At 37.0% G+C, this 115,343-nt stretch carries 83 protein-coding genes and 1 tRNA gene (1 of these 84 running past the window's edge); 63 read left to right on the top strand and 21 right to left on the bottom strand.

What is annotated here, in order from left to right:
* The 5 genes in view from BGC7_RS08520 to BGC7_RS08500 are tightly spaced (at most 15 nt apart) and all read left to right on the top strand, a layout consistent with a single transcriptional unit that may run on beyond the window.
* Positions 1-310, top strand: partial view of an MFS transporter gene (locus BGC7_RS08520; RefSeq protein WP_050701162.1) — the final stretch only. Its footprint begins 1,136 nt before the window's first position; only the last 310 of its 1,446 coding nucleotides appear in the window; the start codon falls outside the window, past its left edge; its stop codon occupies positions 308-310.
* Between the two features lie 15 nt (positions 311-325).
* Positions 326-2,200 (top strand): hypothetical protein, encoded by a 1,875-nt coding sequence (locus BGC7_RS08515; protein ID WP_050701161.1) that lies wholly within the window; start codon positions 326-328, stop codon positions 2,198-2,200.
* 14 nt (positions 2,201-2,214) lie between these two features.
* Entirely contained in the window at positions 2,215-4,359 is a 2,145-nt protein-coding gene (locus BGC7_RS08510) for a glycoside hydrolase family 97 protein (protein ID WP_087880060.1), read from the top strand.
* A 12-nt stretch (positions 4,360-4,371) separates the two neighbouring features.
* Entirely contained in the window at positions 4,372-7,716 is a 3,345-nt protein-coding gene (locus BGC7_RS08505; protein ID WP_050701160.1) for a glycoside hydrolase family 88 protein, read from the top strand.
* 7 nt (positions 7,717-7,723) lie between these two features.
* Positions 7,724-10,201: a family 20 glycosylhydrolase gene (locus tag BGC7_RS08500; RefSeq protein WP_082206574.1), complete on the top strand. Its 2,478-nt coding sequence runs from the start codon at positions 7,724-7,726 to the stop codon at positions 10,199-10,201.
* A 210-nt stretch (positions 10,202-10,411) separates the two neighbouring features.
* Here the strand turns inward: BGC7_RS08500 and BGC7_RS18315 are convergent, their stop codons facing one another.
* Positions 10,412-10,708, bottom strand: coding sequence for a rubredoxin (locus BGC7_RS18315; RefSeq protein WP_347338999.1), 297 nt, complete (start codon positions 10,706-10,708; stop codon positions 10,412-10,414).
* Between the two features lie 146 nt (positions 10,709-10,854).
* On the opposite strand from BGC7_RS18315, the gene BGC7_RS08490 reads away from it, so the two are divergent.
* Genes BGC7_RS08490 through BGC7_RS08475 form a run of 4 tightly spaced genes read left to right on the top strand, consistent with a single transcriptional unit; the run spans position 10,855 to position 18,589 of the window.
* Positions 10,855-13,518, top strand: coding sequence for a TonB-dependent receptor plug domain-containing protein (locus tag BGC7_RS08490; protein ID WP_347339002.1), 2,664 nt, complete (start codon positions 10,855-10,857; stop codon positions 13,516-13,518).
* Between the two features lie 28 nt (positions 13,519-13,546).
* Positions 13,547-14,749: a DUF4876 domain-containing protein gene (locus BGC7_RS08485; RefSeq protein ID WP_050701156.1), complete on the top strand. Its 1,203-nt coding sequence runs from the start codon at positions 13,547-13,549 to the stop codon at positions 14,747-14,749.
* A gap of 18 nt (positions 14,750-14,767) precedes the next feature.
* On the top strand, positions 14,768-16,354 hold the full coding sequence (locus BGC7_RS08480) for a DUF6850 family outer membrane beta-barrel protein (protein WP_050701155.1): 1,587 nt from the start codon (positions 14,768-14,770) through the stop codon (positions 16,352-16,354).
* A 30-nt stretch (positions 16,355-16,384) separates the two neighbouring features.
* Positions 16,385-18,589 (top strand): HEAT repeat domain-containing protein, encoded by a 2,205-nt coding sequence (locus tag BGC7_RS08475; RefSeq protein ID WP_050701154.1) that lies wholly within the window; start codon positions 16,385-16,387, stop codon positions 18,587-18,589.
* A gap of 290 nt (positions 18,590-18,879) precedes the next feature.
* Here BGC7_RS08475 and BGC7_RS08470 read toward each other — a convergent pair whose 3' ends face one another.
* Entirely contained in the window at positions 18,880-19,365 is a 486-nt protein-coding gene (locus BGC7_RS08470; protein WP_050701153.1) for a hypothetical protein, read from the bottom strand.
* Between the two features lie 252 nt (positions 19,366-19,617).
* Between BGC7_RS08470 and BGC7_RS08465 the strand changes: the two genes are divergently transcribed.
* A complete protein-coding gene (locus tag BGC7_RS08465) occupies positions 19,618-20,541 on the top strand; it encodes a tRNA modification radical SAM protein MnmL/YtqA (RefSeq protein ID WP_050701152.1) in 924 nt (307 codons plus the stop codon).
* 39 nt (positions 20,542-20,580) lie between these two features.
* On the opposite strand, the gene BGC7_RS08460 is transcribed toward BGC7_RS08465, so the two are convergent.
* Positions 20,581-24,411: a hypothetical protein gene (locus BGC7_RS08460; protein WP_050701151.1), complete on the bottom strand. Its 3,831-nt coding sequence runs from the start codon at positions 24,409-24,411 to the stop codon at positions 20,581-20,583.
* 89 nt (positions 24,412-24,500) lie between these two features.
* The gene (gene coaBC / locus BGC7_RS08455) at positions 24,501-25,694 is read right to left on the bottom strand and encodes a bifunctional phosphopantothenoylcysteine decarboxylase/phosphopantothenate--cysteine ligase CoaBC (RefSeq protein ID WP_050701150.1); all 1,194 of its coding nucleotides are present in this window, start codon (positions 25,692-25,694) and stop codon (positions 24,501-24,503) included.
* 196 nt (positions 25,695-25,890) lie between these two features.
* Here coaBC and BGC7_RS08450 point away from each other — a divergent pair, with 196 nt between their 5' ends.
* The 10 genes from BGC7_RS08450 (at position 25,891) to thrC (ending at position 35,832) form a co-directional block, all read left to right on the top strand.
* On the top strand, positions 25,891-27,261 hold the full coding sequence (locus tag BGC7_RS08450) for an MFS transporter (protein ID WP_050701149.1): 1,371 nt from the start codon (positions 25,891-25,893) through the stop codon (positions 27,259-27,261).
* 49 nt (positions 27,262-27,310) lie between these two features.
* On the top strand, positions 27,311-29,077 hold the full coding sequence (locus BGC7_RS08445) for a peptide MFS transporter (protein WP_050701148.1): 1,767 nt from the start codon (positions 27,311-27,313) through the stop codon (positions 29,075-29,077).
* A gap of 95 nt (positions 29,078-29,172) precedes the next feature.
* Positions 29,173-29,670, top strand: coding sequence for a DNA-deoxyinosine glycosylase (locus tag BGC7_RS08440; protein ID WP_050701147.1), 498 nt, complete (start codon positions 29,173-29,175; stop codon positions 29,668-29,670).
* 83 nt (positions 29,671-29,753) lie between these two features.
* The gene (rpoN, locus tag BGC7_RS08435) at positions 29,754-31,211 is read left to right on the top strand and encodes an RNA polymerase factor sigma-54 (RefSeq protein WP_050701146.1); all 1,458 of its coding nucleotides are present in this window, start codon (positions 29,754-29,756) and stop codon (positions 31,209-31,211) included.
* Positions 31,208-31,918 carry a hypothetical protein gene (locus BGC7_RS08430; RefSeq protein ID WP_050701145.1) on the top strand — a complete coding sequence of 237 codons (711 nt, stop codon included), beginning with the start codon at positions 31,208-31,210 and terminating at the stop codon, positions 31,916-31,918. The genes rpoN and BGC7_RS08430 overlap by 4 nt, the downstream gene beginning before the upstream one ends.
* A 38-nt stretch (positions 31,919-31,956) precedes the next feature.
* Positions 31,957-32,337, top strand: coding sequence for a glycine cleavage system protein GcvH (gcvH, locus tag BGC7_RS08425; protein WP_050701144.1), 381 nt, complete (start codon positions 31,957-31,959; stop codon positions 32,335-32,337).
* A gap of 87 nt (positions 32,338-32,424) precedes the next feature.
* Positions 32,425-32,931, top strand: coding sequence for a 5-(carboxyamino)imidazole ribonucleotide mutase (gene purE / locus BGC7_RS08420; protein WP_050701143.1), 507 nt, complete (start codon positions 32,425-32,427; stop codon positions 32,929-32,931).
* A 114-nt stretch (positions 32,932-33,045) separates the two neighbouring features.
* On the top strand, positions 33,046-33,651 hold the full coding sequence (locus BGC7_RS08415) for an SIS domain-containing protein (protein ID WP_050701189.1): 606 nt from the start codon (positions 33,046-33,048) through the stop codon (positions 33,649-33,651).
* A gap of 132 nt (positions 33,652-33,783) precedes the next feature.
* Entirely contained in the window at positions 33,784-34,383 is a 600-nt protein-coding gene (locus BGC7_RS08410; RefSeq protein ID WP_050701142.1) for a hypothetical protein, read from the top strand.
* Between the two features lie 150 nt (positions 34,384-34,533).
* Positions 34,534-35,832 (top strand): threonine synthase, encoded by a 1,299-nt coding sequence (gene thrC / locus BGC7_RS08405; RefSeq protein WP_050701141.1) that lies wholly within the window; start codon positions 34,534-34,536, stop codon positions 35,830-35,832.
* A gap of 66 nt (positions 35,833-35,898) precedes the next feature.
* Here thrC and BGC7_RS08400 read toward each other — a convergent pair whose 3' ends face one another.
* The 5 genes from BGC7_RS08400 to BGC7_RS08380 form a co-directional block, all read right to left on the bottom strand.
* Positions 35,899-36,666 carry a porin family protein gene (locus BGC7_RS08400; RefSeq protein ID WP_050701140.1) on the bottom strand — a complete coding sequence of 256 codons (768 nt, stop codon included), beginning with the start codon at positions 36,664-36,666 and terminating at the stop codon, positions 35,899-35,901.
* 217 nt (positions 36,667-36,883) lie between these two features.
* Entirely contained in the window at positions 36,884-37,489 is a 606-nt protein-coding gene (locus BGC7_RS08395) for a porin family protein (RefSeq protein ID WP_050701139.1), read from the bottom strand.
* Positions 37,490-37,620: 131 nt separating this feature from the next.
* Positions 37,621-38,313, bottom strand: a complete 693-nt coding sequence (locus BGC7_RS08390) for a porin family protein (protein WP_050701138.1) — start codon at positions 38,311-38,313, stop codon at positions 37,621-37,623.
* A 159-nt stretch (positions 38,314-38,472) separates the two neighbouring features.
* Positions 38,473-38,991, bottom strand: a complete 519-nt coding sequence (locus tag BGC7_RS08385; protein WP_050701137.1) for an outer membrane beta-barrel protein — start codon at positions 38,989-38,991, stop codon at positions 38,473-38,475.
* Between the two features lie 91 nt (positions 38,992-39,082).
* Positions 39,083-39,619 carry an HDIG domain-containing metalloprotein gene (locus BGC7_RS08380; RefSeq protein WP_050701136.1) on the bottom strand — a complete coding sequence of 179 codons (537 nt, stop codon included), beginning with the start codon at positions 39,617-39,619 and terminating at the stop codon, positions 39,083-39,085.
* A gap of 59 nt (positions 39,620-39,678) precedes the next feature.
* Between BGC7_RS08380 and BGC7_RS08375 the strand changes: the two genes are divergently transcribed.
* From BGC7_RS08375 to BGC7_RS08355, 5 genes are all read left to right on the top strand, one after another.
* The gene (locus BGC7_RS08375) at positions 39,679-40,845 is read left to right on the top strand and encodes an exo-beta-N-acetylmuramidase NamZ family protein (protein ID WP_050701135.1); all 1,167 of its coding nucleotides are present in this window, start codon (positions 39,679-39,681) and stop codon (positions 40,843-40,845) included.
* Between the two features lie 6 nt (positions 40,846-40,851).
* On the top strand, positions 40,852-42,000 hold the full coding sequence (locus BGC7_RS08370) for a zinc ribbon domain-containing protein (protein WP_050701134.1): 1,149 nt from the start codon (positions 40,852-40,854) through the stop codon (positions 41,998-42,000).
* Positions 42,001-42,023: 23 nt separating this feature from the next.
* Entirely contained in the window at positions 42,024-42,989 is a 966-nt protein-coding gene (locus BGC7_RS08365; RefSeq protein WP_050701133.1) for a hypothetical protein, read from the top strand.
* Between the two features lie 28 nt (positions 42,990-43,017).
* Positions 43,018-43,971: an NAD(P)H-dependent flavin oxidoreductase gene (locus BGC7_RS08360; protein WP_050701132.1), complete on the top strand. Its 954-nt coding sequence runs from the start codon at positions 43,018-43,020 to the stop codon at positions 43,969-43,971.
* A gap of 124 nt (positions 43,972-44,095) precedes the next feature.
* On the top strand, positions 44,096-45,475 hold the full coding sequence (locus BGC7_RS08355; protein ID WP_050701131.1) for an MltF family protein: 1,380 nt from the start codon (positions 44,096-44,098) through the stop codon (positions 45,473-45,475).
* 59 nt (positions 45,476-45,534) lie between these two features.
* Here the strand turns inward: BGC7_RS08355 and pnp are convergent, their stop codons facing one another.
* The 3 genes from pnp to BGC7_RS08340 all read right to left on the bottom strand — a co-directional run bounded on the left by pnp (position 45,535) and on the right by BGC7_RS08340 (position 50,319).
* Positions 45,535-47,697: a polyribonucleotide nucleotidyltransferase gene (gene pnp / locus BGC7_RS08350; RefSeq protein WP_050701188.1), complete on the bottom strand. Its 2,163-nt coding sequence runs from the start codon at positions 47,695-47,697 to the stop codon at positions 45,535-45,537.
* Between the two features lie 121 nt (positions 47,698-47,818).
* Positions 47,819-48,745, bottom strand: a complete 927-nt coding sequence (locus tag BGC7_RS08345) for an endonuclease/exonuclease/phosphatase family protein (RefSeq protein WP_050701130.1) — start codon at positions 48,743-48,745, stop codon at positions 47,819-47,821.
* A 377-nt stretch (positions 48,746-49,122) separates the two neighbouring features.
* Positions 49,123-50,319 carry a glycoside hydrolase family 76 protein gene (locus BGC7_RS08340; protein ID WP_050701129.1) on the bottom strand — a complete coding sequence of 399 codons (1,197 nt, stop codon included), beginning with the start codon at positions 50,317-50,319 and terminating at the stop codon, positions 49,123-49,125.
* Between the two features lie 286 nt (positions 50,320-50,605).
* On the opposite strand from BGC7_RS08340, the gene BGC7_RS08335 reads away from it, so the two are divergent.
* The gene (locus BGC7_RS08335; RefSeq protein ID WP_050701128.1) at positions 50,606-54,631 is read left to right on the top strand and encodes a hybrid sensor histidine kinase/response regulator transcription factor; all 4,026 of its coding nucleotides are present in this window, start codon (positions 50,606-50,608) and stop codon (positions 54,629-54,631) included.
* A gap of 12 nt (positions 54,632-54,643) precedes the next feature.
* On the opposite strand, the gene BGC7_RS08330 is transcribed toward BGC7_RS08335, so the two are convergent.
* A complete protein-coding gene (locus tag BGC7_RS08330) occupies positions 54,644-55,240 on the bottom strand; it encodes a MarC family protein (protein WP_050701127.1) in 597 nt (198 codons plus the stop codon).
* A gap of 135 nt (positions 55,241-55,375) precedes the next feature.
* On the opposite strand from BGC7_RS08330, the gene tsaE reads away from it, so the two are divergent.
* The 12 genes from tsaE (at position 55,376) to BGC7_RS08270 (ending at position 74,903) form a co-directional block, all read left to right on the top strand.
* Positions 55,376-55,792 (top strand): tRNA (adenosine(37)-N6)-threonylcarbamoyltransferase complex ATPase subunit type 1 TsaE, encoded by a 417-nt coding sequence (gene tsaE / locus BGC7_RS08325; protein WP_050701126.1) that lies wholly within the window; start codon positions 55,376-55,378, stop codon positions 55,790-55,792.
* A 145-nt stretch (positions 55,793-55,937) separates the two neighbouring features.
* Entirely contained in the window at positions 55,938-57,575 is a 1,638-nt protein-coding gene (locus BGC7_RS08320) for a DUF6377 domain-containing protein (RefSeq protein WP_050701125.1), read from the top strand.
* 224 nt (positions 57,576-57,799) lie between these two features.
* A complete protein-coding gene (locus BGC7_RS08315; RefSeq protein ID WP_050701124.1) occupies positions 57,800-60,823 on the top strand; it encodes a SusC/RagA family TonB-linked outer membrane protein in 3,024 nt (1,007 codons plus the stop codon).
* Positions 60,824-60,845: 22 nt separating this feature from the next.
* On the top strand, positions 60,846-62,333 hold the full coding sequence (locus BGC7_RS08310; protein WP_050701123.1) for a RagB/SusD family nutrient uptake outer membrane protein: 1,488 nt from the start codon (positions 60,846-60,848) through the stop codon (positions 62,331-62,333).
* Between the two features lie 12 nt (positions 62,334-62,345).
* Complete coding sequence (locus tag BGC7_RS08305) at positions 62,346-63,815, top strand: SusE domain-containing protein (RefSeq protein WP_050701122.1); 1,470 nt, start codon at positions 62,346-62,348, stop codon at positions 63,813-63,815.
* Positions 63,816-63,889: 74 nt separating this feature from the next.
* Complete coding sequence (locus BGC7_RS08300) at positions 63,890-65,647, top strand: endo-dextranase (protein ID WP_050701121.1); 1,758 nt, start codon at positions 63,890-63,892, stop codon at positions 65,645-65,647.
* A gap of 27 nt (positions 65,648-65,674) precedes the next feature.
* On the top strand, positions 65,675-68,164 hold the full coding sequence (locus tag BGC7_RS08295; RefSeq protein WP_050701120.1) for a glycoside hydrolase family 31 protein: 2,490 nt from the start codon (positions 65,675-65,677) through the stop codon (positions 68,162-68,164).
* Positions 68,165-68,276: 112 nt separating this feature from the next.
* Complete coding sequence (locus BGC7_RS08290) at positions 68,277-70,478, top strand: glycoside hydrolase family 97 protein (protein ID WP_050701119.1); 2,202 nt, start codon at positions 68,277-68,279, stop codon at positions 70,476-70,478.
* Positions 70,479-70,654: 176 nt separating this feature from the next.
* The gene (locus BGC7_RS08285; protein ID WP_050701118.1) at positions 70,655-71,911 is read left to right on the top strand and encodes a carboxypeptidase-like regulatory domain-containing protein; all 1,257 of its coding nucleotides are present in this window, start codon (positions 70,655-70,657) and stop codon (positions 71,909-71,911) included.
* A 64-nt stretch (positions 71,912-71,975) separates the two neighbouring features.
* Positions 71,976-72,524, top strand: coding sequence for an RNA polymerase sigma-70 factor (locus BGC7_RS08280; protein WP_050701117.1), 549 nt, complete (start codon positions 71,976-71,978; stop codon positions 72,522-72,524).
* Positions 72,521-73,366 carry a FecR family protein gene (locus BGC7_RS08275; RefSeq protein ID WP_050701116.1) on the top strand — a complete coding sequence of 282 codons (846 nt, stop codon included), beginning with the start codon at positions 72,521-72,523 and terminating at the stop codon, positions 73,364-73,366. The genes BGC7_RS08280 and BGC7_RS08275 overlap by 4 nt, the downstream gene beginning before the upstream one ends.
* Before the next feature lie 7 nt (positions 73,367-73,373).
* Complete coding sequence (locus tag BGC7_RS08270) at positions 73,374-74,903, top strand: carboxypeptidase-like regulatory domain-containing protein (RefSeq protein ID WP_082206573.1); 1,530 nt, start codon at positions 73,374-73,376, stop codon at positions 74,901-74,903.
* Positions 74,904-74,956: 53 nt separating this feature from the next.
* On the opposite strand, the gene BGC7_RS08265 is transcribed toward BGC7_RS08270, so the two are convergent.
* The 8 genes from BGC7_RS08265 to BGC7_RS08230 form a co-directional block, all read right to left on the bottom strand.
* Entirely contained in the window at positions 74,957-77,332 is a 2,376-nt protein-coding gene (locus BGC7_RS08265; RefSeq protein WP_050701114.1) for a glycoside hydrolase family 3 N-terminal domain-containing protein, read from the bottom strand.
* 15 nt (positions 77,333-77,347) lie between these two features.
* Positions 77,348-79,153 carry a glycoside hydrolase family 2 protein gene (locus BGC7_RS08260; protein WP_050701113.1) on the bottom strand — a complete coding sequence of 602 codons (1,806 nt, stop codon included), beginning with the start codon at positions 79,151-79,153 and terminating at the stop codon, positions 77,348-77,350.
* 16 nt (positions 79,154-79,169) lie between these two features.
* Positions 79,170-81,410 (bottom strand): beta-glucosidase BglX, encoded by a 2,241-nt coding sequence (gene bglX, locus BGC7_RS08255; RefSeq protein ID WP_050701112.1) that lies wholly within the window; start codon positions 81,408-81,410, stop codon positions 79,170-79,172.
* 62 nt (positions 81,411-81,472) lie between these two features.
* Complete coding sequence (locus BGC7_RS08250; RefSeq protein ID WP_050701111.1) at positions 81,473-82,891, bottom strand: hypothetical protein; 1,419 nt, start codon at positions 82,889-82,891, stop codon at positions 81,473-81,475.
* Positions 82,892-83,019: 128 nt separating this feature from the next.
* Positions 83,020-84,084: an endo-1,4-beta-xylanase gene (locus tag BGC7_RS08245; RefSeq protein WP_050701110.1), complete on the bottom strand. Its 1,065-nt coding sequence runs from the start codon at positions 84,082-84,084 to the stop codon at positions 83,020-83,022.
* 27 nt (positions 84,085-84,111) lie between these two features.
* Positions 84,112-85,764, bottom strand: a complete 1,653-nt coding sequence (locus BGC7_RS08240; RefSeq protein WP_050701109.1) for a RagB/SusD family nutrient uptake outer membrane protein — start codon at positions 85,762-85,764, stop codon at positions 84,112-84,114.
* 17 nt (positions 85,765-85,781) lie between these two features.
* On the bottom strand, positions 85,782-88,709 hold the full coding sequence (locus tag BGC7_RS08235; RefSeq protein ID WP_050701108.1) for a SusC/RagA family TonB-linked outer membrane protein: 2,928 nt from the start codon (positions 88,707-88,709) through the stop codon (positions 85,782-85,784).
* 156 nt (positions 88,710-88,865) lie between these two features.
* The gene (locus tag BGC7_RS08230) at positions 88,866-92,786 is read right to left on the bottom strand and encodes a hybrid sensor histidine kinase/response regulator transcription factor (RefSeq protein ID WP_050701107.1); all 3,921 of its coding nucleotides are present in this window, start codon (positions 92,784-92,786) and stop codon (positions 88,866-88,868) included.
* A gap of 293 nt (positions 92,787-93,079) precedes the next feature.
* Between BGC7_RS08230 and BGC7_RS08225 the strand changes: the two genes are divergently transcribed.
* From BGC7_RS08225 to BGC7_RS08115, 25 genes are all read left to right on the top strand, one after another.
* Positions 93,080-93,337, top strand: coding sequence for an outer membrane protein assembly factor BamD (locus BGC7_RS08225; protein ID WP_050701106.1), 258 nt, complete (start codon positions 93,080-93,082; stop codon positions 93,335-93,337).
* Positions 93,338-93,365: 28 nt separating this feature from the next.
* A complete protein-coding gene (locus BGC7_RS08220) occupies positions 93,366-95,060 on the top strand; it encodes a glutamine--tRNA ligase/YqeY domain fusion protein (RefSeq protein ID WP_050701105.1) in 1,695 nt (564 codons plus the stop codon).
* A gap of 332 nt (positions 95,061-95,392) precedes the next feature.
* Positions 95,393-96,808, top strand: coding sequence for a tetratricopeptide repeat protein (locus BGC7_RS08215; RefSeq protein WP_050701104.1), 1,416 nt, complete (start codon positions 95,393-95,395; stop codon positions 96,806-96,808).
* A gap of 149 nt (positions 96,809-96,957) precedes the next feature.
* A tRNA-Lys gene (locus BGC7_RS08210) sits at positions 96,958-97,030 on the top strand.
* 240 nt (positions 97,031-97,270) lie between these two features.
* The gene (locus BGC7_RS08205) at positions 97,271-98,488 is read left to right on the top strand and encodes a site-specific integrase (RefSeq protein ID WP_050701103.1); all 1,218 of its coding nucleotides are present in this window, start codon (positions 97,271-97,273) and stop codon (positions 98,486-98,488) included.
* Between the two features lie 273 nt (positions 98,489-98,761).
* Complete coding sequence (locus BGC7_RS08200; protein ID WP_050701102.1) at positions 98,762-99,787, top strand: sensor histidine kinase; 1,026 nt, start codon at positions 98,762-98,764, stop codon at positions 99,785-99,787.
* A complete protein-coding gene (locus tag BGC7_RS08195) occupies positions 99,784-100,539 on the top strand; it encodes a LytR/AlgR family response regulator transcription factor (RefSeq protein ID WP_050701101.1) in 756 nt (251 codons plus the stop codon). The genes BGC7_RS08200 and BGC7_RS08195 overlap by 4 nt, the downstream gene beginning before the upstream one ends.
* A 155-nt stretch (positions 100,540-100,694) precedes the next feature.
* Entirely contained in the window at positions 100,695-101,615 is a 921-nt protein-coding gene (locus tag BGC7_RS08190; protein WP_050701187.1) for a DUF6268 family outer membrane beta-barrel protein, read from the top strand.
* A gap of 2 nt (positions 101,616-101,617) precedes the next feature.
* Positions 101,618-102,964: a TolC family protein gene (locus BGC7_RS08185; RefSeq protein ID WP_050701100.1), complete on the top strand. Its 1,347-nt coding sequence runs from the start codon at positions 101,618-101,620 to the stop codon at positions 102,962-102,964.
* A complete protein-coding gene (locus tag BGC7_RS08180) occupies positions 102,961-104,019 on the top strand; it encodes an efflux RND transporter periplasmic adaptor subunit (RefSeq protein ID WP_050701099.1) in 1,059 nt (352 codons plus the stop codon). The genes BGC7_RS08185 and BGC7_RS08180 overlap by 4 nt, the downstream gene beginning before the upstream one ends.
* A 5-nt stretch (positions 104,020-104,024) precedes the next feature.
* Entirely contained in the window at positions 104,025-107,129 is a 3,105-nt protein-coding gene (locus tag BGC7_RS08175; RefSeq protein ID WP_050701098.1) for an efflux RND transporter permease subunit, read from the top strand.
* 1 nt (position 107,130) lies between these two features.
* Positions 107,131-108,000 carry a lysophospholipid acyltransferase family protein gene (locus BGC7_RS08170; RefSeq protein ID WP_199318942.1) on the top strand — a complete coding sequence of 290 codons (870 nt, stop codon included), beginning with the start codon at positions 107,131-107,133 and terminating at the stop codon, positions 107,998-108,000.
* A gap of 170 nt (positions 108,001-108,170) precedes the next feature.
* Positions 108,171-108,437, top strand: a complete 267-nt coding sequence (locus BGC7_RS08165) for a hypothetical protein (protein ID WP_050701097.1) — start codon at positions 108,171-108,173, stop codon at positions 108,435-108,437.
* Positions 108,412-108,786, top strand: coding sequence for a hypothetical protein (locus BGC7_RS08160; RefSeq protein ID WP_050701096.1), 375 nt, complete (start codon positions 108,412-108,414; stop codon positions 108,784-108,786). The genes BGC7_RS08165 and BGC7_RS08160 overlap by 26 nt, the downstream gene beginning before the upstream one ends.
* Positions 108,787-108,944: 158 nt before the next feature.
* A complete protein-coding gene (locus BGC7_RS08155) occupies positions 108,945-109,280 on the top strand; it encodes a helix-turn-helix domain-containing protein (protein WP_050701095.1) in 336 nt (111 codons plus the stop codon).
* Positions 109,281-109,584: 304 nt separating this feature from the next.
* The gene (locus tag BGC7_RS08150) at positions 109,585-110,172 is read left to right on the top strand and encodes a BfmA/BtgA family mobilization protein (RefSeq protein ID WP_050701094.1); all 588 of its coding nucleotides are present in this window, start codon (positions 109,585-109,587) and stop codon (positions 110,170-110,172) included.
* Positions 110,173-110,180: 8 nt separating this feature from the next.
* A complete protein-coding gene (locus BGC7_RS08145; RefSeq protein WP_050701093.1) occupies positions 110,181-111,041 on the top strand; it encodes a DUF5712 family protein in 861 nt (286 codons plus the stop codon).
* 154 nt (positions 111,042-111,195) lie between these two features.
* Entirely contained in the window at positions 111,196-112,020 is an 825-nt protein-coding gene (locus BGC7_RS08140; RefSeq protein WP_050701092.1) for a ParA family protein, read from the top strand.
* A complete protein-coding gene (locus BGC7_RS08135) occupies positions 112,007-112,483 on the top strand; it encodes a hypothetical protein (RefSeq protein WP_050701091.1) in 477 nt (158 codons plus the stop codon). Before BGC7_RS08140 ends, BGC7_RS08135 begins: the two co-directional genes overlap by 14 nt.
* Before the next feature lie 2 nt (positions 112,484-112,485).
* Positions 112,486-113,208, top strand: coding sequence for a hypothetical protein (locus BGC7_RS08130; protein ID WP_050701090.1), 723 nt, complete (start codon positions 112,486-112,488; stop codon positions 113,206-113,208).
* A gap of 270 nt (positions 113,209-113,478) precedes the next feature.
* A complete protein-coding gene (locus BGC7_RS08125; RefSeq protein ID WP_157258685.1) occupies positions 113,479-113,796 on the top strand; it encodes a DDE-type integrase/transposase/recombinase in 318 nt (105 codons plus the stop codon).
* A gap of 45 nt (positions 113,797-113,841) precedes the next feature.
* Complete coding sequence (locus BGC7_RS18310; protein WP_082206571.1) at positions 113,842-114,087, top strand: integrase core domain-containing protein; 246 nt, start codon at positions 113,842-113,844, stop codon at positions 114,085-114,087.
* 42 nt (positions 114,088-114,129) lie between these two features.
* On the top strand, positions 114,130-114,327 hold the full coding sequence (locus BGC7_RS18080; RefSeq protein ID WP_221406074.1) for a DUF5712 family protein: 198 nt from the start codon (positions 114,130-114,132) through the stop codon (positions 114,325-114,327).
* Between the two features lie 36 nt (positions 114,328-114,363).
* Positions 114,364-114,567, top strand: a complete 204-nt coding sequence (locus tag BGC7_RS08120) for a hypothetical protein (protein WP_157258684.1) — start codon at positions 114,364-114,366, stop codon at positions 114,565-114,567.
* A gap of 74 nt (positions 114,568-114,641) precedes the next feature.
* Positions 114,642-115,343 (top strand): restriction endonuclease subunit S (locus BGC7_RS08115; RefSeq protein WP_255351458.1); only part of this gene is annotated, 702 nt, incomplete at its 3' end.

Genomic DNA, 115,343 nt, shown 5'->3' with positions numbered 1-115,343 from the left:
CTCAATGGCAGGGCATCAGGCATGGTCGGCAAATATATTTACTACAGTAAGTGATATGTTTCCAAAGAAAGCAATAGGAACTATTATTGGAATTGGAGGAATGGCCGGGGGGATCGGAGCCTTTATTATTAATAAATCCTCAGGAGTATTGTTCGACTATGCGGATCAGACTCAGATGACTTTCATGGGATTTAAAGGCGAAGAGGCCGGATACTTTATCATATTTTCGATTTGTGCTTTTTCTCATTTAATAGGTTGGGCTGTAATGAAATCTTTAGTTCCTAAATACAAACCTATTACAGATTTATAATTAAATTTAATTGAGATGACTGATTCGAAACCGATTTTGCTTATTCTATTTTTCTCTCTCTTTTCATTGGCATTATTCCCTCAGGAAGTAAAGACAGACACCTTGAGCGTACATGCAATGCGCATGCTCTCGGAGTTGAATGCCTCTGTGATAAAATATGCGAATCAGGATAAAAAATCGCCGGATCATGGAGGTATATATTGCCCCCATTGCAAACTATATCATACCAGAGCCGCCGAGGCTCTTTACCCTTTTGCCTTTGAGTATAGCAAAACAGGAAATAAAAAATATATGAAAGCTGCCATAGATGTCGGAAATTGGTTAATAAGGCAGCAGCAAAGTAATGGATCTTGGCTGGAGACTCCCGAAGAGTGGACAGGAACAACAACCGATCAGGTATTGATGATGGTGTTGGCATACCCTCTACTGAAACCGCATTTATCGACAAAAGAACAAACTTCCTGGCTGCAATCTATCGAAAAAGCGGGAGACTATCTTGCGAAGGTTATGTCTCCACAATTTGCCAGTATCAATTATTGTGCAACCACTACAGCCTCTCTTATGTTTGTAAACGAATTAATAGATAAACAATCGTACAGAGATAAGGCTCGGGAGTTGGCATATCAGGTTGTAGGAAAAATGGATCAGGATTATTTTCTGACAGGAGAAGGAGGACGTGTATTCGGAGCAAAATACGGAATAGATTTAGGTTACAACCTCGAGATGTCTTTGTGGGGACTGGCCTTATATGCCAAACTAGCTAAAGACGAGACGGTGACAAGTATAGTAGAAAAGTCGCTGGCTAAACACATCTATTTTATTTACCCCGATGGGTCTATGGATGCTTCGTGGGGAATCCGTTCCAATAAATGGACTTGTTTTGGCAGTAGTACATCCGACGGATGTCAGGTGCTTTTCAGCCTGTTTATGGATAAGAACGACGCATATCGTACAGCTGCCATTCGAAATATACAATTCTTACAGACTTGTATGAAAGATGGTATTGTAGGTTTTGGTCCTTTATATTACGAGATGTATAACTATTTACCTTGTATATACCCAACCTTTACCAAGGCTAAGAGTATGGCAATGTCCATAGCTTTTGCAAAAGCAGATGTAGGGAAAACGGAACTTCTACCTCTCGACAAAAGAGGTATGTACTACTTCCCTACCCTCAATCTAACTCTGGCTAGGACTGCACAATGGTGTACAACCATATCGGGATATACTTATAAAGATCCGGCAGGCGACCGCACTAAATATATGCACCGACCGGGAGGAGGGACAATAACTAATCTATGGCTAAATGGGCATGGCTATTTTCAAGCTTCGTCGCAAACAATATATAAAAGGTGGGAACCGATGAGCTTTCCCGAAATACCAGATCCTCTACCCCTCACTCCGAGGATTGAATTTAATAGTGATTTGGGTAACTTCACGAATTTGTACGAATTCGATGCAATAATAACTAATAAAGAAGAGAATGGAGCATATATAGTGTCCAGCTTCGGAGAGCTAAAAAACAGTAAACAGCAAGAAGGCGGCATTGCTTTCCGATTAAGCCATTCGATAAACGATAATAGTATCAGCAAAGAGATAGAACTCATCTATCACGATGCCAGACAGCCTGTGCGCATAATCGAACCTATAATTTATTATCCGAATATGAAGTTTGAACAAGTAGATCAAAGAACACTGCGAATAAAGACAAGTGATAAAACAATAGAACTAAAAATAATATCTGACAATGTAACTCTCGAAGTAGGAACGGACATAGACAAATATAAATGGAGTTATCCTGCCCTGAAAGCTTATCCTGCAATACTAAATGTAGATTGCGACAAAAACGACTTACGGAAAACAATCAGATTTACATATCAAATAATATAATTTACATTTTTCTTATGCGTACTATTATTCTTACTCTCTGCATATGTTTTGTGCGTTTGTCGGTTAGTGCCCAAACACTGAATTCTCCCGATGGGAATTTGAATTTGGTATTTAACATCGACCAGCAAGGCATACCAACCTATAAACTAAACTATAAAGGAAAAGAAGTAATAAAACCCAGTAAACTAGGCTTCGAAATTATACTAAGTAAGTTAGGTGTTATCGATCTGACAAAAGGCTTTACAATTGTGAATACGACTTATTCTTCCGAAGATACTATTTGGGAACCTGTTTGGGGCGAACAGAAAGAAATTCGGAACAACTATAAAGAAATACTCATAGAGCTGGCAAATGATGGTCGTTTAATGAATATTCGTTTTCGATTGTTCAATGATGGATTAGGCTTTCGTTACGAATTTAATAAACAGGAGAAACTCTACGATTTTATAGTTAAAGAGGAAATAACAGAATTTAATCTAGCCGGAGATCACAAAGCTTTCTGGATTCCGGGCGACTATGAGACAAACGAATATGTGTACATGACTACCAAAGTCTCGGAAATTGCAACAAACAGAGAAAAAGCCATAAAGCGCATAAAGACTCAGTGGCCAATAGAAAATACTGCTGTGCAAACTCCTTTTATGATGAAATCGGACGATGGTCTGTATATCAATATTCACGAAGCAGCATTGGTAGACTATCCGGCTATGCACCTCAATGTAGATGTGGACAATCTGAAACTTAGTTCTCATCTTGTACCCGATACTTGGGGTGGTAGAGGAGATGTATCTACTCCCGGTAAAACTCCTTGGCGCACAATTATAGTCAGCGATGATGCCCGTAATATATTAGCATCAAAACTGATACTAAATTTGAATGATCCTTGTACTTTCAAAGATGTATCGTGGATAAAGCCGACAAAATACATTGGTGTATGGTGGGAAATGTTTGTTGGAAAAGGAACATGGAACTATACAGACGACTCGCATATAAAACTCGGCAAAACTGATTTTACAAAAGCAAAACCTAACGGAACACATTCTGCTAACACAGAGAATGTAAAACGCTATATTGACTTTGCTTCGAAACATGGGTTCGATCAGGTATTGGTCGAAGGCTGGAATATAGGCTGGGAGAACTGGGGCGGAAAAGTACGTGCAAACTTTTTTGATTTTGTAACTCCTTACCCCGACTTTGATGTGAAAGAACTGCAACACTATGCAGCAAACAAAGGTGTAAAAATTATGATGCACCACGAAACAGGTGCATCTGTAGCAAACTACGAGCGGAAACTATACGATGCCTTTCAGTTTATGACAGACAACGGATACAACGCTGTAAAAACAGGTTATGTAGGCTGGATAAAACCAAAAGGAGAACATCACGACGGACAATGGATGGTAAATCATTATATACATGTAGCCAATACTGCCGCCAAATATAAGATAATGGTAAATTCACATGAAGCAGTACGCCCTACCGGCCTGCACCGAACTTATCCTAATTGGCTGGCACAAGAATCGGCTCGTGGAACAGAATTTGAGGCAATGGTAGGCATGCCGCCGGAGCACACTACAATACTTCCCTTCACTCGTCTGATGGGAGGTCCTATGGACTACACTCCGGGGATTTTGCAAACAATATTCAGCTATTACAACCCTAAGAAAACGAAGCAGGCCGGTACTACTTTGGTAAAACAATTGGCGTATTATGTAACCATTTACAGTCCTTTGCAAATGGCAGCCGACCTGCCGGAAACATACGACCGCTTTGCTGATGCTTTCCAGTTTATAAAAGACGTTGCAGTAGATTGGGACGACACCTATATTCTGGAAGCTGAGCCGGGAGACTATATTACAATTGCACGTAAAGCAAAAAATAAAAATGAGTGGTTTATAGGAGCTATTACTGACGAAAACGCACGTACAGCAAATATAAAGTTCGGCTATCTGCCAGCAGAAAAACAATACATCGCAACTATCTATGAAGATTCTAAGACAGCTCATTGGCAAACTAATCCAATGTCTTACAATATTCGTAAAGTAGTTATTACTAACAAATCTGAATTGAAACAATACCTAGCCCCAGGAGGAGGTGTGGCTATCAGCTTAAAAGCAGCCTCGAATAAATCTGAGACAAAGGGTTTGAAAAAACTTTAACACCTTAAACCTATGAGTAAGTTACAGCTTGGCCTCATCGCAGCAATGGCTATGGTAAGCATTTGGGCTTCAGGAAAGACCATCGTAGTTAATGATAAGATGTCGACAAAGGCAATCAATAATAGACTAGCCTCACTTCAGGGTGGAGACACACTTCTGTTGAAAAAAGGATATTATCATGTAAACTTACTCCTTTCCAATAAAACAGGAATACATGACAAACCGATTGTAATACGGGGCGAAGATCGGAAAAACACTACAATAGACGGTGGGGCAACTGTACCCGACAGTAATCTGAAAAATTATGGGATATATATCGAAAATAGTTCGTGGGTTACAATAGACAACCTGTCGTTCAAAAATTGCTGGGTAGATGTTGTACGAGCCTACAATTCGAGTTATATATCGCTCACTAATTCAACAATAGAAGGCGGACGACGTGCTCTTTTTGCCGAAGGACGAAAAAGTCATCATTTCCTTGTAGAAGGTTGTTATTGGGAACAGGGAGAACACGTTTGGACAAAAGAAGACAAATACTCGTGGAGCGAGCTACATCACGGAGAGTTTAAACACTACAATGGCAGCATATTTCAGGCAAAGATGATTAGCGGCTCTTTTGTTATCAGAGATAATTACATAAAGAATGTATATAACGGAATACGCCTGTCGATAATGGGAGATGCCGAAAACGACACTCTGGCTTGTACAAACGGAGAGATTTATCGTAATGTGATCGAGAATTCAGCAGACAATGCCTTCGAGCCCGAGGTATATTGCAAAAACCTCCACTTCTATCACAATAAGATGATAAACAGTCATGCTTTTATTTCGGTAACCGAAGTAGGCGGTGGCCCTATCTATTTTTATGGAAATACCGGAGTAAAACTTCCCGACTGCAACGACGGATGGACTATATTTAAAACAGCAGGCCGAGAGCGCAGACTGACTGCCCCGTTCTACATTTTCAATAATAGCTGGCAGGTAGATAGCGATGTACTCGGAAGTGTCAATACCTCATACTGGCACAACGATAATATCCATCACTTCAACAATGCCTATCACCTTTCGCACAACGAAACAGTCGGTATATATCACCTTGGAAAAAATAACTTATTCGAAAATGATTGTGCCAATATTCCCTTTCCTGACAAAGTGATAGAAACAGGCAGATATCCGAGCATTGTTGCAGACCCGATGTTCGTAGATGGCAAGTACGGAAATTTTCTCTTGGAAGAAGGCTCGCCTTGCAAAGATGCCGGAATCGTACTCGATAATTTTCCTATCTACTATACAGGCGACAAACTAGATATAGGTGCATACGATGATGGAAAATTGGTCGAAGGGCCTGTTTTTCGATATGTAGAACCGGGTGAGGAGATGCCCGAGCAAGAAATGCCGCGTATTGTAAAACATAAGATAGAAAATAATACACTAAAACTTTGGTTTTCATATCCTCTTAGTGAGCAAACTATCAGACCGGAATATTTCGCCCTGAATGGAATCACTTTTCAGCACTTTTCGTTGCACGACGACAATTACTTACTGGTTCTGACTGCAAAAGAGAACCTACCTCAGAATAATATTTACCTGTCTGTTTCCGACAAACCAGAAAGCACCAAAGGCGAACGGATAACCACATGGGCATCATCTATCGCAACCCAACCGATGACAAAAGCCGAAGAAGTATTACAACTTACCAAAAAGGCTGCGGATAACCTTATTCTCAATACCCTTTTCGATTTTGAACCAAAGGTTATCACATTCAATGCAAATGTTTCTCGTTTACAGATAGACAAAGCAATACTTGACAGCGCCAACAAAATAGCTTACGGTGCTATGAGTATAAACAGCCAAGAAGGTAAAGAGGTGACATTCGGTTTTTCCTTTCGAGGCGATATAAAACTTTATTTGAACGGAAAGCTCATCTTCACCGGAGAATCAAAAAAAGAGCAATTTGAAGAATATACATACAACCGCTTCAGGTTCGACAACGAGTTAAAAATTAATCTGAACAAAGGAGAGAACTGTCTTCTCGTAAAAGTCTCAGGCAAAAATAAAGGGCTTGACTTCACATGCTGTGCATTGAAATCCAATAGGGAGTTTGACAAAGCAGTAGAAATAAAAAATAATATAGCAGATTCGCATATAAACAACTGGTTGATAACCGAGTCTCTTGAAACGGGCTTTACGAATGTAATAGATTCTATATTTGAACCTGAGAGAACAATGCGAGAATATTATACATATAACGGTCAGATTGTCTCGTGGCACATGCAACAGCCAACAATTCAGCAAGCACTGAAGGTCTCTCCTTTTACAAAAAACAAAAAAGGATTTAACGCTGATTGGCATTATGCAAACTCGAATACTATTCTGGGAATACAGAATCTCTATAAAGCTTCGAACGATTACAATTATCAGGCATTTGTCTACAAGTACAATAAACATATATTCGACAACTACCAATTCTTCAAAAAACAATACTTATCTGATCGGGTATTAAGAGGAACATACTTCCGTCTTTTCCGTGCTACAATGCTCGATGATACCAGCGGGGCAGCCTTACCTCTGGCCGAAACTGCCTCTATAGCTTTTACACAACCGCTGCACAAAGAGATACTCGAACAAACACTCGATTATGTTCTGAATAAACAATCGCGCCTAGCCGATGGTACACTGTGCCGTCCCGAACCAATAGAACAGACAGTGTGGGCTGATGATATGTTTATGTCTGTTCCGTTCTTGTTGCGGATGGCTAAATTGAACAATGATAAGATGTTGTACGATGAGGCAGCTCTTCAGGTGTTACAAATGAACAAGCACCTTACAGATCGCAACACTAATCTTTGCCGTCATGGATGGTTCGACAAGAAAGGAGAATTATCACCTGTGGCATGGTCGAGGGCAAACGGATGGATAGTGTGGGCTATGTCCGAAACACTAATGGAAATACCTGTAACCCACAAAGATTATAAAAAGATAAAAGACATATTCACCAAGCGACTGGTTACTTTACTCAAATACCAATCAGACAACGGCCTATGGCATCAGATAGCCGACGATTCCGATTCGTATCTCGAAACATCCGGTAGCGCCATGTTCGGTTTAGCTCTGGCAAGGGCAATTAACAATAAATGGATTTCGTATCAATATGCTCCTCAATTGATAAAAGCTTGGAATGCCGTAGCAGCACAGATAGACGAAAAAGGCGTGGTACATGGCATCTGTCAAGGTACAGATATGGGCATGAATGCTGATTATTATAAAAGCCAGAAAACTCTGGACAGCGATCCTCGAGGAATGGGTGCCATACTCACATTCGGCACTGAAATGTACTATTTCTTCAACAAAAAATAAATAAAGTATGAAATCTAAAATAAGCATATTTCTATTATCACTATTCTTTTCACTTCACATGTTTGCGGTAGATATAGTGCCCTTACCATATAAAGTAAAAACTACAAACAAGAAATTTATTTTAAAAAAAGGAATCGACTACGAAAAGTGTTTGAAAGAGAACAACAGTCTCATCAAAAGGTTTTACATCGGTGTCCGCAATCAAAGTACCGATTTAGATGCCATCTTCCAGAAGCTGGGGTTCTTTAAAGAAGAATTAGGTGACGAAGGTTATGAGCTATTCATCGACAATAATAAGATTGTACTGGCAGCAAATACAGAGCAAGGATTATTCTATGGACGACAATCGTTGATACAACTGATTCGTGGAGCTAAGAACAATGCGATCCAAGGTGTACATATAATAGACAAACCTGCACTGAAATATCGTGGAGTGATGGATGACATAAGTCGTGGTCCTGTGCCAAGCATGGAATATATGAAGTATCAGATCAGGCGACTGGCCGAGTTGAAAATAAACACCCTGACTTACTATACAGAGCATGTTGTACGCACAGAGAAACATCCCGAATTTGCACCTCCTGCCGGAGCCTTATCTATTGCCGAATGGAAAGAATTGTCAGACTATGCAAAGCAATATTATATAGAACTAATACCTAATTTCCAATCGCTTGGCCATGCCGAAAAAGTACTGCTCAATCCTAAGTTCAGAAACATAGCTGAAAGTAATACGATGTATGCTCCTACAAAACCCGAGACTCTCGAGTTTATGAGGGATATTTATGCTGAAATGAGCCCAGCTTTCGATTCGAAATTTTTTCATGTAAACTGTGATGAAACATTCGATATGGGACGGGGTCCGTCTGCGCAGAAAGTGAAAGAATTTGGTGCAGGACGTGTATATACCGACTATATAAACCAATTATCGGACTTATTGAAAAACAATGGTAAACGTATGATGATGTGGGGTGATATAGTGTTGCAACATCCCGAAGTCTTAGATATATTACCTAAAGATGCTGTGATGATGACTTGGGAATATAGTGATTACGATTCATATGCCAAGTGGATAGATCCATTTGTAGAAAGAGGTTTCGATTTTATGATATGTACAGGCGTTCTCAATTCGTATCGGATTTCGCCCGATTATAAAATGGCAATACCTAACATACGTAAGTTTATAAAAGAAGGTGCGAAAAAAGGTGCTATGGGTGTACTCAATACCGTTTGGGACGATGGAGGATTGCATACTTTCGACCGCGATTGGTATGGAATAGCTTATGGAGCTGAGCATTCATGGAACCCGAACGATAAAGAATTGGACAACTTCGACAATCGCCTGTCGAAAGCAATATACCAGAGCGAAGGCAAAGAGCTGTTTACTGCAATTCACAAGATAACCAAAATGAGCGAAATTGAAGCTCTGGACAATATGAGCGAAATCGTTTTCTGGAAAACTATTATTCCCGAAAGAGGACAGTTTAACAAGTATAGTTTGGCCGATTGGGAGGATGTGTATGAAGCCTGTCTCGAAGTAGATTCGATTTTAAAGAGACAAACTGCGAAAAATTACACGAGGGAATATAAAGCGTTCGGTATAGTATCCGACGAATATAAGTATCTAGCACAAGCCAAACTAAAATTAGCCGAAGCTGCATCGTTATACACAGAGGCTATTGATATTCAGTATAGGGACAAAGAGGAAGCAAAAACTTTACTAAATAGAGCCTATGCAAATATAACAGAATGTAGAAACAATCTGGCTCAAGTACAAAAAGACTTTGATGCCATATGGAAAAGTGAAAATCGCGATTATTGGAACGACTTTGCAATGGATCCGTTCAATAAGGTGCTGAACGATTATGACGATATGATAAACTCATTCAACAAATCGGTCAGCTATTTTAAGCAAGGTTTACCTTTAATCGCTCCGGCCGATATACGCCTAGATATTAGAGAACTCGAAGGGTCATATTTTACATATTGGCTTATATCCCCGTCCTTTGCTCTTGGAAAAGGAGCTACATTTGACACCGATTTTCTGAAAGGAATGGAAGGTGAAGGTAAGGCTGCCCCTTTTCCGGGATTTTCCTTTTTCGACGAAAAGGGACAAAATATCAAGTGGATGAAGTATTCTTCCCCTTTTTCCGACAGAGTTTTACTGGATACACCTCTCGAAGAAAATGGCGAAGCAGTTGCTTATGCTTTCTGTACATTGGAGTCGAAAACGGAGCAGACAGTAACTGCAAGTCTCGGCTTTACTGGCAGACTAGAACTATTTTGCAACGGAATATCAGTGTTCAAAGAAAAAGGAAGTGAAAACCTTATTACAGACGAGCATCAATGCCAATTGAACCTTAAAGCTGGACGAAATAGGATCTTATTAAAGATAGAACGAGCTACATTTTATAACAATTGGGATTTCTCATTTCAAATAAAAGATTTGAAAACCAGTGGGAGGAAGAACAAATACAAGATAGAGTGAGAAAAATGTAATACATTCTCATTTTAAAATAAAGAAAAACCGAGAAAGTGTCCATTAGCTAAGAATCTGAAAAAACATTTTCTTTTCTATTCGCAAACAAACTTTGGCTTTGAAAGACAATATCTAAGTTATACAAAAAGTCAAGAAAAATAAGCTAAAAACTATAAACAAAGAGACTATTTGAAGTAACTCAAATAGTCTCTATTAATATTATTCCATAATAGGACGAAACATATCTTTTTCAGATTCACAGACTGGACAACACCAATCTTCTGGCAGATCCATAAAATAAGTATGTGGAGGCACCCCGTTATCAGGATCTCCTTCTTCTACAGAATAACAATAGTCACATACAACACAGGTCCACTTCATATGAGTACGCCCTTTAGTTTCTTTTGGTGAATCGTTTTCTTTTAAATCAAACTGATCTTGATCTGAACACCCCGAAGATCCGACAAAAAGAGAAACGAGCAATAGAGTAAAGAAAACATAAAAAAATTTTGTCATAGCCATAAATTTAAGTTAATATTGATATAATTTTAGTTAAACAAACGTACTTTTATTTTTTTAATTTTCAAAATTTTCAAACTAAAAATATTTACTAATAAATTATTTAGAGATGTATCTCACAAACCTCTTAAGAAGGTGTTTCAATTATTCTTCCTGAGTATGATCTGTGGGGTGTGACAGACAAAGCCGGAACATTTACCATTAAAAATATCTCTAAAGGAAATACTAAAATAGTAATTCAATGTCTCGGAATGGTAACTGTCAGCCAATCTATAGTTGTAGATTCTTCTACAAGTAGAAATTTTTATATGGAACAGAACTCTTTGCGGCTTAAAGAAGTTGAAGTAACAGCAAAAGAGCGTCAAGAAGGAGCTGTACCTGTAACAACTATTTCAAGATCTGCAATGGATCATATTCAAGCCACATCATTAAATGATGTACTAAATCTTTTGCCGGGAGCTGTACCAACTAATCAATCTCTAGCAGGAGTTAGTAATGCAGTTTTACGTAACTATGAGGATGGAAAAGTTAATTCTACAGCTGCTATTAAATCCGTTAATGCGATGAATAGTATGGGTACATCTATAATAATGGATAATGCTCCTATTTCTAACAATGCAAATTTACAGATACTTAATACTGCCACTGCAGGAAACAATGCAAACTTTGAAACATCTGCCGGATCTGGTATTGATCTACGGCAAATATCGACTGACAACATTGAGTCGATAGATGTAATAAAAGGTATAGCATCTGTACAGTATGGAGATGTAACATCCGGAGCAGTTATAATTAGATCGAAAGCAGGTAAATCTCCATTACAAGTGCGATTCAAAGTCAATCCGAATATTACACAAACATCATTAACAGGGGGTTATAAGCTTGGAGAAAAATCTGGAAATCTAAACATAAGTCTCGACTATGCACACTCTACAGATAAACAAACTGTAGCCTTGGAAACTTACGATCGGTATACAACAAAATTCTTATATTCGAACACCTTATTCGATAAATTAAGAACAAATACCAGTTTGGATATTATATATTCAAAAGACAATAAAAAGCAAGATGAAGATGACATAAAAAACAAAGTAAAGAAATCTGCAACCAATCAAGGTTTTCGTTTTAATACAAATGGTGTTTATCAATTTAACAAAGAGTGGTTTAAGTCTATACATTATACATTTTCCACATCCTATACCGACCGTGAAGGATTTTATCAAACCATGGTAAGTAATGCATCGAATATTATATCGACAGCGATGAGCGATGGTACGGTGGTAACTAATAGGCCAGGACAATCAATTAATGATGTGGACGGAAAGCCGATAACACAATGGAGTGAAGGCGATAAAAATGCATACAATATTTTTCTTCCTTACGAATATCTAATGCACTATAATATAGACGGAAAAGAGTGGAATACATTTTTATCTACTAGAGCTACTTTTGCCAATTCTGTTGGAGAAATAGCAAAAAACAGGTTTTTTGTAGGAGGGGATTACCGTTCGGAAGGAAATAACGGAAAAGGAAAAACTTATGACCAAAGCACTCCTCCTGTTTCAAATAATACACGTGCTATACGTATGCGTTCATTCAAAGACATACCATTCATTAAACAATTAGGGTTATTTATAGAGGAGAATCTTAATCTAAATATAAATGGACATGACCTTAACTTTCAGGCTGGATTGCGTTACGATAAACAAAAAGAAATCAAAGGTGAAATATCCCCCCGTTTAAACGCATCCTTTGAGATAATAAAGAAAAAGCTCTTTATCAGAGGAGGGTATGGACATGTTGTAAAATCCTTACCCCTAACTTATTTGTATCCGGAAACGGCATATTTCGATTTACAGAATTATACCAATGCCAATAATCCCGCAGTAGCTCCTGAAGATTATTTACACATAACTACAACTAGAGCATTTAGCGCACGAAATAAAGACCTAAAATTAGCAAAAAGTAAAAAAGCAGAAATAGGGATAGATTTATCTCTTGGCAATAAATCTCTGCACATAACTGCATATCAGGATAAAATGAATAATGGATATGGCTTTGGCACTGCCATCAGTCGAATAGAATACACCAAATACACCAATACAGGAGCGGGGTTAGCCGCGTCTACTCAAAACCTGTTTCTAGCATATAATTCCCCTCAGAATAATATTGCCTCAGAAACAAAAGGCTTTGACTTCGACCTCGACTTGGGACGATTCGATGCTATCCGTACATCATTTATCCTCAATGGAGGTTACATAAAAAACACGACATATAGCAGTCAAGAATTTTATTATAATAATAATATCACTAACCCTTCATATATTAAAAACATAGGTGTATATGAAGCTAAGGCTGAGAAATCGCAACGAGATCGTTTTGTAACAACACTAAGACTAGTTCATAATATTCCTGAAATAGGTTTTGTTATATCTCTTTCAGCAACTACTACCTGGATAAATAAAGACAAGAATATATTAGGAAATGACAGTATTCCAGTTGCCTACATATCTCTCAGCGATGGAAAGCGTTACGACTTCGACCCTGATAAAATATCTGATCCTAAATTTTCTGATATTAAACGTACAGTAGCACCATCTCGTCACATAAAAGAATCGCTACCTATACTATGGTGCTTCAATATGAATCTGACAAAAGAAATAGGGCAAAACATAAATGTATCTTTCTTTGCTAATAATATATTTTCTTACAACCCACGTATCAAATCGAAAAGGTATGGTAATTATGATCAATTCAATCCCCCTATCTTCTTTGGACTAGAATTATCCGCCAAAATACCCTGGTAATAAAATATTAAAAATAACTTGAAGAATTATGGAATATATATCAAAATACTTATTGTTTATTGTTGCTTTGATTTTGACAAATTCTTGTACTGATGAAAAAACTGAAGACTTTAAAGAAGTAAAAGCAACTATTTCTCTCAAACTAGGAGATTATACCGGAACCCTTTCAAATCCTCTAATAATTAAATTTACCAATCTTTCAGGTGGATTTGGGCAAGTATTTGAAAAAAGGGTATATAAGATAGAAGATATAAAATTAGAGAATCTTGTTCCGGGTCAATATATCATCAGTGTTACCGGGAAGCTAACTCAAGATGAAGCAATGGAGATTTATGGGAAACAGAGTAGTTATGTTCTTAATGCCAACCTCTCCAACGTTGAGATTTATGACTATACAGAAGGTAAACCAATCGTTGTAAACATAGAAGAGTCTATGGAGTCCTTCCTCATATTCAAAGAAATGTATTATTGTGGATCTAAGACCGATTCCAATTCAAACTACTTATACGATAAGTTCTTTGAAATATATAACAACTCTGAAGAAGTCATATATTTAGATAGTGTCTGTCTAGCTAATGCATCACACTCGGGACAAGTAGATTACGACTTTGGTGAAGCAGCAAAAGACAATTTATTCAGTAACGAAGTATGGATGATACCGGGAACAGGAAAAGATGTACCTTTAGAACCGGGTAAAAGCATAGTAATTGCAATATCAGCAACAAATCACACCACCGCTCTCAGTAGACTTGATCTGACCAGCTCAGACTATGAAACTTATGTAGAAAAAACGAGTGGTACACCTCTTGATTACCCTGCAACTAATATGATTGCAATATACAAAACCACCACTACTAAATTTTGGTCTTTAGCATATGGTGGAAATGGTATGATCTTATATAAGTTAGATTATCCTTTCGATCCTAATGACATTGTTTTACCATCCAATGCTCTAGGATCTACAAAAGCAAGTGTAAAAATACCAAAGAAAGCAGTACTTGATGCAGTAGATTGTATAGCAGACGAAAGCAAGTATTTAGATAAAAAATTCCCAGCATCCATTGATGCAGGCTTTGCTACTGTTGGAGCAGGCTGGATTGCAAAGAGTGTTGCTCGCAAAATTAAAGAAACGACACCTGAAGGGCGTATTATATTTCAAGATACAAATAATTCGTCAGAAGATTTTGAGGTAATGGATACTCCACAAATAAGACGTTATTTGAATAACTAATAAGAAATAGATAAAGCAATGAATTACTCAATAAGATTATATACATTATCCTTTATACTTTGTTTTCTTTCAGGATTTACAAATGTAAATGCTCAATACATACCTTCAGAAAATTCAGTAACCCCATCCTCTTTAGATTTATTTCATTCAACAAATTTGTGGTTTGAGACACAAAATGCCGCTGGATTAAGTTCATCTAAACAAATGCAATATACCAACGTCTATGGAGGATATTCTTATACAAAAGGGGATTTTCGACGCCAACAAGAAGGAAAAAAGAATACAGGTTTCTTATTCAATGCAGAAGGACTAATCCCTCTTTATGGAGGATACTTATGGGGTAAGTTTTCTTTTGAAAACGAATCCAAAGAAGATAGCCGTTTTAATGCATCCATAATAGACCCTTTCAGAGGAAATCCGTTTATAATAGCTGATGATCGGTCTTCCGAATGGAAATTACAATACTACAATCTTTCAGCGAAGGCATCTTCTCGTAAAATATTCAATCAAATTTTTGCAGGAATAGGCTTCAATTATAAAGTGTCTACAGGAGCAAAGCAATTAGATCCTCGTCCATTAAACACCTTTTACCAACTCACTGTAACCCCATCTCTAGTATGGGCACTGGATAATAAAAACAATATAGGAGCTACATTTTATTTCAAGAATCAGAGAGAGACTTCCAGTATCAGCCTTGAATATAGCGATTATGCACAAATTATCTATAAATTATATGGAGTAGGTGCATTCGAGGAAACAACAACAAGAAGTGCAAGACGTGAATACAAAGGAAATACTACTGGGTTTGAAATACAATATGGGCATAATGTCAATAATCGCAATTTCATTTTCAATGCAGGATATAAAGAAGCTTATGAGGATGTGATAGACGGATCAAATCAACTACTTAATACTGGAAAAACACTTACGGACATATATCATGCTTCTTCGGCATTAGTTATCAATAACCAAGAAAGTGTGCATAAGATAAACTTAGATTTATCTTTGTCTAGTACAGACGGATTATTTTATGATAAGAAAGTAGATCCTAATGATGCTTCTGAATACGTCATATCTTACAAGAAAAAACGCTATTCAATGAAAAATCAGATGTATAAAATGAACTATGATTTGTTCTTGACCAATAAGAATGGATATGATTGGAATGTAGGAACAACATTAACATACCTATCCTACAAAGAAGAATATCTTCTTCCTCAACAGGGTGTTGGTAAATCGAAACAAGATATAGGAAGATATAACTTAAACTTGCATGGAAAATATAATCTGAAAACAAAATTCCTTCCATGGAAAGGGAGTATTCTCATAGGAGCAGATGTTACATACTCAAAGGCATCTGATTGCAATCTGTTTTATGGAGGTCTAAAACCTGACCATAAAATCGTAAAAGAATTACTTGTTGCCGATTATTCAGTTTTGTCTGCCAACTATTGGAAAATAGGTGCAGACTTGCAACATTCGTTCCCTCTTTCTATTAGCAATAAAAAGATAGAGGCTTATGCTAAAGCTTCAGGATATTTTATTCCACAAATAGAGAATAAAAGAAGAGGAAATGCTACAATTTCAATCGGATTTATGTTATAAGAAAAGATCAACTAAAAAAATAATCGAGAAATGAAAAAAATTATTCTTTTTACACTTCTTCTATGTCCTATATTCATACTGGGACAGGTGAAGACTGTAAAACCGACAGGCAAATATGATACATCCTTTGCCATTGTTGTCGATAAAAAGACATACGACCAGACAACAAATTCGATAAATGCCTATAGAGATATGCTCCTGAGGGAGGGATTAGCAGCCTATATCTTAATAGACGAAGGTGGCAGCGCTGACGAAATACGGCAGACCCTATTGAATATGTACAAAGAAACAACAAGACTTGAAGGCTGTGTATTAATAGGAGATATTCCTATTGTCATGGTTCGAGATGGACAGCATTTATCCAGCGCATTCAAGATGGATCAAAGAATGGCATGGACTCGCTCTTCGATCCCATCTGACAGATTCTATGACGACTTTGATCTACACTTCAAATTAATAAAGAAAGATGAGAAAAATCCTCAATTATATTATTATTCTCTAGAAGCCACCTCTGCTATGCGCCTACAGTCAGATATCTATTCTGCACGTATCAAACCTCCTGTAATAGAAAACGGAAAGAATAAATATGAACAAATAGACGCATACTTAAAAAAAGTAGTTGCAGAACGTAATGCGTCTAATAAGCTGGATAACCTTATGATGTTTAGAGGACATGGGTACAACTCTGAAGCTTTAGAAGCATGGTCAGGAGAACAAATCTCTCTCCGAGAACAACTTCCTCAATTATTCAAGGCAGGAAGCCAAGTCAAATTTCTTGCATTTGAAAGTAAATTTCCTTACAAATTTGATTTATTATCAGAAATTCAACGAGATAATCTTGATGTTGCCCTCTTTCATGAACATGGCAGCAGCGATTTACAATATATAAGTGCATATCCATCTACAGACAATCCTACAGAAGCCGTAGAAACAATAAAATATTATTTGAGAGGAAAAATAAGAACAGCTCTGCGCAAAAAGAAAGATTTAGATGAAACAATAGACTATTATACAAAATATCTAAATGTCCCTCGCGACTGGTGCAACTTGTCAGACTCACTAAATAGTGCAGATTCTATACTGGAGCAAAATATGGATATTCATTTATCTGACCTATATAACATCAACCCCAATGCTCGTTTCGTTATGTTCGATGCCTGCTATAACGGCTCATTTAATAACGATGAATATATTGCAGCTGCATATATCTTCGGTTCAGGAAAGACCATTGTAGCTCTTGGCAATAGTGTAAACTCTTTACAAGACAAATTCCCCAACGAATTCATTGGTCTATTAGGACAAGGGGTCAGAGTCGGACTATGGGCTAAACATATCAATTATCTGGAAACTCATCTTCTAGGGGACCCCACATTCAGATTCTCCCCTTCTGGTTCAGATTTAGGATTAAATAAAAGCTTAGTTCTCCAATCGAAAAACTTTAACTACTGGAAAAGCTTACTAAACAATCCTAATTCCGATATACAGGCTATTGCATTAAAAATTCTATCAGAAAATAATTATCCGCAGTTATCTAAATTATTGAAAGAAACTTACTTCAAATCTGAATTTGGCGCAGTACGCATGGAATGTGTAAACCTATTAGCTTTCTTCAACAATAATGACTTCATAGAGGTTCTTAAAGCTACAGTTTCTGATCCTTATGAATTAGTACGCCGACTTGGGATGGAGTTTATTGGAAAGAACGGCTCTCCCGAACTGTTACCTGCTATTATATATTCTCAGATATTTGATGCAACATCTAAGCGAGTTATGTATAAGTCTTCTACAGCATTGAGCTTCTATGATCCAGCAATCATTATCGTAGAGCTTAACAAACAATTAGCTACCAATACTAATTTGCTAGATAAAGAACAAACACGCGAAAGGATTACAGCTTCAATCCTGTCTAAAGCCAAAACTTCTTCGGATTACATGAAAGAGATGAAAAGGAAGGAAGGTAAGATAAAAGAAAGAGAAAATGCGATCCGCTATATAAGGAATATGAATAATCATTATTTGCTTTCTGATTATATAAACTTTGCGAAAGATGAGTCTGAGGATTTGTCTCTCAGAATAATGATGCTTGAGGCATTAAGCTGGTTTCAACTTTCATACAGAAATACAGAAATAATCTCTTTGTGTGATGATATTATACAGCACTCTGACAAACAAGATTTAGTATATCAGGCACTGAAAACAAAGAATATCATACTTAATAAAAATATTGCTTCATAGTCTTTGATATAACAAAAAATCTGCAAGAATCGATACTGAAAAGTAAACATTCTTGCAGATTCTTTATGTTTAGGAATAGTGAGACGAGGACTTAAAAGATCAATTTATCTTTAAAAGAATATTACAATTGCAGATCTCTTTATTGCCTTGATACGTATAAAGAACATCCAGTTATATAGTTGAAACAAATCATTAAACCTTCTCTGCAATTTAATATATTCCCTACATCTCAAAACCCCTAAACCTGTTCTAGGGAAAGGTCAGATTAGAATAATTTTACTCACTCTATCCTATCTAGTCATCTCTCCAAATCCATTAACTTTTATTGCCTTCACTATTTCGGTTTCATCTATATCTAATTGTTTAGCAACGATAGATTTTACATCATTTGATACATAGATTGTATCTGACTTGAAAGTAACTGTATTAGAATCCTCTCCGCTTGTCAATGTAAGCTTTTCTCCATCTACAGTATAAGTACCTGCAACTTCCTCTGCTTCGAGAGCCTCTTTAAATTTGAATTTACCATCCACGCTAAACACATAGATATTACTCTCTCCTAAATCTAAGCCTAGTATAGCATCGGTTACAGCTTTTTCTATCTCCGGATCTTTCACCTCTACCAAAGCTTCTTTCTTATCATACTTCCATGTTCCGAAAATGGTTACAGGATGTTTCTCTTCAGGAATTTCATCATCATCGCTACTACAAGCTATAAAAGCAGAACTAACTAAAAGGGTGCAAAGGAACAAGCCAAGAAATTTTCTTAATTTCATGATTAATTTTTTTAATTAACAAAATGGTTTAATTAGGTTAGTGTGATATCACCTCTTTCAAAAAATTCCGGATTTTATATTATCATCTATTACAGAGACCGGAAAAAGCGAGATGTGTTGCGTGACATAATGTTTATAAAACTTAAAAAATGTTTCCCTTGCTGATCTCCGCAAAAGAATCTTAAAAAGTTGATGCTATAATGTAGAATAGCTGCTTTGCTGTATCTTTGCAGACAAATAGAAACAAAACTGATGAAGAATAAGTTTTACAAAGAGTTTGGTGAACTTCTCACAAAACACTTTCCATATAAAGTACAAAAGATATCCATAAACGCCGGTTTTACATGTCCCAACAGGGATGGCTCAAAAGCGGTAGGAGGCTGCACTTATTGTAACAACCAAAGCTTTAGCCCCGGATATGGAGGCAAACAGCGTACTGTAAGCGATCAGTTGAAAGATGGAATTGCTTTTTTCTCGTACAAATATCCTGAAATGAAATATCTGGCATATTTTCAGTCCTACACTAATACCTATGACAGTATAGATAAGCTTATAGGATTGTATGAGGAAGCCTTGTCTTATCCCGATGTAGTGGGACTGATTATAGGAACGCGTCCTGACTGTATGCCTGACGAACTACTCGATTATTTCGCAGAATTGAACAAACGGACATTTCTTATCATAGAATATGGACTGGAGTCGACGCTTGACTCTACTCTCAACTTTATAAATAGGGGACACACTCATGCTGAAAGTGTAGATGCTATAGAAAAAACTGCTGCCAAGGGGATTTATACGGGCGCTCATCTTATCTTAGGACTACCGCACGAAACCAAAGATCAGATATTGGCTCATGCTGACGAAATATCGCGACTGCCTCTGACTACAGTCAAACTACATCAGCTACAACTGATAAAAGGAACTGTGATGGCAAGACAATACAGGGAACATCCCGACTGGTTTGATTTATTTGAAGTAGATGAATATATTGATCTTTGTATTGATTTTGCAGAAAGGCTGAATCCGGACTTTATTATAGAACGCTTTATATCTCAATCGCCCAAACAGCTTCTGATTGCTCCTGATTGGGGGCTTAAGAACTTCGAATTTACTGCAAAAATATTAAAGAGATTTGAGGAAAGAAATACTTCCCAAGGTAAAATGTATAAACAGTAAGCCGACAGTGATGATTGTTGGGTAATTGCAAAACTTAATTTATTCAGCCGTATCTTCACTCTTCTTTTTGTCTTTCCCTTTTCCTGTAAAAAAGGCCTTGACCTTAGTAAAAAAGCCTGAGGCTTTCTTTATGAAGTTTTGCTTGCTTTGAGATACTCCTACCGATTCCACAATAGCGGGCTGTAAGATCTGCCAGAAATAATTAAATGTAGAATGGTAAGGATCTCTATCTATATAAATATAAGATTCTCTAGGGTTTGATTTTTCTTTATCAGGATTATTTTTCTTTAATATTGTGTTTGCCAAATTAGTAAGGAACTTATCAGGTTTCTCTGTCTCCGAATTCTTAAGGATGGCCACACTCAAGTCGTTATACAAAAACAGCATTCCGGCACGGGCATCGGTACTAGAGGCTTCTGTTTCGAATTGAAGATCGGTAAGCATTCCACTTCTCACTTCTGCTTTTGCCAGCGGCAAAAATATTTCATTCAGGTTTTGCAGATCAAATTCAGGGAGATGAACTTTCAATGAAAAGCAATCATAGTCAGGGCTTACCGGGATATTCCATTGGGCGGTAAAAGCTCCATGTCCCATAAAACTACCATCTACATCCAGCTTCATATATTGATAAGGATTAGTAGCAATATTTGTAAGCCTGTCAAATTTGCCGTTCATACCTTTAAAATATATCTTTCCGGGAGTCTGCCCCTTTTTGGGCAACTCTTCATAAACAACTGAGAAGTCTGACACGTTTGCTGTAGCTATATCAAATTTCAAAGGGGCTTTCTGCAATTTTTCGTAGATGAGGGGCATAATATTATGCTGTATCTCTATCTGTTGATTCTTGAAGTTCTGCAACAACACATTATTTATACTAAGATTGTTAGCCTTAAGGACATTATCAGAAAACAACAAAGGATAATCTATACCCGAAAGAGATACATCGCCAACACCGACATCGAACCAATCTTTATGCTTTGGATGACGATATGCAAACTCTGTCTTCGAATAGGCAGGAATCATACGAATATCGGAGAACTGAGCTTTACCCTGTTGTTTCGAAATATTTACACTGCCAATTCCTACTGTATAGAAACCATCCATTACAGGAAAAGAAAAATCTTTGGTACTGAAATTTAAGTCGGTAATATCCAACTCCTTATTTTTTGTATCAATAGTCAAACCCGTAAAGTCAATATTTGTAGAATTAACTTTTTGCTGTTTTGCGTTCTTTTCGTCAAAAGTATGAGAATAGTTTATATTGGCATCGGTAATCTTGAAGCTTTGAACTCTTCCTTGCCTGAAATAAGGACTAAGGAGATTATATACATTTATAGAGTCACGATTTCCGGGTGCTTTAGCCTCACCTTTTTTACTCAGATCCAAATATGGACTTGTAATATTCAGAGTAGAAATATCAAATATATTTGGTTTAAACCAACTTAAGCCCGATAGTCCGATTAAGCGGGTTTGAAAATTGATGGATTGCGACACCTGTTTATTCTCGTACGCTGCATCTGATACCAATAGTTCTTTTACTCTTATATTATCACCCAATAACCCGAGAAGACCGTCGCCTTCCCCTCCTTTGGGTTTCTCTACATCTTTTTGAGATATAGTATTTACGATCGGAGATTTCAGTGTGAGTTTTTCAATATCAAATTTATTATTTATTATCCAATCAAGCCCTCTCGTCTCAAATTGGTCAAGGCCAACTGTCAACATTTTATGATCAAGCTGATCTTTATATATCAGTTGTCCTTTATGTATCAGGATACTATCCGCAACTATACTTTTTACAAGACCGTCTAATATCTTATCGGAGTTATTATTTTTTTCTTTTCTGTTATTTCCCGTTTTAGTAATCTCTATTTTCGGAGAATTAAGAATAAATGATCTTATATGAATCTGTTTATCATCCATATACTTATCATTATCAAATCCATCTACAGTGATTCTTGGAGAACTTATTTCGTAATAAGTGTTAGGAATTGTTGCCCATGTCTCTTTTTGAGGAATAACATTAACTCCTTCAAGTTTCAGTTTACCTGTCTGTGTCGATATATCTGCTTCCTTTATTTGCAATCGGTATTGTTTTTCGGGCAACAAATTGTCGAAATCGGAAAACGACAGACCTATGTCATCACAATTAAAATAATACCTGCTGTTTCGTCTGGTATTCTCATCGAGAAGAAACTTCGTAGCATAGAAATTCAACTTCTGCACCTGATAAATATCTTTATCAATCAGGTCATTAATTACGATCCTCCCTCTCGAAAGATTTATACTGTTTACAGAAAGAAAGTCTGCATATGGAAGAAAGAAATTTAAAATATCCTCCATATTTCCAGATTGCTTCGGAGATGTGTATTTGGCGGTAGAAGAAGGGGATACCCTTGTAAACTTTATATCTACAGAGTCTAGATTAATATCTTTTGCCGAAACGCCTGTTGTATAGTCCAACCCACTCACATCTATCAGTTTTATTCCCCCCGAAAAATAATTTCGAGCCGAATCGGTAAAGAGAGGTTTTACTTTTATATCCGATATACTGAAATGCTTGTCGACCGTACTCAGTTTCAGATTGCCAACTTTAATATTAGAATTATTACTGGTCATCAATCCGTAAATTCCAGAACCATTAAGCGTAAAATTGTCTACATACCAGAACTTCTTTTTCTTTTCCGACAAAGAATCGACAATAAAATGATCGGCATGAAAATCGAATCGGGATATCGTATATGTATCGCTATATCCCTTCTGCGTCAGAGTATAGTTAAAGCGGGTTTTCTCTATGTCTATCTTACCGATAGAAATACTATGCAGAATTGGAGACAATATACTGTAGAGTGACCATGTCTGATCTGTATCCGATATATTCTCTTGGTTATTTTGTTTGGGACTTGTTCCTTTTACACTGTAATATTGAATATCTGTACCCGAAACACTAAAGTTATCTGCATCTAAAAAGTTTTGCAAGTTTTGTCGTTTAAACTTTACTCCTTCTACAATAACAGATTCTACATCTGCTTTCAAATAGCCTCCTGTTTTAGATATTCTTCCCTCCCAGAATTTCTCCGATGGAAATATTTTTACACCCTCTATTTTTATTAAAGATTCGAATGTGCTAAGTTTTATTTTATCAGTTTCTAATATAATCTGATCACTATGTAAAAGCTGTTGAGATTCATCGGCTTCAAACTCAAAACCATCGCAATATAATAAGTGTCCCGAGATTTCTGATTTTTCATCAAGTCGGAAATTATATGCTTCGAACAGGGCTTTGGTCAAGCTGTAAATAATTGGAGATACAGAATCCTCAACCGTGTAGCGTATATTTGCATCCTTCAATCTTATACTATTTACGGTAAGCTCTTTTATGTATGGAGAAATTGTTTGATAAATAGATTTTGTTATCTCTGAAGAGTCTTTTTTATCGGTAGTATATACTGAATCAGATTCAAATATTTCTATATTGGGAGATCTCACCTCAAACAAACTGAAATTTAAGTATCTATAGCTTCTTCTCCATGTAAGATTAACTCCTTTGAAGTGAATTTCGCCGATATGTATCTTGTAATAGTTGGCAGGCAGGGAGTCTATATTCCGCCATGCTGTAAATGTAGCTGAATCGGGAACAAGTTCAAGACCTTTGATCGACAACTCTCCTGAAAACAATCCGATAGACAGATTCTCAAAGTTACAATCGTAGAATCCATTGGTAGCTTTCGAAACCTCCTCTCGCAACCGTTTGTTTAAAGTATCTTCGAGTCGAAAAGTCATAAACCAGTTGATTCCGAACCCTATTGCAATCAATAGTGCGGATATCAATAATGCTTTTATCGCTACTCTACGTCTCTTTTTGGTCATCAAACAATGCTAATATGAGTACCCATCATAATTCAACAAACTTTGACGTGATTTGTTTTCTGATAATCAACAGGATAAAATCCTATCTTTTACTCCAAAGTTGCATCAATGATATCTATAGCAACCTCTTTTTTACTCTTTAGATGAAAATCAGTCTTTTCTCCATTTCTACCCAATATAGAAATTTTATTTGTATCGTATTTGAAGCCCGCACCGGAATCTTTCAACGAATTAAGAACGATAAAATCGAGATTTTTCTTTACGATTTTCTTCAATGCATTTGTTTCCTCATCGTTTGTTTCAAGGGCAAATCCAATAAGTTTCTGATTTGCTTTTTTCATTTTGCCTAGCGATGCCGCAATATCTTTATTCGGCACAAGAGATATATTCAGTAGATCTTCTCCTCGCTTTACTTTTTCGGCATATTGTTCCGTAGGGCGAAAATCTGCTACCGCAGCGCACAATATAGCAATATCCATCTCAGGGAAAGCTTTTACGGATGCGTTGTACATCTCCTCAGCAGATTCCACATCGATGCGGGTTATGTTAGGGTGAATGGTCTTCAAAGCTACAGGCCCGGCTATCAATATCACTTCTGCACCTCGGGCAGCACATTCTTCAGCAAGGGCAAATCCCATCTTACCCGAAGAATAATTGCCAATAAAACGAACCGGATCTATTTTCTCATAAGTAGGTCCCGCCGTTATCAGAACTTTTTTTTTTGAAAGTGTTTCTTGTCGGGCAAAGAAGTTTTCTACTGCAACTAAAATCTTTTCAGGTTCTTCCATCCTGCCTTTACCTATCAGATGGCTCGCAAGTTCTCCGGCAGCCGGCTCTATTATTATATTTCCATACGAACGCAGCAAATCCATATTGCGACTTGTGGATGGATGAGCAAACATATCCAAGTCCATAGCAGGGGCAATCATAACGGGAGCTTTCATCGAGAGATAAGTAGTTATAAGCATATTGTCAGCTATCCCGTTTGCCATTTTACCCAATGTAGCAGCTGTAGCAGGAGCAATAAGCATAAGATCTGCCCATTGACCCAGATCGACATGGCTATGCCAAGTACCATCGTTAGCTGTAAAAAACTCGCTGACAACGGGCTTACCGGTGAGTGCAGATAGAGTAACAGGCGTGATAAATTCTTTCCCCGAAGGTGTAATCACAATCTGAACCTCCGCACCGGCTTTGATTAACAGACGAGCCAAAGACGCTGCTTTATATGCTGCAATACTGCCAGTAATACCCAAAACAATATGTTTATCTTTCAATGTCATGATTCCCAAATTTTAAGCAAAGATACATCTATTAGAAATATTGACCTTTGTTTCTTTCCAAAATTTCATTTAAACTTATTTAATGTCTCAAAAGCACTTGTTTTAGATTGACAAACGATTCTATTTTGAATCTTTTCCTTACTTTTGCGTATTAAAATTTAAAAAGTACTATTTAATAAACACACATTATTGAATCATGACCGAAATAATAAGACAAAAACTAAATGACTCTAAGGCTGCACGATGGACAGTGCTTATAGTTGTTGCATTTACTATGTTCTGCGGGTATTATATTACAGATGTAATGGCTCCTTTAATGGACTCTCTAAGCGAGGAATTTGGTTGGAGTGCTCAAGAATATGGCATATTCACCAGTGCATATGGATGGTTCAATGTTATTCTTTTTATGCTAATATTAAGTGGAATAATGTTGGATAAACTAGGAGTTAGACGTACAGGAATTATAGCCTGTATATTAATGATTATAGGATGTTCACTTAAATATTATGCTGTTGCCAATCCTGGAATTTTTATTGGTACAATCTTCGGAATTAAATCACAAGTAATGGTTGCAAGTATCGGCTTTGCAATATTTGGCGTAGGTATTGAAACTGCAGGGATAACTGTCACAAAAGTTATTGCCCGATGGTTTAAAGGTCATGAAATGGCATTAGCAATGGGGATTCAGGTAGCAGTGGCCCGTATAGGTACAGGCTTAGCCATTGGAACAGCTATACCTTTATCTGAAGGACTAGGTAGTTTATCTGCACCTATTTTGTTAGGTTTAGCGTTTCTATGTATCGGTCTTATTTCTTATCTCGTTTTTTGTGTAATGGACAGACGACTTGATGCCTCCTTGAAAGAAACAGCAGAGGAACCGGAAGAACCATTCAAAGTGAGTGATATTTTCTTTATTATAAAGAATAAGGGTTTTTGGTTGATAGCCGTATTATGTGTATTATTTTATTCGGCAGTGTTTCCTTTTCTCAAGTTTGCAACATCCCTAATGATAAATAAATATAATGTAGAACCCAGATTAGCAGGATTAATTCCTCTAATCCTTCCTTTCGGAACAGTTTTGTTAACTCCTCTCTTTGGTAGCATCTACGACAAAAAGGGAAAGGGAGCTACTATTATGGCGATTGGTGCAATATTATTAATCATCGTGCACTTTCTGTTATCCCTTCCATTCAATTATTGGTGGTTTGCCGCTATATTGATGGTTGTTTTGGGAATCGCATTTTCTCTGGTTCCATCAGCGATGTGGCCTTCTGTCCCTAAGATTATACCTCAAAATAAACTAGGAACAGCCTATGGATTGATTTTTTGGGTTCAAAATATCGGACTTAGCGGAGTTCCTTTATTAATAGGCTGGGTACTGAATAAGTATTGTATTATTGGAGAAAACGTAGGGGAAAACGGAAAAGTAACAACACTTTTCGATTATACTTTACCGATGATAATATTTACTTGTTTTGGAGTTCTTGCTCTTATAGTGGCTCTCATGCTGAAAGCAGAGGATAAGCGAAAAGGCTACGGACTGGAACAACCGAATATGAAAAAATAAAAACTTAAGTCCGGAATCAAAACCGGACTTTTTCTTTTAATACAAAAACATGGCAGAAGACATAAACTCCGTGAAGGAAAGGCATCCGAAAGGGATATATTTATTGTTCGTTACCGAGATGTGGGAACGATTCAGCTACTATGGCATGCGTGCGCTATTTGTCTTATTTATGACAAAAGCATTACTTTTCGATAAAGCATATGGTTCTCAAATATATGGCAGCTACACAGGACTGGTATATCTTACCCCCCTTATAGGAGGCTACTTTGCTGATCGCTATTGGGGTAATCGCCGTTCTATTATTGTAGGAGGCCTGTTGATGGCTGTAGGGCAATTTCTTATGTTTTTATCAGGTTGCTTTTTCAAAGAGGTAGATGTAGCAACCATGCTTATGTTTTCGGGGTTGGGCTTTCTCATATTTGGTAATGGCTTCTTCAAACCGAATATCTCTACAATGGTAGGACAACTATATAAACCTGATGATAAGCGTAAAGACTCGGCGTATACCATTTTCTATATGGGAGTAAATACAGGTTCGTTTATCGCTCCCATCATCTGCGGAATATTAGGCGATACAGGACATCCTGCCGACTTCAAATGGGGATTTCTGGCTGCATGTATAGGGATGTTGCTCGGAGTGGTAGTATTCAGTCTGTTAAAAGACAAATATATAAAAACACCGGAAGGAGAACCTATAGGTGTAATTCCTAACAGCAAGGATGAGAAAAGACAGATCGTAGAATCTCAACCTTTTGGAGACATACCCGCTGATGAAAAGAAAACGTCGAAAGCCAAGATTGCGATTATATGGAGTGCTGTTTGGATTGTCTTATTCTACATCCTATACAGTATTATAGAAACGGACTTTATCGGATCTGTTATATTTTCTCTAGCAGTAGTAGCTCCGGGTTTTATTATTTCTGATCCTTCACTGACAAAAATAGAAAGATCACGCATATGGGTGATTTATATTATAGCATTTTTCGTCATATTCTTTTGGGCTGCATTCGAGCAGGCCGGAGCCTCCCTTACTTACTTCGCCGAAGAACAGACTAACCGACATATCGACCTTTTCGATTGGACTATACCTACTTCCTATTTTCAATCGGTGAATGCAGTAGCCATTATTCTTTTCGCTCCTGTATTTGTAGCCATATGGGCTAGGTTGAGTAAAAAAGGCAAAGAGCCGGCTTCGCCCGTAAAACAGTCTATCGGCCTATTCTTACTCGCTATAGGCTATCTTGTAATTGCTTTCGGAGTAAAAGGGCTTGCCCCCGGAGTAAAAGTAAGCATGCTTTGGCTGGTTAGCCTTTATACTATACATACTTTCGGGGAATTATGCCTATCACCTATTGGGCTTTCTATGGTAAATAAACTGGCTCCCATACGCTTTGCCTCACTGCTAATGGCAATATGGTATCTGAGCACAGCAGCAGCAAATAAATTTGCCGGCACGTTGAGTGGATATTACCCCGAACCATTGATCGAAGTTAGTACCGTGCAAGCAGTCGAAAAAGAAAACACAATACAACTTTTGTCCGAAGACTTTGAGGAGTCTATCCAACAAAAAGACGGAGTTAATGTTATTCCCTTCGATAGGCTTACTTTTTATGAAATAAAGGATAAATCTTTAAAAAGCGAAATACAAGGTAAATTGGAAAAGCAACAATTAGAAAATCCAAAAAGCTTTATCGGTTATAAAATTAGCTCTCTTTATGATTTTTTCATGCTTTTTGTTTTCATGGCTGGCATAGCTTCCGTAATATTGTTCTTTTTATCGAAACGATTAATAAGAATGATGCACGGGGTAAGATAGAACCTCCTTTTTTCATTGACTTACTTAATGAGGCAGCAAATAGTCTTTTCCGAGGAATGTATCATCCTATTTCTTGTTACTTAATAATATAAGCAATGAAAAGAATAACCTTTGAGCCTGAGATAAACAAAGACTGCCAGATGTTAATTCTGGGAACTGTTCCAAGTGAGGAATCACTGCGCAAAAAAGAACGTTACGGACATAAGAGTAATCAGTTTTGGAGAATTCTGTTCGCTCTGTTCAACAAACCGCTTCCTGATAATTACGAAGAGAAAAGCGCAATACTGACAGACAACAACATTGCCATATGGGATGTGCTCCATTCGTGTGAGGGAGAGGGAAGTCTGGATAGTGCAATAAGAAACGAGAAGCCTAACGACTTTAAAAAGTTATTTAAAGAATATCCAAGAATCAAATATATATTTTTCACAAGTAAGAAGGCTGCCGAATTTTACAAGAAATATGTGGGCTTCGATACCGACAAGGTATTTACAGTGCTGCCATCGCCAAGCCCTGCCAACGCAAGAATGAGGCTGGATGAGAAAATAGAGAAATGGAAAGTGCTGATAGATACCCTGAACTCTATTTCTTAAGAACCTTCTGAGACTGAATGTTGTTTTTGTTATTAGATTAAAAACAATTATTATCTTTGTCTTAACAGAATATATCGATACATATGGCTCTGAAGCAACACTTACAACTCAAACAACAACAAAAGCTTTCGCCTCTGCAAATGCAGGTTATAAAGCTTACTGAGCTACCTGTTATAGAGTTGGAAGAGCGTATTAAGCAAGAACTGGAGGATAATCCTGCCTTAGAAGAAGGACTTGAACCTACAGATAGCTCTTCGGAATATGATGACGATTTCAGCCCCGAAGACGACACTAATATATCGCAGGAAGATATAACCCTTGGCGACTACCTGAATGATGAAGAGATTCCCGACTATCGGCTCAGAGACAACAATAAGGCAAATAGTACTAAAGAAGAAATACCTTTCTCTATAGCAGAATCGCTGAACGAATATCTTCTGGAGCAACTCGGAGAGTGTGAACTAAACGAAGAAAACAAAAAAATAGCTGAATATATTATTGGCAACATTGACGAGAGCGGTTATCTAGACAGATCTTTAGCTGCTATTTCCGACGATCTTATCTTTCAGCAAAACATAGATGTATCTATATCTAAGCTGGAGGAGTTGCTTATTGTTATTCAGGAGTTTGAGCCGGCAGGCATAGGTGCTCGCAATCTGCAAGAGTGCCTCTTGTTGCAACTCAGAAGAAAAGAGCAAAACAAAGCAACCGAGCTTGCCATTAAAATAATAGAAGCACATTTCGATGAATTTTCGAAGAGGCATTATGACAAAATAATAAAACAACTGGGAATAGATGAAAATGAGATGAAGTGCGTGATACAAGAGATCACAACACTTAATCCCAAACCCGGAAACAACTGGGGCGACTCTATGTCATCTACGCTGAATACTATTATTCCTGATTTTATTGTAGATAGTTACAACGGAGAACTTGTACTAAGCCTCAATAACAGGAACATTCCCGACCTCAGAGTTAGCCGCGAATATTCCGATTTGCTAAGAGGGTATGCCGACAATAGAGAAGGAATGTCGGCGGACAATAAAAATGCAGCCTTGTTCGTGAAACAAAAACTTGATTCGGCTCGATGGTTTATAGATGCTATTAAGCAGAGGCAAAATACTCTTCAACGTACAATGAAAGCTATTATGGATCTTCAGTACGACTTTTTTCTTACAGGAGACGAAGCCCAACTGAAGCCAATGATACTAAAAGATATTGCTGAACGTACAGGATATGATATATCTACTATATCGAGAGTGAGCAACAGTAAATATGTGCAAACAAACTTTGGAGTTTATTCTCTTAAATATTTCTTTTCGGAGTCTATGCAGACCGATACCGGAGAAGAGATCTCATCGAGGGAAGTAAAAGCCATTTTGAAAGAATGTATAGAAAATGAGGACAAGAGAAAACCTCTGACCGACGACAAATTATCTGAAATACTGAAAGAAAAGGGTTATATAATAGCAAGACGTACAGTTGCCAAATATAGAGAGCAAATGAATCTGCCTGTAGCCCGTTTAAGAAAAGAAATATGATAGAACCTAATATAACTGAGAGAAAAACTGCAAACCTACAAGCCTCATTAATGTCTTATTCTCCCGCTACGGAAGAAGGTGCATTGTTGGCACGTATTGTTTCCATAATGCTTCATCCCATACTTATGGGTATATACACTGTTGCATTATTGTTTTTCTATACTGATTTCAATCTCATTTTTGCAGGACAGTTCTTAAGGTTTCTTTCGCCTGTATTTTTTCTTACATGTGTTGTTCCTCTTAGCAGTATGTACTTTCTCAGTAAATCAGGGCTGATGGACAGCTATAGGATAAACCCATCGCGGCAGCGAATTATACCTTTTCTTATCACCTTCATCTCATATAGCTTACTGATATATTATTTCCATGCAGCAAAATTATATGTATGGTTTATTTCTATATTAGCCGTACCTTTAATTTTGGTTGTTATACTGGGCGTTATCTCTGCATATTGGAAGATAAGTATTCATATGGCCGCCATTGGAGCTCTCATTGGTAGCACTTTGTCAGTCTGTTATAATGTTAAAGGTGTAAATCCATTTATTTTGTTCATCATTTTATTTATCTTAGCAGGATGTTTGGGTGTAGCTCGCTTAAGTCTTAAAAAGAATACTCCGGCACAGGTATATATCGGTTTTTTTGTAGGAGCGGTGGTTTCTTATCTGTGTGTTCTGTTTGGTGCATATTGGGGTGTCATTAATTTATAAATAAACCTATGATTTAATAATATAAATAATTAGAAACTATGAATTTTCCTGAAAACTTGAAGTACTCGAAAGATCACGAATGGATCAGAGTAGAAGGTGATACTGCTGTTATTGGTATTACAGAATTTGCACAAAGCGAGCTAGGCGAAATCGTCTATGTGGATGTTACTACCGAAGGCGAAACAGTAGTCACTGGCGGAGTATTTGGTAGTGTGGAGGCCGTAAAAACAGTATCAGATCTTTTAATGCCGGCCTCCGGAGAAGTACTGGAGTTCAATACAGCATTGGAAGATAAGCCGGAGCTTATCAATGAAGATCCATATGGAGAAGGCTGGATTATAAAAGTGAGTCTCAACGACCCATCCGAAGTTGAAAGTCTGCTTTCAGCATCCGATTATAAGAAACTGATAGGTAAATAATAGATAGAGAAATTTACTTTTGTTATTCGTCAGAAAGTCTGACAAAAGACTTTTAGACGATATTGTTGATAATATTAATATACGCAGATGAAACCAATAGTTAGTATCATAATGGGTAGTACCTCAGATCTACCGGTGATGGAAAAAGCAGCTAAATTTTTCGATGAAATGGAAGTTCCATTCGAAATAAATGCACTTTCTGCTCATCGTACTCCCGAAAGAGTTGAAGCTTTTGCCAAAGTTGCAGCCGAAAGAGGTATCAAAGTAATTATTGCAGCAGCAGGTATGGCTGCCCACCTTCCGGGTGTAATAGCTTCTATGACACATATACCCGTTATTGGTGTACCCATAGATGCTTCGCTAGATGGTATGGATGCTCTGTTGGCCATAGTGCAAATGCCTCCGGGAATACCGGTTGCTACTGTTGGTATCAATGGTTCTTTAAATGCTGCTATTCTTGCATTACAGATGGTTGCTACAGGTGACGAACATCTGCAAACAAAACTGAAAGCTTATAAAGAAAGCTTGAAGAGTAAGATAGAAAAAGCAAACGAAGAACTATCTAAAATTGAGTATAAATATAAGACGAACTAAGAAGCTGTATAGCTTTTCCTAATAAAAGACTTGATCGGGTTTCTGCTCAAGTCTTTTTTGTAAATAAAAGTGATAAAAATTGTATCTTTGGAGCTCAAAAAAAGAAAGAGAGATATGCAAATAGATGAAATCCGTTCTATACTGGAACATGAAGCTGCCTCGATATTGAACATTCCGGCAACTGACGCTTATACAAAAGCGATAGATCTTATTGTGGAACAGGTGAATGTAAAAAAAGGAAAGCTTGTGACCAGTGGTATGGGCAAAGCAGGGCAGATTGCTCAAAATATAGCTACTACATTCAGCTCTACAGGAACTCCTGCCGTATTTCTTCATCCCAGCGAAGCACAGCATGGCGATCTGGGTATCTTACAAGAAAATGATATTGTACTTGCAATTTCCAATTCGGGAAAAACAAGGGAAATAATAGAACTCAGTACATTGGCAAAAAATCTGATACCGGGTATAAAATTTATTGTTATAACGAGCGATACAGATAGCCTATTGGCTCAGAACGCCGATGTTTGCATACTTACAGGCAAGCCGGAAGAAGTCTGCACACTAGGGCTTACCCCAACGACTTCTACTACAGTAATGACTGTCATAGGAGACATTCTGGTTGTGGGAACAATGAGGAGAATTGGATTTACTCCGTCGGACTATGCTAAAAGACATCACGGAGGTTATCTTGGCGATAAGTCGAGAGAAATGAGTAAATAGTCTATCAAAACCAATTTGCGAATTTTTATCTGTATCATACTGGCTGGTAGCCGACATTTATACAATGAAAAGAATAAACGAAAAATAGGCAAAATGTGTAACTTTTGTCACCTTTTAGTTAAAAGTTCATATATGGTGGATAAGAGTAATAGATACAATCTGAAAATTGCAAACCCAATATTGTTGGAAACGTTCTGTAGCAAAAAGAAGAAGAGGTTTATTTTTCCGATCTTGTTTGCCTCTCTGTTTTGTTTCTTTCTCCCTCTATCAATAATACCTTTGCTTCTTACAGACGAAGAAAGTGATGGTTTTTCCGGATTTATTGTTTTCATTATCTTCTTTTGGATAATAAGCTACTACCTTTTCAAATTATATTTATGGAACAAACAGGGAAAGGAAATCTTTATTATAGACAACAGGTCATTTTCTTACTATTCCGACTATGGGCTATTCCGTAACAAAGTTGAGCACCGGAATTATAGTTATATTGGAGTATATTTTTTATACAATAGTAGATTAAGAAGAACATCTGATGCTTATGACGCTTTTATATCTAAGCAAAAAAAGGAGGCTTTAATAAAAACAAATAGCTTAATCTATTTTCAGTTAGACGATGCGCCCCATAGAATTGTTTCGCAGAGAGAGATTCCGATATTAGCTATATTAGAGCTTGGACGAAGATTAGATATAATGGCTTATTATAGATCAGTAAACGAACAAAATAGCTTTTAGAAAACATAACTATTGTTATTAATTCGCTTCTATGTATATACTCTTGTTATCAATAATGATAACCGCGTCGAAATAGCAGTATATTGATACAATTATTGCCAATATAGCATCATTTTATTATTTTTGTTTATTCAATATAACCTAATGTAAATGAAATATTACAGTACAAACAGGCAAACACCCGAAGTCAGCTTACAAGAAGCAGTAGTGAAAGGCCTCGCACCAGATAGAGGCTTATATATGCCTGAGAAAATAAAAGCTCTGCCACAATCTTTCTATGATAATATTGGCAGTATGAGTTTTCAGGAAATAGCATATACTGTAGCCGACGCTTTCTTTGGCGAGGATATAGATGCCGATACACTGAAAGATATAGTATATGATACGCTAAATTTTGATACGCCTGTTGCACATGTAACAGACAATATATACAGCCTCGAATTGTTCCATGGCCCTACCCTAGCCTTTAAAGATGTAGGCGGTCGCTTTATGGCTCGTCTGTTAAGCTATTTTATAAAGAAACAAGGACAAAAGGATGTGAAAGTACTTGTTGCCACCTCAGGTGACACAGGTAGTGCTGTCGCAAACGGATTTCTTAGAGTAGAAGGTATCCATGTATATGTACTATATCCGAAGGGGAAAGTAAGCCGCATTCAGGAATGCCAGTTTACTACGTTAGGCCAGAATATTACAGCAATAGAAGTAGATGGTACTTTCGATGACTGTCAGGCTTTGGTGAAAACAGCTTTTCTGGATGAAGATTTAAATAAAAAATTGAATCTTACTTCCGCCAATTCGATTAATGTAGCCCGTTTTCTTCCTCAGGCATTTTATTACTTCTATGCTTATGCGCAACTGGCAAAACAGGGAAAAGCAAAGAATGTAGTATTTTCGGTACCTAGTGGAAACTTTGGCAATATCACAGCAGGGCTCATAGCTAAGCGTATGGGCTTACCTATTAAACGCTTTATTGCGGCAAATAACAGTAACGATATATTCTACGAATACTTGCAAACGGGAATCTACACACCTCGTCCGTCCGTACAAACAATAGCAAATGCTATGGATGTAGGAGATCCGAGCAATTTTGCCCGTGTTCTTGATTTATATGATAAATCGCTAGATAAAATCAAAACCGATATATCAGGTATCTGGTACACGGACAATAGTATAAGAGAAACAGTGAAAAAGACATATTCCGAAACAGGCTATCTTCTCGATCCTCACGGAGCTTGCGGCTATCAGGCTTTAATAGATGAGCTGAAAGATAATGAAACGGGAATTTTTCTGGAAACAGCACACCCCGCTAAATTCTTAGAAGTTGTAGAGTCTATTATTGGGGCTTCTATTTCAATTCCTGATAAGTTACAAGCTTTTATGAAAGGAGAGAAACAAAGTATCGGTATAAATAAAGAGTTTAAAGAGTTCAAAAATCTGTTATTGAAATAGAGATATAAAATAGAAAAAGCCCGGAACATCCGGGCTTTTTTATAAATTATATAGAAGAGTTGAATATTAAAACTTGTAACCAACAGTAAGATATCCTACTCCGTTTTTCACCTTATCACCGGCATTAGATAGATCTAATAAACCAAAGTCATAATTAAGACCAAAGCCTATTTGGTAATATTCGACAAGAACTCCACAACCTACGCCAAAGTCAAATCTCCTTAATCCTTTGTCGCTGAAAGTATCGGCTTCACGAGCAATACCTTTTTCTATTTGAGCATAGTCGTTAAGAGACATTTCTCCTCCCATTTGCAGACCAGTTTCTCTATCTATTTTCCTAATCATATCTCCTCTTTCTGTATGCCCTCCAATACCATAAGAGACATAAGGACCTCCATGCACAGATAATCTGACAGGACGAGATAACTGAAATTTATAACCTACATGCACAGGAACCTGAAGATAAAATTGATTCATCTTACTATCAGGACTGGAAAGAATGTACTGTGGGCGATCTTCTCTGAAATCGAATTTAGTTCCTTTGGTTAAGAACTGCAATGCCGAAGACAGATATACTTTCCGACTGAGATGATAGTCGAAAGTAAGAGCCAAATTGATACCAAATATATTCTTAGTATCTTCTGCCCATCCTGAAGGTTTATTTGCCACACGGCTTATATCAGGATTTTTTAATCCATTAACCCGAGAAAGGTTAACCCCTGCTCTCACTCCAAATTCGAATGGTCTATCGAAAGTTTGCCATTGTTGTGCATTAACTGAACAAGATATCAGTAAAAACAATATCGCCAGATTGGTTCTTATAAAAGCTTTCATATATCTAAATTAGTCTTTTGTGTTCGTTTTGTAGTTTTTAAATTCTGTATAATGTTTATGAACCTTCTGCAAAGATATGTAAATTTTGTTTATAATTTTCAAACTATTTCAGTATTTAAATAAAAAATAAGGATTTATGTTATGGTTAATAGTTACTTACATAAGAAAAGCCCGAAATATTCGGGCTTTTCTCTATTCGCTATATTCTATCGATCGATTAGAATTTATATCCTAGTGACAGATAGCCGTTCATGTTTTTGACCTTAACATTATCAGCATCCCATACATTCACTAGACCAAAGTCCCATCCTAGACCAACACCAATTTTTCCGAACTCTAATCCGGCACCAATACCTAAGCCAAAGTCAAATTCTTTCAAGCCTCCTGTGCTGAATACATTTTCCTTTTCTTTTCCGAGATCATTTTTAACTGTAGCTTTACCTGCTATTCCGTATGCAACATAAGGTCCAGCATGGAATACCACTTTAGTACCTTCAGCAACAGCCAACTTATAACCAACATGCACAGGTAATTGTAGATACATAGGATTTAGAGTCACCTTTCCAAGACTACTTGTATACTTAAATCCTTTAGTAGTAAGTTCAAGGCCTGTCAACAAATATACGTCTGGGCTTAATGCGTAATCCATTGTTAAACCGACATTAAAACCGACTTTTGCATCCGTATTATTAATATCGCCTGTCATATTAGACAGATTTACCCCTGCCTTTACCCCAAATTCAAGAGGTTTGTCTTGGGCATTGGCATTCACTCCTAATAAAATTGCAACTGCAATAAAACATGTTTTAATCATTGTTTTCATAATCATTGAAATTAATTGTGTTTAAAATAGGGACTTTAATTTTATTAAAATTCGATTATATAGGATATGCAAACATACATATTTTTTAACAAAAAATACAGATGTTAATTAAATACTTCATTAAGCTTTTATTAAAATTTATATGCCACTGTCAGATAAATATTTGCTGTTCTTAATTTTGCATCCGATGGAATTTCTATATTTCTACCTAACATTTCCATCTTCTTACCTCTGTCAGCTATATTGGCCAAACCCAAATCTGCACCCAAGTCAAATACAATAGAGTTCAGCTCAAATCCAAGTCCGAAACCCAATCCAAAATCTACTTTTTTAGCGATCCCTGCATTTCCAAAAAAATCAAACTCTTTTTCGCTTGCTTCTATAGTATTGTCTTCTGCTATTGCATGTCCTTTAATTTTTCCGGCAACTCCATAAGCGAAATATGGCCCAGTGTGTATAGAAACGTTAAGAGCTCTGGATATATACATTTTATATCCTGCATGTATAGGTACTTGTATGTAAGTGGCACTATAATCGACCGGAGTATTTAGTATAACACCTTCGAACAGGTTAAACATATCTTGCTTAGCTCCCTTAGTAGCGATTTCTATTCCTGCACGAAAAAACATCCATTCGTCTAAGTTAAAATCTAACAACACTCCTGCCTGATAACCGACCTTAGAATCCGGCTTATTCTTCGCAACAAGATTTGATAGATTTACACCGGCTTTTACACCAACCTCTATTGTCTTATTTTGTGCTTCTGCATCTATAAAACCAAGAAATAGTACTGTAATAAGAAATACCTTAGGGATATTCTTCATTTTATTTGTTTTTTACCTTTATCAACAAAGATAGTATTTTAGAGTAAGACAATTAATTCAGTAGCTTGTAATTTAGAGCATAATTATTTGTACATAGTAAAAAAAGAGAGCCCTATACGAACTCTCTCTTCTAAACACTACTTTTCTTATTATGTTTATTTAAAATTGGTACATAAAACCAACTGAAATCACAAACTGAGTATAATCTTTTATAAGTGCTTCTTTTGCTTCTATTTGCAAGAAAGTCTTATCTCCTAACGCAATCTGACCACCAAATCCAAGATTAAGACCTAAGCGGTTTTCACTGGTCTTGGCTTCCAGTTCGCCTAGATCTACCCCCGGAATATTAGTCCTTCCCAGATCTAATGTCCATCTGGAAAAAGTCAATCCCCCGATTGGATATAAAGAAACAGCATCGGACACGCCAAATACATAGTGAACATCTGCAGTAGTTCCCCATGCACTTACATTACGTCTATCAAGGTAATATTTATATTCCAAAGCCCCTCTGATATTCTCTGTAAAACCATATTGAGCACGTAGGCCAAGCCCCAGTGACTCTATCTTTGTTCCATAACTAAGGTTTCCGGCTAAAGAGAATTTCCCTTCCTGATCTTGCGCCGAAACCCCATAAACAGAAAGAAAAGAAATAAAAAAGATGATCAATAATTTTTTCATATGTGCATTGTTTTGTCAATAAATTTGTTAATTTAGAACATGCAAAGATATAAAATTTGTGTAATTTTCACACTTGCATTTAATTTATTCGTTACAAGAAAGCTTTTACCCACTCCTCGAATTGCTTCACAGAATGCTCTCCAAACTTGAACAAACTCTTTTTGACCTCATCTATAGATTTCTCATGTCCTATATTAGTCTTCGAAAAAAAGCAATCAGCAAAACAAATTACTTGTTCCTCTACACTTATAGGATACATATCGCGATGTGGCAAAGGAAGCTTCTGCGCTATTATATCTTCTTGAGAAATACCTGTCCCTGTATGTCGTTCACAGACCAAAGCATGATCGGGATACCCAAGTTTATCAAGGATTTCACGACCTAAATAGCCATGACAAATATAGGGAGCTATACCATAACAGTGAATAGATGGTGCATTAGTAAGAAATATCCCAATATCGTGAAGCATTGCTGCCTCTTTCACAAATTGAACATCAATATCCAACTCGGGATGTATATACGCTACAGATAATGCCTTATTTGTAACATCTGTACTATGATGAACCAGAATATTGTAAAGGTCAGAGTCTTTTTTATAAAAATTTTCGATGATAGCTAATGTATTCATTACTCTTAACTCTATAATTTATTTAAAAATATGTAAATTTGTATTTAAACATCCGACAAATGAAAAAGGTTCTTCTTTTATCACTGTTAATACTGCTTTTTTTCTCATGTATTTATGCTTTACCCCCAAATATAAAAACAGGAGCAGACAGAATGGATTTACTACTAACAGCGATCAAAGATAAAAAAACGGCTTTAGTAATAAACCAGACGTCCCTGTTAAAAAACGGAACTCATCTACTCGATACCTTGTTAAGCAATAATGTAGACATAGTTAAAATATTCGCGCCTGAACACGGATTCAGAGGAAAAGCCGATGCAGGGGAGAAAGTAAATAACGGAGTCGATAGTAAGACGGGAGTTCCCGTCATATCGCTATACGGAAAAAATTATAAACCCACTGTAGAGCAATTAAAGAATATAGATGTTATTATATTCGATATACAAGATGTAGGCACTCGCTTCTATACCTATATCAGTACTATGCACTATGTGATGGAGGCTGCTGCCGAAAGCGGAAAACAATGTATAATATTAGACCGTCCTAACCCAAATGACTTTGTCGATGGACCTGTATTAAATCCGAAATACAAGTCGTTTGTAGGAATACACCCTATTCCTGTAGTTCATGGGCTTACAGTCGGAGAGCTTGCAGAAATGATTAATGGAGAGGGGTGGCTTTCAGGGAAGGTAAGGTGTAATCTGAAAATAATCCCTATAGAAGGGTGGATACATGGGCAATTATATGAATTGCCGGTAAGACCTTCTCCCAATCTTCCAAACTCACAAGCTATAGACTTGTATCCTTCCCTGTGCTTTTTCGAAGCTACAGGGGTTAGTGTAGGCAGAGGTACAGACTACCCTTTTCAGGTGCTAGGAGGTACTAATAAGAAATATGGAAAATTTACATTCACACCACAATCGATGGAGGGAGCCCGAAACCCTTTGAACAAAGATAAAGCCTGTTATGGAATAGACTTGCGAACAATGAACGTAGAAAAGAAAATAGACTTAAGTTATTTAATATCTTTCTATAAAAAATCGGGACAAGGAGCTGCTTTTTTTACCAATCCTAAGTTTATGGATTTGTTGGCAGGTTCTAATAGTTTACGCATGCAGATAGTAAAAGGGCTTTCGGCAGAAAGTATTCGTAAAACATGGGAAAAAGATTTGAATACATACAAAACAATGAGGAAAAAATATTTGTTGTACCCAGATAACAATTAGAATATTATGGAAGACGGTAAAAACAAATGTCCTTTGTGTGGAAAAGAGGCAGATGAAGGACAAACCTTTTGCAACAGCTGTAAGGAGATAGCACGCAATGCCTATCCCGACGAACTTCTCACTCATCAGAATGTAGAAGAAATTCTGGAAGAAGAAGGAGAAGAACTACGCAAAAAAGAGATAGAAAATACGGTTTACGAGATTGAAGAGAGTGATACTGATATAGATAATGCTGACGATAAAGTAGAGTTTGCAGCACCACAAAAGAGTAATAAAAAACTTTATATATTTGTAGCAATAGGAATTGCGATTATGATAATTGCAGGAATTGTCAGTTCATACAATATTGCTCAGAACAGAAGTTCGGAAGAAGCAGAGATGGCATATTGGAATAAATGTATAGAAGAAAATACACCTCTGGGCTATTCCAAATATCTGGTTCGATTCTCGGAAGGAAGGTATGCCAAAGAGGCGGAAAGTAAGATAAGGGAATTACGCGAAAAAGAGAAAAAAGAATGGGAAGCTTTACGCAATTCAAATAATGTAGATGCTCTTTTCAGATTTCTGGGAGATCATCCAGAAACACCATACAGCAGGGATATTCGTCACACAATAGATTCTCTCAGCTGGATAATAACAGAAAAGGAAAATACAGCTGAAAGCTATCTTGCTTATCTCGAAAATGTAAAAATAGAGCGGTATAATGGAGAATATCAAGAAATAGCCCAACAAAAATATGATTATCTGAATCAACTAAAAACAATAGAAGGAGAAGGACTATTCGAATTGAGAAAAATAGTCTCTGAATTCTTTAAGGCTCTATCATCAACAAACAGTAAGAATATACAAAAATATTCGACTACCGTTTTAGATAGATTCTTCGATACACAAAAGCAATCGGGAAAAACTGTTGCTGACTCGATAAAAAACAGCATGAAAAAGAATGCTATACGAAGTATCACATATACGCCGACCATAGAATCTCTGGAAGCGATACAAGACAACAAAGGAATTTATTTTGTTACTTTGCCAATGAAAGAGGAGGTGATATTTACAAGTAAAAAAAAGAAAAAAGAGAGCTTCGATTATATACTGAAAATAGAACTCAACAAGGAGAAACTTATAACATCTGTATATAAACAAGATTTTAAATAAAATCACAAACTAACTAACAAGAGATGAGCATATTCACGATTTTCGTTATTATTGCAATTATAGTAAAGATAGTTCAGTATTTTCTCAAAGGCAACGAAGAAAGTCAAAGTTCTGATGACAGATGGCAATCGCATCATACAACATTGGCGGAATCGTCCGATGACGAGGGATATGATAGCGAATATATAGAGAGCGACTTCGACTTCTACACCTTCGAAGTATATCCAGAGGAGGAGGAATTTAGTTTCACGACCGACGACGAGACATATGACTTTTCTTACAGCGCTCTGAAAGACTTTTCGGTAAAAACAACTAACGATGCTGTAATCTCTATTACCCTGATAACAAATATCCCTGACAAATCACAGGTAACAATAGAGTGCTTCAACAGAGTGAAGGTCTTTGCTCAGTTACCAAGTCATAATAGAAATATAGCTGATCTGAACCGCATATATGAAGTAGAGAGAAGGAAAGTAGAGAGAATAAAAGAAGTTTTAAACGAAATATTGTATCAGAATAATCCTTCTTCTCATATCAATGAAGAAGAAGGTAAAAAAGAGGAAACTGATTTTGTCGAAGTTAAGGCGGAAGAAGTAACACTTCCGATACCGACTGTAAATATATTCGATATCTTAGATTCTGTAAAGGACAATAAAAATATGGTATTAATGGAGGAACCGAAAACAGCAGATACGTTTCCGGAATATACAGTTGCAGAGGAAATAGAAGAACCAGAGATGACACCGATAGTTAGAGAAACTTCAAATGAAAACATCTTTAATGAAGAAAGTATATATAATCAGCAACCTGAGATTACAGAAAAAGTAATCCCGGAAGGAAAAACAAGTATAACAATAGATGAGGTAGAAGAATTATCGAGGGGTAAATTCCTGGATTACAGCATACAGTCGGCAATAAGTGATGCTAAAATGAAAGGTGATAAGGAAATATACATCACAGAAGAAGAGTTGGAAAAACTAAAACAATAATATTTTAATTATATATAATAAATCGACAATGAGCAATAGAATAACATCTCTATTTGGTATAAAATATCCTATAATATCGGGAGGAATGGTTTGGTGCAGCGGATGGCGTTTAGCTTCTGCCGTTAGCAATGCAGGCGGATTAGGGCTTATAGGAGCCGGTTCGATGCATCCGGAAGTGCTACGCGAGCATATACAAAAATGTAAGGCTGCAACAGACAAACCTTTTGGCGTCAATGTCCCTTTAATGTACCCTCAGATAGAGGAGATTATGGATATTATCATTTCGGAAGGAGTAAAGGTTGTTTTCACCTCAGCAGGAAATCCGAAACTATGGACTAAAAAATTGCAGGAGCATGGTATCATTGTAACACATGTGGTATCCAGTTCCAAATTTGCGATCAAATGTGAAGAAGCCGGAGTAGATGCTGTTGTAGCAGAAGGCTTTGAAGCCGGAGGGCATAACGGAAGAGAAGAAACATCGACAATGGTTCTCATTCCTCAAGTAAGACAAAGCATATCTATCCCGCTTATTGCAGCCGGAGGGATAGGTACAGGAGGCGGAATGCTTGCCGCTTTTGCTTTAGGAGCAGAAGGCGTACAGATGGGAACACGATTTGCTCTCACTCAGGAAAGTTCAGCTTCGCAAGAATTTAAAGACCTTTGTTTGGAACTTAAAGAAGGAGATACTATTTTGTCTCTTAAAAAGCTAAGTCCGACCCGATTGGTCAAAAATGAGTTTTACAATTCGGTGCAAACAGCAGAAGATCGTGGAGCATCAGTAGAGGAAATGCGTGAACTACTTGGCCGTGGACGTTCCAAAAAAGGAATATTCGAAGGCAACCTTATAGATGGTGAATTGGAAATAGGACAAATCAGCTCTTTGATAAACGATTTACCGACCGCCGAGCATATAGTAAACAGCGTAGTAGCAGAATACAATATCAAGGTAGAAGATATAACTTCACGCAATATAAAGTTCTGATTATAAGTTTATCTATAACAGAAACAATAGATAAATACAGCAAAAAAGTAACAAATAAAAAACACCCGAAAAGTGTAACCTTTGTTACTTTTTTGTTAAAGTAAAAATCTCAAGACTAATTATCATGAGCAAGCAACATTTCACCTACATTCTTACATGCCTTTGCCTGTTCGTTTCTTGCAAAGAAAAAAAGCTGCCTCCACATGACTTCGAGCAGATAAAAGCCAAAGAAGAATTGACTATCATAACTCTCAATAGCTCCACTTCATATTTTATATATAAAGAAGAGCCAATGGGATATGATTATGATCTCGCTCAAGATTTCTGCGACCATCACGGGCTTAAGCTCAATGTGAAGGTAGCAGAGAACGTAAAGCGGCTGGTAGAAATGCTGAACAACGGAGAAGGAGATTTGATTGCATACGAGCTTCCTATACAAAACGAATTGAAAGATTCGGTCACATATTGCGGATTGCAGCAAGTAACTCATCAGGTGCTTGTGCAGCAAGCCAACAAAAGGGACACAATAATAAATGATGTGACCGGACTGCTTGGTAAAGAAGTGTATGTAGAAGCCAATACCAAATATCATCAGCGCCTTTTAAATCTGGACTCGGAACTGGGAGGTGGAATAAAAATACATACTGTAAATGAAGACACCATCACTAGCGAAGATCTGATAGAAATGGTATCGACAGGCAAAATAAAATATACTATAGCAGACGAATATATAGCAAAACTAAATCGAACCTATTACAGAAACATAAACATTTCTCTACAAGTAAGCTTCGAACAACGCTCTTCGTGGGCTGTAAGAAAAGATGCACCAAAATTGGCAGAGGCTTTAAATGAGTGGTTTGCATCTAATGACAATACACCTGTTTATAGGAGTATTACAAAAAAATATTTCGAACTTAGCAAACAACCATTCGAAGGAGACTATGAAGTCCCTAAAAACCTACCCAAAGGGGCAATCTCAATATATGACGAACTGTTTAAGAAACATACTAAAGGGACAAAATATGATTGGCGCTTTGTTGCGGCCATCTGTTATCACGAATCGCGATTCCAAAACAATTTAACTTCGTGGGCAGGGGCAGCAGGCATTATGGGGCTGATGCCTCGTACAGCTAAATCGCTAGGAATAACCAGTGAAGACAGAATGAATCCCGATCTTAGCATAGGTGCAGCCATAGAACTACTGGACAGGCTGGATCGCATTTTTAAGAATGTACAAGGAATGCCGGAACGAGAGAAATTTATACTGGCTGCATACAATGCGGGTAATGGGCATGTGAACGATGCTCAGGCGCTGGCAAAAAAATATGGTGCAAATCCTTATATCTGGGATGGAAACGTGCAGAAATACCTTGAACTGAAAAGTAATCCCGAATACTACAACGATCCGGTGTGCAAAAGTGGATATTTCAGAGGTGGAGAAACAATGAAATATATCAACAACGTATTATCTACGATCGAAAGATTCAAGAAGATTAGCCCATAATATAAAAAATGAGCGGTTCTGTTTTCAGACCGCTCACTTTTTAATTAGTATATAGTTGATTAATTACCTGCGTCATTGTTTTTCTGAAGAGGCTTTTCCGGTCTTGGAGGACGAGGAAGAAGCGCTTTTCGTGACAACTTTAATTTACCTGTTTTAGGATCAATGTCAATTAATTTTACTTCTATTTCATCACCTTCTTTCAATCCCGATTTTTCCATATCCTCGATACGATCCCAAGATATTTCAGAGATATGCAACAATCCGTCTTTTCCCGGAAGGAACTCGCAGAATGCTCCGTATGGCATTATCGAACGAACTTTAGCTACATAAACCTCTCCCACTTCAGGAACAGCAACAATACCTTTAATCTTGGCTACAGCAGCCTCTATAGACTGTCTGTTGGTTGCAGAAACTTCAACACGTCCGTAACCATCTATTTCTTCGATAGTAACTGTAGCACCTGTTTCTTCCTGAATACCTTGTATGATCTTTCCTCCAGGGCCAATTACAGCTCCGATGAATTCTTTATTGATAATGATAACTTCAATACGAGGAGCGTTATCTTTCAAATCAGGACGTGGTTCAGCTAGTGTCTCCTGAACTTTATCCATAATGTGAAGGCGCCCTGCCTTTGCCTGATTCAATGCTTTTTCAAGAATTTCGTATGACAAACCGTCAACCTTGATGTCCATCTGAGTAGCAGTGATACCATCTCTTGTTCCACAAACTTTAAAGTCCATATCTCCAAGGTGATCTTCATCTCCAAGTATATCTGAAAGTACTGCATAGTTAGTACCTTTCTTTTCAGAAATAAGCCCCATTGCAATACCTGTTACAGGTTTCTTAATTTTAACCCCTGCATCCATCAACGCCAATGTACCTGCACAAACAGTAGCCATAGAAGACGAACCGTTTGATTCAAGAATATCGGAAACCACACGGATAACATACGGGTAGTTGGCCGGGATCATTGGTTTAAGTGCCCGGTGAGCAAGATTACCATGTCCAATCTCACGACGACCTACGCCACGTTGTGGACGAGCATCTCCTGTAGAGAATGGCGGAAAGTTATAATGAAGAAGGAATCTGTCTCTACCATTATTAAGTACATCGTCAATGATTTTTTCATCTAGTTTTGTACCTAATGTAACAGTTGTCAGCGACTGAGTTTCTCCACGGGTAAAAACAGCTGAGCCATGTGCTCCCGGCAAATAATCTACCTCACTCCAAATAGGACGTATTTCGGTAGTAGAACGGCCATCAAGACGTTTACCCTCATCAAGGATAGAACGACGCATTGCTTCTTTTTCTACATCGTGGTAATAGCGAGAAATCAAAGATGATTTTTCTGCTAATACCTCTTCTGTCAGTCCTGCTTTATATTCATCGACAATAGCCGCAAAGTTATCGCCACGTTCATGTTTGTTAGTATTACATGATGTAGCTACTGCATAAGCCTTATCGTAGCATTTTGCCCAAACGTCTTTTTTCAGTTCTTCATCATTTACTTCGTGACTGTATTCACGTTTTACAGTTTTGCCAACAGCTTCCATCAATTCGATCTGAGCCTGGCACTGTACTTTGATAGCTTCGTGTGCAACCTTGATAGCTTCGAGCATTTCATCTTCCGAAACCTCTTTCATCTCACCTTCTACCATCATAATATTATCGATAGTAGCTCCTACCATAATATCCATATCGGCCTGCGCCAATTGTTCGAAAGTAGGGTTAACAATAAATTGTCCATCAATACGGGCAACCCTCACTTCCGAGATAGGGCCGTTGAATGGCACGTCAGAAACAGCCAATGCTGCCGATGCTGCAAGACCAGCCAATGCATCAGGCATATCTTTACCATCAGATGAAAACAATATAACATTCACAAATACTTCGGCATGATAATCGTCCGGAAATAACGGGCGAAGAGCACGGTCTACCAAACGACATACCAATATTTCATAATCAGAAGCACGTCCTTCCCTACGTTGAAAACCACCCGGGAAACGGCCAAATGCAGCAAATTTTTCTTTATACTCTACCTGTAAAGGCATAAAATCAACGTCCGGTTTAGCATCTTTTGCCGCAGTAACTGTAGCCAGCAACATAGTGTCTCCCATGCGTACCATTACAGCCCCATCGGCTTGTTTCGCTAATTTTCCGGTTTCAATGGTGATAGTCCTTCCATCACCTAAATCGATACTCTTTGTAATCGGATTCATCATAAATATTTTTTCTAAACTTTTTAAATCGCCCAAAGGTAAGCAAAGTTTTTGAAAATTAGGACTATGGATATAGTAATTCTACCGAATAAAGACGTAAGAATAACCACAGGCAGATTATTGTTTACTTTTTCCTTTTAGCAACATCTAGAATTACTTTAAGAGGAAAATGATCTGAAGGAATACGCGCTTCAAATTTTTGCAAAGATACTTCTTTTGGGAAATTGCCCGATTGAAATTTCTCTCCTGAGCTTTGCTCCGAGCGGTAAGTATCTGTCAGTATTCCATATCTCTCAACAGATACTCCTTTACTAACAAATACATGATCAATCCGACTATCAGTTTTAAGGTTAGGATCAAAGTTATTGAAAGTTCCATTCAATGCGTAACGGATTCCGGCTATTTCGTACGAGTCGGACAAAATGTTGGAATTGGCCAGCAGTCTGTAGCTTTCGTGTGTTTGGTCAACGTTGAAGTCCCCTGTAAGGATAACAATATCTTTAGTACTACACATATCTTCTATTTTTTGCAATACCAGCTTGGCACTTTCCTCTCTGGCTTTCACTCCTACATGATCCATATGAAGATTGAAAAACCATATTTTCTTTTTACTATCTTTATCTTTTAGCTCTACCCATGTGCATATCCGAGGCAATGCTGCATCCCAGCCTTTGTTGGGATAATCGGTATTTTCTGATAGCCAAAAATTCCCTGTTTGTAATACTTTAAATTTATCTTTCTTATAAAATATGGGAGCATATTCTCCTTTTGTTTTCCCATCATCACGCCCTATTCCTACGTATGTATATTCGGGTAAGTTTGCCAACAGGTCTTCTAATTGCCCATGCAACACTTCCTGCATTCCGATTATATCAAAATCATTGAAAGTAATCAGCTGGCTTATTACAGGACAACGCAGATACCAGCCATTTCCATTTACCGAATCCGATTTGTTATTATTTCGGATATTGTACGATGCTACCGTCAATTTTTGTGCATTCAATACGCCCGATATAGCTATCAGGATAAGGACATAAAAAATTCTTTTCATATATTTTAGTTTAAAAAAAATCGGCAAATTATTAAATGACTTTTGGTAATTAATAATTGCCGATATGTTTACAAATTTAAATCGTTTTTATTCCAATTCTTCTCCCCACAACTCAATATCTGTTGAGGCGAAAAAAACAGAATATACGGCAAAACAGGAAATAATCCCCAATGCAACAATCAGTGTAAATAAAATGCTCATGGTTCTGGTTGTAATTTAGATTTAGCTTTAGCTTAGTAAGTCTTCTGTGTACTCATATATCAATTTCGTAATTCTAAATTATATTATTATTTTGAAATAATATTATTTACATAGTTAAAATGAAGAACTTACTTCAATTTTGTTGCATTTTAATGAATATTAACCAAGACACAGGGCTATTTCTTCATTTTCACCATTGCTATTCTTGCATACATTTCTACCATAGCAGCCTGAGTGAGTAACCATTTGCTGTCATCTTTTACTACTCCACTCCAGTCAGTATTGAAAAGTCCGTTTTCATCACGCATTTTATCCCATGCATAGTTCAGATTAAGATAAAAAGTGTCAATATAAACAGGATTTTTATCCAGATAAAACAGTTCAATAAAACCTCTTAGCATAACTGCTGTAAACCATATATCACGTTTTTTTAACAAGCGAAACTTATTTCCATCAGGCGTTTCGAATTCATCGAAGAAGTGAGAGTAAGAAGACTCTGCTATTTTCTGAGCATCTAAAAGATAAGATTTCTCCTTGGTGAGTTTATATAATAATGCAGCCGCTTGTATCATTTGCCCACTATTATAAGAGTATTTTGCTTTATCTACTTTGCCTTCGAGATTTATATTATCAAAGTATAAATTATCGACACTATCCCTCAAGTTCTTATATGTCCATTCATACAAAGACTTCCCTTGCTCAAAAAACAAGCTATCACCTGTCGCCTCGAACAATTTAAGTGCATATACAGCACCCGGAGCATTGGAACATCCATTTTTACTTGTCTTCTTTTGCTCACACCAGTAGATTCCTCCGCCTAATTTTTCATCTGTTCCGCTTTCAATAAATTTCCATATAAGTTTAGCCTTATCAAGATACTTTACCTCTTTGGTTATCATATATGTATCTGTAAAGTCAATCCCTAACCAAATATTGTCATCATAGAACCGATCCGACTCTGACGCTGTATTTATATAAGAAGCATAGGCTGCGGGAGTTCGTTTAGTGTCAAAATACTTTTCTAACCCTTCTAACACCTGATCATCTAGCAAACTATGATAATTTTTATTGCCTGTAGCTTCTAATAATGCATTAACAGCAGAAAATGTTCCGGAATAAGGCCAAAGGAAAGAGTATTGATTTGGCTCGTTATGTTGCTCCGAGGCGAGATAGGTTGCTTTATGATTTTCGTTGAATGGAAAAGTTTCGCGAAGAAGTTTACCATCTGTTACAGAGTAGTATTTATAAAGCGAATCGAGAGTCGATTCTGCACGTATTATTTCTTTTTCCTGAGAGTCTTGTTGTTTCGTTGTTCCGCAATTATAAAACAGTAATGAGCAAATCGCTATTGCAACTGTATTATTCCATTTCATAAACGACTTTGGTTTGGTGATTAGACAAATGTTATTTTCAGAAACAAATATAAAATGTATTTTTCAAAAAAACGCATAAGCATTCCTTATTTAGGTTTATGGCATATATGTTAACTATATTGTCGCAAACATTAATAATCAGCAACAATCCTGTAAATCTTTTATCAGAGGGGTTTTAGACAGCTTATTTATAAAAGATTTACGACGTTTGTTAATTTTATCTGTGAATGATATTCTGTATTCTATTTTACTTATATTTGTTAAGAATCTTGCCAAAAACATATCAATGAAAAAACATCATTCAGCTCTCTTACTTTTTCTTAGCTTTTTCATCAGTCTATCTCTGAAAGCATATAATCTGAAGCAAATTACAAACAGAGACAATCTATCTAACAACTCTATAACATCTCTCTGCCAGGATCATACAGGGCTCTTATGGATCGGAACCTGCGATGGGCTGGACATGTATAACGGGAGGAGTGTAACTGCTTATAAGCCGAAAGATAATAACAACATTCTGTCGGGTAATGTTATTGATCACATTATAGAAACCGATGACGGAGTACTATGGGTACAAACTTATTACGGACTAAATAAATATGATAAGAAAACGAACTCACTGGAGCATTTCGACATGTTCAATAAAGTCCTTTTCATCGAAAAAGATTCACATAACAATCTCTTCATTATTCAAGGAGACAATAGTATTTATTATTATCTGAAAGAAGAAAACCGTTTTGAAAAAATAGATATTCCTAATTTGGTATTCAATGATATACTGAATTTCTTTATATATGAGGATAAAATCTGGATTTTTATTAAGAATGGTCATAGTCTTTGTTTTAGTATCCAGACAGAGAATAAGAATTTACGTCTGAAGAAGGAAGAGGATTATATTCATGGAAGAACAGTCTTGTACAGTTTTAATGAAGAAGATGTTGTTTTCTATGTCGATAGCGATTTCCATCTTTACGAGCTCGATCCTAAGACCAGACAAACGGTTTTCATTGCAGATATACGAAAACAAATACAAGAAAACGGAATTGTGGCATCTATAATAAAATTCCATGAAGACTATTTCATAGGCTTCAAAACAAATGGTCTATTTGTATTAAGAAAAACCTCCAAACAGGAGAAAGGATACTCTGCAGAGAAGATACCTATTAATTGTGGAATATTCACTTTGATAGAAGACAAACATCAGGATATAGTCTGGATAGGAACTGATGGGCAAGGTGTATATTCTTATTCTAACAACTCGTACTCCATCCGTTCTACTCTATTTAACGATTTTTCATTAAGAATGTCTCGTCCGGTAAGGGCTATGTACATTGACGACGAAAAAACTTTATGGATCGGCAGCAAAGGAGATGGGATTCTTAAAATATATGATTATGGCATAAGTAAGAATGTACTCGATTGCAAAATGGAAAATCTCACAATTAGCAATAGCCACCTGAAAGACAACTCAGTATACTCTTTTGCACAAAGTAAACGTCCCATTTTATGGATAGGAAATGAAGAAGGGCTTAATTACTACTCGTATGCCGACAAATCAATAAAAAGCATCTCCTTGCTTCACAATGGGCTTGAAATTAAATATATACACGACATATATGAACAGGATTCGATACTCTGGCTTGCCAGCGTGGGAATGGGAGCCATTAAAGCTCAAATAGTATGGAATGGCAATACGCCTTCATTGAAAGTTCTGAATCGGTTTGTAAGAAGTGATGGAGACATTTCGTCAAACTATTTTTTCGCATTATATCCCGAAAATGACAAGTATATCTGGTTTGCCAACAGAGGAGGAGGAGTTTTTAAAATAAACACCAATACTTTTGGAGTAGAGCCTGTTAAATTCCCTGACAACATAGGAAATAAAACTATCAATGAAGTCTTCTCTATAACAAAAGACCAGCTTGGGGATTATCTTATAGGGACTAGTTTTGGGCTTATTAAATATAAATCTGATAAAGATTATGAAGTTCTAAATACGACAAATGGGTTCCCGAACAACACAATACACTGCATACTCCGAGGAAATAATGACGACTTTTGGTTGAGTACCAATAGGGGAGTTATTAACTATAATCCGAAAGATGGAACATTTAAAACATACGAATCTTCGGATGGATTGAATGTTTTCGAGTTCAGTGATGGTGCTGCATTTCGCGATGAGAAGACAGGTACATTATTTTTTGGCGGAATCAATGGGTTTATATCCATTAAAGAAAACAATTACCAGATGAAAGAGTATATGCCAGCAATTAATTTCGATCATCTGACCATTTTAGGGAGAAACTACAATATAATGGATTTCCTTTCCCATAAAAAAGAGTCGGATATATTGACTCTGGATTATGGGCAAAACTTTTTTTCTCTATCTTTTGTTGCAATAGACTATCTCAATGGAAATAATTATACATACTTCTATAAGTTAGAAGGATTGAACGATCAATGGATAGATAACGGCAATTCGAATACAGTTTCATTTACAAATTTTAACCCTGGGGAATATACCTTACTTGTAAAATACTATAATAGGGCAAATAGTAAAGAAAGCCTTGTCTATTCTATCAAAATAAATATTCTACCACCATGGTATCAGTCTACATTAGCCTATCTCATCTACTTCATTTTAGCTCTTATTACCATAGCTCTTATCATAAAATGGATAATGATAAAGAACAGAAAAAAGCAGATACGCATACTTCGAAAAATGGAGCAACAACACAAAGAAGATATTTACGAATCTAAACTGCGATTTTTCACGAACATCGCTCACGAGTTTTGTACTCCATTAACATTGATATATGGACCTTGCAATCAAATTCTGACACACAAGAATGTAGACAAATTTGTTTCCCGCTATACACAAGTAATTCAACAAAATGCCCAACGACTCAATACGCTTATCCTAGATCTGATAGAGTTTCGCCGTGTAGAAACAGGATATAAAAAACCTAAAATAGAAAAGATAGACGCTTCAGAAGTTGCAAATCAGGTTATTGATCTTTTCTCTGAGATGGCAGAAAACCGCAATGTAAAGATGGAAAAAGACATTCCTGATTTTACAGAATGGAATTCCGACAAAGAATTTATTATCACCATAATGACCAATCTTATTTCCAATGCGTTGAAGTACACAACAAACAATGGAAATATCAAGGTACGGTTACAGTTAATTGAAAACAGTCTCAATCTTATCATATCCAATACCGGCAAAGGAATGAAAGAAGAAGATATTAAGAAAATATTTGACAGATACAGTATCCTCGACAATTTCGAAAATCAGGAACGTTCCAACTTATGGTCACGCAACGGCTTAGGGCTTGCCATATCGTATAGTATGGTTAATCTACTTGGAGGAAATATAAGCGTAGAAAGTCTTATTGGCGAATGGACACATTTTTCCGTACAGCTACCTTGGCAAGAAGCAAATACAGAAGGAGTAGCAGAAGTTCAACTATCACAGATTAAACCGATGAAAGCTGAAAACAATATAATAACCTCTTTGCCAAAATACACATTTAATGAAACAAAACCAACAATACTAATCATTGATGACGAATTGGAAATGCTTTGGTTTATTAGTGAAGTGTTTGCCGACGATTTTAATGTAATGTGCGCAGACAGACCTTCCGAAGCATTAGAAATCTTAAAAGACATACATCCTGACATTATACTTTGCGATGTTATGATGTCAGGAATGGACGGTATAAGTTTTACTAAAGAGCTAAAATCTAATAGCGAAACAGCTCACATCCCTCTCATCCTTATATCCGCGAAACACGAAGTAGACGAACAGATAGAAGGAATTAATGCAGGAGCAGAATTGTATATAACAAAACCGTTCAATGTAGATTATCTGAAGACTTCTGTAAAGCAACTTATTACACGCAAAGAAGCTCTGAAGGATTACTTTTCTTCCCCTTTGAGTGCTTTTGAGCTAGCTAACGGAAAACTAACGCATAAAGAACATAAAAAACTAATCAAGAATATATTTGATATCATCAATAAGAATATCCGGAACAAAGACCTGTCCGTTAATTTTATTGCCATGAAAATGAATATGAGCACACGCAACTTGTACCGCAAAATGGAAGAAATAAACGATGTAAGCATAGCGGATATGATACGAGACAGCAGACTATATGTTGCCGAAGATTTACTCGTGAAATCGAAACTGACAATTGATGAAATTATCTTTAAATCGGGCTTTGCCAACCGTGTCAGTTTTTTCAAGGCTTTCTCGAAAAAATATGGCTGTACTCCAAAAGAATACAGAGACAAGAATAGTCTCGAATAGTTTTTGTTACTTTTATTGTAGGCTCGCCAGTAGTGTATTTATATTAGCTGTAAACAGTCGGACAGCTATGGCCATCAGGATTATACCAAAAAATTTACGCATTACATAAACGCCACTGACACCGACCAAACGTTCTACAACATTGAGGTATTTAAGAACAAGAAATACTATCACCATGTTTAAGAACAAGGCAATAATTATATTAAGCACTGAAAATTCAGCCCGCATAGACAATAGGGCGGTGAAAGTTCCGGGGCCGGCTATTAATGGAAATACAATAGGAACCAGCGTCCGAGAGCCTCCGGGAGCATCATTTTTAAAGATTTCTACTCCAAAAATCATCTCTATGGAAATAATGAATATTACGAGAGCCCCTGCTACAGCAAAAGAAGACACATCGACATTAAAAAGTTTCAGCACCCAGTCTCCGATAAAAAGAAAGGCTGTCATTATGACAAATGCGTATACAGCCGCCTGCATAGGATTCACATCACGCCCTTCACCCTTAAAATTAAGAAATATAGGTACAGATCCGAGTACATCAATTAAGACGAACAGGACAACAAAAGCACTTAAAATCTGAGTGAAACTGATAAAACCGACATCCATAGTATTACTTTTTGGAGATTATAACAAAGGTAAATATTTTTTAGTTCAGTAAACAATACATTAACGAAGTATCTTTTTAATTAAAATACTAAATAAGAAAGAAAGCATTAGCTTATCTTTACAAAAAAAAGACCAATGAATATAAAAATAAATTCCCTATCAGAAATAGATAAGGCAGCCATTGAGTTCATTAAAGCAATGGGAGACAATACAGTATTTGCTTTTCATGGCGAAATGGGAGCAGGCAAAACAACTCTGATAAAAGCAATTTGCGAAAATCTAGGTGTTTCGGATGTAATCAATAGTCCTACATTTGCCATAGTCAATGAATATCGCTCCGATAGCGGGGAACTTATCTATCACTTCGATTTTTACCGTATCAACAAGATTGAAGAAGCATTCGATTTTGGCTACGAAGATTATTTTTACAGTGGTAGTCTGTGCTTTATAGAATGGCCGGAAAAGATAGAGAGCCTTCTGCCCAAAGATACAGTAAATGTACATATTAAGGTTTTAGAAGACGGTAGTCGGGAAGCTTGTCTGGATCTTTAAGCTAATTAGTAGGCAAAGAGGTCGTCTGCAAAGATAGTTATTCTGTCAAGTCTTCTTTTATCCAAAGGTTAAAACCAGCAACAGAGCGATAGTAATCTTCCTGATTATTATAACTTTGTATTCTAACCATACAAGATCTCAATTTATGAAGAAAATCCTCATAGTTTTTATATTAACAATTATCAGTTTGAACTCATTTTCAAATATAGAAAGTGACACCACTCTGATTAATTTATATAAACTTCTGGATAACAAAGATATATTTGTTCACGAGAAAGAGAAAAAGATTACTGAAATAAAAAAGATGCTCGAAACGCCCAACATCAACGACGGGCAGAAGTATGATATAAATATAAAGCTGTATAATGAATATAAAACATTCAGATCCGATTCGGCAATATACTTTGTAAAAGAAAATCTGAATATTGCCAACAAACAGAGAGACAACGACCGAATAGCAGAGTCGAAGCTCACATTAGCCTCACTATTTGCAGTGGCTGGCCGATATATCGAAGCTGTAGATTTGCTAAAGGAAATGAATAGCACCGATCTGCCCGAACGTTTGTTGGTAAACTATTATGATACATACAAACTTCTATACAGTTATTATTCCTACAACAACCCCAGCGAATATACTAAAAAGAGTGATCTTTATCGAGATTCTCTATTGAGTGTACTAAATCCTCAATCAAATCATTATCAGATTGTTTTTGCCGAAAAGCTATATGATTCCAACAGACTGAATGAAGCGAAAAATATACTACTCGACTTATTAAATAAATCGGAAACTGAAGACCACGAGAGGGCGGTTTTAGCTTATGCCTTGGCCAATATATATAAGAAAGAAGGAAATACTCTACTCGAGAAAAAGTACTTTGCTGTATCGGCTACCTGCGACATAAAAAATACAATAAAAGAAAACGCCTCGATGCAGGCTTTAGCCTCCGTCCTCTATCAGACAGAAGATATAGAACATGCATACAGATGTATTAAATCCTCGATGGAAGATGCTATGTTTTGCAACGCACGGCTGAGAGCTTATGAAGTATCTAAAATATTTCCTATTATAGATTCTGCATATCAGGATAAAATAACCAAGCAAAAGGAAGAACTACAAATATTCTTGGTTTTGGTAAGTATTTTATCTCTATTTCTCATTATAGCTGTAGTATACGTCTACCTTCAGATGAAGCGTTTGTCACGTATCAGAAGAGAGCTTTACAGAACCAATGTGAAACTTAACGAACTGAATACCGATCTACAAAGTAGCAACAACCAACTAAAAGACCTGAATCTGGAGCTTTCGGAAGCTAATAAAATAAAAGAAACATATATAGGGCATTTCCTCGACCTATGCTCGATGTACATTAGCAAGCTAGAAAAGTATCAGAATACTCTCAATAAAAAAGCAGTGGAGAAAAAGCTCGACGAATTGTACAAGATGTTGAAATCCCATGATATGATAGACAACGAGTTGAAAGAACTATTTGAAAATTTTGACAATATATTTCTACATCTTTACCCTAATTTTGTCGAAGAGTTCAATTCACTTCTTATCAAAGAAGAGCGCTTTATACTTAAGACAAACGAATTATTAAACACAGAACTACGCATCTTTGCCCTCATTCGCTTGGGAATTACCGACAGCTCTAAAATTGCTAACTTCTTACATTATTCTGCCAATACAATTTACAATTACCGGACGAGAGTAAGAAATAAGGCTGCTGTTCCACGAGAAGAGTTTGAATCGCTCGTAATGAGAATAGGTGCTATCTCTAAATAGAAGAGAATAAGATTCCATATACTCAGTCCACTTTTTAAAGCGCCTGCAAAGCACATAATAACCACATAATAAAACAATTAAGCAAAAACAATATCTATATTTTCTCTATATAGAGTTTTTCTTCTTTGAGATGTAGAATATTTTTGTGAGCGTAGGTTAAAAAGTCTTCCAACTTGTTAAAGCCTCACTATAAATCTGTATTACTTAATTTTAAATTGGATACCATGACAAATGAAAAATTTAAGACATGCCTGTATCGTATATGTATAATATTCGCATGCTTGCTGTTTCACCTGAATCTCCTGGCTCAGGATCAGAAAAAAATCACAGGTACAATATTAGATGAAAGCGGACTTTCCGTCATCGGGGCTTCTGTGGTTGTAAAAAACACAACAATAGGTACTGTTACGGACGTGGACGGGAAATTTGTATTAGACGTTCCTATAAATTCGACCATTGTAGTTTCATATATTGGTTTTATCTCTCAAGAATTATCTGTTGTCTCAGCTTCTAACTTTCAGATCACACTGAAAGAAAATTCCAAGATGTTGGATGAAATAGTGGTAATAGGTTATGGTGTGATGAAAAAGAGTGACCTCACAGGCTCTGTTTCTTCGGTAGGAGCTAAAGCTATGCAGGATAAGCCTGTAGCTAATATTGGAGAGGCTATGCAAGGACGGGCTGCCGGAGTACAGGTTGTAAATTCCGGAGAACCGGGAAGCAACGTTACATTCCGCATCAGAGGTACAGGCACAATCAATAGCAGCGATCCGCTACTGGTAATAGACGGAGTACCTACCGACCTGTCTTTAAGCGCATTGAATCAAAACGATGTAGAGACAATAGACATTCTGAAAGATGCATCAGCTACAGCAATTTATGGATCGAGAGGAGCAAACGGAGTAATCCTTATTACCACTAAAAAGGGGAAATCAGGTGATGGTACTATTTCATTCGGCGCAAATTATGGAATTCAGCATGTAACGAGTGTTCCTGAAATGCTGAACGCATCACAGTTCGCTTCATTGCACAACGAAATGATGAAGAATAATGGACAAGCACAACGTCCTGATTTTGCTGACCCAACTGAACTAGGTAAGGGCACCGACTGGATGGATGCGCTTTTCAGAACTGCCGCTATGCAAAACTATACAGCATCCTACTCGGGAGGAACCGACAAGAGTAACTATTATGTATCTGCGGGTGTACTCAATCAGGATGGTATCATCATCAACACATCATACAAACGCTATACTGTGCAGATGAATAGTGAAACAAAATTGCGTCCATGGCTTAAACTGGGTAACAATCTCACACTTAGCCATGATACAAAAAGGAAAGGGTCGTTCAATGTACGCGAAACAATGGCTGCATTACCTACTCAATCCATCGTAGAAGAAGATGGAACATATAGCGGACCCGGATCGGAAGGGAAATGGTATGGAGATCTGCGCAACCCTATAGGAACTGCAACTATCAATAAAGAACAAACCAAAGGTTATAATGTACTGGGCAATGTATATGCTGAAATAAGCCTTTTCGACAAACTAATATTCAAGTCTTTGGGAGGTATTGATTTCAAATTTTGGGATAAAAGAAATTTCTATCCTAAATATGAATGGAAACCGATAGCTTCTCCACGCTCAGAACTATATGAAGAATCTCACAAAAGCCTTACTTATCTGTGGGATAATACACTCACCTATATGGATACATTCAACGAAAAGCACAGCCTCAACCTGATGGTAGGATCAAGTGCCCAAAACAATGTATACAATAATATGACAGCAAGTAAGAAAGAATTTCTTACCGATTCGAACAACCAGTTGAACAATGGATTGTTAGACCCTCTGGCTGGGGGAACAATGAAAGACTGGGCTCTGTTATCGTTTATGGGTAGAGCAAACTATACATTCGACAACAAATATTTACTGACAGCAACTGTTCGTAGAGACGGAACTTCGCGTATAGCAAAAAAGAATCGTTGGGGAACATTCCCTTCATTCTCTGCCGCATGGCGTATCTCGGAAGAATCTTTTTATAAAAAGAATAATATTGTAGGAGACATCAAGCTGAGAGCCGGATATGGAGTAACAGGTAATCAGAATGATTTGGACGAGTATGCACACATTACCCGTCTGAAAACAGGACAATATGTATTTGGAGGTACAGCCGTATCAACCCTATATCCGTTTATAATGCCTAGCCCTGACATCAAATGGGAAACGGTGAAGCAAAGCAATATAGGAGTCGATTTCAGTCTATTGAAACAACGCATCAACGTTACATTCGACACTTATATAAAAAAGACAACTGACATGCTTGTAAAAATGGCAGTTCCTATAACAACAGGTTATTCAGACATCGAAGTTCCTAAAATTAATGCAGGAAAGGTAAAAAACACAGGATGGGAATTAACCATTTCATCGCAAAATATAAGAGGCGCATTTGAATGGAATACAGACATGAATGTTTCTTTCAACAAAAATAAAGTAGAAGAGCTTAATGGTGGAGCTCCAATGTATTTCAGAGAAATCAATCTGTCCACTTTCAGTAAAGTAAATGTAAACGGACAGCCTATCGGTTCTTTCTATGGCTATGTAACAGACGGACTGTTTCAGAACTGGAATGAGGTTAATAACTATGCATACCAGTTTCAAGGTAGCGATCCGGCTAAAAGCACATCACCGGGAGATATAAGATTCAAAGACCTTGATAACAATGGCGTAATAAATGATAACGACCGCACCTTTATAGGTAACCCTACACCGGAATGGACTTTCTCTATCAATAATAGTTTTGCATACAAGAATTTCGATCTACAAATATTCTTTCAAGGAGTAGCAGGAAACGACATATTGAATGCAAACAAAATGTGGCAGGAAAGTATGTCTATTGTAGAAAATCAGACTGTAAAAGTATTAGACCGTTGGACTGGGGAAGGGACCAGCAATAGTGTACCACGTGCAGTATTCAGCGATCCTAACCAAAACAGCCGAATTTCGACTCGCTTTATTGAAGACGGATCATACATCCGCCTAAAAAATCTGACATTAGGTTATACCCTACCCCAAGCAATCTCACGCAAAGCATTTATAAATAATGCCCGACTCTATGTTTCATGTCAAAACTTATTTACTCTCACCAAGTATTCAGGATTTGATCCTGAGGTAAATGTAGACGGAGTAGACTTAAGCACATATCCTCTTACCCGCACAATAAGTTTTGGAGTAAATCTCAATTTCTAATCTACCCGAAAAAATTATCATTATGAAGAAAATATTATATATAGGATTATTTTCCATAGCTACAATCTTCGGCTCATGTTCAGACTTTCTGGACAAGACTTCTTACGAAGACCCGAGTGCCGAAGTTATAAAAGACGAAGCTGTAGCCATTGCCCTTACCAACGGAGCTTATCAGCCTTTGCAGCGCCCGAAGCTATACAACATGCGTATGTGGACACTCGACATAGTCGCCGGAAACAGCGAAGTAGGAGCCGGAGGTGGTCAGGACGGTATAGAGACAGTACAGTTGGCAAACTTTATAACAGGAACAGACAATGCTGCTGCTCTTGATATATGGCGAGGCCCGAATCCGGGTATTCTTTATTGCAACACGGTATTGGAAAGCGTTCCGGGGCTAAATATATCAGAAAAAATAAAAAACAGATGTATCGGAGAGGCCAAGTTTCTTCGTGCTCACTACTACTTCATCCTCGTACAATTATTCGGAGATGTACCTCTCAGCCTAACTCCTGCCAAACCCGGTGATGATCTAAAACCTGTACGAACAGACAAAAACAGAATATACAACGAAGTCATTATTCCCGACTTGAAAGACGCGATCAGCCTGCTACCTACACGTGAAGAATATGGCGACAACGATAAAGGCAGAGCCTCGAAAGGAGCTGCGGCCGGAATGCTGGCAAAAGTATATCTTACTTTAGGCAAATATAGCGACTGTATAGAAATGTGTAAGCTGGTAGAAAGCTTAGGTTATACCCTTAATAGCGACTACAGTTTGTGTTTCGGAGGAGAAAAAGTTAACAAAAACACAGCCGAATCACTTTTCGAAGTACAGTATCTGGGACTGACAAAAGCAGGCTTTTGGGATGATACAAATCAGGCTTGTTGGTTAAGTACATATATGGGACCACGCGGAACAGGATGGGTAGGTGGAGGTTACGGATGGAACCAACCTACTCAAGAGTTTATAGGTGGGTATGAATATGGTGATTTGCGTAAAGAGAAAACGGTCTTATATGAGGGCTGCCCCCCATTCGATGGAAAAGCTTATAAGAAAACCATGTCGGGCACAGGATACAATGTACGCAAATTTTTAGTACCATTGTCTATATCTCCCGATTATAATACCAATTCGGCTAGCATTGTCGTTCTCAGGTATGCAGATGTATTACTTATGTGGGCAGAAGCTCTTAACGAATTAGGAAGCACCGAAGATGCAGAAGAGCCGCTATATCAAGTACGTAAGAGAGCAGGGCTCACAGATCGTACAGATGTAGAAGGGCTTACCCAAATAGAGATGCGCGACAAAATAAGGCATGAGCGTCGTATAGAACTTGCTTTCGAAGGTCATCGCTGGTTCGATATGATTCGTTGGGAAGGCGGACAATATGCTCTCAATTTTCTCCATTCCATCGGAAAAGTAAATGCTTCGAAGAAACATTTATTATTCCCGATTCCACAAAAAGAGATAGATTCTAATCATAACCTTAGCCAAAATACAGGCTACTAAAAAAGACCAACTATGAATACGATATATAAATTAATATTCGGGCTGCTACTGTCTCTGCCTCTGTTTCTCTCATCTTGTACAGATGAAGACAATATGGAACTCAACAAGGGGAGTGAACCTCTTGCCATAAAAGCAGATAAAAACGAAGTAACTCTGGATGTACTGAATCCTGAGAATAATGCGATCTCATTCGATTGGACAACCGGATCTAATCAGGGAACGAATGCGGCTATAACTTATCTTTTCGAACTGGATATAAAAGGGAACAATTTTGCAGATCCTGTATCTATAGACTTAGGGCGAAACATCTTCTCTCAAACATATAAGATGGAGGAATTTAATAACCTGCTACTAAATACTTTTGGACAAGAGGCCGGGAATAGTGTAGAGTTAGAGGCTCGTGTAACTGCAACCATATATAACGACAATGTAAAACCCGAAATATCAGCCCCTGTAATAATAAAAGTGACAACTTACAAACCTGTATCGAAAGCTTTGTATCTGATAGGAGATGCAACGCCTAACGGATGGAGTGCAGATAATGCAACACCACTGACTAAAGTAACAAGCGCTCCGGGCGGCTTTACATGGACAGGTAAACTAACTCCCGGTAAATTTAAGTTTATCACAACATTGGGAGAATTTACTCCATCATACAACAAAGGTGCAGACAATTCTAAATTGTATTTCCGCGAAAATGGGGATGATCCTTATGATGAACAATTCGAAATTACAGAAGGAGGAAGTTACAAGATAACTCTAAACATTATAACTCTTGCTTTCCATATAGAAAAAGGTGCCGGGCCAGAGTATACCGAACTATGGTTTGTAGGTAATCCTTCGGGATGGAGCTTTAAGGCAATGACAGTAGACGCATTAGATCCATACGTATTTCATTACAATGCAGATCTTTCGGCAGGAGGAGAATTTAAAATAGCGACAAAAGCAGATTTCGATGCAAGCGTAGTATTCCTCAGACCAGCAATTGACAAAACTCCGGCAGGAACAAATCTGGATGTGGTAAAATGGTCTGAGAATGAAAAACCCGGTGGAGAAAATGATTACAAATGGGATATCTCAGGAGGCATATATAAGATTTCTCTGGATACACGCCTCATGAAAATAGATATTGTTCCTTTCACCCCATTCGCGATGATTTACCTTGTGGGAGAAGCTACTCCTAACGGGTGGGATATAGGTAACTCGACCCCGATGACAGCCACCTCCAATCCTCATGTATTTACATGGACAGGAGCATTAAAAACCGGAGAACTGAAGTTTACCTGCGATAAGAAAAGCGACTGGAACGGAGCTTGGTTTACTGCCACCGAAGCCAATAAAGCACCAAGCGATGATGTGCAGCAGATGGTTTTCAGCAATCCGGGAGCAGGCCTTGACAATAAATGGAAAATAGAGACCGCAGGAACATATAGTATCGAACTGGATCAATTAAAAGAAACTGTTATAATAAAAAAAATATAAAATAACTTCTGTACCCTGAATGGGGAATTGATTTTCCTGATTCAGGATAATATGCAGAGATAAAAGAATGTATCATGAGAAAAATATATAACTTCTTCATAATAGGGCTGTGCCTGTTTTTACTCTCATCCTGTGAAGACTATTATGACACAAAAAAAGATCCCGTTACATACGGAGACACATACCTGAGTATAGATCTGAATACAGATAAGGCTGTCTATAAACCCGGTGAAACCGTATCTTTTTCCCTAAAGAATAAGCCGGGTAGCAATCCCAAAGTCCGTTATTCACACTTAGGACAGGTATTGAAAGAAGAAAATCTTGGCGGAACATCATGGAGCTGGACAACACCAAATGAAGACTATAAAGGTTATTTGATAGACATTTATGAAATAGTAGACGGGAAAGAAAAAATCTATCATAGTATCGCTGTCGATGTATCTTCTGATTGGAAGAAGTTTCCCCGCTACGGATTCCTTTCTTCATACGGAAAAATGACAGATGCGCAAATGGCAAAAAACATTGATGTAATGAATCGTTATCATATAAATGGGGTTCAATTCTACGACTGGATGTACGATCATCAAAGACCGCTGGCAGGCACAGCAGACAATCCTCTCGCTTCATGGCCTGACCTTATTGGCAGAACCAATTATCTGAGCACAGTAAAAGGATATATAGACGCAGCTCATAATAAGGGAATGAAAACGATGTTTTATAATCTTGCATTCGGAGCACTTAGCAATGCCTCATCTGATGGAGTAAAAGATGAATGGTATATATATAAAGATGCGAATCATTCCGAGAAAGACAATCATCATCTCGATCCTCCTTTTCGTAGTAGTATCTACCTTACCAATCCGGGCAATAGCGAATGGCAGAACTATCTGGCTCAACGAAACAAAGATGTGTACAGAGTTTTCAACTTCGACGGATACCATATCGACCAACTTGGCAACAGAGGGACAGTATATGATTACAGCGGTAATGTCGTAAAACTCGAAGATACATACAAACCATTCATTACTGCCATGAAGCAGGAAAACCCTGACAAAAGACTTGTAATGAATGCTGTAAGCCAATACGGACAAAATAATATCGGAACTTCTGATGTAGACTTCCTTTATACCGAAGTATGGGACGAAAGTAAGACTTATGAAGATCTTGCTCAGGTTATTCTGAACAATAATACATACAGTAACAACACTAAGAGTACAGTACTAGCCGCATATATGAACTATGCAAAATCGAGTGGCTATGGCTTCGTCAATGCTCCGGGCATATTACTCACCAATGCTGTAATATTTGCTTTTGGAGGAGCTCATCTTGAGGTAGGAGAACATTATCTGGCTAATGAATACTTTCCGAATTCTAATTTACAAATGAAATCGGAGTTAAAAAAGGCACTGATCTCATATTATGATTTTTTGGTAGCTTATCAAAACATATTACGAGATGGAGGTAACCCTTCTGCATTCAATGTACAGTCTAGCGATGGTAAACTTTCTATAAACAACTGGCCTGCCGACAAAGGAAATATAGCTGTTACAGGAAAGACGTTTGCAAACAAAGACGTAATACACCTTATCAATTTCACAAATGCTAATTCTATGGAATGGCGCGATACCAATGGTACACAGCAGGAAGCGTCTCCTATAAACGAAGCAGGAGTAAAAATAGTAGTAACAAAGACTGTTTCTCGTGTATGGGTAGCATCACCTGACATAAACGGAGGTGTAACTCAAACTCTAGATTTTACCCAGACAGGAAATGAATTATCTCTGACTCTACCCCAACTAAAATACTGGGATATGCTGGTTATCGAATATTAGGGTATTAAGAAAAAAGGTAAATAAAAGATGAGAATATATATAATAATATTTTTGCTTATTCCGCTAAGTCTGCTTGCAAACGTAGCTGACAAGAGTAAAGAATGTCTATCCTATACGCAGGATGACAGCAAAATCGTTTTCAATGGCAGCGATGGCAGCAAACTATCATTGGATATAAAAAGTAGTTCGGTTATCAAAGTATGGTTCGACCCTGCGGGGAAATTTTCTCGCAGGAACGAGTCTTTTGCCGTCGTGAATGAGAATCTGGAAGATGTAGGAAAAATAAATGTAGACGAACAGCCTGCATGTTATGAAATATATACTTCCAAACTGCGCATTCGCCTAAACAAAAGCCCGATGCAGTTACAAATATTCGACAAGTGGCAAAAACTGATATTCAGTGACTATAAAGAGATAGGACATACTTCCGATGGCTCAACGAAAAAAGCATATAAGATACTACGCAAAGACGAACAGTTTTTCGGATTGGGGGAAAAGACAGGCCCTCTTAATCGTCGGGGGCGTGAATACAAGATGTGGAACAGCGACAAACCTTGCTACAGTACAACAGAAGACCCTCTATACAAGAGCATCCCGTTTTTTATGAGCAGCTACCGTTATGGTATATTTCTCGACAACACTTATAAAACAGAGTTCAAGTTCGGAACAGAGTCTGACGAATATTATTCTTTCGAAGCTCCGAACGGAGAATTTGTTTACTACTTCATTTTTGGAAAAGATTATAAAGAAATACAGGAACAATATATAGCCTTGACAGGAAAACCTATTATGCCTCCGAAATGGGCATTAGGCTTCTCTCAATGTCGAGGACTTTATACAAAAGAAAGTCAGGCTCTTGAAATCGCAGCCGAGTTTCGCAAGCGTCAGATACCTTGCGATATCATTTATCAGGATATAGGCTGGACACAAGGACTTCAGGATTTCAATTGGAGAAAAGGTAATTATACCAATCCGAAGGCTATGCTATCTAAACTGAAAGAACAAGGATTTAAAATGATTCTTTCGCAAGATCCTGTAATATCGCAAGCTACAAAAGAGCAATGGAAAGAAGCAGATAAGCTAGGTTATTTGGTAAAAGATGTACGCACAGGCAAATCCTATGACATGCCGTGGCCATGGGGCGGAAACTGTGGAGTAGTAGACTTCACGCTACCCGAAGTAGCCGATTGGTGGGGTGCACAGCAACAAAAACCGATAGATGACGGAGCTAGCGGCTTTTGGACAGATATGGGAGAACCGGCATGGAGCAACGAGGAAGACCTCGACAGACTAAATATGCAGCATCATTTGGGAATGCACGATGAGATTCACAACGTTTACGGACTGACATGGGATCGGGTTGTTAAAGAGCAGTTCGAAAAACGGAATCCCAATAAACGTGTATTCCAAATGACGCGTGCTGCCTACGCCGGACTACAACGCTACACTTTTGGGTGGACAGGCGACAGCGGCAATGGTAACGATGTACTCGAAGGTTGGGGGCAACTTCAAAATCAGGTGGCAATAGGTATTTCTGCGGGATTGGGCGGCATTCCTTTCTGGACTACAGATATTTCAGGTTATTGTGGCGACATTACCGACTATCCGGCAATGGCAGAACTATATACCCGCTGGATGCAGTTCGGAGTATTCAATCCTCTCAGTCGTGCTCATCACGAAGGGGATAATGCAGCAGAGCCGTGGATGTTCGGAGACGTTGCTGAGAAAAACAGCAAAGCAGCTATAGAACTGAAATATCAGCTTTTTCCTTACTTGTACACCTATTCGCGAATAGCACACGATAAAGGTCTTCCTATTACCAGAGGCCTGTTTATGGAATACCCTAACGATGAAGAAGCCATAAAGACAGAAGACCAATTTTTATTCGGTGCTGAAATTCTTGTTGCACCCGTACTGAAAAAAGGAGAACGGGTAAAACGCGTGTATCTGCCGGAAGGAGAATGGATAGATTTCAACGATAAAAAGACCGTTTATCTTGGAGGACAAAGAATAGCATACAGAGCGCCTCTGAGTGTAATACCAATTTTCGTAAAGAAAGGCTCTATAGTTCCTCAGATGCCTGTAATGCAATACATCCACGAGCAAAAAGATTATCCGTTGTTTGTACACATATTTCCTAATTACGAGGACGAGAGTGCAACGTTTGAGTTGTATGAAGACCAAGGGGAGAATCTCGATTATCTGAAAGATGTATACTCAAAAACAAAATTCAGTTGTACAACTCTAAACGATGGATATACCTCAGAGATTATTCCAAACGACAAAGGATTTAAACAATCGGAAAAACGGAATATTATTCTAAAATATCATATAGATAATAAACCCACTTCTGTTTCTGTAGACGGAAAAGCCATAAAAGCAGTAGAAGAACAAGCTATAGTAAGCAAACTCAACACAGAGTTCTCTTCTCTCGAATGGTCTTGGAACGATACAACAAAAGAATGCTGGGTAAAAGTTCCTGACAACAGAAAGAATGTGAATATCATTCTCAAATAGTTATCTATATATAGAGCTTTATGAGAAATAGGAACATACAAAAAGTAACAAAAAAATTAGTATAAAATGTGTCACTTTTGTCACTTTTTAGTTAAAAACAAAGAGTAAAAAAATGAAGAATTTGATCCTTATCATGTGTTTAAGTGTTTTATCGACTATGGTAACAGCACAGAATCTGAAATCACCCAATGGTAATCTTTCTATGACCTTTTCGGTCGGAGAAGGAGGTATCCCTACATATAAGTTAGACTATAAAGGAAAAGAGGTTATAAAGCCGAGTAAACTAGGATTGAAGCTTGTAGGTAATACTACAAAGATCGAATTTGGAGCAGAAATGGATATTAAATCAGAGAACAAAGATCCCAAAACATCCTTATACGACAACTTTGACCTGGTCAATTCAAAAGAAATCTCCTTCGACCAAACATGGCAACCCGTATGGGGTGAGACCAAAAATATCCGCAATCATTACAACGAGCTTGCGGTAACCCTCCACCAACAGGGAACAGACAGACTGATGGTTATTCGTTTTCGTTTATTTGATGACGGGCTCGGTTTTCGTTATGAATTTCCACAGCAGAAAAATCTAATTTATTTTGTAATTAAGGAAGAACGTACTCAGTTTGCTATGACAGGAGATCACACTGCATATTGGATTCCGGGCGATTATGATACTCAAGAATATGATTATACTACTTCTCATTTGTCGGAGATAAGAGGATTGATGAAGAGTGCCATTACGCCAAATGCATCGCAAACTCCATTCTCTCCCACAGGAGTGCAAACTTCGCTAATGATGAAAACAAATGAGGGCTTGTACATCAATATACATGAAGCAGCACTCATCAACTATTCGTGCATGCATCTGAATCTGGATGATAAAAACTTCATTTTCGAGTCATGGCTTACACCCGATGCAAACGGGAACAAAGGAAATATGCAAGCTCCATGCAATACTCCATGGCGAACCGTAATAGTAAGTGACGATGCTCGTGATATATTAGCTTCCAACATTACACTCAACTTGAACGATCCTTGCAAGATAGAAGATACATCATGGATCAAGCCGACTAAATATGTTGGCGTATGGTGGGAAATGATTACCGGAAAAAGCGAATGGTCATATACTTACGATCTACCTAGTGTGCAACTCGATGTAACGGACTACACAAAAGTAAAACCACATGGGCGCCATGGTGCAACTACCGAAAACGTAAAACGGTATATAGACTTTGCGTCAAAGCATGGTTTTGATGGTGTGCTTGTCGAAGGATGGAATATCGGTTGGGAAGATTGGTTCGGAAATTCGAAAGACTATGTATTCGACTTTCTTACGCCTTATCCCGATTTCAATGTAAATGAAATACGCGATTATGCAAAGAGCAAAGGAGTGAAAATGATTATGCATCACGAAACGTCTGGTTCGGTACGTAATTACGAAAGGCATTTAGACAAAGCATATCAGTTTATGGTAGACAATGGCTATCCATCGGTAAAAAGTGGTTATGTAGGCAACATGATACCCCGTGGAGAATACCACTATAGCCAATGGCTCAACAACCACTACCAGTATGCTATAGAAAAGGCTGCGGAATATAAGATAATGGTAAATGCGCATGAGGCTACACGCCCGACAGGAATATCACGCACATGGCCTAACCTTATTGCCAACGAATCTGCCCGTGGAACTGAATATCAGGCATTCGGAGGCAGCAAGCCAAATCATGTAACATTATTGCCATTTACCCGCCTTATAGGAGGCCCGATGGATTATACTCCGGGAATATTCGAAATGGATATCGAGAAAATCAATCCGAATAATAAATCACATGTGAATAGTACTTTGGCCAATCAACTGGCTTTATATGTGACCATGTACAGCCCGTTGCAGATGGCTGCTGACTTTCCCGAGCACTACGAACGCTTTATAGATGCTTTCCAATTTATAAAAGATGTGGCAATAGACTGGGATGAAAGTAAATATCTGGAAGCAGAACCCGGAGAATATATTACCATAGCACGTAAAGCCAAAGGTGGAGACAATTGGTTTATAGGAAATGTTGCAGGAGAAAAAGGGTTTGAATCGAATGTTACTTTCGATTTCCTCGATGGGGATAAGCAATATATCGCAACAATATATTCTGACGTAAAAGACGCTCATTATAAAACAAACCCTCAGGCATACGAAATAAGAAAAGTAGTAGTGACCAACAAATCGAAACTAAAACAAAAATCGGCACCGGGAGGAGGTTACGCTATTAGTATAATGCCAGTTACAAACAAAGCTCAGATTAAAGGATTGAAAAAATTATAAGTAGAAGAATCTTTATTTTCAGAAAGATTTCTAACTCTATAAATATAAATACCTCACCTATGAATTGGCGAGGTATTTATATTTATTGTTAAAACGGGAAGAAAGTATAGGGTATTTTGCAGCTAAGCGATCATAATAATAGATAACGTATTTATCAACTTCTTAAGAATATTATTATGAAAGCAATATTAAACAAAACAGGATGCCTGTTGCTTGTTTTTTCTTTATTTGTAAGTGTCTTTTATGTATATGGGCAACAAACAACGGATTACAAGACTGTAAGCGGAACAATAAAAGACGAAAGGACAAAGAAGAAACTAGAATATGCGAGTGTAACCGTTCCGGGGAGTAATATCGGTACCATAGCTAACGCCGATGGAGAATTTTCTATAAAGATAAAGAACTCTTATCACGCCGTTTCCATCGAAGTTTCTCATATTGGTTATTCAACGATCAGGATTCCCATAGGAGCAACTGATATAGAGAATGTAACTGTATTCTTACCTGCAAATACGAATAAACTTAAAGAAGTAGTTGTAGAAATTGCCGATCCCAAAAAGCTCGTAGAAGAAGCTATTCGCAGAATAGGAGATAATTATAGCACCAGTGCCTCTCTTCTGACAGGCTTCTATCGGGAAACAGTAAAAAAGAGACGTAGCTTTATCAATATCTCAGAAGCTGTAGTCGATATATACAAAACATCTTACAATGTAAATAATGTAGATAAAGACCGGGTGCAGGTAACGAAGGGAAGAACGCTTCTTAGCCCTAAACAAGGAGATACACTGATCGTAAAGCTACAGGGAGGCCCTAATCTATCCATATATATAGATATAATAAAGAATCCCGACCTGATACTCAACATAGAGAATCTTCCTCACTATAAATTCAAAATGGAGAAGCCTGTTATGATTGATGAAAAGCTACATTATGTGGTGAGTTTTGTTCCTCAGGTTGTTTTACCCTATCCTCTACATTATGGCACTTTATATATAGATCAGGAAACACTGACCTTCTCAAGGGCTGAGTTTAAACTCAGCATGGACGATCGGAATAAAGCAACACAAGCTATATTAAGAAAGAAACCATTCAATATGCATTTCAAGCCCGAAGAGGTTTCATTTCTTGTATCATACAGAGAAAGAGATGGACGCAGTTATTTACATTATGTACAAAGTGAGGTCCGATTCAAATGCGATTGGAAACGCAGGCTATTCTCTACCGGATATACAGTGGTATCAGAGATGGTTGTAACAGATAGTAAAATTCAAAATGTATCTACCATTCCTAATAAATTAGTATTTAAAGCCACTCAAATATTATCAGACAAAGTAGGTGACTTTTATGATGAAAACTTTTGGGAAGGATATAACATCATCCCTCCAACAGAATCATTGGAATCAGCAATAGACAAACTAAAAAAGCAACGATAGCCGGATTGATAAAAACTTTTTATACATTTGAATCATACTTATTTACATTCTATATCCTGCTTTTATGTTGAATGAAATACTAATAGCAAAAGAAATAAAGAATGGGAATGTCAATACCTTCGAAAAATTATTCCGAGAACATTATTTCGTTCTGCACCTCTATGCTGTTAGCATTACAAAACAGACTGAGATAGCTGAAGAAATAGTACAGGATGTATTCTATATCCTATGGCGCGATCGTGAATCGCTGGGAATATTCAAATCTATAAAAAGTTATCTATATGTATCTGTGCGCAACCGATGCTTTCAACATATTGAACATAGGAATGTCCGCCTACGTCACGAAGAAAGTATAATAAACGAAAAAGAAGAGCCTTTTCTAAATCCCTCGGAGCAAATTGAATATGAGGAATTAGCCGCAATAATAAATAAAGCTCTCGAAAAAATGCCTAAACGGAGACAGCAAATATTTGAGATGCACCGCTTCGATGGAATGAAATATACAGAAATAGCCAACTCTTTTTCTATCTCGATAAAAACAGTAGAAGCAGAAATAACAAAAGCTCTAAAAACATTACGAAAAGAAGTAGAGTATTATAAATACAGATTATGATTTCGAAAAACAAAATAGAAAAACAAACAGATAACGCCTGGCTCTCTCTTCATAGCCGTCTGAAACAAGACAGCTTGTTACCGGACGAAAAAGTACAGAAAAAGAGACTTCCTTATTCTCTAAAATGGGTTGCTGCTATTGCCGTACTTTGTATTCTTTGTTCAGGATTATACATAGCCTTAAGTAAAGAAAACAGAGACGAAGAAATGTTGGCATTACAAAATTATGAAGAGACAGGGATAATAGTAAAAACGCTGAATGATGGCTCTATCGTCTACTTAAACACCGAAACTTCATTGAAATATCCGAAATCGTTTGAAGGAGATAAGCGTCAAATATATTTACAAGGCGATGCTTATTTCGACATTGCACGAAATCCCGAGCAGCCTTTTATTATAGAAACAGAATCTGTCCGAATAGAAGTATTAGGAACAGCTTTTAATGTTAATTGCACTAATAAAGACATTTTCTCTTTATCAGTACAGCATGGATTAGTATCGGTCACTATAAAAAGCAGTAATAAAAGTTTCAGAATAAAAAAAGGAGAAACAGCAGAAATAAGTAAAGGGCAGTTATCCGTTTCCCCGACAGAAAATCCATACATCTTCAATAAATATATGGGGCAAATGCACTTTAAAGAAGAGCGGCTTACTGATATAGTGAAAGTTATAAATCTGAATATAAAGGGAGAAAAGAGAATTGAAATAAGTCCTGAAATAGAAAACAGACTATTGACTGTAACTTTTGACAAAGAACCGACAACTGTGATAGCACAATTAATCTGTGTAGCGCTCAACCTACAGTACAAAGAAGAAGGAAATATCATTATGATCTCAAAATAAGAAACGAATGTATAAAACGATTCTGACAACCATTTGTCTATTTACCAATTTGCTATTATCTACAATAGTAAAAGCAGACAATGGGGAATTGGATCGTAAAATTAAATTGCCCCGAAAGAAAGAAAATATATACAAACTATTAAAAGACGTATCAGATAAAACAGGCTTTCTGTTTATATATGACAGTGAGGTAATTGACAACAATAAGCCTGCAAGCATAAGTAAAGGAGAATACACTATAAGAGAGGCAATATATACAATAACAGGAAACAAAAATATAAGATTGTCCATTATAGAAAATTACATTCTCATCTCTTCACCAAGAGAGGAAAAGCAAGAAACATCATCAGAATCAGCTCCCCCGAAGGAAGAAATATTTACAGTCCATGGACAGCTTTACGACAAACTTTCGGGCACACCCATACCCTATGCAGCAGTAGGAATAACAGATCATCCTATTGGTACAATAACGAATCAGGACGGCGAATTCAAGCTAGTTTTACCCGATTCGTTGTTATCATCATCAATACGATTCTCACATGTCGGCTATCAGAGCGGAAATGTTAAAACATTTCTATTAGCAGACAAATACATGGCTTTTTCGCTGGAGCCTAAAATCGTTCCTCTTCAAGAAGTAGTTGTACGTGCTATCACCCCAAAAGATATACTGGCAGAAATGCTGGAGAAAAGAGAACAAAATTATGCAGCAGCTCCCGTCTACTCTACAGCTTTTTACAGGGAGGGTGTCCGGGTTAGAAATAAAGATATAGACTTAACAGAGGCAGTACTCAAAATATATAAGACGGGATATAATGATAATTCAGACAATTATCAGGTAAAGTTATTAAAGAAAAGGCAGATAAACGACAGAAGACATGAAGAGCTGATTATTGCTAAAATGAGATCTGGAATATACTCATGCTTGCAACTGGATATAGTGAAAACTATTCCCGATTTTCTGGCAAACAACAAAGATCAGTTATATGATTATACTTATACAAACATGACAGTAATAGACGGGCGAAAAGTATATATCATTTCATTCGAGCAGAAACCAAATATAAAAGAAGCTCTTTTTAAGGGAGATCTGTATATTGACACAGAGAACCATGCATTGTTACAGGCTGAATTTGAGGTACATCCGGATTACATAAAGAAAGTAGCGGGGGCTTTAATTGAGAAAAAGAGCAAATCACTTGATCTCACACCTAAACAAGCCCGTTATTTACTTACATATAAGGAGCTGGATGGTGTATATTATATAAATCATATAAGAATAGACCTTAATTTCAGGGTTAAAGAAAAAAGAAGGTTATTCAGTTCTTCATTAGATGTATGGTGCGAAATGGTCAACTGTATGACAGAAGTAGAAAACGTTCTTCCTATCCCAAAAGAAGATAGAGTCGCAGTGAATAAAATTTTCTCAGATGCTAGATTCGAATACGATAAAGACTTCTGGGGTAGTTTTAATATTATTGTACAGGAAGATAAATTAAGAGAGTCTGTTTTACAAATCTTAGAGAAACAAAGCAGATAGAATAAAAAAGGTTGTGTGCCTTGAGAGGTCACACAACCTTTTAATTGTTTTATTTAAAGAGGATTTATCACCTCAAAAGTACCTTTCAATAGTATATTTTCAGAGGAAGCACCTACCATAACCGAGAAGGTTCCGGGCTCTACAACAAAGTCATTATGCTTATTCCACAAACCTAAGTCCTGAGGAGTAAGAGTAAAATGAACCGTTTTTTCTTCTCCGGGTTTCAGGTGTATACGTTCAAAGCCTCTCAATACTTTTTCATAGGTAGTAACAGAGCTATGATTATCTCTGATATATAACTGAACAATTTCATCTCCTTCTTTGGAACCTGTATTCCTTACATTACAACTCAGTGTAATATTATGATGAGTTCCTATCTGAGGTTTATCTATATTCAGACCACTATATTCGAATGTTGTATAACTTAACCCATAGCCAAAAGGGTATAATGCTCCGTCCACACGAACTTTTCCTTTCGAGTCGGCAGCAGGTTTAAACGGAAAAGCATAAGGGATCTGCCCTACCGACTTGGGAAATGTAACGGCAAGTTTTCCTCCGGGATTATAATCACCAAAGAGAGTCTGAGCTACAGCATTGCCCATAAATTCGCCGGGAAACCACCCATGTATAATTGCCGGAATATATTTTGCTGCCCAGTTTATTGTTGCTGCACGCCCGTCTATGAGAAGAAGCACCACAGGTTTTCCTGTTGCATATACAGCTTTCAGCAGTTGTTCCTGACGGCCTATCAGATTTAGTTCTGATCGGGAGAACTCTTCCCTCACCGTTCTTTCATTACCTCCTAATACTACGATAGCAACCTCAGATGTCTGTGCCAAAGCAACAGCTTCATCAATCATTTTCTGCTCCTCCTGATCGAGAGAGATATCATATAGCTCACTTTCAGGAAAATTCTTATCTATAATGTTACAGCCTTTCGCATATCTCACTTCCGCTTTTGGCAAGTATTCTTTGATACCTTTATATACACTCTTGATGGGAGCATTTGCCGGACCATATCTGCATATAAGTTCTTCAACTTCATCTGCGTTAGGGCCTATAACAGCGATCTTTTTCAGATCTTTGGAAAGTGGTAGTGTATTACTTTCATTCTTTAGCAATACCATAGACTCTAATGCAGCCTGCAAAGAAAGATTCTGATGCTCTTTACTGTGTACTATTTTATCTACGGTTTTCGTATCACCTTTATATGGATTATCGAATAATCCCATAATAAACTTCACTCGTAATACTTCTCCTACACGTTTATCTATTGTCTCCATAGAAACAAGTCCCTCATCAATAGCCTGACGAAGAGGTAGAATAAAGTCTTTGGGAGGAGTGAAATGCGTACGAACATTCATACCGGCAGTGATGGCAAGAGCAGCAGCTTCTTTCTGATCTTTCACCACTTTGTGCTTGCTATGGAGAAATTCTACTGCCTCACTGTCTGATACAACATAACCCTTGAATCCCCATTGCTGGCGAAGTATTTCGGTTAGAAAATGATAGCTTCCGGTTATCGGCTCTCCATCGTAGTCATTATAGGAGCTCATCACCCCCAAAGCTCCTGCTTCCTGAAAAGCCTGACGAAAGGGTTCTAACAATAAAGTTCTCATTTCGCGTGGAGCAACATGAGGATCGGTACGTGTACCCTCATCCCTTCCCCCAACAGGAATACTATACACTGCAAAATGCTTGGGCGTGGCAACAAGTCCGTGCGACTGTAAGCCCTCTATCATCTGTTTTCCCAATGTCCCAGTCAGATAAGGATCTTCACTGTAGCATTCAACAACACGCCCCCAACGAGGATCTCGTGAGACATCCAGAATAGGTGAATAAATATTGGTATATCCTAAAGCTATTGCTTCTTTAGCTGTGACATCCGCAATTTGACGTATAAGAGATGGATTCCATGTAGCTCCCTGTCCGCATTGGGCAGGAAACATAGTTGCTTTGGTATGACACAGCCCCCGAATACCTTCGTTGGTATAATCTACAGGAATACCCAAACGAGTTTCTTCGACAAACCATCGCTGAATGGCATGTCTGTTTTCTATACTTTTGGCATAAGGAAAAGAGAGTTGCTCTCCTAATTTACCTATTCCATTGGCTTGCTCATCAATGTTGGCAATACCATCTTTCCATACTTCATTTTTCCATGCAGCAGTAGGTTCCATATCCTGAAGCACACGCCCCGATCCGTAGAGCGTAGCAAGCTGACATGTTTTTTCTTCTACTGACATCTGAGACAGAAGGTTTACAACCCGATCGTCTATATTTGCCGAAGGATCTTCGTAAACGTCTTTTACTCCGTTCTTATTGAAATCAATCCAACCATTCTTGTAAATCGCATTCGTTTTCTGAGCCAGAACAGGGGCTACAGAAATACAACAGAGAACAAAAAAGGATAATAAGTTTCTTGTCATTTAGCTTACTGTTTTTTATTTATATTCTGTTTTTTTCTTGTTATAGTAGTTTTGCATCACAAAGAAAGCCTTTTTCTTTATTCCCCAACTTGAAACGAGACCTTTTCGGTTAAAAAAGTCCTGCACATCGGGTAACTGACGACGTGGTGAACGAAAATCAACTAAGATCCAAGGAGATAAGCCTGATAGTCCATCTATTTTATCTAACATCTCAAGGTTGCGAATATATAATTCTTCCTGATATTCTTCTGTCCATCGTTCGGTTTTGTCTCCGTGCAAACCTTGTAATGCACTACCTCCAAATTCGCTGATAATAACAGGTTTGTTGTAAGGAATCTCCCACTTCATTAATCGTGCAGCCTCATTAGAAGCTCTATACCAGCCTATATACTGATTAAAACTGATAACATCTACATATTCGTTCATGTTGTCATCCAGCTTATTAAGGTTATCAGGAGCCTTAGTTACTTCCATAGCCATACTTATAAGACGAGTATTGTCCTGCTGACGAGCATATTGGGATAGGTCGCGAAGAAATCTGTCACGTGCATCGCTATGAGGAGTCTCATTTGCAATAGACCAGATCACAACAGCACAGCGGTTCTTATCTCTATAGATCATATCATACAACTGGTTCTGAGCATTCCGGTATGTATCAGGATTATCCCACGAAATAGTCCAATAAACAGGAATTTCAGACCAAACCATCAAACCTAATTTTTCTGCCTCACGCACCATTATTTCGTTGTGAGGGTAATGTGCAAGACGAACATAGTTGCAGCCCATCTCTTTTGCCCATGTAAGAAGTGTTACGGCATCTTCTTTCGACCATGCCCGTCCTCGTTCGTACGGAGCCTCTTCATGAATACTTATCCCTCTGAGAAATACCTTTTTTCCATTCAGCAATATTTCTTTACCCTTTGTCTCTATTATTCTAAAACCAATCTGATCGTTTATCTTCTCATCATTTTTGCTGATTATAACATCATACAGCTTTGGATTTTCCGGAGACCAAAAAACAGGTTTTACTTTTGTTTCAAAGGTGACTTTGCCTTCTGTATCTGTTGTCAGTTGCAGCCTGAGTTTAAGTTCCGGAACCTGTATAGAAATATTTTGACCGGCTGAAGCTGTGTTTAACTTTACCCAACCTGAAATAAGGCCTTGCTCATCTTTTTTCAGTTGTATAGAATAATCCTCAATATAGGTATCGGGAACCTGAGCTATCATCACATCACGAGTAATCCCCCCATAGTTCCACCAATCCATATTCACAGTAGGTACATTATCTTTAGCTCTCTTATTGTCAACTTTAACAACTACGAAGTTCTTGCCGTCCTTAACAACATCAGTTACATCAAAATTGAAAGGAGTATAACCTCCAATATGCGCACCTACAAGCTTACCATTTACATATACTTTAGCATCGTAATTTACAGCCCCAAAATACAGGATATCTCTATTCCCTGATTTTTTGGTATAGAGAAAGTCTTTCTTAAACCAGACTGTTCCCTCGTAGACAAATAAGTTAGGATCGCGCATGTTCCAGTCGCCCGGAATATTCATTATGGGAGATGTATCAAGATTGTATTCTACAAGATCGGAAGGACTAGCTGCTTTCTTATTTTCAAAAAAGCCATTTTCTTTAAATGGCTTAAGCCTGTAGTCATAATAGCCATTTTCGAGAGGATCTATTACATAATTCCACTTCCCGTTAAGACTCATATATGTTCTTGCATATATATTCGAAACTAAAGGTATTTCTTTTGCACAAAGGCTACTAAATATAAACAAGGATATTAACCCTGTCAGTATTTTCTTCATTATAATTATATTTTATTCAATTTACAACAAAACTACTTTTCAATAAATCGACACTATTACCTCCGATCATTATTTCAAACTTACCGGGCTCTACAACTTTTTCCATTTGCGTATTCCAAAATGCTAATTTCTCTATTGGTAATTCGAAGATCACTTTTTTCTGCTCTCCCGGCTTTAGAATTATACGTTTAAATCCTTTAAGTTCTTTGACTAGAGGCGATGCAGATGCTGCCACGTCGGCAGTATAAAGCTGTACGACTTCACATCCTTCATGGCTACCTGTATTTTTTAGAATTACACTCACTTGTAGAGTTTCATCTTTGGTTAGTGTATATTTTGACAAAACCAGATCTGAATATTCGAAAGTAGTATATGACAGACCGTATCCGAAATCAAACAACGCATCAAAACCCGCATCGAGGTAATATGATGTATTTCCGAGCGAAGATTGTTTTGCCTCTAATGGTATATCATTTAATAGGACTTCATTTTTCTTTGCCGGACGTCCTATTCTTTCATAATTGTAATAGAGAGGAATTTGTCCTACATAGCGGGGAAATGTTACCGGGAGTTTACCGCTAGGATATGACTTTCCGAAAAGAACATCGGCAATGGCAGGGCCTCCCATCGTTCCGGGATGCCACGCATATAAGACAGCCGAAGATTGTGCCATTTCTTTTGCTATAGTAAGCGGACGCCCCGCCATCACAATAGTTATTATTGGCTTACCAGCCTTGCTCAACTCTTCCAATAATTCGGACTGAACTCCTACTAAATCAAGGTCTGCCAAAGAATGAGCTTCGCCAGACAGGATGGATTCTTCTCCGACAAATAGTAAGACAACATCGGATTGTTTAGCAGCCTCAATGGCTTGAGCAAAACGAGACTTATCCCTATCTCTACTGAAAGCAAGAGTCTGTTCGTAAATGAAATTTACATTTTCACCAAATTGCTTTTTCAATGCATTCAATGGAGTTTGTGTATGCTCTTTCTCTCCATCGAAACACCATGTACCCATTTGATCGTGAGGGGCATCTGCCAAAGGACCTATAATAGCGACATTCTTCACTTTATTCCCCAATGGCAGAATATTATTCTGATTTTTCAGTAACACAAATGATTCTTCAGCAGCCTGCTTTGCAGCTCGTAAGTGAGCCTCACTATATACTTTACGCTCCGAAGTAAGATCTGTATATGGTTTCTCGAAAAGACCAAGTCTGTACTTTAATCTAAGAATATTTCTTACAGCATTATCAATCGTTTTTTCTGAGACTTTACCCTCTTTCACTAACTGTTCCAAATAATCTGTATAGCATCCTGACACCATTTCCATTTCCATTCCGGCATTAGCAGCTTTAAGGGCTGCATTTTTACGATCATCACAAAAGCCCTGAGTAACCATAATACTCACTGATGCCCAATCCGAAACTACAACCCCATCGAACTTCCATTCGTCTCTCAACAGATCGGTAAGTAAAAATTTACTCGCACTGGGAGGAACGCCATCATTAGCATTGAATGAGGTCATAATAGTAGCACAACCCGTTTCTTTTATAGAGCGCTCGAAGGGAGGTAGGTAGATATTTCTCAACTGTCGTTCGGGAATATTTGATATATTATAATCACGTCCCCCTTCCACAGCCCCATAGCCAATAAAATGTTTGGCACAGGCAGCAATAGACGAAGGTTGTGATAAATCTTCTCCCTGAAACCCTCTTACCATAGCAATCGCCATCTCCTCTGACAAATAAGTATCTTCCCCAAAGCTTTCGGCAATGCGTCCCCAACGGGGATCGCGCGAGATATCCATCATGGGAGCGAATGTCCAGCGAACACCATTTTCTGAGGCTTCAACGGCAGCTATACGAGCCCCCGTTTCTACTATCTCAGGGTTGAAAGATGCTGCTTGACCTAAAGGGATGGGGAAGATAGTTTTGAAGCCATGAATTACATCACGCGCAAAAACAACAGGAATCCCAAGAGAAGATTCTTCCACAGCTATTTTTTGCAACTGATTTAAAAGAACCGGATCTTCGGCATTAAGAATAGAACCCACCTCTCCATTCCGAATCTGCTTGTAGAGCTTTTCGTCGGGTTTTCGGGCATTGACCTGATTCATCTGCCCTATTTTCTGGCGTAGAGTCATCCGCGAAAGTATTTCTTCAATCCGGTTCTCTGTATTGTGCTGCGCAGACAGATAACCAAACATTGCGCAAAACACGAATAAACATAAAGTTTTCAAACCTAATTTTCTCATAATTATATTTTAAAAATGCGTCTATAATTATTGTCCCAAAGCCTATACTTATATCATTTCTGTTATTTCTTATCGAAGTATTTAATCAAATGATAGGTTTGTACATTTACTTCTTTCATCTGATCGAGCAAAGGAGTGTACGGGTTGAAATACCGATCGACAACACCCTTATTGGAATCCCTATTTGAAGGATCGGTAGTGAGATCGTCAGGATCATTGTCCATGTACTTAAACCAATGCCATCCTACACAATTTTTGTTCTGCAAAAGACCTATTGTAAAATTCTGATAAAAGAGCCCTCTATCGTGCTGTGTATGTACTAGCCATCCGGCACCGGTGTTGTTAGGCAAACCCGAATCTTCAGCTTTTGTATACCATTCTGTGATAAGAAATGGCTTATCTGCCCATTCTCCCCACTTATTTAAGCATTCCTGATCGGGTTCCCACTTACGATAATGATTTATGGATACGATGTCCATGTATTTACCTGCAACTTTAAATATTTCAGGATTAGTAAGCTCCTGTTTGTTCTTATCCTGATTGAAGCGACAGCCCAAATACATATGATTAGGATCTGCCTGACGAAGAGCGTGAGTAACTTTTTGCATGTATGTATCGAAGTAGAAGGCAGTAAACGCAGCCCTGTCCGCATCTGTTATTTCATTTACAGAGATATCTTTTCCTTTACGTTCTCGCAACCACTTTTTAGCAGTAATATGACCTTGCTCTTTTTCTCCCAGTTTCAATAAATGCCTGTCTAAAGCATCGAATACCCAAGGCAGTTCATTGTCCGTAAAATAGCCTAACAGATACTTGTCGTCTTTGTATTTAGCTATTGGCTCGATAGCCTCTTTTACATATTTGTCGAATTCTTTGTCAAACACCATAGCTAGATCGAAACGATATCCCTGCCATCCGGCTTCTTCATATTTTCCTCCAAATTTTTTCAAGTGATCTTTCTTGTATGCGCCCATAGGTGACACTATTATGGTGTAAACCAAAGGCTGATCCATATCCCGTACTGCATCTACATTTGTCCAAGCTCCTGTTCCATTAAAGCCATAGTCCTTCAACATCTTACTTTCCGTATCTGCCCAATGGGCTATACTCCCATACTTCTTATCAAAGACTTCTTTCTGTTTTTCCGATTTACCCGGATTGAAAGCGACCACAGCTCTGTGTATATAAGGGTATCCATCGGGATCGATAATCCACCAGCGATCGTCAACTTTTTCGGTACGGAAAAAACCGGTTGCATCTTTTTTCCAATCTTTCCATCCGCCATAAACTGATATTGCAGGCTCTTTCTCTATCGAGATAGATAGCAACCTGTCTACTGTCTTTACTTCATATTTTGCCCATACTGTATCTTTATTATCCTTACGGGATTCTACAAAAAGCGGCTCGTTTTTCTTTATTGACTGGCTACACGCCAATAAAAAGATAGGTATTAGAAAAAAAATACTCGATAAATATCTCATAATCATTTATATATTTTATGTACAAAAGAATCCGTATCCAAAGAATAGGTCTTTAGAAAATTTCCCTGTCATTAATGAATGAAAAGTCAGCCCCTGAAAATAAGGTCGGGGCTGCCCATTATTATTTACTATTTATAGAATCCTTGCAAAAACCCATCATAAGCAGGTTTTCTTTCAAATTTACTATTAAAGACTAATGCCCAATCAGGATTGGAACTAAGCCATGAGCTGGGATCGTGCACCCCCCACATAGTAATGCCGAATCGTTGATTTGCAGGAATATCATTCATTGCTTTAGCTACCATCCGATAGCTTTCTTTCTGCTTTAGTGCAAGTTCGTCGGTAAATGTCGCATCTGCTTTTTTATCAGGATTGACTGCAATATCAAGCTCCGATACATGCACTTTCAATTTGGTAACCGCTGCAGCTACAACTGCATAGCGAAGATCCTCAACAGAACGGTTTATGTTTGTATGCATTTGTAACCCAATACCATGTATAGGCACTCCTTTCTTAGCTAGGCTATCTGCCAGATGATTTACCGTATATCTGCGTACATGGCTATATTCGTGTCCGTATTCGTTGTAGAATAAAACTGCATTGGGATCTGCCTCATGCGCATAACGAAAAGCCAGTTCGATGTACTCGGGTCCTATTTTCTGAAGCCATATACAGTCTCGCAAAGTTCCATTGTCATTAATAATTTCGTTCACAACATCCCATGATGCAACTTTTCCCTTATAGCGCCCCACAACATCCTGAATATATTCTTTCATAATAGTTTTCCAGTCTTCTGCAGATCCGGTAAAATTAGCAACCCAATCGGGTGTGTGCTTATACCATATAAGTGTATGACCATGCACACGGATCTTATTTTCCTGAGCAAAGTTTACGAGATAGTCTGCATCATCAAAATTATATTGTTTACGTCCTTTGCTTATAGTATTCATCTTCATAGCATTCTCACCTGTAACACTACTCATTTCTTTAATTACCGTATTACGATACTCTTGGTTATTTTTCAGTGTATTGATATTTAATGCTGCACCTATAGGATAAGGAGCTTCTCTCAGATTGGCGATATTAACCATAGGAGTTTCGGGAACACTATTGTCCGAGTTGAATTCTTCTTTGTCACAAGCAAAGAGAGTCAACGCAAATAAAAACGATATATAAATAAATATTTTTTTCATAAAATCAATTTTTTGTTTGGTAATGAACTAATAACCGTCATTCTGATCCAGCTTCTTCCCTACATTTGCATCTATAACAATCTTAGGGAAAGGTAAGAGAATATGATAATCCTGCATACCCGGACCTCCGTTCCTTTCTCCTGAAGCAATATGATTATACTTACGTGTACGTTCGATAAGCTTTCCTGTACGCATAAGTGTTTCTCTACGGTTCTCCTCTGTCACAAGCTCACGGGCTCTTTCATCCAGAATGTAATCGAGAGTAATATCAGATTGTGTTGCAGGGGTAGCATTAGAGCGTTTTCTCACTTCATTGATGTAAAACGCAGCACCATCAGTTACACTTGTTTTTCCTTGCATCCACAATGCTTCGGCAAGTAAAAGATATGTATCTGCCAATCTTAAATATACCTGATCGGCATAAGAATATGTCTCTCCCCATCGAGACTCTTCTGCAAAAGTCCAATCCCATTTGCGAGTACTAGCCCATTTATGATTATTGGTAGTCATCTTAGATTTATCCATATCGCATGTAATGGTTACTCCTTTTCTTGTCACATATTTTTTACGGATAGCATATTCACTGAAACGGTGATCTTTAGATTCATATATAGAAAACACCCATGCAGTAATGGCCGCACGACCGATCCCTCTGCCTCCATATTCGGGAGTATATGGTACATCGAGATTATTGTATGCAGATACCCATGTACGGCGCATACTATTTGTATATCTACCCAAGAGGTTATCTACCTCAGAGTTAGGAAATGCCCACAAAGCTTCGGTATTGCCTTGACTCGGTAAAATATTGCCATTATAGAATTGATCCATAAACGGACATCCCGCCTCAGATTTCTTTACACCATAGCGCTCTGTAATCAGTTTATAATTAGGATTTAATATAACTAATCGGGCTTTCTTTTCAGCTTCTTCCGGTTTGTTTTGCCACAAATACAGCTCAGCAAGATAATGTTGAGCAATGGCTTTTGACAGACGAGTAACATCTTTCGAATTGTCAGGTAACCATTTTTCAGCAAATAATAAATCATCTTCTATCAGAGTCTGGATTTCTTCTACCGAATTTCGTTCCCAATCGTCTCTATAGTTTTCTCCTGTAATTTCATCCACACTTTTTGGTACAGGGCCAAAAGTCATTATTAAATGGCGGTATGCCCAAGCCCTTATCAGCTTGGCATGTCCTATAATTTCATTTTTATTTGCCTCATCTTTTTCGGGTGTGCCTCCCATCCAGTCTACTCCGGGCTTCTCTGCACGGGATATCATAAGATTTGCCGAATTTATACATCTGTACAATATCAGGAATATACCGGGTTTATTGGAGTCACTTACATCTCCATTAAGGAACTGCATTGTGGGAGTAAGATCAGCAGTAGTATATTGATTAAGGCCTCGCGTCCAGGACAACTCTGTATTTGCCCATCCTACATCAGTACCAATTTTCCAGATCACTCCAAGTTCGGCAGACTGTATTGGTTCACGACGTTCTTGTCGGGGGAAATTCAATAGTGCATACTTAGCAGAAAGAAATCCATTGTAGTCTACAAATAAGTTGTCTGCATAAGTTTCATCTTTAGCCTCTTCGTCGAGAAAACTATCGCTACATGCAGTATATGATATACTTACCAGAGCTAATACGATTATATATATTATCTTTTTCATATTGGTTTGTTTTATAGTTAAAGACCTAATCTGAATCCAAATAAGAATGTACGCGTTTGAGGGACACCGTAATCAGATGTAAATTCAGGATCGAGTCCGATAAAGTCTGTTAAGGTGAATACATTCTTCACATTACCATATACCTCAAGTTTATTTATTCCTATTTTTCCAATTATTTTTTTAGGAAGAGAATAGCTAAGAGATATATCGCTAAGACGGATATAGGACGCGTCATTAGCTTTACCAAAATAGTTAAGACCTTTAGGGTTTGAGTTATCCCTATTTGCAGGATAAGTGTTTATCCTGTTCTCCGGAGTCCACCACTGCCGTTGTCTGATATTTGTTTTACCATCGAAGAATGTGTTCATATACTCAGTATATCTGGTGATACCATGAACAGCATTGAAGAAAAAGCTAAGAGAAATATCCTTGTAACGCAAAGTATTCATCAAACCGATTGTATAGTCAGGATCTTTATATCCGATAATGTGCTGATCATCCTCAGTTATTTTTCCGTCACCATTTATATCTTTAATTTTCACATCGCCGGGTCTTGCTTCAGGCATATGCGACTCGAGAATATTGTCTGACTCCTGCCAGATACCATCAAATTCGTAAGAGTAAATAACATCTATAGGCTCTCCAATAAACCATCTGCTGGCAAGATTATCGACAGGTCTTCCGGTTTCATCGAACAGACCGATATTGACTATTTCATTACGATTGTGAGAAATATTAAATCCGGTAGTCCATGTAAAATCTTTTGTATCTATGTTGACTGTAGATAGAGCCAGCTCAATACCATGACTCTTTGTTTTACCTATATTCTGACGAATAGTATTAACACCATTTATCTGCGGTATCTTCTTATTAAGTAACAGGTCGAATGTATTGGCAGAAAAATAATCTAACGATCCGGAAATACGACCTTTAAAAAACGAAAAATCTAATCCTGCATTTATCTGACGGGTTGTTTCCCAGCTCAGTGTAGGGTCTGCAAGTTTATTCGGATAAAAACCAACAAGGGGATCTTTCTTATCGTTTAGGTAATATTCATTAGACATGGTAGGCATGGTTGCATAAGGATCAATAGCCTGATTGCCACTCTCACCATAAGACAAACGCAACTTAGCACGGTCGAGCCATGTTAGAGAGCTCATAAATGATTCACGCTCCATGTTCCAACCTAAGGCTACAGAAGGAAAAGTTCCGTATTTATTGTTTGTGCCAAAAGCAGAAAATCCATCACGACGAATAGAGAATGTAAACAAGTACTTACTGTCATAATTATAATTTACACGAAATAGTTGAGATAATGCCCGTTGTTTACTGTAAGTATCTCCGGGAGTAAGGGTTGTCGCTAATTTAAATTGGTAATATGTCATATAATCGCCGCCGAAACCAACTCCTGTATTATCATGATATTTTGTTATATACTCACGCGAGGTATAAACTCCAGTAAGATCTAATGCATGTACTCCAAATTGCCTATTATAGTTCAATATGTTTTCGATAGACCATTCCTGCTTGTACTGATTATTAACAGTGGCAACTCCTTTTTTACTTTCTCCTTCGAAAGTAGCAGTTCTGGATTCGTAAGATTCAATCAGACGAGAACGGTAACTGTATCCTGCAATAGTTTTAAAAGAAAGCCCTTTGACAAAAGGAAATTGAATATGCAAAAAATTAGTCGTATTCATACTACGAGCTACATCTTCTTTCTGGACATTAAGCCCTTCCAAAGGATTTTTCACACTGCTATCGTCTCTATTCGGCTGAAGATTAAGAGTACCATCTTCTTTGTATGGTTCTGTCAGCGGACTCATTTTGTTTGCATTGCTTATATTAGCTCCTTCTCCCGGACGATCGTGATAACCTAGCATTGTATTTGTTCCGAACTTCAACCACGAAGTAATATCTGTATCGAGATTTAAACGCATAGTATAACGATTGAATTCATCATTCTTAGCCACGCCTTTTACACGAGAGGCATTTCCCGACACATAGTATTTTGTTTTCTCACTCCCTCCGGCTACAGACAGGTTATACTCTTGGCTAATGCCTGTTTGCATCGCCAAATCGAGCCAGTCTGTATTAACTCCTTTTTCAAACTGCTCAGTTTCGAACGATCCTACTCCCATACGTGCCTTTTTGAAGTTATAGAATTGGGTAGCGTCCATCATATCAGGACGATTGATAATATTGGTAATACCAAAAGATGTACCGAATGTAACGCTGGTTTTTCCAGATGCACCCTTTTTTGTAGTAATAAGTAATACCCCTCCTGCTGCCCTAGCTCCATATATAGCGGCAGAAGAAGCATCTTTCAGAACCTCGATAGACTCAATATCATTAGGATTTATTTCCGATATAAAACCTTCATATTGAATCCCATCTAATACAATCAGTGGCCCAGCATCCGCACCGATTGAATTCTTGGCCCTTACTCTCATCTTCACTTCACCTTCGGCACTACTACCAGTATTGGTAATATTGAGACCGGGCAGTTTTCCTTGTAAGGATTGTACAATATTTACATTGGGCATATTTTCCAAATCGGAAGGTTTCACTGAGACAACGGCTCCGGTCACATCCCGCCTTTTCTGTACGCCATACCCGACTACGACAACCTCGTCCAATACTTTATCATCTTCTCGCATTACAATATTAAGAACACGGTTAGTACCTACCGAAATGATTTGTGTTTTAAAACCCACATAAGTAAAAGACAGTGAAGAAGCATCGGATGGCACATCTATAGAATAACGTCCGTCAATATCCGTTATAGTACCCACATTTTGTCCTATAACAGATATTGTAACACCAATAAGCGATTCTCCTTTGTCATCTGTAACTGTACCCGAAATTGGGATCTTTTTCGTTTGAGCATTAATTACTACAGAAGTAATTAATAACAGAAAAAGGAATAGTTTCTTTTTTTGCATGGTAATATTAGATTTATGAATTAAAAAATGTCAACAACAAAACTAACCACGCACATAGCCAGCATGCTTATAATTCTGTTCATTATACTTATAAAATAGTACAGAAAACAGATTTACAGACTTTTAATTCTATATATATTTGAAATTATTTAGATTCTAAGATATGTTTTCCTCAATAAATTGCTTTGGCGATTTTCCATATATCTTCTTAAAGCTGGTACTAAAATATGCCGGCTCTTCGAATCCAACCATGAGGGCGACTTCGTTTATTGTATATTTTTTCTCTTTGAAATATTCAATTGCTTTATTCATTCTGACGATCTTCATAAAATCGTTTGGAGTATATCCTGTAACAGAGTTGAACTTTGTATATAGCAAAGTACGGCTCAGCCCCATCTCTTTAGAAAAATCGGATATAGAGAATGTCGGATTCGTAATATTATTTTCAATAACAGAAGTGGCTTTTCTTATAAACTCTGCATTAAATTCATTCTCTGTTTGCTGATCGTTCAATAAAGCTTGCTCTTTATCTATTCCCAAAAACTTTTGGCGGAGTATTTTTCTGTTTTGAATAATATTATCAATTTTCAACCTCAAATACTTAACATCGAAAGGCTTTTCTATATAATCATCTACGCCTAAATTGAACCCTTTTATCACATGTTGTTTATCATTAACAACCGTTAGCAATATAACAGGGATATGAGATGTTTCAAATGTATTTTTTATTTTCTCACACAGTTCAAACCCGCTCATTTCAGGCATTTGAAGGTCTGACACTACTATATCGGGGTTTATTCTCAGAATATTGTTCCATGCCTTTGCTCCATTTTCGGCAGTATAGATTTTATAATAGTGGCTCAACGACAATTCGAGATATGATCTCAGATCGTTATTATCTTCCACTACCAGCAATTTTATTTTCAACTTGTCTATATTTGCCTGTTCATCCGACATAATACGGTCATCGAGAACAGGCAGATTCTGATCGTCGAGAACGATATTGTCCTGATAATGTTTCTTTCCTCTTTTGAACTGGACATAAAATTCCGATCCTTGATTTTCGACACTGTTTACCCCGATATTACCTTTATGAAGCGTCACATATTTTTCTACCAACAAAAGCCCAAGCCCAGAGCCCGAGACTTGTGAGTTTACAGCATTACTTGCCCTATAGAAACGGGTAAATAGATTCTTTCTATCCTGCTTGGATATTCCTATCCCGTTATCCATAACCGATATTTGCCAGTTGTTAGAATCTGAAGATAATTTTATATCTATATGTCCTCGCTGAGGAGTGTATTTAATAGCATTAGAAACCAGATTGTCGAGAATTCTATCCATTTTTTCAATATCAAACCACTCCAAAAGGTCTTCAAGAGGAAGCTCTAAGATTAAAGTTATCTCTTTTTTGTTTGCAGATGATTTCCAATAAGGAAATTTCTTCTCCAAATATTTTTTCACATCGCGCTGTCTTATTACCAACTGATCTTTAGACTCGTATGCTTTCTGAAAGTCGAGCAACTGCGAAAACATCTTATTGAGTTTATTGAGATTCTCTGTAACGAGTGTAAGTAAATGATCGTTCTTGGGCGAAGCCTCTATTTGTTCTTTCAACTCATATATAGGGCCACTGATCAGTGTGAGTGGAGTACGGATATCGTGAGCTGTATTTATAAAAAAACGGATTTTCTCTTCCGACTGCTTTTTCTTCATTTGCTGCTCAACATACCTGTATACTAAATAGACAATAACAGCCACCATTGCAACCATTATTATACGTGCCCAAGCAGTATTCCAGAAAGGAGGAGATACTGTTATTTTGACCTCTCTCTCATCTAAAACATTACTGTTGTCGTCAAGATATTTTACTTTGAATACATAATCATTAGGACTGAGATTGGTATAATTTGCAATATGCTCGGCAGTAGGTCCTACCCAATTCTGATCCATATTTTCAAGTTTCCACATATAACGGCGACTTTTGCCCAGAGAATAATCTACAGCAACGAAATCTACAGAAAAAGAATGTTGCCTGTAATTAAGTGTTATCTCTTTAGTATCGTCCAATGCCTGTTTCAAAGGAGAATTCTTATCTCCGGGTTTTACTATCTGATTGAACAGGGAAAAGCCTTGCAACGATAATCGGGCAGTATTCTTTGTTTTATGTATCTGTCGGGGATCGAAAAATGTAACTCCATTATAAGAACCGAAATAAATATCGCCATCATGGCTCTTTGTTTTAGACAGCTGCCTGAATCGATTTCCAGAGATTCCATCTACAACAGAGAAGTTTGTTACCTGATACGATTTCAAATTAAAACATCCTATACCATTTTCGGAGCTAAACCACAGATTATTATCGCTGTCGGCTTCTATAGCATAGACAATATCGGATGGCAATCCATTTTTTTCAGTAAAGCTGGATATTCCTCCCGTAAGCATATTGCAACGATTGAGACCATCTCCGTATGTAGCCAGCCAGATTACAGAATCTGATTCAAGATACATATCACTGATATATTTGCTTTTCAGGTTCTTGTTGAAAGTACACTCTTTTGTAACGTTATCCTTTGTAGATATTTGATAGACACCATGCTCTGTAGATACAAGTATATGTTTCGAATCTTTTTTCACAATGTGATTTGCTTGTGTAGCCGACACATGAGTAAAAGAATTAGTTGCCAGATTCAGTTTAGATGTGTTTCCCCGCTTTCCTCCAAACCAAATATTACCTTCCGAATCTTCGCAGATAGCATATACAAAACTGGTTCCTATACTATTCTCTAGATTCGGATGCTTAATATAATTAGCAATAATAGAGCCTTGCTTATTCAGTTTGAAAACACCGGAGGAATATGTTCCTGCCCATATATTACCATGAGAATCTTCATACAAGCTCATTACATTCTTTTCTGTCAGCAATCTTTTCCATTTGTTTGTTTTTCTATTCCAGAAGCACAAGTCGTTATCTGTCGCAAACCATAGATTTCTGTCCGAATCTTCAAGTATGTCGCAAACAATATCTCTACTCAATGAATTTGCATTACCTTCTTCGTGTTTTATAGACCGGAAGCCATGCTGAGAGAAATCAAGAATATTTATCCCATCCGAAAATGTAGACAACCATATCTTATTCCCTGTATCTTTGTAAATATCATATATAGCATTTCCACTAATACGGTCTTTAGACTCACTTAGTTGAGTATACATTTTATCTATTTGCAAACTTTGTATATTCAGCAGACATAGCCCGACACCTTCAGTACCTATCAACATGTGTTCATCATCAAATTTATTCATAGACAGTACAGGGTGATACCATAATCTTATATCATTGCCGGCTTTCAACTGTTGGGTATCTATATCGTAAACAAACACTCCCTTGTTGACTGTACCTATCCATAGCTTCTTCGAATTGGAATCATATAAACATGTTTCTATTACAAAACCTGCTTTTTCTATAATATCACTATCTATAAACGGCTGCGTATTTTTAGTATTTATGTTATATTTATAAATGTTTCCTGTAGATACAACAAGAATATTTTCCTTATCGTAATTGAGAATATCTCTGTATAGTTCACTTTTCTGTTCCAGCTCTTTCAGGTATTGAATAGTATCGCCCTGTACCCTGCCAATATCAGATCTGGTAGCTACTAATATATTATTGTCTGCATCGAAAAACAAAGATCTTATATATAATTTCAAATCTATATGCACAACAAACTCGTCACGCTGGTTGTCATATTTGTATATCGTACCTCTGTCTGTATAAGCCCACAATGAAAAATCTCTGTCTAATCCCACTTTTATAGACCGTATTGGAATAGTACCATTATGCAGAATATTCATGGGATAATTCTTTATATTAGCACCATCGAAACGATCTACTCCAAAACGGGTAGATATCCATACAAACTTTTTATTGTCCTGAACTATATTGAATACCTGCCGTCCGTTTATTCCGTTCTCTACTCCCAAGTGGCTGATTTGCTGAGAGGAGACACCTTCAGTAATAATTAGCAATAAGCACAGGATAAAGAGTTTATATATATATGTGGAAAAATAATTCATTTCAGGCAGAATATTAGTATCTATATGGTATTAAATCAAGATTCTTTAAGCTCAAAATTAAAAGTTTGGTCATACAAATCTATATAAAGTTTGATTTTTAACTTATTTAATTGCATATGAAGCTGTGTAATTATTCGTTTACCGAATTTTCGATTCATCCCTTTTGAAGTAGAGCTATATAATAACCGACATGAAATTTCGCTCGATAAACAAAAGCCGAAAAGCATATCATTAAATACATGCTGCTGCTTATATGTTGTTTTTATTTATCTTTGTAGCCTAATTTATTTTATATGAAGAAACTCGCATTATTATTTTCTATTATTTTGTTTGTTTGCCTCACCTCGTGTTCTTCTGTAGAAGGAGATGCCGAAAAGGCCGCAAGCCTGAATAAGGAGTCGATAGATTGTATAAGAAATCAGGATCTGCAAAAAGCCGAAGAACTATATAAGCAATCGCAGGAAATAATAGCGCAATATAAGGGCACTGAAAAATATGAAGAGTTTCATACAGCATATAATAAATTTATGTTGCCCGAAATAAAAAAATAATCTCTAAATTTTTAATTATACTACCATAATGTCTGAAAATATTTTGAATACGGAAGAAGCTAAAAAAAGTCTCAACTTTGTTGAGATAGCAGTAGAAAATGACCTGAAAGAAGGTAAAAACAATAACCGTATACAGACACGCTTTCCTCCGGAACCAAATGGATATCTGCACATAGGACATGCAAAAGCTATTTGTATAGATTTTGGCATTGCTCAAAAATACAACGGAGTATGTAACTTGCGCTTCGATGACACCAATCCGGTAAAGGAAGATGTAGAATATGTAGATTCTATACAAGAAGACATACAATGGCTGGGATACAATTGGGCAAATATATATTATGCTTCCGACTACTTTGACAAGTTGTGGGATTTCGCTGTTCAGCTTATAAAAGAAGGTAAAGCATACATAGACGAGCAGTCGGCCGAAGAGATTGCTAAACAAAAAGGGACTCCTACTCAGCCGGGAACAAATAGCCCGTACAGAGAGCGTCCTATAGAAGAAAATCTGGACTTGTTCACTAAGATGAACGAAGGTGATTTGGAAGAAGGCAGCATGGTACTACGTGCCAAAATAGATATGGCATCGTCAAACATGCATTTTAGAGATCCGATAATATATCGTATAATAAAACATCCGCACCACCGTACAGGAAACAAGTGGAAGGCATATCCGATGTATGATTTTGCTCATGGTCAATGTGATTATTTCGAAGGGGTAACACATTCTCTGTGTACACTCGAATTCGTTGTACACCGCCCTCTTTACGATTGGTTTATAGACCAACTGGCAACAGACGAATATCGTCCTCATCAATATGAATTTAACCGCCTCAACCTGACCTATACAGTAATGAGCAAACGTAAATTGCTACAACTGGTAAAAGAAAATCTTGTAGCCGGATGGGACGACCCCCGCATGCCGACTATCTGCGGATTCAGACGAAGAGGCTATACTCCCGAGTCGATACACAACTTCATAGACAGAATAGGTTACACAAAATATGACGGGATCAACGATATCGGCTTATTGGAATATGCTGTGCGCGAAGATCTGAATAAGAGAGTGACTCGTGTATCTGCCGTACTCGACCCTGTGAAACTGATAATAACAAATTACCCTGAAGGTAAAACCGAAACGATGAAAGCGCAAAATAATCCCGAAGACGAAAATTCGGGAGAGCATGACATTGTCTTTTCGCATGAATTGTATATCGAGCGTGACGACTTTATGGAAGACGCTCCTAAAAAATATTTCCGTCTTACACCGGGCAACGAAGTTCGCTTGAAAAATGCATATATCGTAAAATGTACAGGCTGTAAAAAAGACGAAGCAGGTAATGTGGTCGAGGTATATGCAGAGTATGATGCACAAACAAAGAGCGGAATGCCTGACAGTGGGCGAAAAGTAAAAGGAACTATTCACTGGGTATCTACCGAAGGTTGTTTCGATGCAGAGGTGAGGCTTTATGACCGCTTATTTATAGTAGAAAACCCATCGGAAGACGAAAGAGACTTTAAAGAGCTCTTGAATTCGGATTCTTTAAGAGTTCTGACAGGCTGCAAAATGGAATCTTACCTGAAAGAAGCTCAGGCAGGGGATAAATTCCAATTTCAGCGCACAGGCTATTTTTGTGTAGACAAAGATTCCGGTTCGGACAAAATGGTATTTAACCGGACTGTATCATTAAAGGACTCGTGGGCTAAAGCAAAGGATAAATAGAAAGCGCCGGACAAAAAACAGATTAAAAAAACAATCTCCTATTATACACACTGTTAGGCGGAATATGCTTTCCTCGAATAAGTAAAGCGTTCCGCCTTTCGGTTAACAAGAGAATTTAAGACAAAGAAATAACGATTTTATCTATACAGTATATGCTCTTTATGTTCTTGGACTATCCCCAAAAAAGGAGTTCTAAACATAAGGAGTATATCGTTTTTAAATTACTTAAAAATTACCTACTTTTATCATATATTCTTTGTTGAGAAAAGTGACATTTAATAACACATCAAAAAGTGTTACCTTTGTCACCTTTTAGTTAAAATGGATATTAAATGGCAGAAAAAAACATATCGACACTTGTAAAAAGGTATGAAGAAGCTCAAGAGTCGGGTAAGAATGCCTATTTTGATGCAGATGAATTTAGCGAACTCGCCGACTATTATGACGGATTAGAAGATTTAGAAACTGCCCGTACAATAATAAATTCCGGTTTGGCTATCCATCCTGGGAATACTCCTTTGCTTGTAAAAAAAGCAAAACTGGCTGTTTATGACGGAGAGTACGATAAAGCCTTACAGCTACTTCAATCTTCGACAGAGTACGATTTCGACCTTTATTTATTGCGTATAGAGTGCCATCTACAACTCGGACAATACGAAAAGGCATACAGATTATCGGAAGAATTACTCGAAAAAGAAGAGGATGAATCTATAGATAATATATTTGCCGAACTTGGTTTTCTCCACGTAGAAGCCGATTGCTTTAAGGAAGCGATTCTCTACTTTGAGGAAAGTCTTAAAGCCAATGCTGGAAATATTGATGTTCTTTCCGATTTGGCCTATGCTTATGAAATGGTAGGAAATATTGATGAGGCTATAGCCACTACAAATAAGATTCTCGATTTAGAACCTTACACATACGAAGCATGGATCAATTTAGGTAAGCTTTATTCGATGAACGAAGACTATGAAAGGGCTATAGACGCATTCGATTTTGCCCTCACCGTTAATGATGCCGACAGCAATATAATCAAACTTAAAGCCCACTGTCTATCTTTATCGGGAAGAGCTATGGAGGCCATCGATATTTTCAACGATTTACTACTATCCAATCCGGACGACACATCGATTTGTTTCCTTTTAGCAGAATGCTATCAGTCATTAGAGATGTATGACGAGGCTCTGGCAAGCCTCGATCTGTATGAGATGCTTGATTCGGAATCGGAAGAATTATTTGCAAAACGGGCCCACCTGTATCTGCTCAAAGACGACTATGACAGGGCAACTCTGGCTATACAAAAAGGACTAGAAAAAAGCCCTGACTCTTTAGATCTGAGAATGGTCTCGGCAGAGGTCGCATTTAAACAAGGATTATACGACATGGCCAAGAATATTTATTTAAAATTATATGAGTTTAATCGAGATGATTTCTTTTTAATTGACAAACTGGCAATAGTCAGCATCAAAGTAGAAAACTACAGAGAGGCCGCCAGTTATACAGAAAAGCTCTTAGATATGGATCCTAACAATATGTCCATAAAAGTGCGCCTAGCCTTATTATATTTCGAAATAGACGATAAAGACGAATTCAATGCTATCTTAGATCAATTTACAGACAAAGAACTCAGCTCTTTGTTTCAACTTATCTATACGCCTCAGTCTTCAAATTATTTCGATCGTGATATGCTGATCTCTTATTTGAATAAAGCTAGAGAAACTCGCACTTTATTTAAGAATTTAAAATATTAGCGTACATAACTAGTTATCAAAAAATTAGACATAAAACAGCCGATACACGAAGGTAAAAAAGCATACTTAGTGTCATTTTTTTTATCCATTTATTTGGATTATAAATTATTTCGGCTACCTTTGCACTCGCTTTGATAAAGCAACAGGGAGATTCCGTAGCTCAGCAGGTAGAGCACATCACTTTTAATGATGGGGTCCTGGGTTCGAGCCCCAGCGGGATCACTAGCAAATGATGCAAAAAGAAGTAAAACCTTGATTTTCAGCAGAAAGTCAAGGTTTTTTCTTTTGTCCAAATAGGCAAAAAAGGGCAATTTACGACAGTATATACATGCCTAAATCGTGGACAAGCAAGCGTGTGAAAAATGGTCCACGATTTTGAGTATTAGTCATTATTTGTCAGCAACTTACCTCATAGCTACTTGATGGTTTAAACGTAATTTTAACCACAAAAAAAGTAGTAAAATGAATCAAAAATCCTTCCATGTTTTATTCTTTCTCAAAAAGAATAAAATCAAAGCAAACGGAGAAGCCCCTATTGCAATGAGAATCACTGTAGATAAGCGATTTCGTGAAATGTTTGTCCGAAGAAGTGCATTCGTAGAGAATTGGGATCAAACCAAAGGAAAGCTTAAAACAAAAGACAAATTATCAACTGAGATCAATATGTATATTGATACGGTCAGGGCTAAAATACAGAATATCCACAGGCAACTCGAAGCCGACAACCTCGAAATATCCGCAAAAGAGATCTGTAACCGCTTTTGTGGTGTTGAAGAGAAACACAAAACTCTCTTAGAAGTTTTTGAGGAGCATAATAAAGAGATCAAGCAATTACAAGGTAAAGGCTATGCTCAGAAAACGATTATTCGTTTCGAGGGGACAGTAAGATATTTGAAGGAGTTCCTAAAGAAAGAGTATAAGAGGTCGGATATCAATCTAAAGGATATTGATCTACCCTTTATCCAGAAGTTCGACACCTTCTTAAAGACAGAGAAGAACTGTGCTCAGAATACAGCTATTACCCGATTAAAGCAGGTGAAAAAGATTATGCGTATCGCTTATTCTAATGACTGGATTCAGAAAGACCCTTTTATGACTTACCGATTTAAGTTTGAGGAAACCAATATCGAGTTCCTAACACAAGAAGAGCTAAACTCCATTATTCAAAAGGACTTCTCTATTGAAAGACTAAGTACAGTCAAAGATATCTTTCTCTTCCAATGTTTTACAGGATTGGCATTTTCAGATATTGAGCAACTAAAGTCTGAACATTTGGTAAAGGATAATAACGGCTCATTATGGATTCGCAAGAACAGGCAGAAAACAAACAATATGTGTAATATTCCTTTAATAACAGCAGCAAAGATGCTCATAGACAAATATGCGACTCATCCAGACTGTCTCGAAAAGGGTGTACTATTTCCTGTACCTACCAATCAACGTATGAATTCATATCTGAAGGAAATTGCCGATTCGTGTGGAATAACAAAGAAGCTGAGCACCCACACAGCTAGACATACGGCAGCTACGATTGTATTTTTAGCCAATAAAGTATCGTTGGAAAATGTGGCTAAAATACTTGGGCATTCGAACGTTCGGACAACTCAACATTATGCCAAAGTATTGGATAGTTCTATAATGAGGGATATTCAAGAGGTAGATAAGAAATTTTCATTGTAGTTTCTTTTCATCTGAACACGAAGATATATCAAGAGAATAATTCAATCAAGGTCAAGCCCTTCGGGTTTACACAAACAATCTTCCTTTTTTCAAAAGAGTATTCTTTGGTAAAACCTTGCTTTTATTATTCTCTTTTTAAATGGGGTGTTTATCAGTTGAAAAGAAAAAATAATATTCAGTCGTAATTTTAAATTCATCTATCAAATAATGAAGTTCATCAGAAAAAACAAGAGATAAAGACTAAGTCTCCAGTGAAAATTCTATTTTTGAATTATGATACATTCTAAAAAATATAATATAAAGAATCTTCTTATATTCTTCTTCTCCACACTGCTTTATGCTTTGTCCCAGATGCTTTTCAGTATTATCCTGATGAAAGAAGATTTGTGGAATAACTTTCCTGTGCAATTGCTATCCCATTATGTCGTAATCTTTACCATGTGCATCGCAGATTATATATTATTGCTATTTCTGAATAAATATCTGCCCTATTCTAAAAATGTATTCTTCCGTATCATGGCAGACTTTGCAGGAGTGGTTGTTGTCTGTTTAGTCGTGCTATTTATGTTCAACTACCTGATATATGACGTGCTTCTTATTTCTAAAGATGGTCTACCTTCTTTTCTTGTCAAGTTTGCATTTGCAATGACAAATAATATTCCGATCCTACTGGTTTTTGAATTGATTTATTATTTCCAGTCTGAACAGAAAGCCATAGCAGACTCTGAAAAAGCGAAACATAGAGCGTTATTATTCCAACATGAAACACTAAGAGCTCAAATAAATCCACATTTTCTATTCAACTCATTGAATGTTTTGTCGTCATTAATATATATGAACCCTGAGAATGCAAACAAATTTACCAAAGCTTTGTCTAAGACCTATAGATATGTCCTTTCTTTAAATCGTCGTCCCGAAGTCTCAGTAGAGGAAGAGCTAAGTGTCTTGGATTCATATATCTTTTTGATGAAAATGAGGTTTGAAAATACCTTCACTTTTACAGTAGATAAAATATCCAATAATGAAAAGAATAAGATTATACCCCTTACCCTGCAACTACTGATAGAAAATGTATTCAAGCACAATGTGGCAACCGAAGAAATGCCATTGGATATAAACATCACAGTCGGAGATAAACACATCACAGTAGAGAATAATATCCAGCCGTCTAAGGATACGGATAAAGGAGGAATAGGTTTAAAATATCTTACGAAGCAATATAAATTGTATGACAGAGAAATTATTGTTGAGCATACAGATCAACAGTTTATTGTAAAAATCCCATATATACAGTCATGAAATACCTGATAGTAGAAGATGAGCGATTCGCATACGAAGAATTGAAACGTATGATGGTTCAATTGCGTCCGGATTATTCACTGGAGAAGCAAACAAAGACTGTTGTCGACACCATTGAGTTTTTGAAAACCTTTGCTGTTGATCTCATCCTTATGGATATACGACTTGCAGATGGTAATTGTTTTGAGATATTTAATCATGTTGAGGTTTCCACACCTGTAATATTTACTACTGCCTATGATGAACATGCTATCAGGGCATTCAAACTGAACAGCATCGATTACCTGCTTAAGCCTTTTGATGAGAATGAATTAGAAATAGCATTAACTAAATTCGAAAAAATATATCATAATCATTCTTATAAAACTGATCCTAAGAATTTTGAGCAAATATTATCTATCAAAACTAAAAATCGTTTTTTAATCTCAAAAGGAGAAAACTATCATTATATAGAAACGACAGATATTGCCCATTTTTATAGCGAGGATGGAGTTGTATTTCTACATACCCTCCAGAATAAACGGTATATCATTAATTATACATTAGACCAATTAGAGCAACAATTGGATAACCGCTTGTTTTTCCGTGTATCTCGTAATTGCATCGGTCATGTGAAAGCCATCGAAAATGTTGCTAAATATTTCAATAGCAGACTGAAACTCTTCTTTTCCCCTGCATGTCCACATGAAGTATTGGTTAGTCGTGTCCGTGTACCCGATTTCCTAAAGTGGATGGACGGGATTACTGAATAATCACAGTTTAGCATCTTTTATATAGGGTATGGAATTTTCCATACCCTTTTTTATGCATTTCATTTTGTCAATTCTGAACTCCATAGTTAATGACTTTCGGTATTGCTTCATATCTCATTCTTTTGCTGAAAATAGTAAATATAAATTTAAAACTTATGAAGTTAATATCATTATTGTTTGGAGCATTAGGGATTCTTCTATGTATGGAAGGACAGGCTCAAGAAATCTCATTCAAAACAGAGTACATTGGGAGTTCAGACTATCGTCTCTTACCTCCCGGAGATAAACCTAGTGTGAAAATCGGAGATAGTAAAGGTTCTGCTGTCGTTTATCAAGGGGCGGTAAATATACCTCTATCTATAAAACTGAATGAAAAGAATCGTCCAACTGCTTGGGGAGTTGGTCTAGGAGGATCATACACTTCGTTGAGCAACAAAAAATTCACAGATGACATGGTATCCGAAATAATGAACTTACAAGTAGGTATTTACCATTTACGTCCCTTGAATGATAGATGGTCGATGAGAGCAAGCGTAGGGGTGGGTGTATTTACTCCCTCTACTAATTTTTCTAAAATCAGGTTCAAAAATGTGCTAGGAAGTGCCGGTGTTGTTTTTATACGACACTTGAAACCTAATTTGGATCTAGGTGGGGGTATAGCGATAAATAGTTCTTTAGGCTACCCGATGGTATTTCCTGCTTTCTATCTTAATTGGAGGCTAGAAGGTAAATTCGATGTAAATGTTGAATTAGTCGAAGGTTTGAATGTATCGGCAGGTTATGATTTCAATGACTGGTTTAAGTTATCATATGCCCTTGAAATGAATGGACAAGTAGCCTTGTTAGAAAAGGACGGCAAAGATATGATATTCTCACACCAATATATTGTTACAGGATTTCGCCCCGAAATAAAGTTTAATGAAACAGGATTATCCATGACTGCTATGGCTGGTTTAAATCTATACCGTCCGGCTTCTTACAGTAATAGAACCTTGAAAGGAGTGTTTGCCTCGGATAATGATTATTACTTTACTGTTTCTCCATATGTGTCTGTCGGGCTCAAATACAAATTCTAAGGATGAGAGCGATTCTGTTTCTACTGACCTTGTTTCTATTAAACGGTAATACTCTCATAGCACAAAACTTAGGTGAGAGGATAACTCTTCAACAATGTCTCGACTTTGCAATTAACAACAGTTATACCGCACATAAGGCAAATTTGGAGGTTAGTAAAGCCAACTATCAGGTACACGAAGCCTGGTCAAAGGTATTACCACAAATAAATGCTTCGGGTAGCTTCGATCATAGTATAGTTCTACCCACAACGATGTTGCCGGGAGAACTCATAGGTCAGATCGGAACACAAATCCCGGTTCAGATGGGTTCAAAGAACGAATTGGATTTTGCTCTTACACTCGAACAGGTTATTTTTTCACCCACTTTATTCACCGGGATTAAAATAGCAAAAAACAATAACGAACTTCAGCGACTTCGTGCAGCTATGACAAGAGAAGAAGTGATCTTCAATGTAAGCAACGCATTCTATGACATACTCAATAGTATGCAGGAACTGGACAATATTAATTATATGGTATCCACGCAGGATTCACTTTACCTATTAATGGAAAAACGAGTAGAAGAAAATGTAACAAGAGAAGTTGATTTAAACCGAGTTAAAGTAAATCTAACCAATTTACAGGCAAGAGGGAAGAATATCAGAAATATCATATTACAACAAAAGCGCTACTTAAAAATACTAATTGGTATCCCGGTCGAAGATGATCTTGAATTGGATGATTCGGTAACAAAAAATATTGAAGTATTAAAATCCGGAACATATTTACTGACAGATAATAAGATAGAGATTGACGTACTGAATAAGCAAAAAGAAATATTGGCTCTTGAAATTCGAAAAAATAAGATGGAGTATCTACCAAAATTATCAGCAATAGCTACAGCCGGATATCAATTCCAATCAGATAAGCTGAATCTGACAAATAAACCATGGTATAGTTCTGCTATTATTGGTGTCCGCTTAACGATCCCGATATTCGATGGTTTAAATAAGCGAAGTCGAATAAGACAGAAACAAATACAACTTCAACAATTGGATTGGGACATTCGGGAAACGCAGCAAACCATATCAGCCAATTATCAAAACGCCAGAGATCAACTGGAAATAGCTTATGAATTGGTACAGGTACAATCTGAAAATCTGAAATTGGCAGAGAAAGTGTATGCTCAAACAATGGCGCTATATACCGAAGGCTTGGCAAATATAACAGACCTACTTGAAACGGAAAACTCTTTGCATGAAGTAAAAATAGCCTATACAACAGAACTCATCCGCTACAAAAAAACAGAAATAGATATGTTAAAAGCAAGCGGAACACTTAATAATTTATTAAGCGACAATAGAAAATGAAATCAAAAATAGTAATATCAATTATTATAGCTGTTTCCATTACTGCCCTTATTGCATGGAAATTGGTAGACAATAAGCAAAATATTGATAAAAAGGCTGAATTGTCACTAGCGGTAAATACAATTGTACCCGTAATGATAGAGAAACCTCGATATCTCGACTTGGGTGAAAAAGTCAGTATAAATGGTCGTATCGATTCTAAAAACGAAGTCGCAGTTAAGTCAAAAGCACAAGGTATTGTTCTCAAAAAATACAAAAAGAGCGGAGATGCTGTCAGCTGGGGAACAGTCATTGCTCAGCTGGAAAATAGTGTGATTCGTCAAAATTTGCAGCTCTCAGAGCTGGATTTTGCAAAAGCAAAGAAAGATGTAGAGCGGTTTCAGAATCTAGCCTCTATAGGAGCTGTGACTGTGCGTGAGTTGGAAAATGCTCAAATTGCCTTACGCGCGATTGAGAGCAGAATAGCTGACCTGCAAGACCAACTAAGAAATACCTCTATTATATCGCCTATCTCAGGCATCATCAACAAAGATTATTTTGAAGAAGGTACACTACTCTCTGTTGGAAGCAATGTTGTAGATATTGTAGATGATAAATCCTTGAAAATGTATGTCAGTGTAACAGAGAAAGAGGTATTAAAACTAAAAAAAGGAAACAAAGTTTCCATCATTACCGATGTACATCCCGGTATTACATTCACGGGCACGATTGATGCCATTTCTCCTAAAAGTGATGCCCAATATTATTATTCGGTAGAGTTGATATTAAATAGTCCTCAGCTACAACCAGGTATGTTTGCTACAGCTATTTTCAATATCGATGATAATAATAAGAAAGACCTTATCGTAAGCAGAGACGCTATTGTCAATGGGATAAAAGATCCTCATGTATTTGTAGTAAGAAAAGCGAAAGCTTATAAGATTCCGATACAAATAGGGAGTTCGGACGGAAAGCACATCGAAATAATCAATGGCATCTCAATCAATGACACGATAATAAAAAGTGGGCAAATCAACCTGACAGATGGTGTTGATGTATCTATTCTAAATTTATAAAAAGGATGAATATTATTAAAATGTCAATCACCCGTCCGACTACAGTAGTCGTGACATTTGTTATACTTGCCTTTTTCGGTATCTATTCGTTGACTCAACTAAACCGAGAATTGATGCCACGCATGGAATTCGATGTGATATCCATCAGTACTATGTATCCGGGTGCTGGAGCGAACGAAGTGGAAAACTCTGTAACTAAAAAGATAGAAGATGCTGTTTTCTCAATTGAAGGGATTGAAGAAATTGCTGCAACTTCTATGGAAAATTTCTCTTTGGTAACTATCAGTTTAAAAACCGGAACCAATTTGGATAAAGCACTTCGAGATGCACAACGAAAAATAAATGCTATACGTTCCGATCTGCCGGAAGATGTGAAAGAGCCTTCTATAAGCGATTTTAGCCTTGCAGATATTCCCATAATGACGATAGGGGTAGTCGCCAATATGGGTGAAACGGAATTCTATGATTTAATTGATCATGAAATAAAACCTGCATTAGAAAGAATACTGGGAGTTGCGCAGGTGTCACTCATCGGAGGCAATGAAAAGCAAATAGAGATAAATATCAATAAAGACCGGATGGAAGCTTATGGGCTTTCCATTCTTGATATCAGTAATGTTTTGATCAATTCAAATCTTGATTATCCAACCGGAAAAATAAAAAGTAACAATAAGCAAATGCAAATCCGTTTACAGGGGAAATACAACAATCTGGTCGATATTGAGAATGTAATATTGAAATATATGCCCGACGGAAGTGCTGTAAAAGTAAAAAACATTGCAGATGTACATGATGGAAATAAAGAGACAGAAACTCTTAGCCGTGTAAATGGAATACCAGCCATTGGTATCACAATACAACGTTCTCCCGATGCCAATACTGTAGAGATATCTGAAACCACAAAGAAGATATTGAATAGACTGGAATCGGAATATAAAGCGTCGGGATTGAATTTTATCATTGCGGCTGATAATGCTGAATTTACTCTGGAAGCTTCCAACTCGGTGATGGTAGATCTTGTCATAGCTATTGCTTTGGTAGCCTTCACCATGTTATTATTCTTATACAGTGTAAGAAATTCCATTATTGTTTCAATCGCAATTCCATTATCACTTGTCTCAACATTCATTGTGATGTATCTGCTTGGATTCAGTTTAAACCTGATGTCATTATTGGGTATAACGCTAGTGGTAGGGATTGTTGTAGATGATGCTATAGTTGTTATTGAAAATATACACCGCCACATGGAAATGGGTAAAGACAGAGTACAAGCAACACATGACGGACTTCGTGAAATAAGTGGAACAATTATTTCAATCACACTGGTTTTAGTGGTGGTATTTATTCCTGTTTCCTTGACACAAGGACTCATTGCTAATGTATTTCGTCAATTTGCTGTCACTATAGCCATTGCGGTATTGTTCAGCCTATTCGTCTCTTTTACTGTAGTTCCCTTACTTTACTCCCGACTAGGTAAGACAGATGAGTTTAGCAGAGAAAGCCTTATTGGAAAAGGGATACACACCTTTGAAAATATGATAGAGTGGATAGCCAAGCAGTTTTCAACCTTTTTGAGATGGTCTTTATCTCATAAGATCATTACTTCATTTATAACACTTACAATCTTTATCGGTTCGGTAAGTTTGATTGCATTTGGTTTCATTGGAAGTGATTTTGCCCCGTTAGGTGATCAAGGGCAGTTTGTGATAAAAATGGAACTCCCTCGTGATGTTTCAATAGAGCAAACTAATCAGGCTGCTTATAAAGCTGAGAACGTATTGAGAAGTAGCCCTCTTGTGGAAACTGTATTTACAACGGTAGGAGCAGAAGAAAATGGACAATCTCAAGTACGCTTAGCGGATTTACGTGTGAAAATGATTCCACATAATAAGCGTAATATTTCAACTTCGGATTTCTCCCGAGAAGCGAAATCTTTTTTACAGAAGAACATTTCCGATGCAAAAATATGGGTGGCGATGACCGATCTGATGGGAAATATCGATGAAGCCCCGATACAATATTATATCACTGGGAATCAGATCGACTCGGTGAGAGCTTCAGCAAACCTTATTCTTGATAACATCAGATCAGTAAGAGGTATAATCGATCCGAAACTATCTGTAGAAGAAGGTAGTCCTGAAATCAGCATTATTCCTGATCGAGATAAAATGTCTGCAATAGGAATCCCTTTCGAAATGTTGGGCATGTCACTCAATAATGCATTCAGCGGAAACAACGATGCAAAGTTCAGACAAAACGAATATGAGTACGATATTAATATACGTTTCGATGGCTTTGATCGTCAGAGTATAGCGGATATCGAAAATCTCTCATTGATTAACACTTCCGGGAATACAGTCAAACTCAAACAGTTTGCAAAAATAGAAGAAACCGAAACACCCGGTATTTTGGAACGTCGTAACCGAAGTGCCAGCGTAACACTTAATAGTCAGGTTGGAGGACGTCCGATCGGAGACATAGGGCAAGATGTCAGCCAAATAATAAATTCGTTGAATCTGCCGGAAGATATCACTGTTACTCCCGGTGGCGAGCTCGAAATGCAAGATGAAAGTACGGGTACAATGGGAATTGCTCTCATTGTCTCTATTTTATTAGTTTATCTAATAATGGTATTATTGTACAATAACTATATGTATCCTTTCGTAGTCTTAATCTCCATTCCTCTTGCTATAATAGGCTCATTACTTGCATTAGCATTGACAATGGATACCCTAAATCTTTTTACAATGTTAGGATTGTTATCCCTTATAGGTCTTGTTGCTAAAAATGCCATCTTGTTAGTTGACTTTACCAATCAGTCGAAAGAAAGAGGTATGGAATTGAAAGACGCACTCATTGAGGCAACTCATCAACGATTCCGCCCAATATTAATGACAACTGCTGCAATGGTTATAGGTATGCTTCCTATTGCTTTGGCGACAGGAGCAGGAGCTGAATGGAAGAATGGTTTGGCTTGGGTTATGATTGGAGGACTCATCAGTTCCATGTTTCTCACACTTATCATTGTTCCTGTAGTCTATTATATAATGGATATTATATTGACAAAGTTAGGTTTGAATAAGACAAAAGCTATTGAAATACAGGATTAATATGAAACAAATTTTTAGAATAATTCTCTATAAAATTCTTTATGGTATTATTTATGGCATAAGTCTGTTACCTATGACATTCTTGTATGCTATATCTTCTTTTGCATTTTTCTTTGTTTATTACATCATTGGGTATAGAAAAGCGGTAGTGATTCAAAATATATCACGTTCTTTTCCTGAGAAACGCTATGGAGAGGTAATTTGTATTGTAAAGAAATTCTATTCCTGTTTTACAGCCTACTTTGTCGAAATTATTAAAAGTGTCTCCACTCCAACAGAGGTACTTGACCAAAAAATAACATTTGAAAATATAGAACTTATCGACAAACACATAAGTGCCGGAAGAAATGTGATTGTCAGTCTTGGACATTGTGGAAACTGGGAAATGCTAAATTTTATGCCACATAAACTACCGCATGATATGTTCGCTATTTATAAACCTTTGAGATCAGGAGTAATGAACCAATTGATGATAAAACTCCGATCTCGTTTTGGTATGAAATTAATATCTCATAAATCAATCGTACGTCATATCTTGACTCAAAAATCATCTCCTGCCGTTTACTTTTTTCTCGCAGATCAATGCCCCCGAATAAATGAAGATAAATATAAGTTTGAATTCCTAAACCAAGAAGCATATGTCTTTTCTGGTATGGAGAAACTGGCTCGAATCAGTAGTTCTGCGGTTATTTATCTACATATTACTCAGCTATCGAAAGGAAATTATAAAGTAATCTGCATGCCCATATGTTCAGAAATGGAATTTATGAATGAAGGAGAAATAACTCAAAAGTATATAAACTTATTAGCCGAAAATATTATAGAAGAGCCATACGGCTGGTTATGGACACATAAACGATGGAAAAGATAGAAATATGATTTACTTACTCTTAATAATAGCAATAGTAATAACATTTATCTTGATTGGTTCTATAATTATCGTATACACTTTTCTAAAAGAACTTCATGACGAAGAGTAACTTGATGTAGTATAAAATAAGACTTCGGTCGAATATTAATATTTACATTAAATTTATCTCTATGAAAGAGTTAGTTAAAACAGATTTTTTGACATTTATGAGTGATAACTCTCTGAATGTGAAAAACAAAGAAATTACAAATGCCTATGAAAACTTTGTAGCAGAAGTATTAGCCTTAAATCAAACCGGATCAGATTATGGTATAGTCTTTCGGTCATTGAAATTGACTCGTATAGAGTTCCAATCATTGCAAGCACAAATTTTATACGAGCAGGGGGAAAAATGCCCTAAAATATCTCTACTTGCAAAAAGCTATTGCTATTATTGACTCTGAGCTAGTATTATTAGAAACAAGATTCACGCACCCTGAACGATTCGTAAAAGAACAGACATTTAAATCTGATCTGTATATAATCCCTAAGTCAAAAGACTTGGGGATTATCGCATTAGCAGAGATTGTCGAAAGTCTTTACTTAAGTCAAAAAATATTGAATAATGAGGGTAAACCAGCAAGTAAATCTCTGATTGGAGATAAATTTGAACTGATATTTAATGTTTCTTTTGGTGACATTTCAGACAAGACCTGTGAAATATACAAACGAAAACCTTTCAACAGAACCAAAGCCCTTGATTTCCTTCGTAATATGATAATTCGTAAGGACAAAGAAACAAGATGAAAAATAATGCATTTATAACATATTGTATATAAACAAATTGCAAACAATTATTAGAGGGGTAGTTAACTATCCCTCTATTTTTCTGTCTTCAATTGTCAGTTCTTTGCCTTACCAATCGATTGGAATTAATTAATTATTAATTTCAAAAACAAAGAATTATGTATTTAGATAATGAAGACTTTATCCAATGGATGGAAAAGCTCGACAGGAAGCTCACAACTATAGGTAGCGATCTGAAAGCAGTAATCGCAACAGGAGAAGCATTTACCAATGATGATAAATTACTCGACAATCAGGATTTGGCTTTTCTTTTAAAAGTGAGTTATCGGACTTTGCAACGTTATCGGGATAGTGGTCAACTTCGCTATTTTCTAGTCAGACGAAAGAGCTTTTATCGTATGGCTGATGTAAAAGATTTTATCCAATCCTATGCGTCGAAAAATGAAGTTGTGATGTTCAATAAGGGCATAGAAAATGATAAAACCTTGAAATGATTCTGCATTTACTGATCTAAGCAGAATAGTGCAAAAAGGTGAGGGCTGTGTTTAGCCCATCACCCTCCCTAAAGGCTCCGCATTTAGCAGAAACACCCCCGCTCAGCCGCTTCGGATTGTTTAGCTAAATTGAGCAAGAGGGAACTGGACTATCGTCCTGTTCTCCTCTTGCCCTTCGGGGCAAAGCCTTCGGCTTTAGTGCTTTATCAAAAAGCACTGTTATAACACTTACTATAACTGAAATTGATACTCAATTCTAATTAAGTAAGTTAGATATATCAATAACTATAAAATAGTTATAACAATGGAAAAACAGAATAGGAAAACCATATTTACTACCATAGCGATAGATAAGGAAACGGACAAAATAATAGAAAAACTCAGTAAAAGCTATTCACTGAAAAAAGGAGAAATTACAAAATTGGCTTTTCTGTATTTAGATAAGGCAAATATCAATCCTAGTGAAGCACCCGAATCGACAAAAGCAGAACTCAGGAAGATTAACAAACGACAAGATGATATTATCCGTTTTATCCGACACTATGAAGAAGAACAGCTCAACCCAATGATACGGACAAGTAATTCGATTGCTACAAGATTTGATAATATTGTCAAATCAATGGAAGATATTATTCTTTCCCATCTTAAAGCCAATCAGGAAGCACAGAACAATCTATTAAGGATGTTGAGTGAGAAATTTACAGGGCACGCAGATGTGATTAACAATCAGGGAAAGCAACTATCAGCAATTTATAAGAATCAGCAAAAGGATAATAAGAAACTGCTGCAACTTATCAGCTTGTATTCAGAATTAGCTACAGCAGGATTAATGGATGGAAAACGAAAGGAAAACTTGAAAACAGAGATAACGAATCTCATAAATGAGCAATAATAAAAAAAATGAATATAGATTTTCCACCACCATCCAACGGAACATACAATAATGCAGGGAGTAGCAGACGACTTGCAGCATATCTCGAACATGAGGACTTGGAACGGATGGAGAAAGGTATTTACACCGAAGGATTCTTCAATCTAACGGAAGAAAACTTGTACAAATCGCAAGTTGTAAAGGATATTGACAACAACAAGGCTCAACTACTAAAAACAGATGCTAAGTTTTATGCGATCCATATCAGTCCATCTGCTAAAGAATTGCGAGTAATGGGTAATACCGAACAAGAACAAGCGGAAGCTATGAAAAAATATGTTCGGGAGATATTTGTTCCTGAGTATGCCAAGAACTTCAGCAAGGGACTATCCGCAGAAGATATAAAATTCTATGGGAAGATACATTTTGATAGGGGTAGGTCGGAAAACACAGAAGGTAATATGCATTGCCATATTATTGTCAGTCGGAAAGACCAATCCAATAAAATCAAGCTGTCGCCACTAACCAATCACAAGAATACCAAGAAAGGAGTGATTAAAGGAGGATTCGACAGAATAAATCTCTTTCAGCAAGCGGAAATTGGCTTTGATAAGCTCTTCAATTACAATCGATCATTAGATGAAAGCTTTGGTTATTACAATATTATGAGAAATGGTTCTATTTCTGATCAGCTCAAAATTCAAGAACTCACTAATTCATTACAGCATGATGACATGAATTCAGTAAGTCAGACAGTCAATCTAGTCGATTTAGGATCATCTTCTGTTTTGAGTATATTTTTGCCTAAGATTCATGGAGAAAATATAGACGAATTGAGGAAAGTAGAGGAGATTAAGAGGAAGAAGTGGAATCCGGGATTGAAAAGATAACTTCCTAATTTTAAACATAACTTGGGATTATAATACTAGAAAATAGTAATATTCTGGAGTTATATGAAATAGTCTTAAATTTTCAGTTTCCTAAGTGTATCCATATCGTTTTTTTTCTTATCATTGTTGTTGTTTTAATAAAATATCTAAAAATATGCATACAATCTCTTTTATAAATATGAAAGGAGGTGTTGGAAAAACAACATCTGTTGTTGAGATCGCGACACTTCTTGCTACAGAGTTTTCCAAAAAAGTATTAGTAATTGATTTAGACCCCCAAACAAATGCTACACTTTCGTTCATAAGCCTAAAACAGTGGGAAAAGATTAAAGATACAGGTACAATAGCAGATGTTTTAGGTATGAATAGAGGAGCCTCTTCTAGAGATGAAGATTTTGATATAAAAAAGGCCATAATAAAAAGTCCTCAAGGTATAAAGAATTTAGATCTAATTCCATCTCACTTAGAACTCACATTTCTGGACTTAGATCTTGTTTCTGTTCCTGCTAGAGAAAGTGTCTTAAAAAACAAAATAGATAACGCAGGTTTAAATTATGATTATATTTTGATAGATTGCCCGCCTAATCTAACTCTCGCCCCACAAAATGCATTAATAATAAGTGATTATATCGTTGTCCCTGTAACACCTGAGGTTTATCCTGCAATAGGTTTACCTTTACTTGTCAATCGAGTCCAGAAATGGAAAAAAAGTTTTAGAGACTGTAATGTCGAATTTCTTGGTGTTATCTTCACAAAAGTAGATGGTCGATATAGTGTACATGCACAACAAATGGACGCCCTTCGAAAAAGTAAAATAATACCATGTTTTTCTACAATTGTAAAGCAAAACGCTCCTCTAGGGAAAGCTGTTGCAGAAAGTAAACCTGCAACTTTAGTATATCCGCATTGTAATGGTGTTGAGGCTTATAGAAGTTTAGCTAATGAAATAATTCAAAAAATCGAAGATGATGGAAAATGAGATATTAAAGAAATTAGAAGATATATTGAAAGAACTTGCACCAGACGGACAAAGAGGCTTAGATATATCATCTCTAAAAATATTTATAAAAAACTATAAAAATTTCATTAGAGTAAGTGAGAAAAATGAAGCAAAGCAGACTATACCTTTTGATGAGGCTTTAGATATTATAAAAGCTTTTTTAGAAGATAAGAAAGCGTTTCCTCGGATAAAGGATGTTATAGATTTTGCAAATGATAAATTAGGTATAGATTTTAAAGATCAGAAAGAATCTAGAGAAATAACTATATCTCGAATTATTAGTCGTATTAAACAAAAGCCTAAACTAAAAGATACTTTAAAAAAGGCGGTTATTAGTATTAGAAATGAGGTTGTGCATGGAACAAAAGAAAAGCCAACAAAAAAAGAGCTAATTACGGCTGAGACCTATAGTAAGTGGGCTGAGATTATAAAAAACATCTAAATATGGAGAAAGATTCTTTAATTCTATCTAATGCTAAAAAAGACATTCCAATATATCTACAAGATTTCAATAATTTCTGGAAAGAAACGACAACTTATTATACTGATGAAGTCTTGACAGAGTGTTATGCAACAAGTCTAATTTACAAAAACTGGCTTATTGTTTTAAATCACATTGGGATCAAAACTGTAGATGCTTTTTGCAATGAATTACATGAAGATATAAATACTTCATTCTATCACTCCTATTTTGGACAATATAGGTCTGCCCATATGCATTTACGCAGCGTAATTGAACTATCCTTACAATTATTCTACTTTTATCAACATGAGGTAGAATATGACCAGTGGAAAAGCGGAGAATATAGGATTAAACATGATGTTCTTACTGATTATTTAAAAAAACATCCAGCATTCAAAGATACAACAGCAGTGGATACTATTGATTTAATTACAAGAAAATGGAAACTCTTTTCAAAATATATTCATGCTGAAGCACCTGATTTTTTTCAAACAAATTTGGAATCATCAAAAAAAAGAACTATTTCTAAGAAAGATTTAGGGGTCTGGAAATCTAATTATTTAAAGACCGGTTATTTAACAAATAAGTTATTCCTTCTATTCTTTAAAAATAATTTAAATCTTTTCCCTACTCAAAATAGAGATATATTATTAAGAAATCAAACAGATAAAGACTTAATCGAACTAGGATTAAAGATTGGTTAATATAATTCGTATAACTACATTAGATGAAATCTATATCCAATGAATGGTTATTTCGTTGATAGATTATAATATCGGCTAATTTCCTCAATCTCATCCTTACTTCCCCTCTCAAAAACTCGCTTTAAAACAGCATCTTTATATTTTCCCCAATTAATCTTACTAAAATCAACGTCCCAAAATAAAGATTTGCGAATACGAAGGGTTTCTGTATAAAGGCTTAAGTCTGTCAGAATCTGGTGGCACGCATAATGAGAAAGAAAAAACTAAGAAGTGTGCGAGTCAGAAGATTTAAGCAAACTACCAATTCTAAGCATACTTATGCTATTGTCGAGAATAGATTGGCAGAACTTCAGCACTAGAGGTAACAATCAAGTGTGGGTTCCTGATATCACGTACGTCAAAACTGGCGAGGGATGGGTATATCTAACTACTGTTATCGATTTGTTTGACCGAAAAGTGCTAGGATGGCATATGAGTAATAACATGAGAGCTTCTGATACAGTTATTCCTGCATTGAACATGGCATGTGCAGTTTCTTCCAGAACACTAGGTGCTGAACTTGTTTTTCACTCGGATAGAAGCATATAATATGCCTGTAATCAGTTCAAAGATACTTTTAAGAAATATAAAGGAATACGACAAAGCATAAGTCGGAAAGGAAATTGCTATGATAATGCAGTAGCAGAGAGCTTCTTCAAAACTATAAAATCAGAACTAATCTATCAAAATATGTATAAGTCCAGAAAAGAAGGTTATTATTCTGTATTTGAATATATAGAGGGTTTTTATAATACAAATAGAAGACATTCTCATTTACAATATTTGACTATCAGAGAATTTAATGAACTATATAAGTTCGAACAACTAAAAATAGCATAAATACTACTCGTTTAAAATTGTCCTAAAAAAAGTTGAAAGTTCATTTCGCCACTAACTAATCATCGGAATACAAAGAAAGGTATTGCCAAAGGAGCTTTTGATAGAAATAATCTTTTTCAAGAATTAGAGAAGGGTTTTGACAAGCTTTTCAAGTATGATCGATTGGTATCTGATAGTTCTGGGTATTATAATACGATGAAGAATGGCTGTATTACAGAAGAAATAAAAATGCAAGAATGAATGGATGAACTCACTAATTCATTACAATATGACATCATGAATTCAGTAAGTCAGTCATGCAATCAATCGGTGTGTCAGAAAGCTAGTGAGTCAATAAATCAATCAACGAATCCACCAAACTTAGGATTATCTTCTGTTTTAGGTGTTTTTTCTACTGAAGTACATGGAGAGGATATTGAGGAACTAAGAAAGATGGACGAGATTAAAAGAAAAAATGGAAACAGAGCTATGAAGAGATAATTTTATAAAAAAATAAAGATATAATCCTATCAAAAACACATATAATATATTTATATTCATAAACTTACATCTATGTGTTAACTGCTAATAAATCATATTACGAGAAGTTTGCCGATGGGTCGGTTAAATGTATCGATGAACAGATTCCTTTTGAGATACCGGAGAGTTGGGAGTGGGAGCGTATTGGGAACATAGCGTTTTACAAAAAAGGTCCTTTTGGAAGCAGTATTACAAAGTCCATGTTTATTCCTGAATCAAAAGATGCCATTAAAATTTATGAACAAAAAAATGCTATCTACAAAGATGTTGAAATAGGAGGATATTACATTTCAGACAAAAAATTTGACGAACTTAAAGGTTTTCAAGTGTTCCCTGATGACATAATTGTAAGTTGTGCTGGTACAATTGGAGAAACTTATGTTATGCCAAAAAAAATGAGGAAAGGCATTATTAATCAAGCCTTAATGAGAATCAAGTTGTATAATCATGAAATATTGGACTTCTACTTACTGTATTTTGATTTTGTACTAAAGAATCAGGCGAATGAGCAGGGAAAGGGTACTGCTATTAAAAACATTCCACCTTTTGATATCCTTAAGAATTTTTTAATTCCGCTTCCGCCAATAGAAGAACAATATCGGATGCGTAATTTTATCAAAACGATAGCGAAAGATTTGGATTCTGTCGATGAAAATAGAAATGCCATATCAGTTCTAGTCGCTCAGGCCAAATCTAAAATTCTTGACCTTGCGATTAGAGGCAAACTAGTTCCACAA

The organism is Dysgonomonas sp. BGC7 (assembly GCF_001261735.1).
Lineage (GTDB): Bacteria > Bacteroidota > Bacteroidia > Bacteroidales > Dysgonomonadaceae > Dysgonomonas.
Note: the sequence above shows the minus strand (reverse complement) of the source record. Positions and strands in the feature narration are given on the sequence as shown.

Excerpts from the sequence above, each read along its gene's own strand:
- BGC7_RS08440 (WP_050701147.1), top strand. The coding sequence starts at position 29,173 with ATGAAAAGAATAACCTTTGAGCCTGAGATAAACAAAGACTGCCAGATG.
- BGC7_RS08320 (WP_050701125.1), top strand. The coding sequence starts at position 55,938 with ATGAAGAAAATCCTCATAGTTTTTATATTAACAATTATCAGTTTGAAC.
- BGC7_RS08215 (WP_050701104.1), top strand. The coding sequence starts at position 95,393 with ATGGCAGAAAAAAACATATCGACACTTGTAAAAAGGTATGAAGAAGCT.
- gcvH (WP_050701144.1), top strand. The coding sequence starts at position 31,957 with ATGAATTTTCCTGAAAACTTGAAGTACTCGAAAGATCACGAATGGATC.
- BGC7_RS08305 (WP_050701122.1), top strand. The coding sequence starts at position 62,346 with ATGAATACGATATATAAATTAATATTCGGGCTGCTACTGTCTCTGCCT.
- purE (WP_050701143.1), top strand. The coding sequence starts at position 32,425 with ATGAAACCAATAGTTAGTATCATAATGGGTAGTACCTCAGATCTACCG.
- BGC7_RS08315 (WP_050701124.1), top strand. The coding sequence starts at position 57,800 with ATGACAAATGAAAAATTTAAGACATGCCTGTATCGTATATGTATAATA.
- BGC7_RS08230 (WP_050701107.1), bottom strand. The coding sequence starts at position 92,786 with ATGAATTATTTTTCCACATATATATATAAACTCTTTATCCTGTGCTTA.
- BGC7_RS08195 (WP_050701101.1), top strand. The coding sequence starts at position 99,784 with ATGAAATACCTGATAGTAGAAGATGAGCGATTCGCATACGAAGAATTG.
- BGC7_RS08220 (WP_050701105.1), top strand. The coding sequence starts at position 93,366 with ATGTCTGAAAATATTTTGAATACGGAAGAAGCTAAAAAAAGTCTCAAC.
- BGC7_RS08375 (WP_050701135.1), top strand. The coding sequence starts at position 39,679 with ATGAAAAAGGTTCTTCTTTTATCACTGTTAATACTGCTTTTTTTCTCA.
- BGC7_RS08470 (WP_050701153.1), bottom strand. The coding sequence starts at position 19,365 with ATGAAATTAAGAAAATTTCTTGGCTTGTTCCTTTGCACCCTTTTAGTT.
- BGC7_RS08260 (WP_050701113.1), bottom strand. The coding sequence starts at position 79,153 with ATGAAGAAAATACTGACAGGGTTAATATCCTTGTTTATATTTAGTAGC.
- BGC7_RS08300 (WP_050701121.1), top strand. The coding sequence starts at position 63,890 with ATGAGAAAAATATATAACTTCTTCATAATAGGGCTGTGCCTGTTTTTA.
- BGC7_RS08200 (WP_050701102.1), top strand. The coding sequence starts at position 98,762 with ATGATACATTCTAAAAAATATAATATAAAGAATCTTCTTATATTCTTC.
- BGC7_RS08180 (WP_050701099.1), top strand. The coding sequence starts at position 102,961 with ATGAAATCAAAAATAGTAATATCAATTATTATAGCTGTTTCCATTACT.
- BGC7_RS08380 (WP_050701136.1), bottom strand. The coding sequence starts at position 39,619 with ATGAATACATTAGCTATCATCGAAAATTTTTATAAAAAAGACTCTGAC.
- BGC7_RS08345 (WP_050701130.1), bottom strand. The coding sequence starts at position 48,745 with ATGAAAAGAATTTTTTATGTCCTTATCCTGATAGCTATATCGGGCGTA.
- BGC7_RS08140 (WP_050701092.1), top strand. The coding sequence starts at position 111,196 with ATGCATACAATCTCTTTTATAAATATGAAAGGAGGTGTTGGAAAAACA.
- thrC (WP_050701141.1), top strand. The coding sequence starts at position 34,534 with ATGAAATATTACAGTACAAACAGGCAAACACCCGAAGTCAGCTTACAA.
- BGC7_RS08175 (WP_050701098.1), top strand. The coding sequence starts at position 104,025 with ATGAATATTATTAAAATGTCAATCACCCGTCCGACTACAGTAGTCGTG.
- BGC7_RS08150 (WP_050701094.1), top strand. The coding sequence starts at position 109,585 with ATGGAAAAACAGAATAGGAAAACCATATTTACTACCATAGCGATAGAT.
- BGC7_RS08275 (WP_050701116.1), top strand. The coding sequence starts at position 72,521 with ATGATTTCGAAAAACAAAATAGAAAAACAAACAGATAACGCCTGGCTC.
- tsaE (WP_050701126.1), top strand. The coding sequence starts at position 55,376 with ATGAATATAAAAATAAATTCCCTATCAGAAATAGATAAGGCAGCCATT.
- BGC7_RS08165 (WP_050701097.1), top strand. The coding sequence starts at position 108,171 with ATGAAAGAGTTAGTTAAAACAGATTTTTTGACATTTATGAGTGATAAC.
- BGC7_RS08190 (WP_050701187.1), top strand. The coding sequence starts at position 100,695 with ATGAAGTTAATATCATTATTGTTTGGAGCATTAGGGATTCTTCTATGT.
- BGC7_RS08355 (WP_050701131.1), top strand. The coding sequence starts at position 44,096 with ATGAGCAAGCAACATTTCACCTACATTCTTACATGCCTTTGCCTGTTC.
- BGC7_RS08280 (WP_050701117.1), top strand. The coding sequence starts at position 71,976 with ATGTTGAATGAAATACTAATAGCAAAAGAAATAAAGAATGGGAATGTC.
- coaBC (WP_050701150.1), bottom strand. The coding sequence starts at position 25,694 with ATGACATTGAAAGATAAACATATTGTTTTGGGTATTACTGGCAGTATT.
- rpoN (WP_050701146.1), top strand. The coding sequence starts at position 29,754 with ATGGCTCTGAAGCAACACTTACAACTCAAACAACAACAAAAGCTTTCG.
- BGC7_RS08225 (WP_050701106.1), top strand. The coding sequence starts at position 93,080 with ATGAAGAAACTCGCATTATTATTTTCTATTATTTTGTTTGTTTGCCTC.
- BGC7_RS08235 (WP_050701108.1), bottom strand. The coding sequence starts at position 88,709 with ATGCAAAAAAAGAAACTATTCCTTTTTCTGTTATTAATTACTTCTGTA.
- BGC7_RS08250 (WP_050701111.1), bottom strand. The coding sequence starts at position 82,891 with ATGAGATATTTATCGAGTATTTTTTTTCTAATACCTATCTTTTTATTG.
- BGC7_RS08415 (WP_050701189.1), top strand. The coding sequence starts at position 33,046 with ATGCAAATAGATGAAATCCGTTCTATACTGGAACATGAAGCTGCCTCG.
- BGC7_RS08445 (WP_050701148.1), top strand. The coding sequence starts at position 27,311 with ATGGCAGAAGACATAAACTCCGTGAAGGAAAGGCATCCGAAAGGGATA.
- bglX (WP_050701112.1), bottom strand. The coding sequence starts at position 81,410 with ATGAGAAAATTAGGTTTGAAAACTTTATGTTTATTCGTGTTTTGCGCA.
- BGC7_RS08360 (WP_050701132.1), top strand. The coding sequence starts at position 43,018 with ATGAGCAATAGAATAACATCTCTATTTGGTATAAAATATCCTATAATA.
- BGC7_RS08245 (WP_050701110.1), bottom strand. The coding sequence starts at position 84,084 with ATGAAAAAAATATTTATTTATATATCGTTTTTATTTGCGTTGACTCTC.
- BGC7_RS08450 (WP_050701149.1), top strand. The coding sequence starts at position 25,891 with ATGACCGAAATAATAAGACAAAAACTAAATGACTCTAAGGCTGCACGA.
- BGC7_RS08120 (WP_157258684.1), top strand. The coding sequence starts at position 114,364 with ATGAATTCAGTAAGTCAGTCATGCAATCAATCGGTGTGTCAGAAAGCT.
- pnp (WP_050701188.1), bottom strand. The coding sequence starts at position 47,697 with ATGATGAATCCGATTACAAAGAGTATCGATTTAGGTGATGGAAGGACT.
- BGC7_RS08465 (WP_050701152.1), top strand. The coding sequence starts at position 19,618 with ATGAAGAATAAGTTTTACAAAGAGTTTGGTGAACTTCTCACAAAACAC.
- BGC7_RS08285 (WP_050701118.1), top strand. The coding sequence starts at position 70,655 with ATGAAAGCAATATTAAACAAAACAGGATGCCTGTTGCTTGTTTTTTCT.
- BGC7_RS08295 (WP_050701120.1), top strand. The coding sequence starts at position 65,675 with ATGAGAATATATATAATAATATTTTTGCTTATTCCGCTAAGTCTGCTT.
- BGC7_RS08240 (WP_050701109.1), bottom strand. The coding sequence starts at position 85,764 with ATGAAAAAGATAATATATATAATCGTATTAGCTCTGGTAAGTATATCA.
- BGC7_RS08270 (WP_082206573.1), top strand. The coding sequence starts at position 73,374 with ATGTATAAAACGATTCTGACAACCATTTGTCTATTTACCAATTTGCTA.
- BGC7_RS08505 (WP_050701160.1), top strand. The coding sequence starts at position 4,372 with ATGAGTAAGTTACAGCTTGGCCTCATCGCAGCAATGGCTATGGTAAGC.
- BGC7_RS08205 (WP_050701103.1), top strand. The coding sequence starts at position 97,271 with ATGAATCAAAAATCCTTCCATGTTTTATTCTTTCTCAAAAAGAATAAA.
- BGC7_RS08310 (WP_050701123.1), top strand. The coding sequence starts at position 60,846 with ATGAAGAAAATATTATATATAGGATTATTTTCCATAGCTACAATCTTC.
- BGC7_RS08135 (WP_050701091.1), top strand. The coding sequence starts at position 112,007 with ATGATGGAAAATGAGATATTAAAGAAATTAGAAGATATATTGAAAGAA.
- BGC7_RS08330 (WP_050701127.1), bottom strand. The coding sequence starts at position 55,240 with ATGGATGTCGGTTTTATCAGTTTCACTCAGATTTTAAGTGCTTTTGTT.
- BGC7_RS08400 (WP_050701140.1), bottom strand. The coding sequence starts at position 36,666 with ATGAAAGCTTTTATAAGAACCAATCTGGCGATATTGTTTTTACTGATA.
- BGC7_RS08335 (WP_050701128.1), top strand. The coding sequence starts at position 50,606 with ATGAAAAAACATCATTCAGCTCTCTTACTTTTTCTTAGCTTTTTCATC.
- BGC7_RS08500 (WP_082206574.1), top strand. The coding sequence starts at position 7,724 with ATGAAATCTAAAATAAGCATATTTCTATTATCACTATTCTTTTCACTT.
- BGC7_RS08430 (WP_050701145.1), top strand. The coding sequence starts at position 31,208 with ATGATAGAACCTAATATAACTGAGAGAAAAACTGCAAACCTACAAGCC.
- BGC7_RS18315 (WP_347338999.1), bottom strand. The coding sequence starts at position 10,708 with ATGACAAAATTTTTTTATGTTTTCTTTACTCTATTGCTCGTTTCTCTT.
- BGC7_RS08460 (WP_050701151.1), bottom strand. The coding sequence starts at position 24,411 with ATGACCAAAAAGAGACGTAGAGTAGCGATAAAAGCATTATTGATATCC.
- BGC7_RS08480 (WP_050701155.1), top strand. The coding sequence starts at position 14,768 with ATGAATTACTCAATAAGATTATATACATTATCCTTTATACTTTGTTTT.
- BGC7_RS08515 (WP_050701161.1), top strand. The coding sequence starts at position 326 with ATGACTGATTCGAAACCGATTTTGCTTATTCTATTTTTCTCTCTCTTT.
- BGC7_RS08510 (WP_087880060.1), top strand. The coding sequence starts at position 2,215 with ATGCGTACTATTATTCTTACTCTCTGCATATGTTTTGTGCGTTTGTCG.
- BGC7_RS08395 (WP_050701139.1), bottom strand. The coding sequence starts at position 37,489 with ATGAAAACAATGATTAAAACATGTTTTATTGCAGTTGCAATTTTATTA.
- BGC7_RS08475 (WP_050701154.1), top strand. The coding sequence starts at position 16,385 with ATGAAAAAAATTATTCTTTTTACACTTCTTCTATGTCCTATATTCATA.
- BGC7_RS08265 (WP_050701114.1), bottom strand. The coding sequence starts at position 77,332 with ATGACAAGAAACTTATTATCCTTTTTTGTTCTCTGTTGTATTTCTGTA.
- BGC7_RS08370 (WP_050701134.1), top strand. The coding sequence starts at position 40,852 with ATGGAAGACGGTAAAAACAAATGTCCTTTGTGTGGAAAAGAGGCAGAT.
- BGC7_RS08485 (WP_050701156.1), top strand. The coding sequence starts at position 13,547 with ATGGAATATATATCAAAATACTTATTGTTTATTGTTGCTTTGATTTTG.
- BGC7_RS08340 (WP_050701129.1), bottom strand. The coding sequence starts at position 50,319 with ATGAAATGGAATAATACAGTTGCAATAGCGATTTGCTCATTACTGTTT.
- BGC7_RS08390 (WP_050701138.1), bottom strand. The coding sequence starts at position 38,313 with ATGAAGAATATCCCTAAGGTATTTCTTATTACAGTACTATTTCTTGGT.
- BGC7_RS08410 (WP_050701142.1), top strand. The coding sequence starts at position 33,784 with ATGGTGGATAAGAGTAATAGATACAATCTGAAAATTGCAAACCCAATA.
- BGC7_RS08145 (WP_050701093.1), top strand. The coding sequence starts at position 110,181 with ATGAATATAGATTTTCCACCACCATCCAACGGAACATACAATAATGCA.
- BGC7_RS08130 (WP_050701090.1), top strand. The coding sequence starts at position 112,486 with ATGGAGAAAGATTCTTTAATTCTATCTAATGCTAAAAAAGACATTCCA.
- BGC7_RS08290 (WP_050701119.1), top strand. The coding sequence starts at position 68,277 with ATGAAGAATTTGATCCTTATCATGTGTTTAAGTGTTTTATCGACTATG.
- BGC7_RS08185 (WP_050701100.1), top strand. The coding sequence starts at position 101,618 with ATGAGAGCGATTCTGTTTCTACTGACCTTGTTTCTATTAAACGGTAAT.
- BGC7_RS08155 (WP_050701095.1), top strand. The coding sequence starts at position 108,945 with ATGTATTTAGATAATGAAGACTTTATCCAATGGATGGAAAAGCTCGAC.
- BGC7_RS08170 (WP_199318942.1), top strand. The coding sequence starts at position 107,131 with ATGAAACAAATTTTTAGAATAATTCTCTATAAAATTCTTTATGGTATT.
- BGC7_RS08365 (WP_050701133.1), top strand. The coding sequence starts at position 42,024 with ATGAGCATATTCACGATTTTCGTTATTATTGCAATTATAGTAAAGATA.
- BGC7_RS08385 (WP_050701137.1), bottom strand. The coding sequence starts at position 38,991 with ATGAAAAAATTATTGATCATCTTTTTTATTTCTTTTCTTTCTGTTTAT.